84 protein-coding genes, 1 tRNA gene and 2 pseudogenes (1 of these 87 running past the window's edge) are annotated in these 115,343 nt (G+C 57.5%); 37 read left to right on the forward strand and 50 right to left on the reverse strand.

The features are described from left to right. Both HZB23_06200 and HZB23_06205 read right to left on the reverse strand, forming a co-directional pair. Positions 1-8,443: right-handed parallel beta-helix repeat-containing protein (locus HZB23_06200; GenBank protein MBI5844242.1), on the reverse strand; the 8,443-nt coding region annotated here is incomplete at its 3' end. A 228-nt stretch (positions 8,444-8,671) separates the two neighbouring features. Next, complete coding sequence (locus HZB23_06205; protein ID MBI5844243.1) at positions 8,672-9,751, reverse strand: CapA family protein; 1,080 nt, start codon at positions 9,749-9,751, stop codon at positions 8,672-8,674. Between the two features lie 136 nt (positions 9,752-9,887). Here HZB23_06205 and fusA point away from each other — a divergent pair, with 136 nt between their 5' ends. From fusA to HZB23_06225, 4 genes are all read left to right on the forward strand, one after another. Further along, positions 9,888-11,966, forward strand: coding sequence for an elongation factor G (gene fusA / locus HZB23_06210; GenBank protein ID MBI5844244.1), 2,079 nt, complete (start codon positions 9,888-9,890; stop codon positions 11,964-11,966). Between the two features lie 164 nt (positions 11,967-12,130). Beyond that, entirely contained in the window at positions 12,131-12,781 is a 651-nt protein-coding gene (locus HZB23_06215; protein MBI5844245.1) for a hypothetical protein, read from the forward strand. After that, positions 12,778-13,407 carry a hypothetical protein gene (locus HZB23_06220; protein ID MBI5844246.1) on the forward strand — a complete coding sequence of 210 codons (630 nt, stop codon included), beginning with the start codon at positions 12,778-12,780 and terminating at the stop codon, positions 13,405-13,407. Before HZB23_06215 ends, HZB23_06220 begins: the two co-directional genes overlap by 4 nt. Before the next feature lie 12 nt (positions 13,408-13,419). Beyond that, entirely contained in the window at positions 13,420-14,547 is a 1,128-nt protein-coding gene (locus HZB23_06225; protein ID MBI5844247.1) for a hypothetical protein, read from the forward strand. A gap of 8 nt (positions 14,548-14,555) precedes the next feature. Here HZB23_06225 and HZB23_06230 read toward each other — a convergent pair whose 3' ends face one another. Then, a complete protein-coding gene (locus tag HZB23_06230; GenBank protein MBI5844248.1) occupies positions 14,556-14,885 on the reverse strand; it encodes a hypothetical protein in 330 nt (109 codons plus the stop codon). Here HZB23_06230 and HZB23_06235 point away from each other — a divergent pair. Further along, entirely contained in the window at positions 14,884-16,140 is a 1,257-nt protein-coding gene (locus HZB23_06235; GenBank protein MBI5844249.1) for a hypothetical protein, read from the forward strand. The two genes, HZB23_06230 and HZB23_06235, sit on opposite strands and share 2 nt — an antisense overlap. On the opposite strand, the gene ftsY is transcribed toward HZB23_06235, so the two are convergent. The 11 genes from ftsY to HZB23_06290 all read right to left on the reverse strand — a co-directional run bounded on the left by ftsY (position 16,137) and on the right by HZB23_06290 (position 34,610). Next, positions 16,137-17,072: a signal recognition particle-docking protein FtsY gene (gene ftsY / locus HZB23_06240; protein MBI5844250.1), complete on the reverse strand. Its 936-nt coding sequence runs from the start codon at positions 17,070-17,072 to the stop codon at positions 16,137-16,139. The two genes, HZB23_06235 and ftsY, sit on opposite strands and share 4 nt — an antisense overlap. A gap of 3 nt (positions 17,073-17,075) precedes the next feature. Further along, complete coding sequence (smc, locus tag HZB23_06245) at positions 17,076-20,672, reverse strand: chromosome segregation protein SMC (GenBank protein ID MBI5844251.1); 3,597 nt, start codon at positions 20,670-20,672, stop codon at positions 17,076-17,078. A 374-nt stretch (positions 20,673-21,046) separates the two neighbouring features. Continuing rightward, positions 21,047-23,041, reverse strand: a complete 1,995-nt coding sequence (acs, locus tag HZB23_06250) for an acetate--CoA ligase (GenBank protein MBI5844252.1) — start codon at positions 23,039-23,041, stop codon at positions 21,047-21,049. A gap of 240 nt (positions 23,042-23,281) precedes the next feature. After that, positions 23,282-24,133, reverse strand: coding sequence for a hypothetical protein (locus HZB23_06255; GenBank protein ID MBI5844253.1), 852 nt, complete (start codon positions 24,131-24,133; stop codon positions 23,282-23,284). 43 nt (positions 24,134-24,176) lie between these two features. Beyond that, positions 24,177-26,291 (reverse strand): peptidoglycan DD-metalloendopeptidase family protein, encoded by a 2,115-nt coding sequence (locus tag HZB23_06260; GenBank protein MBI5844254.1) that lies wholly within the window; start codon positions 26,289-26,291, stop codon positions 24,177-24,179. A 275-nt stretch (positions 26,292-26,566) separates the two neighbouring features. Beyond that, complete coding sequence (locus HZB23_06265) at positions 26,567-27,391, reverse strand: nitroreductase family protein (protein ID MBI5844255.1); 825 nt, start codon at positions 27,389-27,391, stop codon at positions 26,567-26,569. Positions 27,392-27,404: 13 nt separating this feature from the next. Then, complete coding sequence (locus HZB23_06270) at positions 27,405-28,958, reverse strand: hypothetical protein (protein ID MBI5844256.1); 1,554 nt, start codon at positions 28,956-28,958, stop codon at positions 27,405-27,407. Positions 28,959-29,109: 151 nt separating this feature from the next. Next, a complete protein-coding gene (locus tag HZB23_06275; GenBank protein MBI5844257.1) occupies positions 29,110-29,700 on the reverse strand; it encodes a LysM peptidoglycan-binding domain-containing protein in 591 nt (196 codons plus the stop codon). Further along, on the reverse strand, positions 29,670-31,439 hold the full coding sequence (locus HZB23_06280; protein MBI5844258.1) for a protein kinase: 1,770 nt from the start codon (positions 31,437-31,439) through the stop codon (positions 29,670-29,672). Before HZB23_06280 ends, HZB23_06275 begins: the two co-directional genes overlap by 31 nt. Positions 31,440-31,740: 301 nt before the next feature. After that, the gene (locus tag HZB23_06285) at positions 31,741-33,267 is read right to left on the reverse strand and encodes an outer membrane protein transport protein (protein ID MBI5844259.1); all 1,527 of its coding nucleotides are present in this window, start codon (positions 33,265-33,267) and stop codon (positions 31,741-31,743) included. 272 nt (positions 33,268-33,539) lie between these two features. Then, positions 33,540-34,610, reverse strand: coding sequence for a transporter (locus HZB23_06290; protein ID MBI5844260.1), 1,071 nt, complete (start codon positions 34,608-34,610; stop codon positions 33,540-33,542). Between HZB23_06290 and HZB23_06295 the strand changes: the two genes are divergently transcribed. Next, positions 34,604-34,957 carry a hypothetical protein gene (locus HZB23_06295; protein ID MBI5844261.1) on the forward strand — a complete coding sequence of 118 codons (354 nt, stop codon included), beginning with the start codon at positions 34,604-34,606 and terminating at the stop codon, positions 34,955-34,957. The genes HZB23_06290 and HZB23_06295 overlap by 7 nt on opposite strands. 17 nt (positions 34,958-34,974) lie before the next feature. On the opposite strand, the gene HZB23_06300 is transcribed toward HZB23_06295, so the two are convergent. The 8 genes from HZB23_06300 to HZB23_06335 form a co-directional block, all read right to left on the reverse strand. Further along, on the reverse strand, positions 34,975-36,720 hold the full coding sequence (locus tag HZB23_06300) for a C39 family peptidase (protein ID MBI5844262.1): 1,746 nt from the start codon (positions 36,718-36,720) through the stop codon (positions 34,975-34,977). A 328-nt stretch (positions 36,721-37,048) separates the two neighbouring features. Further along, positions 37,049-37,531 (reverse strand): hypothetical protein, encoded by a 483-nt coding sequence (locus HZB23_06305; protein ID MBI5844263.1) that lies wholly within the window; start codon positions 37,529-37,531, stop codon positions 37,049-37,051. Positions 37,532-37,719: 188 nt separating this feature from the next. Then, positions 37,720-38,184 carry a hypothetical protein gene (locus HZB23_06310; GenBank protein ID MBI5844264.1) on the reverse strand — a complete coding sequence of 155 codons (465 nt, stop codon included), beginning with the start codon at positions 38,182-38,184 and terminating at the stop codon, positions 37,720-37,722. Between the two features lie 38 nt (positions 38,185-38,222). Next, positions 38,223-38,681 carry a hypothetical protein gene (locus HZB23_06315; protein ID MBI5844265.1) on the reverse strand — a complete coding sequence of 153 codons (459 nt, stop codon included), beginning with the start codon at positions 38,679-38,681 and terminating at the stop codon, positions 38,223-38,225. 106 nt (positions 38,682-38,787) lie between these two features. Continuing rightward, complete coding sequence (locus HZB23_06320) at positions 38,788-39,321, reverse strand: hypothetical protein (GenBank protein ID MBI5844266.1); 534 nt, start codon at positions 39,319-39,321, stop codon at positions 38,788-38,790. A gap of 375 nt (positions 39,322-39,696) precedes the next feature. Next, positions 39,697-40,488, reverse strand: coding sequence for a hypothetical protein (locus tag HZB23_06325; GenBank protein ID MBI5844267.1), 792 nt, complete (start codon positions 40,486-40,488; stop codon positions 39,697-39,699). 253 nt (positions 40,489-40,741) lie between these two features. Next, positions 40,742-42,454 carry a single-stranded-DNA-specific exonuclease RecJ gene (gene recJ, locus HZB23_06330; GenBank protein MBI5844268.1) on the reverse strand — a complete coding sequence of 571 codons (1,713 nt, stop codon included), beginning with the start codon at positions 42,452-42,454 and terminating at the stop codon, positions 40,742-40,744. A gap of 336 nt (positions 42,455-42,790) precedes the next feature. Next, complete coding sequence (locus HZB23_06335; protein ID MBI5844269.1) at positions 42,791-43,336, reverse strand: arginine decarboxylase, pyruvoyl-dependent; 546 nt, start codon at positions 43,334-43,336, stop codon at positions 42,791-42,793. A gap of 581 nt (positions 43,337-43,917) precedes the next feature. Here HZB23_06335 and rpmH point away from each other — a divergent pair. The 7 genes from rpmH (at position 43,918) to HZB23_06370 (ending at position 49,957) form a co-directional block, all read left to right on the forward strand. Continuing rightward, positions 43,918-44,052, forward strand: coding sequence for a 50S ribosomal protein L34 (gene rpmH, locus HZB23_06340; protein MBI5844270.1), 135 nt, complete (start codon positions 43,918-43,920; stop codon positions 44,050-44,052). Positions 44,053-44,060: 8 nt separating this feature from the next. Then, complete coding sequence (gene rnpA, locus HZB23_06345; GenBank protein ID MBI5844271.1) at positions 44,061-44,414, forward strand: ribonuclease P protein component; 354 nt, start codon at positions 44,061-44,063, stop codon at positions 44,412-44,414. Beyond that, on the forward strand, positions 44,329-44,619 hold the full coding sequence (gene yidD, locus HZB23_06350) for a membrane protein insertion efficiency factor YidD (protein ID MBI5844272.1): 291 nt from the start codon (positions 44,329-44,331) through the stop codon (positions 44,617-44,619). The genes rnpA and yidD overlap by 86 nt, the downstream gene beginning before the upstream one ends. A gap of 177 nt (positions 44,620-44,796) precedes the next feature. Next, entirely contained in the window at positions 44,797-46,455 is a 1,659-nt protein-coding gene (gene yidC / locus HZB23_06355) for a membrane protein insertase YidC (protein ID MBI5844273.1), read from the forward strand. Between the two features lie 13 nt (positions 46,456-46,468). Further along, a complete protein-coding gene (locus HZB23_06360) occupies positions 46,469-47,611 on the forward strand; it encodes a Jag N-terminal domain-containing protein (protein ID MBI5844274.1) in 1,143 nt (380 codons plus the stop codon). Positions 47,612-47,627: 16 nt separating this feature from the next. Next, positions 47,628-49,004: a tRNA uridine-5-carboxymethylaminomethyl(34) synthesis GTPase MnmE gene (mnmE, locus tag HZB23_06365; GenBank protein ID MBI5844275.1), complete on the forward strand. Its 1,377-nt coding sequence runs from the start codon at positions 47,628-47,630 to the stop codon at positions 49,002-49,004. 275 nt (positions 49,005-49,279) lie between these two features. Further along, positions 49,280-49,957: a zinc ribbon domain-containing protein gene (locus HZB23_06370; protein ID MBI5844276.1), complete on the forward strand. Its 678-nt coding sequence runs from the start codon at positions 49,280-49,282 to the stop codon at positions 49,955-49,957. Positions 49,958-50,070: 113 nt separating this feature from the next. Here the strand turns inward: HZB23_06370 and HZB23_06375 are convergent, their stop codons facing one another. The 4 genes from HZB23_06375 to HZB23_06390 are packed head-to-tail and all read right to left on the reverse strand — an operon-like array spanning position 50,071 to position 55,581. Then, on the reverse strand, positions 50,071-51,099 hold the full coding sequence (locus HZB23_06375) for a GDP-L-fucose synthase (protein ID MBI5844277.1): 1,029 nt from the start codon (positions 51,097-51,099) through the stop codon (positions 50,071-50,073). A 5-nt stretch (positions 51,100-51,104) separates the two neighbouring features. Beyond that, positions 51,105-52,550: a glycosyltransferase gene (locus HZB23_06380; protein MBI5844278.1), complete on the reverse strand. Its 1,446-nt coding sequence runs from the start codon at positions 52,548-52,550 to the stop codon at positions 51,105-51,107. 44 nt (positions 52,551-52,594) lie between these two features. Beyond that, on the reverse strand, positions 52,595-53,392 hold the full coding sequence (locus HZB23_06385) for a methyltransferase domain-containing protein (GenBank protein ID MBI5844279.1): 798 nt from the start codon (positions 53,390-53,392) through the stop codon (positions 52,595-52,597). Beyond that, on the reverse strand, positions 53,389-55,581 hold the full coding sequence (locus HZB23_06390; protein MBI5844280.1) for a tetratricopeptide repeat protein: 2,193 nt from the start codon (positions 55,579-55,581) through the stop codon (positions 53,389-53,391). The genes HZB23_06385 and HZB23_06390 overlap by 4 nt, the downstream gene beginning before the upstream one ends. A 323-nt stretch (positions 55,582-55,904) precedes the next feature. Here HZB23_06390 and purD point away from each other — a divergent pair, with 323 nt between their 5' ends. Continuing rightward, positions 55,905-57,677: a phosphoribosylamine--glycine ligase gene (purD, locus tag HZB23_06395; protein ID MBI5844281.1), complete on the forward strand. Its 1,773-nt coding sequence runs from the start codon at positions 55,905-55,907 to the stop codon at positions 57,675-57,677. After that, a complete protein-coding gene (locus tag HZB23_06400; protein ID MBI5844282.1) occupies positions 57,670-58,311 on the forward strand; it encodes a threonylcarbamoyl-AMP synthase in 642 nt (213 codons plus the stop codon). Before purD ends, HZB23_06400 begins: the two co-directional genes overlap by 8 nt. A gap of 26 nt (positions 58,312-58,337) precedes the next feature. On the opposite strand, the gene HZB23_06405 is transcribed toward HZB23_06400, so the two are convergent. Together HZB23_06405 and HZB23_06410 are read right to left on the reverse strand one after the other, a co-directional pair. Next, complete coding sequence (locus HZB23_06405; GenBank protein MBI5844283.1) at positions 58,338-59,351, reverse strand: sigma-54-dependent Fis family transcriptional regulator; 1,014 nt, start codon at positions 59,349-59,351, stop codon at positions 58,338-58,340. A gap of 192 nt (positions 59,352-59,543) precedes the next feature. Beyond that, positions 59,544-60,713, reverse strand: a complete 1,170-nt coding sequence (locus HZB23_06410) for a 4Fe-4S binding protein (protein MBI5844284.1) — start codon at positions 60,711-60,713, stop codon at positions 59,544-59,546. Between the two features lie 227 nt (positions 60,714-60,940). On the opposite strand from HZB23_06410, the gene rimO reads away from it, so the two are divergent. After that, the gene (gene rimO, locus HZB23_06415; protein MBI5844285.1) at positions 60,941-62,284 is read left to right on the forward strand and encodes a 30S ribosomal protein S12 methylthiotransferase RimO; all 1,344 of its coding nucleotides are present in this window, start codon (positions 60,941-60,943) and stop codon (positions 62,282-62,284) included. Next, entirely contained in the window at positions 62,285-63,265 is a 981-nt protein-coding gene (locus tag HZB23_06420; GenBank protein ID MBI5844286.1) for a polyprenyl synthetase family protein, read from the forward strand. 685 nt (positions 63,266-63,950) lie between these two features. On the opposite strand, the gene HZB23_06425 is transcribed toward HZB23_06420, so the two are convergent. Both HZB23_06425 and HZB23_06430 read right to left on the reverse strand, forming a co-directional pair. Further along, positions 63,951-64,457, reverse strand: coding sequence for a hypothetical protein (locus tag HZB23_06425; GenBank protein MBI5844287.1), 507 nt, complete (start codon positions 64,455-64,457; stop codon positions 63,951-63,953). Between the two features lie 16 nt (positions 64,458-64,473). Beyond that, a complete protein-coding gene (locus HZB23_06430) occupies positions 64,474-65,673 on the reverse strand; it encodes a glycosyltransferase family 9 protein (GenBank protein MBI5844288.1) in 1,200 nt (399 codons plus the stop codon). A 152-nt stretch (positions 65,674-65,825) separates the two neighbouring features. Here HZB23_06430 and HZB23_06435 point away from each other — a divergent pair. Continuing rightward, positions 65,826-65,901 (forward strand) — tRNA-Glu (locus tag HZB23_06435). A gap of 114 nt (positions 65,902-66,015) precedes the next feature. Here the strand turns inward: HZB23_06435 and HZB23_06440 are convergent. From HZB23_06440 to HZB23_06450, 3 genes are all read right to left on the reverse strand, one after another. Further along, positions 66,016-66,609 carry a hypothetical protein gene (locus tag HZB23_06440; GenBank protein MBI5844289.1) on the reverse strand — a complete coding sequence of 198 codons (594 nt, stop codon included), beginning with the start codon at positions 66,607-66,609 and terminating at the stop codon, positions 66,016-66,018. Between the two features lie 46 nt (positions 66,610-66,655). Next, positions 66,656-67,528, reverse strand: coding sequence for a hypothetical protein (locus HZB23_06445; GenBank protein MBI5844290.1), 873 nt, complete (start codon positions 67,526-67,528; stop codon positions 66,656-66,658). Positions 67,529-67,642: 114 nt separating this feature from the next. Then, the gene (locus tag HZB23_06450; GenBank protein ID MBI5844291.1) at positions 67,643-68,824 is read right to left on the reverse strand and encodes a hypothetical protein; all 1,182 of its coding nucleotides are present in this window, start codon (positions 68,822-68,824) and stop codon (positions 67,643-67,645) included. 83 nt (positions 68,825-68,907) lie between these two features. Between HZB23_06450 and HZB23_06455 the strand changes: the two genes are divergently transcribed. From HZB23_06455 to HZB23_06470, 4 genes and pseudogenes are all read left to right on the forward strand, one after another. Next, complete coding sequence (locus HZB23_06455) at positions 68,908-69,612, forward strand: GntR family transcriptional regulator (GenBank protein MBI5844292.1); 705 nt, start codon at positions 68,908-68,910, stop codon at positions 69,610-69,612. A 109-nt stretch (positions 69,613-69,721) separates the two neighbouring features. Then, a complete protein-coding gene (locus tag HZB23_06460) occupies positions 69,722-71,320 on the forward strand; it encodes an FAD-binding oxidoreductase (GenBank protein ID MBI5844293.1) in 1,599 nt (532 codons plus the stop codon). 7 nt (positions 71,321-71,327) lie between these two features. Then, positions 71,328-72,870, forward strand: a pseudogene (locus HZB23_06465) (glycerol-3-phosphate dehydrogenase/oxidase). 25 nt (positions 72,871-72,895) lie between these two features. Beyond that, positions 72,896-74,455, forward strand: a complete 1,560-nt coding sequence (locus HZB23_06470) for an FGGY-family carbohydrate kinase (protein MBI5844294.1) — start codon at positions 72,896-72,898, stop codon at positions 74,453-74,455. A gap of 296 nt (positions 74,456-74,751) precedes the next feature. Here the strand turns inward: HZB23_06470 and HZB23_06475 are convergent, their stop codons facing one another. Beyond that, positions 74,752-75,252 carry a hypothetical protein gene (locus tag HZB23_06475; protein MBI5844295.1) on the reverse strand — a complete coding sequence of 167 codons (501 nt, stop codon included), beginning with the start codon at positions 75,250-75,252 and terminating at the stop codon, positions 74,752-74,754. A gap of 140 nt (positions 75,253-75,392) precedes the next feature. Next, entirely contained in the window at positions 75,393-75,773 is a 381-nt protein-coding gene (locus HZB23_06480) for a type II secretion system protein (GenBank protein ID MBI5844296.1), read from the reverse strand. A 413-nt stretch (positions 75,774-76,186) separates the two neighbouring features. Here HZB23_06480 and HZB23_06485 point away from each other — a divergent pair, with 413 nt between their 5' ends. Then, on the forward strand, positions 76,187-76,474 hold the full coding sequence (locus HZB23_06485; protein ID MBI5844297.1) for a transcriptional regulator: 288 nt from the start codon (positions 76,187-76,189) through the stop codon (positions 76,472-76,474). Positions 76,475-76,558: 84 nt separating this feature from the next. On the opposite strand, the gene HZB23_06490 is transcribed toward HZB23_06485, so the two are convergent. Further along, positions 76,559-78,304 carry an alpha/beta fold hydrolase gene (locus HZB23_06490; protein ID MBI5844298.1) on the reverse strand — a complete coding sequence of 582 codons (1,746 nt, stop codon included), beginning with the start codon at positions 78,302-78,304 and terminating at the stop codon, positions 76,559-76,561. A gap of 245 nt (positions 78,305-78,549) precedes the next feature. Between HZB23_06490 and HZB23_06495 the strand changes: the two genes are divergently transcribed. From HZB23_06495 to HZB23_06510, 4 genes are all read left to right on the forward strand, one after another. Next, positions 78,550-79,236, forward strand: a complete 687-nt coding sequence (locus tag HZB23_06495) for a YkgJ family cysteine cluster protein (GenBank protein ID MBI5844299.1) — start codon at positions 78,550-78,552, stop codon at positions 79,234-79,236. A gap of 231 nt (positions 79,237-79,467) precedes the next feature. Next, positions 79,468-79,914 carry a fluoride efflux transporter CrcB gene (gene crcB, locus HZB23_06500; protein MBI5844300.1) on the forward strand — a complete coding sequence of 149 codons (447 nt, stop codon included), beginning with the start codon at positions 79,468-79,470 and terminating at the stop codon, positions 79,912-79,914. A gap of 232 nt (positions 79,915-80,146) precedes the next feature. Then, entirely contained in the window at positions 80,147-81,085 is a 939-nt protein-coding gene (locus HZB23_06505) for a hypothetical protein (GenBank protein ID MBI5844301.1), read from the forward strand. After that, complete coding sequence (locus tag HZB23_06510) at positions 81,082-81,909, forward strand: hypothetical protein (protein ID MBI5844302.1); 828 nt, start codon at positions 81,082-81,084, stop codon at positions 81,907-81,909. Before HZB23_06505 ends, HZB23_06510 begins: the two co-directional genes overlap by 4 nt. Before the next feature lie 313 nt (positions 81,910-82,222). Here the strand turns inward: HZB23_06510 and HZB23_06515 are convergent, their stop codons facing one another. The 4 genes from HZB23_06515 to HZB23_06530 form a co-directional block, all read right to left on the reverse strand. Then, on the reverse strand, positions 82,223-83,164 hold the full coding sequence (locus tag HZB23_06515; protein ID MBI5844303.1) for a methylenetetrahydrofolate reductase: 942 nt from the start codon (positions 83,162-83,164) through the stop codon (positions 82,223-82,225). After that, positions 83,161-83,829 (reverse strand): methylenetetrahydrofolate reductase C-terminal domain-containing protein, encoded by a 669-nt coding sequence (locus HZB23_06520; GenBank protein ID MBI5844304.1) that lies wholly within the window; start codon positions 83,827-83,829, stop codon positions 83,161-83,163. Before HZB23_06520 ends, HZB23_06515 begins: the two co-directional genes overlap by 4 nt. Positions 83,830-84,011: 182 nt before the next feature. Next, positions 84,012-84,362 (reverse strand): hydrogenase iron-sulfur subunit, encoded by a 351-nt coding sequence (locus HZB23_06525; protein MBI5844305.1) that lies wholly within the window; start codon positions 84,360-84,362, stop codon positions 84,012-84,014. A gap of 77 nt (positions 84,363-84,439) precedes the next feature. Beyond that, a complete protein-coding gene (locus HZB23_06530) occupies positions 84,440-88,882 on the reverse strand; it encodes an FAD-dependent oxidoreductase (GenBank protein ID MBI5844306.1) in 4,443 nt (1,480 codons plus the stop codon). A 482-nt stretch (positions 88,883-89,364) separates the two neighbouring features. On the opposite strand from HZB23_06530, the gene HZB23_06535 reads away from it, so the two are divergent. The 3 genes and pseudogenes from HZB23_06535 to HZB23_06545 all read left to right on the forward strand — a co-directional run bounded on the left by HZB23_06535 (position 89,365) and on the right by HZB23_06545 (position 94,113). Further along, complete coding sequence (locus tag HZB23_06535) at positions 89,365-91,053, forward strand: PAS domain S-box protein (GenBank protein ID MBI5844307.1); 1,689 nt, start codon at positions 89,365-89,367, stop codon at positions 91,051-91,053. Between the two features lie 247 nt (positions 91,054-91,300). Next, positions 91,301-92,732: pseudogene (locus tag HZB23_06540) on the forward strand (two-component sensor histidine kinase). Beyond that, positions 92,710-94,113, forward strand: a complete 1,404-nt coding sequence (locus tag HZB23_06545; protein ID MBI5844308.1) for a sigma-54-dependent Fis family transcriptional regulator — start codon at positions 92,710-92,712, stop codon at positions 94,111-94,113. Before HZB23_06540 ends, HZB23_06545 begins: the two are co-directional and overlap by 23 nt. 810 nt (positions 94,114-94,923) lie before the next feature. Here the strand turns inward: HZB23_06545 and HZB23_06550 are convergent. From HZB23_06550 to dnaA, 4 genes are all read right to left on the reverse strand, one after another. Then, positions 94,924-95,427 (reverse strand): hypothetical protein, encoded by a 504-nt coding sequence (locus HZB23_06550; protein ID MBI5844309.1) that lies wholly within the window; start codon positions 95,425-95,427, stop codon positions 94,924-94,926. 141 nt (positions 95,428-95,568) lie between these two features. Continuing rightward, positions 95,569-96,147, reverse strand: coding sequence for a hypothetical protein (locus HZB23_06555; GenBank protein MBI5844310.1), 579 nt, complete (start codon positions 96,145-96,147; stop codon positions 95,569-95,571). Positions 96,148-96,182: 35 nt separating this feature from the next. Continuing rightward, positions 96,183-97,040, reverse strand: coding sequence for a tetratricopeptide repeat protein (locus HZB23_06560; protein MBI5844311.1), 858 nt, complete (start codon positions 97,038-97,040; stop codon positions 96,183-96,185). A gap of 396 nt (positions 97,041-97,436) precedes the next feature. After that, positions 97,437-98,822, reverse strand: coding sequence for a chromosomal replication initiator protein DnaA (dnaA, locus tag HZB23_06565; GenBank protein MBI5844312.1), 1,386 nt, complete (start codon positions 98,820-98,822; stop codon positions 97,437-97,439). A gap of 254 nt (positions 98,823-99,076) precedes the next feature. Between dnaA and HZB23_06570 the strand changes: the two genes are divergently transcribed. After that, a complete protein-coding gene (locus tag HZB23_06570; GenBank protein ID MBI5844313.1) occupies positions 99,077-99,364 on the forward strand; it encodes a hypothetical protein in 288 nt (95 codons plus the stop codon). A 417-nt stretch (positions 99,365-99,781) separates the two neighbouring features. Here HZB23_06570 and HZB23_06575 read toward each other — a convergent pair whose 3' ends face one another. From HZB23_06575 to HZB23_06600, 6 genes are all read right to left on the reverse strand, one after another. After that, positions 99,782-100,699 carry a ThiF family adenylyltransferase gene (locus tag HZB23_06575; protein ID MBI5844314.1) on the reverse strand — a complete coding sequence of 306 codons (918 nt, stop codon included), beginning with the start codon at positions 100,697-100,699 and terminating at the stop codon, positions 99,782-99,784. 77 nt (positions 100,700-100,776) lie between these two features. After that, entirely contained in the window at positions 100,777-101,706 is a 930-nt protein-coding gene (arsS, locus tag HZB23_06580; GenBank protein ID MBI5844315.1) for an arsenosugar biosynthesis radical SAM protein ArsS, read from the reverse strand. Positions 101,707-102,175: 469 nt separating this feature from the next. Then, on the reverse strand, positions 102,176-102,859 hold the full coding sequence (locus tag HZB23_06585; GenBank protein ID MBI5844316.1) for a CBS domain-containing protein: 684 nt from the start codon (positions 102,857-102,859) through the stop codon (positions 102,176-102,178). Between the two features lie 61 nt (positions 102,860-102,920). Then, positions 102,921-103,331: a hypothetical protein gene (locus tag HZB23_06590; protein MBI5844317.1), complete on the reverse strand. Its 411-nt coding sequence runs from the start codon at positions 103,329-103,331 to the stop codon at positions 102,921-102,923. Positions 103,332-103,682: 351 nt separating this feature from the next. Then, positions 103,683-105,113 (reverse strand): sigma-54-dependent Fis family transcriptional regulator, encoded by a 1,431-nt coding sequence (locus HZB23_06595; GenBank protein MBI5844318.1) that lies wholly within the window; start codon positions 105,111-105,113, stop codon positions 103,683-103,685. Then, entirely contained in the window at positions 105,098-106,579 is a 1,482-nt protein-coding gene (locus HZB23_06600; protein MBI5844319.1) for a histidine kinase, read from the reverse strand. Before HZB23_06600 ends, HZB23_06595 begins: the two co-directional genes overlap by 16 nt. Before the next feature lie 586 nt (positions 106,580-107,165). Here HZB23_06600 and HZB23_06605 point away from each other — a divergent pair. The 6 genes from HZB23_06605 to bamA all read left to right on the forward strand — a co-directional run. Then, a complete protein-coding gene (locus HZB23_06605; protein MBI5844320.1) occupies positions 107,166-108,857 on the forward strand; it encodes a sensor histidine kinase in 1,692 nt (563 codons plus the stop codon). A gap of 180 nt (positions 108,858-109,037) precedes the next feature. After that, positions 109,038-109,490: a response regulator gene (locus tag HZB23_06610; GenBank protein MBI5844321.1), complete on the forward strand. Its 453-nt coding sequence runs from the start codon at positions 109,038-109,040 to the stop codon at positions 109,488-109,490. Positions 109,491-109,722: 232 nt separating this feature from the next. After that, positions 109,723-111,210: a lysine--tRNA ligase gene (gene lysS, locus HZB23_06615; GenBank protein ID MBI5844322.1), complete on the forward strand. Its 1,488-nt coding sequence runs from the start codon at positions 109,723-109,725 to the stop codon at positions 111,208-111,210. Between the two features lie 249 nt (positions 111,211-111,459). Next, complete coding sequence (locus HZB23_06620) at positions 111,460-112,695, forward strand: lipoprotein-releasing ABC transporter permease subunit (protein ID MBI5844323.1); 1,236 nt, start codon at positions 111,460-111,462, stop codon at positions 112,693-112,695. A gap of 68 nt (positions 112,696-112,763) precedes the next feature. Continuing rightward, positions 112,764-113,429 (forward strand): ABC transporter ATP-binding protein, encoded by a 666-nt coding sequence (locus tag HZB23_06625; protein ID MBI5844324.1) that lies wholly within the window; start codon positions 112,764-112,766, stop codon positions 113,427-113,429. 452 nt (positions 113,430-113,881) lie between these two features. Next, on the forward strand, positions 113,882-115,343 hold the 5' portion of the coding sequence (gene bamA / locus HZB23_06630) for an outer membrane protein assembly factor BamA (protein MBI5844325.1). The gene runs 1,163 nt beyond the window's last position; 1,462 of the gene's 2,625 nt are visible here — the first part of the coding sequence; its start codon is at positions 113,882-113,884; the stop codon falls past the right edge of the window.

Raw genomic sequence — 115,343 nt, forward strand, 5'->3', positions numbered from 1 at the left:
AAACCGGCACACCATTGATATAGAGGGCCGTGAAGGCCTCCTTGCCGCCCGTGAGGTTCTGGGCCGCAAGGTTCGTGGGCGTGGTGGCCGGGTTGACGGAGGGAATCGCCGGGGCCGTGGTGTCCAGCAACCACGGGCCGTAGTGGTAGGTGGCGGTCCAGTTGCCGGCAAGGTCGAGGGTGCGGACGTGAATCCAGTTCTCGCCCTCGACAAGGTTGATGGTTGCGGGAAGCGCTTCCGGGGTCTGGTCGGGAACCGTGTCGTTGCTCTGGTCCACGATCCAGGAGTAGCCCGCGACTCCGCTTCCGTCCGGGTCACTTCCAGCGTTCCAGGTAAGGGCAACCGTGCTGACGTTGGTGGGCGTCACCGTTCCGGGGTTGGCGGTCGCCACCGTCGGATCCAGCGGTGCCACGGTGTCCAGGAGGATGGAAGTGTGGGCAAAGGGCGAGAAATAGCCCGCCACGTTTCTGCATGTGATGGTTATGTCGTTGGGGCCTTCGGCAAGGGCCACCACGGTTGACCATGTTGCCGAGGCGTCCATCGGAACTATCTCGATGCCGTCCCTCCAGACCGACGTGCCGGGTTCCTTTGTGCCGGTTACGTTCTGGGTGGCCTGATTGGTGGGAGTCGTGACCGCATCAATGGTGGGCGTCGCCGGGGGGCCGGAAGTCACCCCAAAAACGGGGGATTCCGCAACCGTGCTCAAAGCCCCCACCGGGTCGCGCACAACAAGGCGCACCTTGTACTGCCCCGACGGCCATCCGGCAATGTTCACCACCGCCGTATAAGCCTGACCGGCTGATGGGAAGGTCATGGGAGTAAAAGCAGTAAAGGCCGCGTCCGCTGTCTCGAAGGCCGGAATCACCGGAATCCAGGTGGAGTATGTCGGGGCCAGCGCGTACTGGCAGCCGGTGGCCTCCCAATCAACAATGTTGTCTTCAGGGTCGGAGCCTGTAAAGACCAAATCCACCAGACCGCTTCCGTCGCCGCGCTGGGCCGCCACGGTTATGTTGATGGCCGGGGCCTGGTTTTGCACCTCAAAAGCACCCATGTCGGCATAAGCGCCAACCGGCCTTGGAAGGCCGTCATAATCGCCTGGGGTCTCGCTGGATACAGCAGCATTTATACAGGGCGAGCCCGGCTGAATGTGCAGGTCGGTGCCGCTTACGAACATCGGATTTTGCGAAATGTTGCCGTTGATTCCGGTAAGGTTGCCGAGGTTTCCTCCCCACGCGCCCGCAACGCAATCCACCACGTCGTTTTCGGCGATGACCGGGCTTCCCGGAGAAGCTCCAAGGTTGGATATGCCGTAGCCGTTGCAGGCGGCCACGATATTGTACTTGATCCCGGTGGTGATGCCGGCCACGTCATCCATGCATTGCATGCCGTCCGTCTCTGCCCCGGTCACCGTGTTGTGGAAAACCTGACCGGCGATTCCCGCACCCTGGGAGTAAAGGTAGATGCCGTATTGCATCACCGTTCCGAAATCGTAAACCAGATTGTTCGTGATGATGGGTGTGAGGGGCTCAACGGCGGCGTTCGAAAACACCCCGATGCCCACCGAGTTTGCCTTAATGTCGTTTGCGAAAATCTCCGGGCTGGAGTCGGAAACGAGTACACCGTAACACCCAAGGGAGTTGTTATGTGCTTCGATATTGTTATGGTGGAAGATGTTTCCCGTTGCGCCGGACTGGTCCCAGATGCCCTGCTCCTGCACGTGCCCGGCATCGCCCGACCAGTATATATGGTTGCGGGCAATCTCGTTCATCGCCCCCCCGCCGCCAATCACAACACCGGCGCTGTTGTCGTAAATGGAGCCGTGGTTGTCCACAACCCTGTTCATGGAACTCCAGTCAATGAACACTCCCGCCTGGGCGTTCCTGCGTATGGTGTTTCCGGGGCCCACCTGGTTGTTGTAGCTTGGGGTCAGTATCTTGACGCCGGTGAAGTTGTCTTCTATCAGGCAGATTTCCACCACGTTCATGGAACCGCCGCTCATAAAGACACCCTTGCTGTCAGTGGCGGAGAAACCGCTGATTGTAAGATTCATGAGCCTGGACTCGTAGCAGTCCATGGTTATGCCTGCGTTCCATGTTGTTGCTCCGGTTCCGTTGATGACCGGGGAGCCGCCCGTTCCCAATACGGTTACGCTGCTTTGGGTAAGGACAAGGGGAATGTCCGGCTCGCCGTTGGGCACCGAGTAAGCGCCGAATACCACTTCAAGGGTATAAGCCTCTCCCTCTGAAGGGGCCGCCGCCGCGTTGATCTCCTCAAAGGCCGCGTGGAGGGTCTTCCAGGGTGTGCCGGGGGAGCCGTTGCCTTCGCCTGCCGCTGATATGTCCACCCTGAAGGTTCCAGGCGCGATCGCAGCGTAGGTAACCTGGCCCTGTGCGGGGGCCGCAAGGTTGGGACGGCCCGCAAGGTCGGTGCAGACATCAGCCGGAATGTCGAGGGTCACGAGCCCCGGTCCGTCCGGGGTGATGTCGACCTGATAGGTTCGCGCATCAATGGTGTAAAGGGCATGAAGGGTTCCGTTGCCTATGGTGAGGTCGTCCGCGTCGAAGCCAGTGACCGCCTCGCTGAAAACCACGTCAAAGGACACCGGGTTGATGCCGGTAAAAGGTCGCGCGGTGCTGATGACCACCGTGGGCGCTGCCGAATCCACCTGATAGATTTCGCCGATGAAATCCCCGTTGCCAGGCCCCGGCCCGCCCAGAATGTTTCCTGCCAGATCGCGTATGCTGTCGTTGTCGATCAGATTGAGCCCAAGCGCTCCGTTGCCGGAAAAGCCTGAAACAGTCACGGTGTAAAAATAGTTGAAGCCGGAAACAGCCATGACCGATCCGCCCACCGCGCCGGTGACTGCGAAATCGGAGGAGTCCACTCCTGCTACATCCTCGGAGAAACTAAGCTCGAAAACGGCAGTGCTGCCCGTTATGTATTCGGGGCCGGAGCGGGAAAGAAGCGCCACCACCGGCGCCACTGTGTCGATCTCAAGTTCAAAGAAGCCGGAATCCCCCCAGTTGCCAGCGGCGTCCTGCTCCTGAACGTAGAGGGTGTGCATCCCTTCCGAAATGGCGGCTGTGGGCGAGAACCAGGACGCTCTTGTATACGTTGCATCCAAGGTCAGATCCGGGTCATCCAGCTTGGCCCTGAAAAGTTTTCCGCCAATGGCAAGAGTGTTAACATAGCCATCCACGCCGGTGCCCATCTGCTTCCAGGCTCCGTTGGCGGCATCGTAAAACGCCACATAACTGCCAGGAGCCGTGAACCAGCCGCCCACGAAGATTTCCTCGCCGTCCACAGCAATTGCTAATCCGGGGTTGTTGAGTCCCCCATCCATTCCAAGCCACGTATCGGTCCACGCATCCCAGCGGGCTGTTCTCTGCGTTGCGGCTGCCCCGGCAGCCATGAAATTGCCCGCCATGGGCCACATGTTTCCAAAGTCGTAGCCTATGGCTAAAACTGCCGCGTCCGGCTCAATGGGCAGAGCGCGCCACTGTCGGGAAATGAGGTCCATGGCCGCAACATAATTGGCCCCCACGCCGCAGGCGTTGGTGAATAAGCCGCCCATGTAAAGGTCGGGCCCCCAGTTGAACAGGGCCCGCACTCCCGGGCCGGGACCTTCGGCTGGAGCCTGCCAGGAAGCGGAATCCGGCAGCCACATTGCGAAGGATTGCGCGGTGACACCGCCAGCCTGGGTGAAGGAACCGCCCACGAAGACGCGGTCGAGGGTGTCAATGGTTATGGCGTTAACCGGGCCTTCCGTGCCGGTTCCGAGCGGATACCAGGTGTCGGACTGGTTGCTGTACATGGCTACGTGATTGCCCTGGTCGGTGAAATCGCCGCCCACGTATACGTTGTCGTGGGAGTCAATGGCAATGGCGCGGACATTACCGTTTACGCCCGCTCCGAGGGCAGACCATGTGGATGTATAAGGATTCCAAATAGCTATATGGTTGGCCGGGGTTCCGCCTGCGGTGGTGAAAGCGCCGCCCGCGTAAAGGTATCCCTGTGAATCCACTGCAAGCGCGTAAACATAGGCGTTCACACCGTCGCCCAAAGGCGACCACTCGTTTCTCAGGGGGTCCCAGGCCGCCACGTAGTTGGCGGTTTTTCCGCCTGCCCCGATGAACTCGCCGCCTGCGTAAACCACGTAACGTCCGCTTCCGGCGGACATCCACCGCCATGAAGGCGAGGGGTCGTTGACCCTGGTCTGGGTGGCGTTCACGTTGGGAGCCGCAGGCCCGACCGTATCAACGATCCACGGGCCGTAGTGATAGGGCGCGCTCCAGTTGCCCGCGTTATCCATGCAGGATATATGTATCCAGTAATAACCGTCTCCCCAGAAATTGAGCACGGAAGGCGGAGACGCAGCCTCCAGGACGGCGTCGGGCACGGTGTCCGGGGCGTTGTCAAAGTCCCATGAATATCCCGCAACACCCGATCCGCCGACGTCGTCACCCGGAATCCAGGTTACATTGGCCGACGACGCCGTTGTGGGCGAATAGGCTTGGGGCGTGGAGGACTGCACCACCGCGTTTGAGGGCGGGGTGATGTCTGAAGGCGTTTCCCCTAAGGGCCAGAATTCGGCGGAAAGCGGGAAGTTTGAGTGATTTCCGCTTTGGTCGCTGACCTTGAGCCTTAACTTGTAAGCGTCTTCCGGCCACGAGGCTGCGTTGACAACAACGGTGTATTCGATGCCGCCCGCATCGGCGGCCATGGGCGTGAAAGCCGTGAACGCCGCGTCGCCCGTCATGAAGAAGGGCGAAAGCGGGGTGAACGCGGTGTAACCCGAAGACGCCGAAGAGAAGCTGACGTAGGATTCGTACCAGTTGACCGTCTCGCCTTCCTGGTCGATAACCCTGAAAACGGCATCCACTATTCCGCTGTTTCCACCCCGGACCACGGTTCTCACCCACTGAATTACCGGTGCGTAGTTCTGGTATTCGTAAGCTCCGATATCATAAGCCGCGCCCTTGGGCCTTGTGGTGCCGTAATGGTCTTCAGTGGCGGGAGACGCGGGAACGGCGTCAATCACCGGGGACGGGAACATTACGTTGAAATCGCCGATGGCCGTGAAGTTGGGATCAGCCGATATGTTGCCGTTGGTTCCGATGATGCTGTCGGAAACAGCCCCGTAGAACTGTGCCAGGCTGTTGTTCCAGGAGTCGTTGTAGGCTACGGTGTAGCCTCCGGGCATTGACTCGCTGATATAGATGCCCGCATTTGTGAACCCGGTTACGATGTTTGCGAAAATGTCACAGGAGCCGCCGCTGAAGCCCAAGGTTTCGGTATGAATGCCGTCCTGGCTTCCCCCGGATATGGTGTTGTGGCGGATATTCGCATTGACGAGGCCCGTAGAGCCTTCAACCCATATTCCGTATGCCATGTCTCCTGAAACTATCGGGCTTTCCGAAATAAGGTTGTTTTCGACCAAGGCCGTTCCACCGACTGAAGCCAGCGAAACGCCGGTGGCATTGTCGTGAATGTTGTTCCGTAAAATCGCAAGGTCAACGAAGTTTCCGGTGTTTATTCCTGCCTGGACATTGCCGAAAATTTCGTTTTCAAACACCATGGTGCCGGTGCCGGTAGTGGAGATGGAAACACCATATCCCTGCAAATAATCGGGGTTACCGGAATAATGGATTTCGTTGCCGTATATCCAGGTGTCGCTGGCGTTTCCCTCGATCAGGACGCCGGTTCCCGGCACTTCCTGCTGGCCGTTGTCCCTTATGGAGCCAAGGTTGCCGTGAACCCTGTTTCCGGTTCCTCCTGATATGCGGATGCCCACGTATCTGTTTTCTAAAATGTCGCAGCCGTCCCGCACCTCGCAGAAACTGGAGTTGTTTATGACAACGCCCGTGGTTCCGCCGAAAACGGTGCAGCCTTCCAGTACGCCGCCTGTCACGCTTTCAAAAACTATTACGCCGGGCGACGACGGGTCGCCGAAGCCGGTAAAGGCGATATCCCGGATTGTGACCCCGTCGGCCTGAACACTGAAGGCCGTGTTCCAGATCATGTAGTCGCCAGGACCCTGGACAAGGGTGTCTGCAGGGCCTTGGCCCATTATCACTAGCCCGGGCCGGGTTATGTTGACATTGCCCATCTGCCCTGGAGCCGCCGTGTGCGTGCCCGCCTTGAGCACCAGGGTGTAATCGCCCGCGTTGGCCGCGTTTATCTCGGCCACGGCGTAGTTGATGTACTTCCAGGGGTCCAGATCGGTGCCGTTTCCGGGGCCGGGAACCGTGGGATCAACATAGAAGGTCCCCGAATCCAGCGGGCGATAGGTCACCTCCGCCGAATCGCCGGTGGTGTTGAAATGGCCCACCAAATCCTCTGCCGCAGACGCCCCCACCGAGACCTGGACAAGGGTCGGCGACGAATCTGGCGTTATCATCATGTAAAAATTCTGGCCATCCCAGCCGTTGAGCGTTCCCTTGGTTCCGTTTACGACCGTGATGTCGGTTTCATCGAAGCCGATGACCTCCTCGCTCCATACGAAATCGAACCGTATCGGGGAAACGCCGGTTGCGATGTCTTTGGGCAGGACCGTGACCGTGGGGTCCGTGAGGTCGTAATTGAGAACTATCTCGTTCTGAGAGGTCTGGCCGCCCGCCTGGTGGGCGGTCACCGTGAAGGTGCTTTCTCCGGGGTTCAGAACAAGGCCGCCCGAATACAACCAATCGCCTTCAATGATCAGGGCGGTTCCCGAACCCGTGGTTGCCCCGGTCAACTCCCAGGTCACTGACAGGATGAGAAGCTCCGATGCGCCAGGTGTCACGGTGCCGGACACGACGGCCACGTTGGGATCAAGGGTGTTGAAGCGGCCTGAACTTGCTGGCACGGTCACGTCTATGACGGGCGGGGGCTGGTACTCGAAGGCCCCTATATCGACCGTTACGTTTACCAACCGAAGATAACCACGCTGATCGGTGGCCGTTATACCGGAATTGTCGCCCGAATCCAGAACCGGCGAGTATTTTCCCGGGGCGCAGGTCATGGTGGGGCCGCCATTGTCGGCAAGGGCATCCAGAACTGGAGCCTGGCTCCGGTCGGTGCCTGTCCAGCCCGTAGACCCCGTGGGATCCTCAATAATATTGTAACCCTGGCTCACGAAGGGGCCGTAAACGTCCGGGCTGCCTGTTGAGGACGAATTGGCCCCGATCACGGTGTTTTTTATGTTGGTGGTAAAGCCTGCGAACTCAAAGGCTCCGCCGCCCTTTGCCTTACCGGCGGCCCCATCAAGAAGTCCGTCGGCGTTCTGCCCGGCAAGGACGCTGTTGGCCGTTATGGTGCAGTTCAAGAGGCTGGTGGTTGCACCGAAGTAGGTCAGGATGGCGCCGCCAAGGCCCGCGCCGCCGCCGGAACCCACGCCTGCCCCGGCGTTTCCGCCGTGGCCGTCAGGGCCGCCGTTGCCGGGAACCGTCCCTTCTCCGCCGCCGCCGCCAAGGCCGCCGTTTCCACCCGCTCCGCCCGAACCGCCGCCGCCGCCTGCGCCTATGCCGCCAGTGCCGCCACCGCCGTAACCCGCGCCGCCCTGTCCGACCGCGCCGTTAGCGCCGGGGGTGGTGGAGACGCCGCCGCCAGGACCGTCGGCCACACCCATTGCACCGTAGGCAAGGTTGCCCACAAAGGTGCAATTTTTGAACGATATCGTGCTGTTTTCGTTGAAAACCGCGCCGCCGAGGCCTCCGCCGGAGCCGCCGGGGTTGATGCCCGTGCCGCCCATCCCGCCTTCCGCCACGTTATTGTAAAAAAGGCATTCGTTTACGTTTACCGTTGAATTGAGCCCCGCGAAAAGCGCGCCGCCAAGGCCCGCACCGCCGCCGCCGCCGCCGCCGTCGCCCGAATTGTTGCCGCCGTTGCCGCCCCTGGCCACGTTGTTGGTAAAGGCTATGCGGAAGAAATTGACCGTACCCGAAAGGTCGGAATTAACGTAAACCGCGCCGCCGAAGCCCGGATTACCGCCCTGCGCCGGTGTTCCGTCCGCCCCGTTCGCGCCAAGGCTTTTGCCGTTATCGAGGGTTACGTCGGAAATCGTTAACGAGTACGTGGCGACACCGCTGATCATGAAAATGCGGCTGTTATTGTTGCCCGAAATGGTGAGCTGCTTGGCCCCTGGGCCCTGTATGATGAGGCTCTTGTCGGCGATGGATATTACGCCGGAGGTGAGGGTTATGACCCCGGTCCTGCCAGTGAGATCGATGGTGTCGCCCGTGTTGGCGCTTGCGATGACGTTTCGCAGAGACCCCACGCCCGAATCGTCGTTGTTCAGAACCGGGCGGTTAATGGCGTGAGCCGTTGAGCATAGGGCCAGCATCAGAAACGCCGCCAGAACAAGCCAGCCCGTGAGCAGGGCAAGGGAAACGGCCCTTCGGGAAGAAGGCAGGCAAAGGGAAGCGGCGTTGACCGGGAGTCGATGGGTGGCCCGGATGGTCATGGCGTCCTCCAAACACAATAAGGGGCTTATCACGGTCCAGACTCGCAAGGCTCAATACACAAGCCTGCCGCAAGACCGCGAAAGGGATGATTCTTTTCCAATTATTGAATTATAGCTAAAAAGGAAGGAAAAGTACAACAGGAATGGTTATGAAAAGAATCACAGGATTTATGATAATTCTATCAGGAACGCGGCGGGATCGAAGGCCCCTGCCAGCCGCAGCCGGGCTCACTTTTTCGTTGTAATGGTCCCGTCGGGCTGGATCACAAGGCCGGAGCCCGGAAAGTCAGAAGCGGAAAGTTCCCTTATGATGGCGGCTCCGGCGTTTTCCGGATCCATGCGGGCAAGCCCCCGGTCCACCTGTTTCACCGAAACCAGCTGCCCCGAAACAAAGGCCCCGGTTTTCGGATCAAGCCCGGCCTTGAGGACAACAGTAATGCCGTTGACACCCTTTATGTTGAACCATCCGTAGGTGAGAAAGTTGCCCAGGCTGTAAGCGATGAGCCGGTCCTTGTACAGTTCCACGGCCCTTAAAACGTGGGGGCCGTGGCCCACCACCAGGTCCGCCCCGGCGTCTATCACGGCGTGGGCGAAGGCGTGGACGTCCCCCCTCTCCTCCTCCAGGAAGATTTCCGGCTTTTTCGGCACGCGCCGGGCGCTTCTACCCTCTGCCCCGCCATGAAAGGACACGATCACGATATCGTTTTCCCTGGCAAGGCCCGAAACCACCTTTTTCGCCTTCGGGATGTCCGTCACGGAATGGAAATAGCGCGATTCCATTGTGGATGGGGTTGGATAGGCGAAGCCAACCAGGGCGATGCGTTTTCCCTTGACGATTCTTGTGGCGGTATCGCGCCCGCCTACCGGGGATATGCCTGCGGCCCTGAGGCTTGCCAGGGTGGAGGCCATGCCTTCGGGTCCGAAGTCGTAGGAGTGGTTGTTTATGATCCCCAGGGCTGTGAACCCCGCCCCGGCAAGATGGGCGGCGTAGCGTGTAGGCATCCTGAAGGCGTAGCAGTTCGTCCTGCCCTCGCACTTGGCCGAAATCCCTCCGTCGATCATGGGGCCTTCCAGGTTGCCGAAGACGATGTCGCTGTCGGACCATGCGCCCTTCACCGCGTCGAAAAGCCCCCTGCCGTCGTCAGGCGGCAGAAAGGGTTCGGGAAAGGTGTTTCCGGTCATGATGTCGCCCACCGCCGCGACCTGGAGAATCTCGCCGCACCGGCAATCCCCGGCTTCCAGGATAAAGACCGCCAGGACGATCAGTGGCAGCCGTGCGAGTTTATTCCACGCGATGCCCATTTTCATTTATCGGCCTTCCCTCAGCCCGGGTGAAATAATTTGATTTTGACTTGATTTTTTTCGATTAGCCCGTTAGTTCTGAATGATTTTGACACGAAGCGACGTACCCGGAACTTTTGGTCACTTAAAAAAGGAAACCCTCATGACGGAAAAACTTCGCAATATCGGACTCATCGCCCACGGCGGCGCGGGCAAGACCACCCTCGCCGACGCCATCCTTTACGCCGCAGGCGCCGTCACCCGGCAGGGCCGCGTGGAGGAAGGCAACACCACCATGGACTTCGAGCCTGAGGAGGTGAAACGCCAGACCAGCATAAACACGGGCTTTTTCCAGTTCTCCTGGAAGAAGAACACGATCTATATCATGGATACGCCGGGCGATCAAAACTTCTTCAACGAAACCCGCTATGCCCTAAGGGGCGCGGACTCCGCAATAGTGGTGGTGGACGCTGTGGACGGCGTGAAGGTCCAGACCGAGCAGGCGTGGGAAGTGGCTGAAGAGCTTTCCATGCCGCTGGCCATCATCATCAACAAGCTGGACCGCGAAAATGCCGATTTTGGCCGCGCCATGGCCGACGTGAACGAGAGCCTCACCTCGCCCAAGCCCATCATCCTCCAGCTTCCCATCGGCAAGGAGGCCGGCTTCAATGGCGTGGTGGACTTAATGGCCATGAAGGCCTACGTTTACGACGAGAGCGGCAAGGTGAAGGAGCAGGCCATTCCCGATGACATGACGGATGCCGCCGAAACCGAGCGCGAAGCCCTGATCGAAAACGTGGCCGAGGCCGACGACGCCCTTCTGGAGCGTTACCTGGAAGGCGATGCGCCCACCGACGAGGAATTGAGAATGGCTCTTCGCAAGGGAGTCCTGGAGCGCAAGTTCGTGCCGGTCCTCTGCGGCTGCGCGGTGAAAAACATAGGCATGGACCGCCTGATGGATTTCGTGGTGGACTGCATGCCCGGCCCCGAAGACAGGCCCGCCAAGGTGGGAACCGACCCGGCCACCGGCGATGAAATAGTAAGGGAGCCCTCCGAAAGCGCGCCTTTTTCCGCAATGGTCATAAAGACCATGGCCGACCCCTACGCCGGGCGGCTTACCATCCTCCGGGTGTTTTCCGGCAAAATAGCGGCTGACGGCAATTTCTACAACTCCTCCAAGCAGGTGAAGGAGCGCTTCGGCAGCCTTCTCCACATCATGGGCAAGGCCCAGAAGCCTGTGAGCGAAGTGGGACCCGGCGCGGTGGTTGCGGTTGCGAAACTGAAGGAAACCACCACCGGCGACACCCTTTGCGACGAGAACGCCAAGATAGTCTTCCCGCCCCCTGCTGTCCCCAACACCCTGATCTCATACGCCGTGGTTCCCAAGGCCAAGGGCGACGAGGAAAAGATAATCGGGTCACTTGCAAAGCTCATAGAGGAAGACCCGGCCTTAAAACTTGACCGCAACGCCGAAACCAAGGAAATCCTTCTTTCCGGCATGGGCCAGGTGCACATAGAAACCGCCGTGGAAAAGATGAAGCGCAAGTTCAACGTCAACGTGCTTCTCAATCTCCCCAAGGTGCCCTACAGGGAAACCATCAAGAAAAAGGTGCGGGTCCAGGGCAGGCACAAGAAGCAGACCGGCGGCCACGGCCAGTACGGAGACTGCTGGGTGGTTTTCGAGCCCCTGGGGCGCGGCGAGGGCTTCGAGTTCGTGGACGCCATCGTGGGCGGCGTCATTCCCAAGAACTTCATCCCGGCTGTCGAAAAGGGCATCATCGAGAGCAAGGACCGTGGCGTCCTGGCCGGTTGCCCGGCGGTGGATTTCAGGGCCACTGTGGATTTCGGCTCCTACCATGACGTTGACTCCTCGGAAATGGCCTTCAAAATCGCGGGCTCCCTGGCCTTCAAAAAGGCAATGGAAGACGCGGCCCCCACGCTTTTGGAGCCCGTCATGAAAATGACGGTGATCGTGCCCGAAGCCTTCACCGGCGACATCATGGGCGACATGAACAGCCGCCGGGGCAGGGTTCTGGGCATGGGCAACAAGGGCAGGAACCAGGTCATAGAGGCCAACGTGCCAATGGCCGAGGTGCTTTCATATGCGCCCACCTTAAATTCCATGACCGGCGGGCGCGGAGCCTACACCATGGAATTTTCGCATTACGACGAGGTTCCCGCCGCCCTCATCCCGAAGATTGTGGAGGCGTACAAGAGGGAAAAGGAAGAAGAACAAAAGTAGCGGCCTTTTTCAAGAGGCTGACATGTCATTTTATAAGAGGCCGGGAGGGGAATTTTAGTTTCCTTTCCGGCCTTGTTGTTGCCGGACCGCCCTGCCCCAAGAAAGCGCTTTATCATATCTCCGGTTTGTGATATTTTTCACCGCAAAAAGGGGAAAAGCGCCCGATGAGACGCATGGTCAAAAGATTGACGCCCGCTGCGGCCCTGTGCGCAGCCTTCGCACTCTGCCTCTGCGCAGGCTGGCCGGTCATGGCCGATGAGCCTCCATCCGCCCCGGCCTTAAGCCTCACCGTCATCGGGGTGAAAAACGAGATAAAGGACCCCCAGTGGGAAAACCAGCTCATAGGCACGGGCATTTCCAACCTGGTTCTCCAGGCCCTTTACGAAACAGGCCGCTACAGGCCCATAGAGGACAACCCGGAAATTCTTGCGGAAGTTGACCGCATGGTGGCGCTTCAATGGGCTGGGGAAAGCCCTCCCGTGGAAGAGGCCGACGCGGAAAGACTCGCCGGGGAACTCAAAACCGACGCCGTTGCCTGGGCCCGAACCATCCGCTTTTCGACCTCCCGCCGAAGGGGAGGCATAGGCGGGGTCTTTTCCGGGGCAAAGACCACCGTAACGGTGGATGTGGAGGTTTTCGTAAAGGAAAAGGGCAGGCCGCAGATTTCCGCCAGGGGCCGTGGCAGGTCAACAACCAATTCCACGGGGGTCTTTTTCCAGATCCGCAAGGACCAAGTTTATTTCGATCAGACCACCGTTGGCAAGGCCACCCAGGAGGCCGTTTACACGGCTGTGAAGGAAATGAAAATCAAATGAAAAGATGGATGATTTTTACGATCCTCCTGTTTTCTGCGCTGGCCGGCGGATGCGCCACAACGAGCGCAACCGATGAACCATCCCCCAAGGCGGCCGCCGCCCCGGCAGTGGCCTTTCCCGAATATAAAGGCGAAAAGACCACCCTGGCCGTGCTTCCCCTCGGCCTTTCACAAGCGGCGGCCAAGCGTTATCCGCATCTTCAGGACAGCGCCGTGGGCATGGGAATGCATAACCTCATCACCGACGCGCTTTACAGGACCAAGCGCTTCATCTTCGTTGAGCAGGACGAAAAGGTGGTGAAGGACGTCTTCAAGAAGCAGTGGCTTGCCGCCACGGGAGCCGTTGACCAGTCCTCGGCGGTGGAGCTCGGCAAGGTTCTCGGAGCGAAAAAAGTGGTTTACGGCGAGGTTTTCGATTACTCGGAAGGAAAAGACGAATCCGTCACGGGAATGTGGAAATCCGTCAAGCCCCGCATCCGCGTCGGCGTCCAGGTTCGCCTGGTTGACGTTGAAACCCTAGAATACGTACCGGCATCAGGAACCGCCACCGGCCCGGACTGGGGCGAAGCAGCCCGCATGGCCGTGGAATCGGCGGTATCACGACTCATTGGCCAGTTACCCCATTGACCCGGAGGAAAAATGCGAAACAAAAAAACAGGCAAAATCGTCCTAACGCTTTTTCTGGCGGCAATCCTTGCAAGCATGACGGCAGGTTCCGCCTTTGCGACCGAGCCAACCCCGCCCACCGACACCACCTACAGCGAAGTGGCCAACTACATCAATAACTACGACCTGCCCGGCACCCTTACCTGGCAGGACTTCATGGCCCAGCCTTGGGAAGCGGACCAGTTCAAGCAGGAGTTCGGTTCTCTCTACGGCAAGTATTTCACCCATGAGCAACTGGACGAGTTTTACAGGATACTGGGAACCGACGGCTCGGAAGCGGCGCTGGCCTACGCCGAAACCTTTCTGAGGCCGACCTCCAGCGGCATGTCCGAGCCCAGTTCCGCCCCCCAGCGCGTGGCGGAGGTGATGCTGAGGAACGTGGTGCTTCCTCCGGCGGTCACCCGTCTGCAGAAAAAAGCCATGCTGAAGGATCGCACCAACACCCGCTTTGTGGGCGGCGATCTTCGGTATGAATGGGTGAACACCGGAAGCGGACGCGACGGCGAAATCCCCGGTTTCACAGCCGGAATGGCATGGGACCAGGATCAGTTCTCCTACGGCTTCATGATTCCCTATGATCACCTGGACATGGACGGCTGGAGCGCCCACCGCTTCGGCGTGATCGGTTTTGGCCGGCATAACCGCCAGGTGGCCCAGGACACCACCGCAAGCCTCACAGGAAACGTCCATTACATGTATCTCGACGTTGACGATTTCGACTCGGTCAATTATTACGGTTTCGGCCTTTCAGCCGCAGCGGTCAAGGACCTCGACTGGGTCGTTCCCGGAGCCGCCCTCACCTACCAGCTCACCAAGGACGATACGGACAACGATGACGACGTCCAGCAGCTCGTCAAGCTGGCCTTGAACTGCGGCTTCCGGGTCGCTGAAAACGCCGTTTTCAACGTTTTCCTGGTCTATAACAAGGACATGTCCTCCGACTTGCCAGCCGGCACCGACACCACCTTTGTGGACCTGGGTTTCGAGGCCGGTTACGCGGTCACCGACACCTTCGGTGTCAACATAGGCTACAAGACGGTCCAGGAAGCGGACAATTACGAGTCGGATACTATATACATCGGCTCCCTCTACCAATGGTGACAGAGCGGCTAAAAACGCGATCCGCTGTGTTGCGCGTCGCCTCCCGGCTCGGTCACGTACAAAAGCGTACGCTCACTCGCCGCTCGCTTGCGCGCCTTGCGGCTCATCGTTTTTAGCCGTTCTGGCCGCCCGGATTTGACATGAGCCGCAGGATGAGAAGACCTCAGCCTACGGCGGCCGGGCTTGAATTGCAGCTCATCGTTTTTATCCAGGCTGTCCGAGCCGTTTTGAAATAAGAGGCTGCTGGCCTTTTGTTCTTTTACCTGCCTTTTGCTGATTTTTCTGGAGCAGGCCCGGTTCCGACAGGTTCCGGGCCTGCTCCTGGGAGAAAAATCCATGCGCTTTCGCCTGCCTGCGGTTTTTTCGGCGCTTCTGGCGTGCTTCTTCCTTGCATCCGCTCATCCGGCCCTTTCCGAAGACGCCACAGTTGATGCCGTTGACACCAAGACCGGCGACACCACGGTCACGGCCCAGGGGCTTGGCCCGGACAGCCGGGCCGCGCTTCTTGCCGCCAAGCGGGACGCGGTTGAAAAGGTGGCGGGAGCCATCATCCAGTCGGAAACCGAGGTTCGCAACTTCGCCGTTCACCGGGACAGGGTGCTTTCCCGCACCTCCGGGGCCGTCAAAAGCTACACCGTTACATCCGAAACAAAAACTACGGACGGCCTGACCGAGGTCGCCATAACAGCCCTTGTGAGCACAAGCGACGTCAACCGCGAGCTTGCGGCCCTGCGCATCCTCTTCGAGACAATGGACAAGCCCCGCGTGATGGTGATGCTGGATGAACGCATAGGCGGGTCCCCAAGCTCGGTTTTCCAAACCGAGCTTACGAAAAAACTCCTGGAATACGGCTTCAACATGGTGGACACCGCAACCGTGGCCGCCATCATCGACAAGGACGACGCGCTTCTGAAACAGGCCCTTGCGGGCGAAACTTCGGCGGCGGTGAAGGTGGGCCTTTTGAACGGGGCCGAGGTCCTGATCTTAGGCTCGGTGAAGCCATCAGCCGGCCCAAAGGTCTATGACCTGGTGTCGGGACAGGCCGATGTCAGCATTTCGGCTGTTTCCTGCGCAAGCGGCCAGGTGCTGGCCTCCGGCACGGCCCACGGGGCGGCGGTGCATTGCAACCTGGAGGCGGCCCAGGCCGAGGCGGTGAAAAAGGCCGCAGCCCGCATAATGGAGAGAAAAAAGGAGGGGGCGACTGTCACCTCGTTTTTCGACAAGCTGGTGGCTTCCTGGCAGGACATGTCCCTAAACGGAATAGCCATTGCCGTAAAGGTCGTAAACGTAAAGGATTTCAAGGGCTACGACGTGGTGAAGCAGGCCCTGGAGGAGGCCGACTCCTTTGTGGTGAGCGTGGTCCAGCGTGGTTATGCCCGGCCAGAGGCATCCTACGAAGTTACCTACAAGGGCCTTTCCGACACCCTGGCCCGGAGCCTGGACGGCGTCGAGGTTGAGGGCCTTGGCGTGATGCGCGTCAGTTCCATGGCAAGCGGCGCTCTTACCCTGGAACTGGAAGGCCCCGATTCCGGCCCGAAGCAGGACGAAAAGCCCGCCGCGCCCGAAGAGGCAGTCCCCTCGCCCCCAGGTTAAAACAGAGCTTTAACGAATTCATCCGGGTCGAAATCCCGCAGATCATCCACCTTTTCACCAAGGCCGATGTAGCGGATGGGGACCTCCAGCTCCTGGGCCACCGCCGCCACCATTCCGCCCTTGGCCGTGCCGTCCAGCTTTGTGAGAATGAGCCCTGTGACCCCTACGGTCTCGTTGAAGAGCTTGGCCTGGGAAAGGGCGTTCTGGCCGGTTGATGCGTCCAGTATCAGCCATGCGTCGTGGGGCGAGCCCGGATAGTTCTTGCCGGCTATCCTCTTGATTTTCTTCAATTCCTCCATCAGGTTCACCTTGGTGTGGAGGCGTCCAGCAGTATCCACCAACACAACATCCATGCCCCGCGCCACAGCAGCCTCCACGCCGTCGAAAACAACAGCCGCCGGGTCCGCGCCATCCTTGTGCCGGACTATGGCCACCCCCGCCCTATCGGCCCAGATGGCAAGCTGCTCCACCGCTGCGGCCCGGAAGGTGTCGGCGGCCACAACCAGGACCTTCATGCCCTCCTTTGCATACCTCGCAGCCAGCTTTCCTATGGTGGTGGTCTTGCCCACGCCGTTCACGCCCATTATCAACACCACGTGAGGCTTTACCCTGGGCTTGAAAGGTTCGACCCGGCAGGGCTCAAGAATGGCGAGGATTTCAGACGCCAGGGCTGGCCGGAGCTGATCCGCTGTTGTGATCTCCCGCGCCTCCAGTTTTTTGCGAAGCCCCTTCATGAGCCTCGTTGTGGCCGCGACCCCAAGGTCGGCCACGATGAGGGCCTCCTCCAGTTCGTCAAGGAGATCATCGCCGATGGGCTTTTTGCCGGTGAAAAGGTCCTCTATGGGCGTGTTGAGAATTACGCGGGTTTTTTCGAGTTTTTCGGAAAGCCAGCTCAAAGGTTCCTCCTGGTATAAATAATGTGGTTGTGGCAAATATCAGTTGTTGCGGGCGTCCGCGCCCTGGCCGGCAAGGTTCACCGAAACGAGCTTGGACACTCCCTTCGATTCCATCGTAACCCCGAAAAGCACGTCGGCGAATTCCATGGCGTTCTTGTTGTGGGTGATCATGATGACCTGGCTCTGCTCGCCGATGAGCTTCAAAAGCTGGTTGAAGCGGTACACGTTGGCGTCGTCCAGGGGCGCGTCCACCTCGTCCATGAGGCAGAAGCTGGAGGGCTTGATGAGAAAGATGGCGAACACGAAGGCTATGGCAGCCAGAGCCTTTTCCCCGCCCGAAAGCAGGCTCATGCGGGTGACCTTTTTGCCCGGCGGCTGAATCAGGTATTCCACGCCGGTTTCCAGGGGCTTGTCCGGCTCGCTTAAAACCAGTTGCCCGCTTCCCCCGGTGAAAAGCCTTGGGATCACCTCGCCTAGTTTTTCGTTCACCCTGGCGAAGGTTTCCATGAAGCGCTCCTGGGTGAAGCGGTTTATCTTTTTGATCACCTTTTCCAAAGAGTCAATGGCCGATATCAGATCGTCGCGCTGCTGCATCAGAAAATCGCAGCGTTCATTCTGCTGCCTGTATTCCTCTATGGCCTCGCTGTTAACCTCGCCCATGCGGGCAAGTTTTTCGCGCAGTTCCGTAACCTCAGCTTCGGCGGCGGCCCTGGCCCCTGTTTCGGCCAGGTCCAATATTTCGGAATTCTGTCGAAGAATTTCAAGTGGTTGCGAGAAGCGCTCCAACACCCTCCGGGTCACCGCCTCCCGGCGAAGCTCGCGCTCGGCCCTGGCGAGCTTTACCGCTGAAAGTTTCTCCGAAAGCGCCTTGCGGTCGCTCTCCACGCTGGCCAGGGCCGCCTCGGCCTGGGCCAGCCCCTCTTCGGACTCGCTCATACGGTTGCGCTCTTTTTCAAGCGCCCCGGTCAGGGCCGAAAATTCGGCATAGGCTGCGGCCAGTTCATCCTCGGCCTTTTGAATGCGGATTTCAGCCTCGTCGGCCAGCCTTTCCTTGCGCTTCGCGTCGTATTCAAGCTGCACCAGCCGCCTCGCCCCCTCGGCAGCGTAGCCCGAAAGGCGGTTTAGGGTGTCTTTCTGGTTGTCCAGGCGGGCGGAGGCCGCTGTTGCGGCAAGCCTTGCGTCCATCAGCTCCTGCTGGAGCATATTGACCAAAGCTGCCAGGGACGACGAATTCTGCGAATTCTCCTCAAGCTCGGTTTTCAGTGCGGCGGTTTCGGCGGCGAGCCGGTCGAAAAGTTCCTGGAATTTTTCAAGCTCCCGGCTGGCGTCGTCCTCGTCGCCCGTGAGCTGGTCAAGCTCAAGCGTCACGATTTCACGCCTTCGTTCGGCAAGCCTTGTCTCCTCTTCCAGGCGTACAAGCTCCCGGCCCGCCTCGCTCTCGCTTCTTCCAAGGTTCTTCCTTGCCTGCAACAGCTTCTGAAGCTCGGTTTCAAGTGTTCGCACCACGCCTTCAAGCCCGGCCTGCCTGGCCCTGGTTTCATTAAGCTCCGCGACTGCGGCCTCCATCTCGACGGCAACGGTCCTGATCTCGTTTCGCTGGTGAAGGATTCCCGGCCCCTGGCTGTCGCGCTTCCCGGCAAGGATGGCGCAGGCGTTGGCCGTGACCGAGCCGTCTTGGGCCACCACCGTGGCACCGGGCGAGGCTTCGCGCAAATTGACGGCGCTTTGCCCGTCCGGGGCCGCCTTCACGTGCCCCAGGAAGCGGGCCGCGACATCATGGTAACCTTCGGCCACCTTCACCCGGTTCAGGAGGGAATCATCAGGAATTTCGGCCTGTTCGGAAAAAGGCCCGGCCCAGGAAAGGGGAACGAATCCCACCCTGCCGCTTATCTTTTCGGGAAGATTCGCGCCAAGGGCGAGGGCAAAGGAGGGATCGGGCGTCACCACGTACTGAAGGGCCGGGCCAAGGGCCGCTTCGACGGCCTCCTCGAAGCCGGGTTCAGGAGAGAGTATCTCGGCCAGAAGCGCCAGAACGCCGTGGCCGGAGTCGGGCTCGCCCTTTTTGCGGGCTTCGTCCCGGAGCTTCAGCAGGTGCCGCACGCCTTCCTGGTACCACTCGTGGTTGGCCTCCATGCGTTTCAGCGTGGACAGCCTGGATTTCATCTTTTGAAGGGCAAGGTCTAAGGTGTTGGCGAATTTTACGGTTTCCCGAAGCTCGTTCCGGTTGGCCTCCGCACCGGCTTCGGTTTCGGTTATGGCCGCCTCGTTTTCAGCGATTTCGGCCTTGAGGCGCGCCACGGCCTCACGGGCAGACTCGCTTTTTTTCCGGGATTCGGCGGCCTTTTTTTCCGCATGGGCGGATTCCTCGGATTTCTGCCTTATCTGGCGGGCGATTTCCTGTTTGGTACGGCTGGCGTTCGAGAGGTTGTTCCTGCACCGGGTCTCCTCGGCCACAAGATCGGTGTACCGGGTGCGGATTCCATCCACGGCCTGGTTTACGTATGAAAGCTCGCCCCTTGCCGCATTGAGCGCTACGTCCTTTTCGGCGGCGAGGCTTTTGGCCGAATCGTGGGCCTTTTGGGTTTCTTCCTGTTTCGCCCTTACCTCGGCCTCTTCAAGGGAGATTTTTTCCTGCTTTTTTTTAAGCTCCTCCATTTCCTGGAAGAGCTTTTCGGATTCATTGGAAAGCCGCGCCCTTTCGACTTTATCGGCGGAAAGTGCGTTTTCCAGGCGATCCAGGTTTCTCTGATGCCCGTGATGGGTTGCCTCAAGCTCGGACAGAAGGCCCTGGGTTTCCATGCGCCGGGCGCGGGCCTCCTCCAGGCCCGCCCCAAGGGCCGCGATCCTGGCGGAGCTTTGAATGTCCTCGTCCGAGAGTTCGACGATCAGTGAATCGGTTTCGGAGAGCTTTTTGCTGTGGGCGTCGAATTCGTGGGCCGCAAGGGCGATTTCCAGCGAAAAGAGCCGCCCGGAAAGCGCCTTGTGCCGCTCGGCCTTGGCGGCCTGACGTTTCAGGCCCGAAAGGTTGCGCTCCACCTCGCTTATTATGTCCATCACCCGCAAGAGGTTCTGCCGGGTGGATTCTATGCGGGCCTCGGCCTCTTTTTTGCGGGCCTTGTAGCGGGTGACGCCTGCGGCCTCCTCGATGTGGACCCGGCGTTCCTCCGGCCCGGCCTCGGTGATGGCCCCGATGTTGCCCTGCTGGATAACCGAGTAGGTGCGCGCCCCCACGCCGCTCCCAAGCATCAGGTGCTGCACGTCCTTTAAGCGGCAGGGGCGCTTATTGATGAAATAGCCGCTTTCGCCGCTACGGAAGAGCCTCCGGGTCACCATTATCTCGGAAAAGTCGCGGTATTCCTCCGGGGCCGAGCCGTTGTCGTTCTTGAAGAGGATGGAGACCTCGGCCATGTTGATGGGAGAGCGCCCGTTCGCGCCCGCGAAGATCACGTCCTCCATGGCCTTGCCGCGCAGCTGCTTCACGCTCTGCTCGCCCGTGACCCAGCTTATGGCGTCCACGATGTTGCTTTTGCCGCACCCGTTGGGCCCCACTATGGCGCACACGCCCTGGGGAAAACTGATGGAGGTCTTGTCCGGGAAGGACTTGAACCCGCAGATGTCGAGTTGTTTCAAGCGCATGGTTTTACGGAAGCCGTGATGAAAGAAGAGTCATAGGGGCTGTTGCCCCTCCCTTCGGATTTTCCGGGTGGCGATATTTACCAGATATGCGGAATCTTGTAAAGAAAAAAATACAATGGAAGGGGTTTTTGATGGTAAATTTCTACCATATATGGTGGAAATAACGCAGAAAACGGCAAAGCGGAAAAGCCTGAAAAATCGTCCCGGCAGCTTCCGAATTCGTGCAGTTCTGATTCTTTTGCCCGCTTGCTATCGCCAGCCAGGGAGTCTGAGAGCGATGAAATGCTAAGGTTGGCGAGCCGGGCGGGGAGGCCGCGTATCCCAAGGTACGCAACGACCCGACCCGGCGAAGCCTGACACAGCAGTTCGCGCTCTCAGGCACCCTGGTAGTCTTTGCCATACACCAGGCTCTTAATCACCTCCGCGTCTTCCAGGGTGCTCACGTCGCCCAGCTCGTCGGTCTTGTTTTCCGCGATCTTGCGCAAAATGCGGCGCATGATCTTGCCCGAACGGGTCTTGGGAAGGCCCGTGGCGAACTGGAGCTTGTCCGGGGTGGCTATGGCCCCTATCTGGGTGCGCACGTGGTCCAGAAGCTCCTTTTTAAGGGCCTCGGAGGGCTCGATTCCAAGTTTTAGGGTGACGAAGACGTAGATTCCCTGGCCTTTGATCTCGTGGGGCATCCCGGCGGCAGCGGCCTCGGCCACTGCCTCGTGCAGCACCAGGGCCGATTCCACCTCGGCGGTGCTCACCCTGTGGCCGGAGACGTTTATCACGTCGTCCACCCGGCCCTGAAGGAAGTGGTAGCCCTCGGCGTCCGCGTAGCAGCCGTCGCCCGTAAAGTACATGCCTGGATACTGGGTGAAGTAGGTCTGGACCCAGCGGTCGTGGTCGCCGTAAATGGTTCGGGAAAGCCCCGGCCAGGGCTTCTCCAGGCACAGGTGCCCGGTCTCGCCCGCCTGCATGGCAAGGCCGCGCCTTTCCGGGTTATCTATGCCGGGGTCGGCCACCCTGGGAACTATGCCGAAAAACGGAAAGGTTGCCGAGCCGGGCTTGGTGGGCCAGGCCCCCGGAAGCGGCGTGATGCAGATTCCGCCGGTTTCCGTCTGCCACCAGGTGTCCACGATGGGGCAGTTTTCATGGCCGATGTGCCTGTGATACCACATCCAGGCTTCGGGGTTGATGGGCTCGCCCACCGTACCCAGAAGCCTGAGGCTTTTGAGGCTTCTTTTTTCGGGCCAGGATTCGCCCTGCCGCATCAGCGCCCTTATGGCCGTGGGCGCGGTATAGACCACGTTTATGCCGTAGCGGTCCGCCAGTTCCCAGGCCCTGTCCGGGGCGGGCCACAAGGGGGTGCCCTCGTAGAGGAAGGAGGTAGCGCCGTTGGTCAAAGGCCCGTAAACGATATAGGAGTGCCCGGTTATCCAGCCGATGTCCGCCATGCACCAGTAAAGGGTTTCGGGCTGAAGGTCGAAGATGAGGCGCGTGGTGAGGTTGGTGTAAACCATGTAGCCGCCCGTGGTGTGGACCTGGCCCTTGGGCTTACCGGTGGAGCCCGACGTATAGAGGATGAAGAGCGGGTCCTCGGCCTCCATTTCCTCGCATGGGCAGAAATCTGAAATGTCCGTGGCGTTCATCTCGTCGTCCCAGCAGGTGTCCCGCCCGTCCGACCAGGGGCAGGCGTCGCCGGTGCGCCTCACCACTATTACGTTCTTCACAGTCGGGCACTGGAGAAGGGCCTCGTCCGCAGCGGCCTTCAAGGGGAATTTGCGCCCGTTTCTCACGGAAAAATCAATGGTCACCAATACCTTGCTCTCGGTTTCGATGACGCGGCTCGCCAGGGCCTCCGAAGAAAACCCGCCGAAAACCACCGAGTGTATGGCCCCTATCCTGGCGCAGGCCAGCATGGCCACGGGAAGATGCCAGACCATGGGAAGAAAGAGGGTCACCCGGTCCCCGCGCCTTACGCCCTTTTTTTTCAGCACGTTGGCGAAGCGGCTGACCTCCCGCAAAAGCATCTGGTAGGTGAGGACCTTGACGTCGCCGTCCGGCTCGCCCTGCCAGATTATGGCGGCCCGGTTTCTGGTTTCGGTTTCGCAGTGCCTGTCAACCGCGTTGTAGCACATATTGGTGTAGCCGCCCGAAAACCACTGGTGGAACACCTCGCCCTTTTCGATGTCGAAATTGAAATCGAGAACGCTGTCAGGCTGCTTGTACCAGAAAAGCCCGGCTGCGGCTTCTCGCCAGAACTCGTCCGGGGTCTCCACCGAGCGCCGGTAGAGTTCCCTGTATTCTTCCATGCTCTTTACGTGAGCGCGTTTTGAAAATGCGGCATCGGGGAAAAATTTTCCGTCCTTTTCGGTGATGGGCATGGGACGCTCCTTTTGAGGGGGAAAAGTGAGCCGGTGAAGCGGTGTTTAAGGGGTTGGATATGGCGTTGACGGATTTTGCGCGCCGTATTCATGGCCTTATCCGGGTTTGCCTTAAAACCCGAAAGCCGGAGAAGGGGGCTTTCTACGAAGGCGCTGCGCCTTGCCGGAAAGCCCCCGTAAAATAATTATACCTGAAGCGGAGTGCTTGGGAAAAGAGGAAGATTGCGGCTTGGGGGAGATTCAGATCACACGCGAGAGCCGGGCCCCACACTCTTCGCAGAACCGGCCTGAAAGATTGCCCGGATACTGCCTGCCGCACCGGTCGCAACTGGTGACCGGCGGCCTTGGAGACGGGGCCGGGTCGAGGTTGGGGGCAGGTTTCGGGGCAAGGGGCGGGGCCGCCTGTACAGGCTCCGAAGGACGCCCCGCCTGCTGGGCCAGAAGAATCCTGTTGTTTATTATGCTTATGGCTTCCAGGGTCTTTTGAATGTCAATGGGAACGTTTTCTATCATGCTTCTTTTAAAGGTGAGGCCGAACCAGGTTCCGCCGAAGGTTTCCAGGTTTATGGTGATTTTTTTGGAAAGGGAATAGGCGATAAGGAAAATCGCCCCGATAAAAAGGCCCACCAGAAAAGCCGCTCCGTTTGAGCGTCGCATGAAAATTTCGGTCAAAAGGCTTCCGCCTGCCAGAAAAACTCCCACCACAAGGTAGCCTATGGGCTTGGAATAGCCGCAGGACGTGCCGGATATGCAGGTTATGGGCACTATCTCGTTGCGCTCGCCATAGAGGCCCGCGCTGTGGAAAAAGACCCTGTCCCTGTAAAGGGTGAGGCTGGTGTCGGCCTCAAAGCCCATTGCCGTAAGAAGCCATGAAAAAAATCCGGGTGCGCGCCCGGCAATATCCACCAGTACCCCGTCCTGATCGAATTCGTTCACCCGGAATTTTTTCAGCACAAGGGCCGGGCCGGAAATGCGAAGGCCAGGGCTCCTGTTTGCAAAAAGTTTCGATATCACAAGAAAAACGATGATCAGGCCGATGATGTATGTGGTGTCGCTTCCGCCGCCGAAAATTCCCCTGTAGTCGCCGAACATGGTTCCTCCCTGTCATGAAAAGGAAGTGAAATGAAACCCTCGATCATCGAGACCGGGCTGTTTTGGCCGTACCACGCCCCGCCGCCTTTGTGCCCGGTTGCCCCGAAAGCGCTTTCGCGCCGGATGGCTTGGCCTGAGCAGGAGAGCGCCCCACGATCCGGCCCTTTTCGTCGCAATCCAGGTACGCCGGCCTTACGCCGTAATCCGGGAATATGTGCTCGAAGGCCCGGCGGGTTCTCTCAAAGCCCAGCCACTGGCCAAGGTTGTACCGGCCCAGCTTGTTTTCGTCTTTTGGCCCGAACCTTATCTCGAAATGAAGATGGGCGAACCAGGTGCTGCCCCTGGCCCCGCTTGGGGTTCCGCTCATGCCCACGTCGCCCACGTGGTCGCCTTTTTTCAGTTTCGCGCCGGTTTTGACCAAAGGCCCCAGCCTGCTTAAGTGGGAATAGACCGTCTGGATTCCCCGTCCGTGATCCAGAATCACCATCCTGCCCGAAAGCGTGATGTATGATCGGTACGGCGTGTTGTGCATGGCCTTGGCCTCGTTCATTATGGCGGCGGCTTCCTTAATGGTGATATCCCGGTATTGGGGGTCGGCGAAAATCACCACTCCGTCGGCTGCCGCATAGGCTGGCGTCCCAACCCTGACCTCGGCCCCGATGTCCTTGTTGGCGAGGTCCAGACCCTCGTGGACCCCGTACCGGTAGGCCCTTCTCGCTCCCGGATACACTGCGCTGCGGTCGGGAAGATACGCCTTGCCGCTTCCCGGGCCCTTTATGGGAAGCATGAAGGCCATGCCTCGCATGATCTCAAGGACACAGGGGTCATTGGGCGCAAGGACCGTGGCATCAGTCTGTGCGCACGGGGCTTCGGCCCAGGCCGGGATGGGCCTTGCGCTGGCCGGTTTTCCGGCAAAGGCCCCGGAAAGGTCATACCTTACCAGCCTGGCTCCTGCCTGGACGTACAGAGCGCCCTCGAAAACCGCCGCCGCGCATATGTCGCCGGTCTCCAAGGGAAGGATGAACTGCCGGAAAAAGGACAGCTTGTCCTTTCTTATTTCAACCACCCGCCTGTTGCCAGCGTCCGCCACGTACAGGAAAGCATCGCCGGGTTTCGTGAAAATGGCGGCAGGCTCGATTTTGGCCTTGCGCAGACCTTCCGGAAAAGACGGAACCGGTGCCGCCGCAAGCCCGGAGCCTGCGGATGCGCTTTTACCGCCCGAAACGTAGGCCTTGATGTCGCCGTTCCTGTAGAGCACGAAGGCCCTGCCAGTGGCCCCATCCATGCAAAGGTCGATGGCCCCGGTGAGGTCGGTTTCGCCCGGCGAAAGTTTCCAGGGCAGCACACCCGGCAGAAAGCCCGCCTGTTTTCCGGCGGGATGTCGCCAAATCTGGTTTCTTGCCGTGTCCAGAAGAAAAAGGAGGTTCCCCGCCTCGAAAAGCCCCGCGGAAAGGGGAGGCGGGACCCTGTCCGCGTCGTATTTTATGGGAAGCAGGCTCCACCGGAACAAAAGGGCCGCTGCTGTCAACCCCTCGCCCTCTGGAACCGCCCCCCTGTAAACGTCGCCCGACTTGTCCAGCACGTACAGGGCCTTGCCGTCATCGGACACCGCGAGGGAAACGATCTCCTTTATGGGATAGCCTTCAATTTTGTCCGTTGGAGCCAGAATTACCGAACAGGCAAGCCTCTCCGACCCTGGCCGGATTTCGGCGGTGTCACCCAGATAAAGCGTGCCGGAATCGATGACGTACAGGCGGTTTCCGCTTATCGCCATGTCGGTGGGAGCTGCCAGGAGCCTGTCCTCTGAGTCTGAAAGGAGCACGGAACCGGAATTTTCCCGGTCCAGGAAAAAAGTCCCTTCCAGCGCGGCCCAAGCCCGCAGAATAATAGAGCGCACATCATTGCCGCCCTGCCCTGTCCTGCCTTCCGTCTGTTTCAGCATGGTGCGGAGGGCCGTTTTGTCGCCCCTGGCAAGGGCCTTTTCCACTGCCGATTTAAACGCCTCCACATCATAAATCGCGGACGGTTTTTCGATTCCGCCCTTTTTGACGCCGACCGGGGAGGCGATGAAAACGGAAAAGAGCCGGATCACGATAAGGGCCGTGGCTGCAATAATGACCAGAATTGCGATTATGCCTGTGATTTTTTTTACGGACATGCGTTTCCGCCAACAATTTCAAATGCCGTTAAAATTTTTTCCGCCCACGCGCCTGGCCGTGGGATCATCAAAACCGAAGCCTGTTTGATTCATCCTATAGACGGGAGTTTAATGTGTCAACAAGGGCAAACAAGGGCTTCTTCCGGGGGGCTTGGAAAAAAAAGGCGGATTTGAAAAAGTGTTTTGACGGCTGGGGGGAAAAGCTGGCGGGGAGCGAAAGCCGGTATTTACCGGCCCTGGCCCCCCGCCGTAAAACTTTATCCGATGCACCGCCCTTAGCGCCAGTGGATGACCGGGGCCTTTCTTGCGGGCATCCGGCTATACTTGAACTTGGGATGCCCAAGCATCACCGCGCCGAAAATTTCGTGTTTTTCGGGCAGTTGCATGGCCTCTTTCAGGGGCTTCCACAATCTTGAAGCGGCTATGAAGTACCCGGCCCAGCAGGTGCCGAGGCCCAGGCTGGGGGCCGCAAGTTCCATTGTGGTGGTGGCGATGACGCAGGCGTCCGGGGCCATGGTGGAGCCCTTTTCCCCGCAGGCCGCCACCAGGGCTGGCGCACCGCGCAGGATGGCGTCGAAGCCGAAATCCCAGGCCATTGTCATGATGTCCATGTGCATGGTCTTGGCGAAATCAGGGTGGCTCTTCATGACGCTTTTGCACCAGTCTATCACGTGCGCGGCCAGGGCCTTCACCTTTTCCTGGTCCAGGACCACCAGCCAGCTCACGGGCTGGGAGTTGTGGCCCGACTGGGCGTAGCGGGCGATGTCTATGAGCCTTGCCGCCTCGTCCCTGGTGACCGGCTTGTCGGTGAACTCCCTCACCGACCTGCGGGAGCGGATGAACTGTTCGGCCTGCTCGGCTGAAATCTTCAATTCCTTTTTTATGGGCGGGCAGCCTTCAACGGGCATGTCCCTGTGGCTGAAGGCCGCCGTGGGGCAGACGGCAACGCAATGGCCGCACCTTATGCAGGCCTCGTCGGCATTGGGGGCGGGGCCCGGAAAGGCTTCCTTGGAAGGCGGGCGGATTATGGCCATGGGGCAAACCATGGCGCAAAGCCCGTCCTTGTTGCACAGGGACTCGTCAACCGAAAAAAGCTCCACGAAAGAATGTCTCCTATCCGAAAATGGCGTTTATGAAACAGCCCCCGCTGTCGGGAAGAATCACCGTGAGTTCGTCTTCCACTATAGGGGTGGGAATGGACGGGCCTATGGGGTCGGTGATTACGCCGTCGGCCACCCCGTCCGCATCGCCCCAGCCTCCGTCTATCAGGAGAACCCTGAAGGTGCGGCTGTTCACCTTGGTCACGTAAGCTGAGTAATCGTACCAGCCCGTGAAATAGCTCCACTTGTACCAGATATTGTTCGCCGGTGTGTCGTAGTTGAGCCGTAGGGTGGCAACCACCTGGGCTCCGATGGTTGGCGTCTTGATTTTAAAGGTGACAAGCCCCACGGGAAAGGTGCGCGGCGCGCTGCTTATGGCCGAGGACGGAAGAGCCTGGATGCTCTCGATCTTGAACCCCTGATCCTTGTATTCGTTCAGGTCCACTCCGAAAAGCGCGTTTCCGGTAAAGGTTTTGACCACCTTTATGCGATCGGGCTCAAGGTTGTCGTCGGTATCGTTGCCGTTTAAGTCCGTGCCGTCCGGGGCCTGCTGCCAGGGAAGGATTCCCCTGCCGTTGTCAACCTTAAGGGACCAGACCTTGTTCGTGCGAAGCTGCTCAAGGTTGATGCCGCCCGCAACGTAAATGACATAGCCTTCGGAATCCGAACCCGCCAAAAAAGTTGTGTTGCCCGACACGCCTTCGGGCAGGGATTCTGAAATTTCCCAGGAAAGCCTAACAGCCGGATCGTAAATCGCCACGGCCTGGCTTGGGAAGGCCGCCATGCCCTGGTTGCCGCCGATCAGGAAAAACCTGTCCCTTACATTCGGAACAATGTGCCCTGTGGGAAAGCGCCTTGGTATTTTAATGGTTCCCATGTTTAAGGTGTACCAGGTATCGGTGCGAATGTTATAGGCAACCACGTTTCCGACCGGGCCGCTTGAGTTCTGCCCCCCCATCAGGTAGACGGTGCTTCCCGCAAGACCCATTGCCGGCCCCCCGGTCAGATATTCGGCAGGAATGACGGTGGCTTCCCGCCAGGTCTTCAGGGCCGGGTTATAGGCAAGCACGCTCTGAACCAGGTTGCCGTTGTTGTCCGCGCCGCCGAATACGAAAATTTCCTGGCCCCAGATGGTGGTGGTGTAGGTTACGCAGTTTGCCTGGGCCGTCAACGGCAGTCTTGGGATTTCGTCGCTCAGTATCCCGGTGGCCGGGTCATAGCTCTTTTCGAAATGATCGATCAAAAGGCCGTTGAAATGCCCGCCGAACATGTAGAGTTTGCCGTTCGTCTCAGTTCCCGTTATGTCCCTCACCCCCGTTGCCTGGTTGACGGTGCTCCAGGTATTGGCTGCCGGATCGTATATTTCCAGCGAATTTACGAGGTTCGTTCCGTCATAGCCCCCGTAAACGTAAAACTTGCCGGAAAATGTCCCGGAAGCGCTGCCGTCTCTGGCCACGTTCATGGGCGCACGGGCGGTCCAGGCGGCCCAAGCCCCGCTGGCCGCCATGAGGCAAACAACCAGGGCGATGACCGGATAAATCATTTTTTTGGCGGAGAAAAAGCGCATGTCTGGCCCTTTCCGAGAGGCTGTGGTTTTCGGCCTGCGGCCCAAAGGATGGTTGTTTAGAGTCGAAATCAGGCTGTTCAGGGTTTCCGGGCGGGCGACAGGCCATCTTCCGGGTTTGCTTTTAAGCCTCCAGACGCCCCAAGGTCCTCCGTCAAAAATCCTTTGGCCCGAAAATGACCGGCGGCTGGGCGGCTGGAGAACTTTTGGCCGGCGCGGGTTTGGCCGCAGGGGCCTTTGATTCGGGCGCAGTCCTGGAATCCGCCTTGGGCGGCGCTGACTCCTTTTTGGTTGGGGGCGCAGCCGGGGGGTCCGCCTTCTTTTTTTGCGGCGGCTTGGGTTTGGGTAAAAATTCCTGCACGAAACTCAATGGCATGGGCTTTTCGGTTTTGAGCAATTCCCTTGGGATGACCAGCTTCTCGTCTATTTCAATCTGGTTGGGGTTCATGCCTGGGTTCGCCTTGGCGATTTCCTCCCAGTTGCTCATTTGTCCCGTGTACCATTGAGCGATGATGGACAGGGTTTCACCCGGATATTTCACCGTATGGATATAGGGTGCGGGCTTTTGGGGGCCGGCTGAGGGAGGGGCGGCCACTTTGGTTGCCTTGCCCCGGCCCGGGGCCCCGCCGGGCTGCCTGGCGCCGCAGCCCAAAACGCCGGAGATGAAAACCACAGCACAGACTGCCGCAGCCAGAATGACCAGGGCGCGGCGCATCAGGCTTGGGGATTTTGCGATTTCAACCATTTTAGGTACTCTTTGGCCTCAGAGTTTTGAGGATTTAGGGAAACGGCCTTTTCCAGATTTTTCAAACTTTCCTGCCGTTTGCCCATTTTGTCCTGTACCGCAGCCAGGTTGGTCAGAACCTCGTCCAGAAAGGGCGGTGTAAGCCTGGCCGCCTTTTCATAAAAGGATTCCGCCTTTGGATAGTCGCCCGTCACCGCATAGATGTAACCCAGGTTGAAAAAAGCCTGGACAAACCCGGGGTTTATCCTTGTCACCGTGCCGAATTCATCGATGGCCTTTTTGTAATCCTTTTTGGCAAGATGAATCCTGCCAAGAAGGAACCGGGCGTCTATATCGGCGGGATTTAGCGTTACGGCCCTTTTCAGCATGGCCTCCGCCGAACCTGTTTCTTTCATATTATAATGCCTGCGAGCCTCTTCCACAAGGGCCCTGGCGTGCGCCGGAACATGGGCGGGATGCTTCGCAGGGTCAAGCCTGGCCGCCTCATCGAAAAGAGAGACCGCCTCTGTATAATTTTGTTGTTCCAGGGCCAGCAGTGCAGGTTGCCAGTGGTCTTCGCCAGTATCCAGAAGAAAGTAAACCGCAGCCCCTACAATGGACATGAGAATTACAGCAATTATCGACCATTTGGCCCTCGCCCTTCCCTGCTTTTTACGCAGGTCCCGGACCACCTCCTCGTCGGAAAAAAGCGTGCCGTCTTTGTCCTGTTTTTCAGCCACCTTTACCGTTGTGGCCTCCCGAGGCTCTTCCGCATTGCAGCCAGGCGATTCGCAGGACTCATTTTTAAGCACGAAACGCTTGGTTTTTTCCTCCTCCTCTATCTGCTCGGAGTAAAGCTCCTGCATGTAGTGGGCCAGAGTGCGTGTGGAGCCCCGGAAATTGAGGGCAAAAGCGGCTTCCTCGACGTCCGCCAGCATCTGGCCGCAACTCTGGTAGCGATGGTCCGGGTCAGGCTCCAGCGCCTTTTGAAGAATATCGAGGATCATGGGATCGATGTCCGGCTTGACGATTTGGGCAGGCACGTAGTCAGCCTCCCTGACCTTTGCCAGCACCTGCATCGTCTCTCCCGTGAACATGCGGCTTCCGGTTATCATTTCATAAAACAGGATGCCCACCGAAAAAATGTCCGAGCGGTGATCGATTTCCTTGCCCTGGGCCTGCTCCGGCGACATGTATGCCAGCTTGCCCTTGATTATCCCGGTCTGTGTCGTGGTGTTCTTGCTGGACGCCTTGGCCACGCCGAAATCAACGATTTTGACTGTTCCGTCGTAGGATATGAAGATGTTCGGCGGGCTTATGTCCCTGTGGATTATCTTGAGCGGTATGCCGGACAGGTCGGTCAGCGAGTGGGAATAGTCCAGGCCGTCGCACACCCGCCCTATGATGAAAAGCGCGTGGTCCGGGGAAATCTCAATTTTCCTGATGGCGGCCCTGTCCATCACCATGCGCAGGTTTTTGCCGAAAAGGTACTCCATGGCGATGAAATAATCGTTCTCCATGGTGCCGAAATCATAGATGCGGATGATGTTTTCATGCTGAAGAAAGGCGGCGAGCTTGGCCTCGTCGATGAAGGAGTCAACGAGTTCCTTTTCAACGGCAAGGTGGGGCAGTATCTTCTTGATGGCGATGAGCTTTTGAAAGCCCTCGTCGCCTGTCATCTTGGCTCGGTAGAGCTGGGCCATTCCGCCCGTGGCGATCTGGTCCAGCAGCAGGTATTTTCCAAACCTTACAGGTTCCATGTTTGGCAGACTGCCTGATGTGACGGTCAAAACGGTCGGTTGGCTTTCCGGGCGCCATCGGCCTCGTGAAATACATTGTTCCAAACTTTAGCATTATCACCGATGGACCCAAGGTTCCAGGGAAAAATGACAAATTGGGCAACAGCGATATACAATTGCGGCTAATACAACGGAATCATTATGAGGAAGCGCGAAAAACCTCCAGCCCAAACCAAACGGCGCGTTCGGAAAAATATCCGAACGCGCCGTTTGGTTAAATAGGGCTTTCGGCCAGAAAAGCGGGCCGACCTATAATTTCGCGCTAAAACTGATATGAAATACCGGCGGTTATGATCAATGCCTCGGTTTCCTGGTAAACGTCCAGGCCCGCGTATGGATTGTAAATCAGGCTGGTCAGTTCGCGGGTGTTCAGAAGCTGGCTGGTCGTACCGTCGTTCTGCTTGTAAGATATGTCCTCGCCTTTTACGACTGATATGCCCACATCCAGATTTGTGTCTCTTGTAAGCCTCACTCCGAAGCCCCCTGAGTAGAGAGTCAGGTCGGGCAGCGCGAACATAAGGTCTGCATAGGCCGGATTTACCGAAGAAGGCCGCTTTTCATAACCCAATCGCAGGGTCAGCCAGTCAGTGGGCATCACTTCCAGGCCAAAATGATAGTGAACCGTATCCTTCATGTAACGGGGCAGCACCAACCGCTGGTTTCCGCCCGTATAACCTATGAGATAGGCAAGCTGCATGAGCTGGATATTCTGGTCAAATTGGAAGATGTTCGCTTCCATGGATGACCACTGAATCCAGTTGACGTCGGCCAGAAGCTTCAGCTGCTTGATGGGCTTAAGCATTATGCCGCCCTGCACCCGCCTTGGAAACTCGAATTCTATATTCGCCCTGCCCCTCTGATAATCGAGGGCGCCGGTTGTGGGAAGGCCGAGGGCTTCGGAGATGATGGCCATCAGGTCGTTGGCCACAAGCCAGTCCATCAGGTTCTGGAAACGCTGGCCATAGCTCAGTGTGTAGGTTCCAGAAAACTTGGCCCGGCTTTCACTCTGGTAGCAAATACCTGCGGCGAACCAATCCTTGGGCTCCCAAAGAAGGCCGACATTGTAGGATGTGGTGAGATTGTCCTGAAGATTGTCTGCGGTCATGCGCCCCTGGCTTTCGAACGGATCGAGACCTCCGCCGAACAGGGGAAACGGAATAAGGCCAAGGGTGAGAATGTCCGGCAGGCCCTTGGTCAACTCGCCGAGAACGCCGGTCAGGGCCACCAGATCATTGGGAGCCCTCATTTCCATGCGCACGCCCATTGCGCCGGACCCGATGCCTATGGACAAACCCGCCGAAAGCGTATCGGTGATTTTGTAGGCAATGCCGGGCGAAATAACCAGCCGTTGCTGGTACAGGTACTGCGCGTCGTAGATGACGCCGGAAGGAGGCCATTCAAGACCCACGGCAAAGGGAGCGTAAAGAGCCGCGCCCACCGCCCAGCGTTCACCGGACGGATGCCAGCCATAGCCGACGTTGGGCGCAACGAGAAATCCCAAAGAGGCGGGACCTGAAAAAGGTATGTTGATGCCTGCGCCAATGGTTTCAGCGCTGGTTCCGGCAACGGGATCATAATCGTAACCGAAAAAGTCATCCCATCCCGGAGGGGCTTCAAAACGGGCCTTTATCCCGAAATTGGCGTATGTCGTACCCAGGTCGAGCTGTTTTCCCCTTATGCGCGTGAGCCCGGCCGGATTGTAATGAACCGACATCGATCCCGGAGGGTCTGCAGACAAGGCGTTGCCCAGGGAAATTCCCTTGGGGCAGATGGCCATTTGCTCGTGCATGGCCGCCTGGATGGATGCAACCGGCAAGCATAAGGCGGCCAACACCACGACCACCGACTTCAACGGTTTTTTGAAGGCAGATAACACGCGTTCAATCCCAGGCCCGCAAAGGTCATTAAAATGAAGCTGCAAAAAACCGGACGGTTATCCATGTCGCCCGAAAAAAGCAGGCGCCATTTCAAGATATGTTGCGCCTATGCCTCCGAACCGGAACTTTTGCATGATTAGCCATGAAAGCCTGCTTCAATTCGGTCCTCTCCTCCGAACGCCAGCTACAGCGTGAAATCAAAGGGGATGGAAACCATCAGGGAATAGTCTTCCAGGCCCACGAGGCCATAGCCCAGGCTTATGTTCAGACTGGATTTGGGGGTGATGCGCCATCCGCTGCCGATTATGAACGAAGCTGATGATGATTCGTCCGACTCGTAAAGAAACCCGTTTACAACGAATTCGGTTGCAGCCGCATGGGAGGCGCTGAAACGGAAGGTGACGGAAGTGTTATACGACAGGGCGAATCCGATGCCCATTGCGTAACTGAATCCATAACCGGGCTTGACCTCCTGGAGCACGGTCCCGTAACGCAGCTGGTTCAATCCGTCAACATCCAGGGAATATGTCAATCCGAAACCGCCGAAGGCTATGACGGGATCGATGACTTTGCTGATGTTCAAGCCCACGTTGAAGGTGTGAAGGCCGGAGCCGGTGGAAAGCTCCTTGGCGATGTCAACCTTATAGGGGCTTCTGCCGGAAGGAGCGGTATATCCTAAAGACACCAGCACTGCCGGCTGATATTCCGCCTCCCTGGCCAGCTGCCAGGAAGCGCCGAATGAAGCATCGCCGAGATCGGATTCCTGCATCGAGGTGCCGGATTTCTGATACTTGAACACGAAAGGAATGGACGCATTTATTGACAGCCTGGGCAACAATCCGTAGCTCAGGCCAAGACTGTTGACGAAGTTGAAATAAGTCTCCCTTTCAATGTCCAGCTCGGATGAAACCCTGTCGTATGAAGAATGCGTATAGCTCAGGCTGTAGCGCATTTCTATTGTGCGCTGCTTCAAAAGCACGTACTTGGCCGCTTCATCCTCTGAAGCCTTCAGGACATCCTCGGTTCTGTCCTTTTGCTCCTGGTCCTTGTCCGTAGGCATGAGCGCAGTTCTAGCCTCGGCTTCTTTTTTATAGAATTCGAGCTCTTCCTCCATTGCCTGGACGCGCTTTTGAAGAGCTCTTACGGGGTCTTCCCTCTGTACAGCCGGGCTTTCCCCTTCCTCGCATTGGGCCGTGTTTCCCCAAAAAAGGAAGAAACACAGGCAAAGAGCCGGAAATATGAGTTTGCGTGACAACCAGAGGCTCCTTTCGCTATGACGGACCAGGACGGGATCTCCTGTCAGAAACACTGCGCTTGTTCAAATACCTTCATGAAATTGACAGGACAGTAAAATACCGTTTTGCTTCAAATGACAAGACAAAATATCGTGATTGCCCGACGATGAGCCTGCTCGCCTTCAGCCTTTATTACCAGGAACGCAATTTATTTCCATTCTCCGCTTTACAGAAGATAATGGAGGTGGAAGGCCGGGATACTTCTTCCCGCATCGGGCTTTCCTTGAAAAAGGAAAAGAACCATGCTCCGCTTAATAACACCCCAGCAGGCAATACCGTTATCTTTGAACGGTCAGCGTTGAAATAGGGTGGCTGCGCTTTCGATCACTTGCTGCTGGTGATCTTTACGGTCCCTTTTCCGGTCACAATTGCAGTGTCGGACTGCACCGTAAAAAAATGGCTTTTCTGGACTGCGCTGCTGGAACCTGTCAGGCTTGCACCGATGGACACGCCGCCCTTTTGTCCGCGAAAGGCGATTCCGGTAATGAAATCCGCCTCGAAGGAGGCTGCCAGAAGGGAAGGATTGGGCGTTGTGGTTATCCTGATGTCACGGGCCATTTCATTATCTATAAAACGGATATCCGACTTGGACAATTCAAGACCGTGAAAACGCCTGCGGTTTTGCTGTGTGCCGGTGTTACCTGCGCCGTTGCCGAATCCGTTTCCGTTCCCGAATCCGTTTCCGTTGCCGAAACCGTTGCCGTTACCGAATCCGTTTCCGTTGCCGAACCCGTTGCCGTTACCGAATCCGTTGCCGTTGCCGTATCCGCCGCTTGCACCGTAACCGTAACCGTTACCGGTTCCATAAGCGCCTGCGATCAGGTTTCCGTCACCGTTCCCGTGTCCGTTGCCCTGGCCGTAACCATTGCCCCATGCAACGGCCACGTTGCCGTCTCCGTTGCCCTGGCCATATCCGTTGCCCTGGCCGTAGCCGTTGCCCTGGGCATAGCCGTAGCCGTTACCCTGGCCGTAGCCGTTGCCCTGGCCGTAGCCGTTGCCCTGGCCGTAGCCGTTGCCCTGGCCGTAGCCATTGCCCTGGCCGTAGCCGTTACCCTGGCCATAACCATTACCCTGACCGTAGCCGTTGCCCTGGCCGTAGCCGTTACCCTGGCCATAACCGTTACCCTGGCCGTAGCCGTTGCCCTGACCGTAGCCGTTGCCAACGCCATAACCGTTTCCGACTTCGCCGGTGGCCACCACAGCGTTGCCATAACCGTTGCCGGTGCCGTTTACGTTGGCGTTCCCATAGCCGTTGCCGTTGCCGGTGCGATTATCAGGATAACCGTATCCCTTGGCTATCAGGGAATCCGGCAAAGGAAGGCCAAGACCTAAGGCGTTCAATTCTTCGGGTGAGGAAGGTATCGGGTATTCATAGCCTGACGGCTCTTCGTAGCCGCTTCCCGTGTTTCCGTGCCCGTTGCCGCCCTGTCCGTGTCCGTTGCCGCCGCCCCTTCTCCTGTATTTGGCCACTCGCCGGGGTTGCGGCCTTGGGGTTCCATCCGGCTGACGGAAGGCGTTGCGGGCAGACTTGGGCAACACCACGAAAATGACGTTCTTATACCACATTTTTTCAAATTTGGAGATGGGGTAGGAAATGTTGCCGACAGACGGGTCTGCGACAAAAATATGATCCTTGTAAACGCCCTTCACAACCACAAAATGCAGGTAGCCATAAAGGTCGATCGAGACGATGTATGGTATGTTCAATTTTTTTATGTCGTCCATGTCCGTCTTGTATCCGTGGGCCTCGTAACCAAGGGCTTCAACCAGACTTTTCATGTCCAACAGGGAAAATGCGCGGGTTTCCGAAATCCTCTGAACATCTCCGTAACGCAATAATCCATTGATTATCTGTGATTCGCCCAGATTTTCTCCGAGATAATAATTGAGCAGGGTGGTCAAGGCTGCAGACCCGCAGCTGTAGTCGTACATCTGCTTGGCGATATTGTGATAGCGTCTGTCGGACAGCGAGCCCACCCTTTGCCTCGGATAGGTGGATGCATACACTCCGCCATCAACGGAATAAACGCCGTCTTCGATGGAATTCGGCTCATAAAAGCCGGTCAGCATTGCCACTCCGATTAAAAAACCTGCGATGACATGCATGGCGTCACAACCCGTTGCCGATTTTGATGCGTAATGAAAGCTGAAAAACTGGGCCCTTGCGTCGTGTACCGAGTGATTACAAACCAGACTCTGGCCGACTCTTGACGACTAAAATATAAGCGCCCCGACACGCTAACGGATAACCTGAAAAAAGGCAAGCCCGGCGACCGCGATGCCCGCCTCCGCTACTGCTTTGTTGTTGACATGAAACAAAGGCGATGCCCTCCGCCTGGCACCGGCGGAGGGCAGTCCTTTTTTCTTTACACCACAAATCCGTGCAGAATCCGGCGGATTAGTCGTGGCCGGTGATCTGGGTGGTCATGCTTCCGAGGGTCAGGTTGAAAACCAAGTGACCAAGGGAGTTGCCTTCGTCATACGCAAGGCCGGAACGGGTCACAACGGTGCTGTCGATGAAGATATTCGCAACGCCGCCCACAACGGTCAGAGAGGGAATGCCGATGGTGAGCCAGCTGGTGCCGCCGACGCGGCAGATGTCGATGGTCTGGCCGGTGATGTTAAGGCTGGAGACCGTGATGCCGGACAGGGTCAGCCATCCGTCGGTGGTGGCGGTGGTGCCGTTGCAGCCGTCAGAGTCACCCCAGGCCACATGGCCGTTGAGGATCGAGAGCTGTGCGTTCATGGTGATACCGGTCTGGCCGGTAAGGGCCGCCATCTCGGTGTTGGACATTTCGTCCATGTCCATGAAGGCGTTCATGCCTGCCATTGCGGCGACGGGAACCATAAGAAGAATCAAAGCCAATGCCAACTTCTTCATTTCCATACCTCCTCTTTAGTTTGATTCGTTACATGTTGTGAAAGGCAAATCCCGCCAAGAAAATGCCCTTCGTGTTCAACGCGTGAAACTGTGACACGCGAAGAATTTTACTGCAATTTTTCCACCCACATTGTTGCGGCACAGCACCATGCGAGTGAAGCTGCGTAAATTTTCAGCATTGCCGCCGATCAGGGATTCGCATGTCCTGAGATGCGAATCGTACCGAAAGACACCGCCATCCCGGCGATGCGCAACTCGCCAAGGGACTGCGTTGTTGAAGTGGCTGAAGACCCCACAATGATGGATTGAATTGTAAGGTTGCCGGTAATGATGTTGCCCGTAGTTTCAAGGGCTACATAACTGACGCCGCCACCGGTGCCCACGTCGACTACAACGTTGCTCAATGCGATGGTGGGAAGGGTGACGCCGTTGTAAATGAGCCAGGCTGCGGTGGTGTAGGTGCCGAACCCGTCTGAATCGCCCCATGCTATGGTGGATGCGGTCAGGTTCATCGACATATTCACGGTCATGCCCACCTGGCCGGTTACACCCTCGAACTCCATTTCCTCATCCATCAGCACCATGCCACCAAGCGCCAGGGCCGGAAAAACTACCAGCATGATAATGACGCCAATTCCGGTTGTACGCTTCATGTTGTTTCCTTTACGCCAAAAAAAGCCAAAGAGCCAGCTTAGGGATTCGCATGGCCTGAGATGCGGATGGTGCCGAAGGACACGCCGATGCCGCCGACGCGAAGCTCGCCAAGGGACTCGGTGGTGGCCGTTGCGGTGGAGCCCACTACGACGGACTCAATGGTGAGTGAACCGGTGATGAGGTTGCCGGTGGTGGCCAGGGCGATGTAGGACACGCCCGCGCCGGTACCCTGATCGACTACCAGGCCGTTGATGCTGATGGTGGGAAGGGTCACGTTCCTGAGGCGCAGCCAGCCGGCGGTGGTGTAGGTGCCGAAGCCGTCAGAGTCGCCCCATGCAACATCGGTGGCCACGACGTTCATCGACATGTCGATGGTCATACCGACCTGGCCGGTTACGTCTTCCAGTTCGAGCTCGGAGGCGGTGGTCATGCCTGCCATTGCCGAAACCGGCGCCAAAAGAAGAAGCATTGCCGCAATAACCAGAAGCTTTTTCATCATTTTCTCCTTTTCCTGCTTGTGTTGTGGTTACCCGCGCGCTTACGGCGTTGCCCGCAGATGTCAATCCAGGCCGCCCCAAAAACCGGCCCGGCTAAAAAACGGTTTAATGTCCCCAAACCCAGATGGCGCTATCGGGGGCTGTTGTTATGTTCTGAACGTAGATGCCGTAGGCCGGCCCGCCGCCGTTGGGCTCGTCCCAGCCCAGGGCCGCCCCGCCCGCGTTGCCTATGCGGACCCAGTCTATGGATATCCGGCCCGTAATGGTTGGAAGCCCAATGGCAACCATACTGACGGTGCCGGCCCTGCCCGCGTCCAGCTTGTAGCCGTAAAGGCCTATGCTGCCGGTTCCGGCGGTATCCGAAAGGCGGACGTTGTCCAGTATAAGGTAGCCTTTATAGTCCGTGCCGGAGTAGGCCGGTAAAATCCCCCCGACCACGCCGTCGTTGTCACGCAAAAAAATTGCGGTGGCCGTGGCCCTGGCCGCAGGAAGGTCTATAGTCACTCCCGTTTGGGCGCGGGTGTCCGAAAGCACCTCGTCGTCCAAGGTAACCATTCCGGCAAGGGCCGAAACCGACACGAACACCGCCGCCATTATGAACGGCGCAAGAATACCTGCCCTGATGCGAAACCTTTTCATGGCCGATCCAGACCGCCGCTTTTAAAAGTACGGCTGATATATCCCCAAGGACAACCATGATTCCCTGTGGGCGTTAAATTCTTATGGAACATGGGATTGGTGCAGACGGTTGACAATTGATATATCCGAACGGCAAGTTCTTTGTCAACAGAAAAAGGGCAATTTTGCCTCGACCGGGGGGCCTGTTGGACCGGATTTCCAATCCAGGCGCTTTAAAGGGGCAAGTTCCTCATTTTGCACGGACAAAAATGAGGCAATTTACCCCATTTGAAAAGAGCGCGGGTTGCATGACCCGAAAAGGCCTAAGGAAGGAAGGCGATGGCAATGCCCGGGCGGCCAAACTTGCCGGGGAAGGTGCATCGGGCTTCATTGCCGTCAATCAAGCTGTGTCCAGGAAACGCTGTCCAGAAGCATGAAAGATTTTTTCGTTACCGGGATGAAGTCGATTTTATGGCTGTTTTCGTAAACATCCACCGCCTTGTTGTCCACCCAGGCAACGATGCCCTTGCAGGAGCGGGCGGCATTGACGCCTTCGGCGTGGGCAACGTCCCTGCCGTCCACCGAAAAGGTTACGCCGTCGGGGGTGATTTTGATCGAGTAGTCGTGCCAGTTGCTTATATCCACCGAAATCGCCTTGCGAAAGACTATTTTGGAGTCTTCCAGAATCATGACGGAAAGGCCGTACACCTTTGGGGAGGACGCCTTGGAACAGGCCACGAACCACGCCGCGTCCCAGTGGTAGCCGTCCCTGTTGTTCCAGAGGCCGAAGCCCAAGGTGCCGCCCGAAAAATCCTTTAGCTTTTCCGAATGCTTCGCGCGCAGGGAAAGGAGGCCCGCACGCCTGAGAAGCCGGGTCTCCTCGAAAGAGCAGTCGGAATCCCCGTACCGGTCCACTGGCTGAATGCCGATTTCAGCACAGCCATTGCCTGAGGCCTTCACAAGGCGATGATAGCCGCTTCTTTCAACGTCTCCGAAGTTCCAGCGGGGATGTACGGAATCGAAATCATCGGTAAACCCGGCAAGGTCCTTTTTCGCCCATTTGGGCAGGGGAGCATCGGATTGAAGGCAGGGATCGGGGGGAGTCTTAAGGCCGAGAATGAGCCAGACAGACGCGCCGCACAGGATCAGAATCAATACCGCCCATAATACCGTTTTACGGCGACGCATAAAATTGTCCCCCCGCCCAGGCATCACGACTCAAAGACCCCGCATAAAGAGGGCCTCGCAAGCCGACCCGCAATTTTGCGCAAAACCCGATATCAATCTTTATACCATATCATAATTGGTGCGCCGAAAAAAGGAATCTTTCAGGGGATGGGCGGTGAAGGCCGGACGCCGAAAATTTAAAGAAGGAAAACTTCGTGATTTCAGGGATGTTTCAGGAAAACGCGGACAATCCGGGGTGCGCGGGCCGCAGGCTTCAGGAATCGGCCAGGTCCTCCACCACAAGCTGGATATCCCTGAAATCCCGGAACCTGTTCCATTGAACCCTGAAACAGGCCCGGCCTATGGTGCTGCCCTGGGCCACCGTGCGCGTGGCGTTGAACCAGATGGCCTTGCGGCTTTCAGAGGCGGCTCCGTTTTCGTTGAGGGTCATGCGCACGTGCTTTTCGGAAACCGTCTGGCTGGTGACGGCGGCCAGGTTTTCCGCCATGAACAGAGGCTCCGGGTTGCCGCTTCCGAAAGGGGCCATGGACGCAAGCTGATCGGCCACCGTTGGGCCGATGTCGGCCAGGGGCAGGGCCGCGTCTATGGACACGGTTTCCGTGAAGGCGTCGGGAGCCGCGTTTTCCGCCACCGCGCGCCCGAAGTCGCGGGCGAAGCCGTCGAGCCTTTCCTGGGCAAGGCTCAGCCCGGCGGCCATCACGTGCCCGCCGAAGGAGGAAAGGTGATCCTGGCAGCTTGAAAGGCAGTGGCAGAGGTCAATACCCTCGATTCCGCGCGCGGAGCCGGTTCCCACGCCGTTTTCCAGGTTGAGGAGCACCACGGGCCGGTAAAAGCGCCGCACGAGCCTGGCCGCCACTATTCCAACGACTCCCGGATGCCACCGGGGCGCGCCCAGGACCAGGGCGGGAGGGTCGCATCCGTCCATGGCCTTCTCGGCCATGACCAGGGCCTGGTCGTGGATGTGCCTCTCCATCTCCTGGCGCTCCCGGTTGAGCCTTTCCAGTGCCTGGGCCAGATTTGCCGCAGTTACCGTGTCGTCTGCGCGAATGAGCCTTAAAGACAGCTCCGCGTGGGCCATGCGGCCTGCTGCGTTGATCCTGGGAGCGAGGGCGAAGGCGATGCTTCTTTCGGAGACCTCCTGGGGCGAAACCGAGGCAGTCTGCATGAGAGCTATGAGGCCAGGCCTGCGGCCCTCCCTCAGAATTTTAAGCCCGGCGGCGGTCAGTATCCTGTTCTCCCTCACGAGTGGAACCATGTCGGATACCGTGCCTATGGCCACCAGGTCGCAGTAGCTTTTCAGGTTGGGTTCGCTGTGGTTGTTGAAATAGCCGCAACGCCTGGCCTCCATGCGTATGGCGATGCACAGGAAAAAGGCCACTCCCACCCCGGCCAGGTGATTAAGGCCGGAGGCGCAGTCGCGCCTCTTGGGATTCACCACCGCGCAGGCCGCCGGGAGCGGGCCTTCGGGCAGGTGATGGTCGGTCACCACAACGTCGATGCCCGCCTCTTTGGCCTCCTTAACGGCCTGGGCGCTGCCTATGCCGGTATCCACCGTAATGATGAGCGAAACGCCCTTGAAGCCAGCGGTGTGATGGCCGTGAAAGCCGTAGCCTTCCAGGGTCCGGTGGGGAATGTACCATGACGGCCTTGCCCCCATCTCCTCCAGGAACTCCAGGATAAGGGCCGTCGCGGTGACGCCGTCTGCGTCGTAATCACCGAAGACCAGTATCTTTTCCCGGTTCAGAATGGCCGCAAAAACCCGTTTTGCCGCTAGGTCCATGTCCTTCAGGCAATAAGGGTCGGGAAGCTGTGCGAGGCTTGGATTTAGAAAACGGCTGGCGGATTCTGGATCAACGAGATTTCTGTTGACCATGGCCGCAGCCACTGCCGGGTGGCAGTTGAGGCTGGCGGCCACTGTCCGCACTGCCAGGGGATCAGGGGTAAGGATGTTCCAGCGCTTTTCCATGCTAGGGGTATAGCACGTTTTCCACCCATTGCAAGGCGGATGAAAAACCGGGCGGATTCATTGGGGAATCATAGGAAAAAAGGAAGGTTCCGTATTTTCGGCAGAATCCGCCTGTCGGTCACGGGCGAAAATTGGCATGTTCTTGGGGGGACGCCCGACACTGCAGTTGGCAGGGCCAAGGGAACATCCGGGTCACGGCTCAGCCCACCTGGGCGGCCACAGGGGGTGAGATGCAAGGAAGGCGCGGGCGGGCGGGGAGAAATAGTACTTTTCGTACATGCCGACCCGCCCGCCCGCGCCTGACACAGCAGATCGCCCCCTGTGGCCGCCCAGGGGTTAGAGGATGAAGACGGCGGCGGCCAGGACCGTAGTCCAGATGCGTCCCTCGGCTCCGAGGGCGGCCTGGCTGATGTGCTGGGACTTGACGATCTTGCCGCTCATCTTGAAGACCTCGCTGCGTTCGTCGTAGTCCTTGTCCGGGTCGAAGTCTATGCCCAGGGTTGTGGCGAGCATGGAGGCGGCGAGGTCTTCGGCGTATTCACCGGCCTCCACCTCGGTCTGGCCGAACCCGTGGTGTTCGGAGAGATAGCCGTAGCGTTCCAGTTCGGCGGGAATGGCCAGGCCGATGCTGGACACAACGCGGCGTCCGGGTTCCTGGCTCTGCTCCTTGGCCATGACGCAGAAGGTGACTTCGCCGGGCTGAAGCCTGGCCAGTCCCTTTTCTATGTCCAGTATATTGCAATCCGGTGGAAAGATGGAAGAAACCGTTACTATGTTGAGATGGGCGATGCGGGCGTCCCGTAAGGCCAGCTCGAATGATGCGAGTTTCTCTTTGTGGAATCCGAGCCCCTTGGTGAAAAACATGTATCTTGGAACCAGCATAATCGCCTCCTTGCATCCCGAAACTTAATGGCGGACATCCCATGAGGGGAACGAGTCCCGCTGCCAAAGCCGGATGGGCGGGCGAAAAGCCCGGCACCCACACCTTATTAAGCGGAGCATGGTTCTTTTCCGTTTTTTAATGGAATCTGGCCGATGGGAGAAATAATGCAATCCTACTCCCCCAACATTTTTGGAAGTTTAAAAAAATAGAACTAAACCCTGCTCCCTGTAATAATTAAACGGCCCCTGAATCACCCGCCAGCCGCAACAGATCGCGTCCGGCATTTTCGGATTCATCCGAAGCAGAGCGCTTATTAGAAGGAGACGGCATGGATGTCAATGAAAAATTGGGCGAAGCAAACTTGACATTTTTTCATCCCTGTGCATTATAGGTTGGTTTCCGCGCCGGAGCTTACAGTCCCGGCAGCGCGGAGCGGAAAGCGCGCTTAAAACAGGCGCGGCCAGATGTTCGAACAATCGCTTTGCTTTTTCCCGAAAGGCCAGCCTTTTAAGGGTAAAAGCGTTGCGGTCAATCGCCAGACACTTTTTCCGGCCTTGTCGCCGGAATGGAAGGAGACATCATGAAACGCACATTCCAGCCCCACAATCAGCGCCACGCCCGCACCCACGGTTTCCGGGCGCGCATGTCAACGCCCCAGGGCCGCAAGGTTCTTTCCCGCCGCAGGGCCAAGGGCAGGAAGCGCCTCACAGTCTGATCCCGCGCATGGGCGCCACCTTCAAAAAACGGCACCGGCTAACCAAGCGGGCTGAGTTTGTCCGGCTCACCCGCCTTGGAACTCGCTGCGACAGCACCCATTTTTTCTCGGTGATGTTGCCAGGCACCGGCCCGGATTCTCGACTGGGTGTGACCGTAACCCGAAGGGTGGGATGCGCCGTCGTTCGCACCAGAATAAAGCGCCTGGTCAGGGAACATTTCCGCCTTAACAGGCAGGTGTTCAAGTCTCCTTATGATATCAACGTGATAGCCAAAAATGGCGCAAAACTCGCTGACAACGGGGCACTTTTTTCATCTTTGGAAGCGCTTTTCAGCCGCGTGGAGAAACTTGCGTCCTCTTGAAAGGCTCATGGTCTCTTCCATCCGTCTCTACCAGGCCGTCATCTCCCCCCTCATCGGGCCTGTGTGCCGTTTCCATCCATCGTGTTCCGAATACGCTATTTTGGCCATCCAGCGCCACGGAGCCTTCAAGGGGCTGTATCTGGCGGTCCGCCGGGTTCTCAAGTGCCATCCTTTCAACCCAGGAGGCTTTGACCCCGTGCCCTGACATCCGGAATGGCCGACGTATTTTCCAGGCCACACCGGAACGGCGAATGGGGCGCAGATATAATGATGCGCTCCGATTCGTTCACTCAACATTCACACGCGCCTTGGGGCTTGAAAAACATGAATCCGTTTTTTTCAAGTCCGTCGGGGTGATGGAGTCGACAAGGAGTAGAAGGGGATGGAACAGGTCCGTTTCATAGCAGCCATAGTGCTGTGTTTTGTGCTTTACCTGGCATGGGCTTACTTTTTCGTTCCAAAGCCCACGGTTCCCCCGCCCGGAAAGACCGCCACCCTGGAGGCCAAAGCAACGTCCGCAGCAATAAAGGCGTCGTCCACGGCCAGTGCGATCACGCCAACAACGGCGGTAGCCACTTCCGCCGCCCCTGTTCAGCCCGGCCGCACCTTCGTCGTTGAAGCTCCCCTGTACACCGCCCGTTTTTCCCAGGCAGGCGGAAAGCTTAAAGAATTGACCCTCAAGAAATTCAGGGAATCCATAAAGACCGATTCCGCCTACAAGGCGATGACGCACCTTCCCGAAGGAGAATCGATCCTAAACACGAAATTCGAGGACGGAAGCGTTCCCGAACTCAGCTCGGCGATTTTCACATCCCAGGCCCCGGACCGGCTTACGGTAACCGACAAGCCCGCAGCTTTAGTCCTTTCGTGGGTTTCGCCCGCAGGCGTGGCCTTTGAAAAGCGCTATACCTTCCATCCCGAAAACTACGTCATCGATCTCGACGTATCCGTAACCAACCGCTCCAATGTTCCGGTTTCGGACAGCCTTTCCGTGGAAATCAAGTCCTACATGGGCCAGCCTTCCAATTACGGATTTGAGGGTCCACTGGCCCTGGTGAAGGGGGCGCTTGAGGAGGTCAAGGCCGCCAAGCTCATGAAAAACGGCCCGGCCACCAAGACCGGCAGCGTCTTCTGGAGCGGCCTCACCGACCGCTACTTCCTTTCCGCAGTGGCTCCCACCCTTGCCCAGGAAGGCTCTACAGTATTCTCCGCCGAACCCGGACCGGGCAAACTGAGTCTGGTAAGCGTAAGATACGTCAATCCCAAGGCCAACATACCGGTTGAGGCCACCCGGAAATATTCCCACAGGATTTACATGGGGCCCAAGAGCACCGATACCCTGAAGGCGGCGGGCGGCAAATTCCACCGGGCCCTGTCCTTCGGAATATGGTCTTTCATAGCCCGGCCCCTTCTTTATCTCCTGGACTTCACGTACAGGTTCATCCCCAATTACGGCATCGCCATAATGCTCATCACCCTGATCATCAAACTCCTGTTCTGGCCGCTCTCCAACAAGAGCTACAAGTCCATGGCGGAAATGAAGAAGCTCACGCCGCTCATGCAGGAGATAAGGGAAAAATACAAGGATGACAAGAAGCGCATGAACGAGGAGGTGTTCGCTCTTTACCGGACCTACAAGGTCAACCCGATGAGCGGCTGCCTCCCCATCCTGCTCCAGATACCGGTTTTCTTCGCGCTCTGGCGGATGCTTTCGGGAGCGATAGAGCTTAGGCACGCGCCCTTTTGGGGGTGGGTCAACGACCTTTCCGCGCCTGACCGCCTCATGCAGTCCTTGAACGTCCCCTTTGTGGAGCCTTCGGGAATACCGGTGCTCACCCTGGTCATGGGCGTCACCATGTTCCTTCAGCAAAAGATGTCTCCGCCGCCCGGCGACCCCATGCAGGCCAAGATGATGATGGCCCTGCCCATAGTGTTCACGTTCATTTTCATAAACCTGCCCTCCGGCCTGGTTCTTTACTGGCTTGTGAACAACGTCCTTTCCATTGGGCAGCAGTATTACATCCAGAAAAAGTATTCCTAGGGAGGCGCCCGAAATGGCATACCGGGAATTCGACGGAAAGACCGAGGCGGAGGCTGTTGAAAAGGCCTGCATCGAACTGGGCATTCCCAGAAAGAGTCTTCGCTACGACGTGTTGTCACACGGCTCCACGGGTATTTTCGGGCTCGCCAAGGTCCGCAAGGCAAAAATCAGGGTGAAGACCGACGACGAGCCAGCCCCAAGGCCCGCCGCCAAAGCCGAACCCTCTTCCGCGGCGTCTTCTTCCGCAGAGGCATCCGAAGAAGCCAAGCCCGTCGCTCCCGAACAAAAGGGAAGGCGGGGCCAGAAACCGAAGCCCCCAAAGGCGGCTTCGGGAAAGGGAAGGGCTGACAAGGCTTCCATGGAGCCCTGGCCCGAAAAGACATCTTCCCCTTCCAAAAAGGAAGAGCCCCCACAGGAACCCGAAAAAGCCGAAAAGGCCCGCCCATCCAGATCGAGCCGGAAAAGAAAGCGCGACTCGGCGGCAAAAAAGGCCGCTGAAGCAGGAGTTTCCACATCCGAGGCCATTAGCGCCAGCCCGGCGTCACGCCAGCAGAAAAAGCAGCGCGCCCCCGCACCAGATTCTCCAGATGCGGCAAAATCCGGGGCTGCGCCCAAGGCTTCCTCCGATGACCAGGACTTTCCCGGCGAATCCCAGACACCCCTTGATCCCTTAGTCCTGGAGCAGGTTCTTGGCCATGCCGGGGAGATCATGACCCGGCTTTCCCAGGCGCTCATGGACGAGCCGTCGGTCAGCACATCCCACGTTTCGGGCCACGAAATCCTTGTCAGGGTGGATGGGCCCGACGCGGCCAACCTCATCGGGCGCAAAGGCCAGACCCTGGATGCCGTACAGCACGTGCTTGAAGCCATGCTCAACAAGGACAGAAGGCCCAAGATACGGATCAGGGTCGATGCCGGGGACTACCTTGCAAGGCGTGAGGAAAACCTTGTGAAGTTGGCCCTTCGCCTCGGCGAAAAGGTGAAGAAGTCCGGGCGCGCTGCAAGTTTTTCGCCCATGCCCGCCAACGAACGGCGCATTATTCATCTCGCTCTCAAGGATGACCCTCTTTTGCGCACCCAGAGCAAGGGTTCCGGCGAACTGAGAAAACTCATCATCGGTCCGCGCAAGACGGAGGATCCCAAGGCCGACGCCTGACCGGTCTTAAGCCGCCATGATTTTAAGCGACACCATCGCAGCCCCGGCCACCCCCCCAGGAATGGGGGGGATCGGCATAATACGAATTTCCGGCCCGGATTCCCTCTTTTTCGTCTCCTGCATCTTTCGCCCCAAAAACCCCAGGGCAAGTCTCAAACCCAGGCGCATGATTCTTGGGCGCGTAGCCGATCCCGCAACACTTGAGGTCTATGACGAGGTTCTGGCGGTTTACATGCCCGGCCCCTTCTCATACACCGGCGAGGATGTTGTGGAAATCCAGGCCCACGGCGGATCAGGCGTGATCTCCGCCCTTGTCGGCCTTATTCTCGGCCAGGGAGCCCGGCTGGCCGAGCCCGGCGAATTCACCAGGCGGGCCTTCCGCAACGGACGCATGGACCTCTCCCAGGCCGAGGCAGTATGGGAACTGACCCAGGCTCGCACCACTTTCCAGGTAAAGGCCGCAGCGGCGCAGCTTTCAGGGGCCTTTTCATGCGCACTTTCCGCCATAAGGACTTCACTGGAAGACATCCTTTGCCTGCTTATCGGCTCCTTCGATTTCCCGGACGAGATCGCCGAACCATCATCTTCCGATATACTTTCACGCCTGGAATCCGAAGTCAGAAAGCCGATTGAAAATCTTGTCGAACTTTCCCGGAAAAACGAGATAGCCCGGCGCGGCATGAACGTCGTCATCGTGGGAAGACCAAACGTTGGAAAATCCAGCCTGCTCAACCGCCTTCTTGGCAGGGACCGGGCCATAGTCTCCAATCTTCCGGGCACCACCCGCGACAGCATATCAGAGGAAACCTTCATTGCCGGGAGGCATGCAATCCTGTGGGACACGGCAGGCATCCGCGCCGACGCCGAACCCGTCGAAAGCCTTGGCATCGAACGCACCCGCCTGGCTCTTGACCGGGCAGACGTGATAATTCTCGTGATCGAGGCCAACCAGCCTTTTGTCGAAGAGGACCTCGCCATTCTTGGCCAGCTTGAAGGCCGCAGGCTGGTTATAGCAGCCAACAAGTCGGACCTTCTTGGTTCCCCCCTTGCAAAGCCCTTCCCATCGACTCACGATTCGCATCCGGTTGTCCGGGTAAGCGCCCTTGCCGGGAGCGGCCTTGACGAGCTCGCCGGGGCCTTGTGGAATTCCGTTGACGCCGAATCCTCCATCGATCTTTCCCAGGGGCTGCCCAACCTGCGCCAAAGGGTTTTGTTGGAGCGGGCCGTTGACGCTCTTTCCTTTGCTATTTCAGAGGCGCGAGTCCAATTTCTGCCTGATCTCCTTTCGACGGATATTGAAGCCGCCCTTCTGACCCTTGGAATGATCACGGGCGAAACCGCGACCCCGGATATCCTGGATGCCATTTTTTCCCGCTTCTGCATAGGAAAGTAACTCACCCTTCCCCTCCCGGCTTCGTCTATAAATGTTCCACGTGGAACATCATTTCCAGAATCAACACCCTACCTTTTTAAAAATGCGCAGCGTGCATCTCCGAATGTTCCACGTGGAACATTTGGAAAGCCGGGATCGACATAACCTGATAAAACCTTACTTTAATAAGTCTGCAATTGCGCCAATAGGGATCAAATTTGCGGATATAGCCAGGGCGGGGGTCTGAATCAGGCCTTTTTGTCCCGATCATATAAAGATTTCCTGCAGGAGGAATAATGTCTATCCAGACCCGTGACGAAGTGTTGGAAGAGCTTTTAACAGCCGAAAAGCCGGTTTGTCCCCATTGCGGGCAGGTAATGAGCCTCTACGAGGTGCCGCCAATCAATTATTCGGACGGACTTGGCTGGGGCGTACCCTATCTTTATGTCTGCTTCAACGATGAGTGCCCGCCCTTCTGCCAGGGATGGGACGAGATAAAGGAAAAGTACGCGCACACGGCTTCCACCCGCTGCCTCATGTATCCCGGTACCACGCAGGTTGAGTACATGCCTGTTTTCGGTAAAGACGGCGGCAAGGGCCAGATAATGGAAAAGGAGTTGATGGACCAACAAAAGGCTCTGGAAGATGAAATCAAGAAGGGCTTTCTTGAGCTTGCTGAATACTTCGGTGGAAAGGACCACGAAAAGATACTGCAGATTCTGCTGGACTCGGTAAGGCCCGCGCGGGTGCGGTTGAAGGCCGCCCAGATGATGGGGGATTTCGGGGTGGTGGAAAGCATTGAACCCATGAAAAACCTGAAGGTGGGAAACGCCATTCTTGGTCAGGCAATAAAGGATGCAGTTTTCCTCATCCACGAGCGGACCTTCACCAGGGAGTGCCCGTTCTGCGCCGAAGTCATTAAGACAAGGGCGAATGTCTGCAAGCACTGCAATAGGGAAGTCGCCGGGGCCTGACACAGATATCGGGCGGTTTCTGCAGGCGGATTGAACAAAAAGGGCTGTGGGGGTTAGGAAAACCCTCACAGCCCTTTTTGCTTATTCGAGGAAAAAAAGCCCGTGTGTGTTTCTCAGGAAAAGACAAATTGCGAAAGCCTCTTGCGGTACCATTCGTAGGTGTCAGCTATTCCCCTGTTCAGGGCGATTTGGGGAAACCAGCCAAGAGCCGAAATGCGCGAAACGTCTAACTGCTTTTTAGGCGTTCCTCCCGGAAGTTCCGGTAAAAGCGCAATCTCTCCCGAAAACCCGACAATGCCAGCAATCCTCCGGGCGAGTTCCAGCACGGTCTCGTCCTTGCCGGTCCCCACGTTTAAGGGCTCCTCGGAATCGTAATTGTCCATTAAGAAAACGCACGCATCCGCGAGGTCATCCACGTGAAGAAATTCCCGGCGAGGGGAGCCGTCACCCCAGACGGGCAGCACCGGGCGGCCCTTTAAAAGAATCTCCCGGAAGTTATCCGGGATGGGGCCGAAACATGCCTCGTCCCTGAAAATGGCCTCAAAATCACATTCCTGGGAAAGCCGGGCGAGGTGGGCCTTACGGATGAGGGCGGGAAGAAGGTGGCTTGAAAGAAGGTCGAAGTTGTCCTCCAGGCCGTAAAGATTGGTGGGCAGAAGGCTTATGGCCCGGAAACCGTGCTGGCGTCGAAGGGCCTGGCAGAGCTTGATCCCGGCGATCTTAGCCACCGCGTACCACTGATTTGTGGGCTCAAGCCCGCCGGATAATAAATACTCCTCTTTTATGGGCTGTGGGCAGAGCCTTGGGTAGATGCAGCTCGATCCCAGAAAAAGCAGTTTCTCCGCGCCAAACCTGTGGGCCGCGTCGATTACGTTGGTCTGAATCAGAAGATTGTCCCTTATGAAATCGGCGGGAAAGTCATTGTTCGCCTTTATGCCGCCCACCCTGGCTGCTGCCAAAAAAACGTGGGTGGGCCTTTCGGACCTGAAAAAGTCCTCCACGTCGGCCTGCCTGGTAAGGTTCAGTTGACGCCTGTTCCGGGTTATGACGTTGGCATGGCCAAGGGCGGTAAGGCGGCGCAGGATCGCCGAGCCCACCATGCCGAGGTGTCCTGCAAGAAAAATGCGGGCGGATTTTTCCATTTAAGTCACACCTTCAGAAACTTCAAACGGCTTGCGGCGAAGGCCGCCATTTTGAGAAGCGCGAAGCCCTGCCGCCACCTGTCTATGTTGGTTTCCCCGTAGGTTCGGAACCTGTAGCGGATGGGAATCTCCACGATCTTAAGGTTGAGGCGGGCCGCACCGAAAAGGAGGTCGAAATCCCCGAAGGGGTCGAAATCCCCGAAATAGTGCCGGTTGCGGCAGATGGCCTCGTAATTGTTCCGGTTCAAAACCTTGGTGCCGCAAAGGGTGTCTTTTATGGGCTGGCCAAGAAGCCAGGTGAAGGCCATGCTGAAAAACTTGTTGCCAAGCATGTTCATGAAACGCATGGAGCCGTCTTCCATGGGATAGACCAGACGAACCCCGTTGATGAACTCCCCCTTGCCGGAAACCAGCGCGTCGTAAAACCTTGGAAGGTATTCGGGCGGCATGGTGAGGTCCGCGTCCAGTATCATGAAGACATCGCCCCTGGCCTTTGAAAATCCCAGGCGCACTGCGTCGCCCTTTCCCTTGCCCGGCTGCTGGTAGGCGGAAACCATCTTTTCCGGGTTATCGGCAACCACCTTTTGAATGGCCTCCCAGGTCTTGTCGGTGGAGTTTCCCTCCACGAAAATAACCTCGGTTCCTCCGCCCATCTGGGGAATTCGCGGAAGAATGTTGGTAATGTTGCCCTCCTCGTTGCGGGCGGGGACCACCACCGTCACGATGGGGGCCGGATTTGCCTGATTGGCGGGGGCGAGCCCGCTCTTTGGCCGGGCGGCGATGAAATTGGTGAGGGCGAGCCAGGAAAAGGGCCAGAAATGAACCAGCCAGCGATTTAAAAGGCGGGAGAGCAGAGGAATTTCAAAGGGGATGATTATTCCCCATGTGCGCTTTAAGACCTCGAAGCCGGAAATCGAAAGAAGGTTCATGACATCATGGGGCGAAAACCAGTTCTGCTCCATCACATCGGCCCCAAGGCCGAGACGCCGGGCTATCCCCAGGGGTATGCGCCATAAGTTATTGTAAAAATTGATAAAAATTCGAGTGTCCGGGCCACAGCAGGAAGACAGGCTGGAAAACACCTCCTGTGCGTCCCAAAGATCGTTCACAAGGTCTGAAAGGATTATGACGTCGAATTTTTCAGAAGCGGAAAACCCGGCGGCATCGGCCTGAACGAAACTGAGATGGGGGTGTCGCCTTCCTGCCTCCTCCAGCATCTTGCCGGAAAAATCCAAGCCCACGCCAACCGAGGGTGAAAGGGAGGCCAGAAGGTCGCCGTGGCCGCAGCCAAGCTCCAACACCCTGAGCCCCTTCGGGATCATGAAGGAAAGATGCCTGGCCAGCATCCGGTGATAGGCTGCCCCAATCCTGCCGGGTTTTCCGTAAGCGGCGGACGCCCGGTCCCAGTGTGCGATTCTTGCCCGTACGTATTCTTTTCGCGCGTTATCCATAAAATTCACGACCCGTGAAGTGAGGTTGGTTTTGATTGGCTGACTTAGGCCGCATCCGTGCGCCGAAGCCTTATTACGGCAAAAAGCGCAAGTTTATCCATGAAAGGCTTCAAGAGCCCCTCGATGGACCTTACCGGCGCAAAGGCCGCTCCCGGAAGCAGGGAACGCATGGAAACCCCGCCCGATAAAAGGTAGGAAAAGGGCATGTCTGGCTTTATAAAATCCACCCGCCAGCAGGGAAAACGCTTCATGAATTCCTCGCGGTCACGGTGGAACACCATCCAGGGCAGTGCGCCGTTGGCCCCGGACAAGGGTCCGGAGGACGGAAAGGCCCATGACTGCGCATCAGGATCAAAGGGCTCGTGATGGAAGTTTCCGTAAATCAGGCGGGAAAAGGGCGTCACCCAGGGCTCGATCATGATGACCGCCCCGCCTTCGCGTACGCATCCCGCCGCAGAATCGAGGAACCGGGCGCAGTCCGGGATGTGGTGGAAAACGTCCGCCATGACTACGGCCTTCAGGGACCGCGCCCGAAAGGGCAGGGCCTGGGCATCGGCCAGAAGGCTTATTCCTGGAACCGGAAAGACCTCGCTGGTTATGGCGTCGGGAATGACCTCGCCCAAAAAGCCCGCGCCTGAACCGATCTCCAGCACCCGGCCCGGCCCTTCCGGTAGAAGCCTTGCGATTTCTTCGTACCAAAAACGGTAAAGCCTTTCAAGAAAGCCCTTGCCCCTTATTATTTCGCGCCGGGCGAGGGTTGTTTCGGGAGCGTCGGGGTCGAGCCCCGAAGCCCCCGGAAGGGCCAGGGCCTTTCTCAATATTGAGGAAAGTCCGCCCTTCATGGGGTGGAACCGGCCACGGGCGACGGTTCAAGCTCCGCCTTTTGCCCGGAATGGTCAAGGATAAGCCTTTGAACCGCCTTGTTCCTTCGTGCGTTTGCAAGATCGGGGTCAACGGCCATGAGCTTCCAGTCGGAAAATCCAAGTTCCACTGCCTTTCCGATCCACTCGGCAGCCTTGTCCGCGTTGCCCATCACAGAGTGAAGGCAGGCCATGTTGTAATGAACTGCGACGTTTTTGGGATCGAGGCTCAATGCCGTGTCCAGGGCTTCCTTTGCCTTGGGAAAAGCGCTGGTTCTGAGAAGGGCCAGCCCGAAATTGGACCAGATTTCCGCGTTGCCGGGATCAAGCACCGATGCCTTTGAAAGCGGCTCCAGGGCCAATTGGGCCTTGCCCATGTTGACGTAAAGGGCTCCAAGGTAGTTTAAGAGCTTGGGGTCGTCGCCCTTTTTGGCCAGGGCTTTTTTTACTTCTGCAACAGCCTTGCCGATTTTTTCAACTGTCCTGGCGTTGTCCAGGTTGGCCTTTGCTTTGGAATAGCCTGGATTGAGGCCAAGGCTCCTTTCGAAATGCGCAATGGCCGTAACCGTATCCTCCTTGGCAAGGTAAACAAGCCCCAGATTGCTTTCGGCCTCGTAATCGCCGGGATTGATTGTCAAAGCCTTCTTCAGCATTTCGACGGCTTCGTCCGGCCTTTTGGTTTCCGTTAAAAGCCTTGCGTACTTCTTGTAGGTGCGATGATCTGAGGGATTGATGGCAAGGCTTTTCCTGTAAAGCTCCTCCGCTTTTTTAAATTCGCCCCGCTTGAAAAAAATGTCGGCCATGTTGCGATAAGCATAGGAATCATAGGGATTCGCCTTCACCGCAGACTCAAAATAATAAAGAGCCTTGTCGAAATCTCCCCTTACGGCGTAAGCGCCTCCAAGGCTGGTGAACGCCACGCTGTTTTGCGCAGTGACGGCGGCTGCGCGTGAAAACAGGGTGAAGTCGTTTTTCCAGAAACCCACCTGGACCCAGGTCACCGCAGCAAGGCAAAGGGCCACGAGAACGCCTGAGGGCATGAGGACCGAACGGTCCATTCCCCGCCTGTCGGCAAGTTCGTCCACGAAAAAGGAGACAGCCACAAAAAGCCCTATGGCCGGAAAATAGACGAAGCGGTCTGCCCAGGCAGGCCACAGCCCGCCCTGCACAAGGCCGATGACCGGGATCATGCCGCCAAGAAACCAGAGCCAGCCGACGATAAGGTAGGGCATCCTTTTGGCGTAGCGGATAACAAAGGCGGTAACCGCGATCAGAAAAACAAGGGCCGCAGCGGCCTGCCACAGGGGGACGGACTTGGGCCAGGGATAGTAGGCGGCCAGGTTGTCCGGCCAGAGGAGCTTCAACAAATACCGGGGATATGAAACCAGGGCGTTCGATACTCGAAGTCCGGCGTCTTCAGCGCCCGGAATGATGTTTTGAAACTGATCCATGGAGTTTCTGACCACCAGGATTACGATTGCCGCGATCACCAGAAGCGGCACTTTCTCCACCAAAAGGCGGCTGAACACGGGCCAGGAAAAGCCGGGAGAGCCGTCGGCCCCGCGCTCGCCAGCGCGGTAGAAGGGCCAGTAATCCATGAGAAGCAGCACCAGGGCCAGAGGGGCTATGGCCGGCTTAGCCAGAAGGGCCACAGCGAAGGACGCGGCTATAAGGGCATAGAGCCAGGCCTTTGACCGCTTTACATAAAAGGTATACAAAAGCATGGCCGCAAGGCCGAAAAAGGCCGAAAGCGCGGTCTTTCTCTCGGCAAGCCAGACCACGGACTCCACGTTCATGGGATGAAGGGCCAGAAGGGCCGCCGCGAAGGCGGACGCCCCAAACTTTCCAGTGGCCAGAAAAAAAATCCAGAAACACAAGAGAACCACATAGATATGAAACAGGACGTTTACCAGATGGTGATATCCGGGCCTCATCCCGAAGATTTCAACGTCAAGGGCGTGGGACAGGGTGGAGACCGGATGCCAGTAATGGGCCTGGGAGACCCTGAAAGCATCGGCTGCGCCTTTGGCCGTAAGCCCCTGGTTGACCGCCGGGTTTTCCACCACGTATGACATGTCATCAAAATCGAGAAACCCGTGGTCGGAAACCTGGTAATACACCCCGAACAGAATAAGGGTGATGGCAACCGAAAAGATCAGGCCTCGACGCATGTGGCGATACCTCCCGAAATAATTGTGATGGATAGAGATTGCACAGGGTTTCCGAAAACAGTGGCGCAGGATGGATTTTCACGGCGAAGCGATCGGCTTTAAACGGATTTCCGCCGTGGGAATTTTTGTCTGATTTTCAATAATGGCTATACGAATCCGCGCCTTAAGGCAAGAGTTTTGAAAGAGTCCGCATGGCCCTAAGTTTGTCTGAACGGCATTATACGGAAGAACATGGAAAAACGTCGACAATTTTTACCGTTCCTGTTGCCGCAAGGCTTATTTTCGATTATGCACAAGGCGACATCTTTTACGGAGGAGCACCCATGAAAATTCTCGTGGTGGGCGGCGGTGGCCGCGAACACGCCCTGGTGTGGAAAATTTCCCAAAGCCCCAGGGTGAAAAAGGTCTTCTGCGCACCGGGAAACGCCGGAATAGCAAGACTGGCCGAATGCGCGCCCATAAGTTCCGAAGACGTGGAAGGGCTTTTGGCCTTTGCCAAAAAAAATTCCGTGGACTTAACCGTGGTGGGCCCGGAAGCGGCCCTCACAGCCGGAATCGCCGACCGTTTCATTAAAGAGGGTCTGGCTGTTTTCGGCCCCACGGCCTCTGCGGCCCGCCTGGAGGGCTCCAAGAGCTTCGCCAAGGCCCTGATGGAAAAATACTCCATCCCCACCGCCCGCGCCGCTGTTTTCACCGACCCGGACGCAGCCTTCGCCCACCTGGAAAAAATCGAGGCCCCGGTTGTCATAAAGGCCGACGGCCTTGCGGCGGGCAAGGGGGTAATGGTCTGCTCCGCCATGGATGAAGCAAGGCAGGCGATTTCACAAGTAATGGTGGAGCGCAGGTTCGGTCAGGCAGGGGCCTCCTGCGTCATCGAGGAATTCCTGGAAGGCGAGGAGGCCTCGTTTCTGGCCTTCACCGACGGCGAGACCGTGCTTCCCCTTCCGCCGTCCCAGGACCACAAGGCCGCCTACGACAACGACATGGGCCCCAACACCGGCGGCATGGGGGCCTACTCGCCAGCGCCCGTTGTGGACCCGGCCCTTTTCCAGGACGTGATGGACGGGATAATGATCCCCACCGTCAAAGCCCTGGCCGCCGAGGGCATAGCCTACCAGGGCGTGCTTTACGCGGGCCTCATGATCAAGGACGGCGCGGCCAGGGTGCTGGAATTCAACGTCCGTTTCGGCGATCCCGAATGCCAGCCGCTTCTGATGCGCCTCAAATCCGACCTTGTGGAGATCATGCAGGCGGTGGCGGAGCGGCGTCTGAAGGAAATCCTCCTGGACGTGGACCCAAGGCCCTCGGCCTGCGTGGTAATGGCCGCCGGAGGCTACCCGGAAAAATACGAGAAGGGCAGGGTGATAACGGGCCTGGACAAGGCCGGGCGCATGAAGGACGTGATGGTTTTCCATTCGGGCACAGCCCTTAAGGACGGAAAAACCGTCACCGCTGGGGGCAGGGTGCTGGGAGTGACCGCCCTTGGCGACACCATAGAACAGGCGGTCAGCCGGGCTTACGAGGCAGTGGACGAGATCGGCTGGGACGGGGCTTTTTACCGGAGGGACATAGGGAAAAAGGCCATACTGCGGCTTGCGGCCCTCCCAAGGGTCCTAATAGTTATGGGAAGCGATTCCGATCTTCCCGTCATGGAGGAAACCGCCAGGACCCTCGAAAAACTGGGCGTTCATTACGAAATGACCGTGGCCTCGGCCCACCGCACGCCGGAGAAGGCAGCCAATCTGGCCAAAAACGCGCGGGCACGGGGCATAAGGGTCATCGTGGCGGGCGCGGGCGCGGCGGCCCATCTGGCCGGGGCCCTTGCGGCCCAGACCACGCTTCCGGTGATAGGCGTTCCCATCGACGCCACCCCCCTAAACGGCCTGGACGCCCTTCTGGCCACGGTGCAGATGCCTCCGGGCATACCGGTCGCCACTGTCGCCGTGGGAAAGATGGGGGCCAAGAACGCAGGTGTTCTGGCGGCCCAGATTCTTGCGGTTTCGGACCCGGCCCTTCACGGGCGGCTCAGGGAGGAAAAAAGGGAAATGGCCGAAGCGGTGGAAAAAAAGGCCTCGAAAATTTTCCGCCATGGCTGAAAGGATCAAAATCGATCCCCTCGATCCCGATCCCGAAGTAATCAGGAGGGCGGCGGGGATTCTCGCTTCAGGCGGGCTCGTGGTCTTCCCGACCCTTGGCCTTTACGGGCTTGGGGCGGACGCCATGAACCCAAAGGCGGTGGAGCGGGTTTTTGCGGCCAAGGGAAGGCCGCCGGAAAAGCCTGTGCTGGTGCTGGTGAGGGGGATTCCCGACGCACAGGGGCTTGTGAGCGAGGTCCCCGACGCCGCCCTAAGGCTGATGAGAGCCTTCTGGCCGGGCAGGCTCACCATAGCGCTTCCCGCCTCGGAAAAAGTGCCGGAAATTCTTTGCGCGAAAACCGGAACCATAGGGATAAGGGCCGCCGGGCACCCGGTGGCCCGCGCCCTTGTGGCCGCCTTTGGCGGGGCGGTCACCGGAACCTCGGCCAATATCGCAGATGCTCCGGCCCCGGCTTCGGTTGATGATCTGTCACCTAAAATAGCCGAAGCCGCCGACCTCATAATGGACGCTGGGCTGCTTTCCGGCCAGGCCTCGACGGTGGTTTCGGTTAACGGCAGCCGGGTGGACGTGTTAAGGCCCGGCGCGGTGTCCGGCCAAAGAATCGGCGAAGCCCTCGCTTCTGCCGATGTTTGACCCCCGAAAAATCCCCTTGCCGCCCTTCAGGCCGTGTCCCTGGCCGAAAGACCGTATTTTTTGAGCTTCAGCGACAGGGTCTTGCGGTTGATCCCAAGCACCTTCGCGGCCTTCTGGATGCCCCCGCCGGTTAAGTCCAGAACGTGCTTGATGTAATTTTTCTCAAGCTCCTCAAGGTCCACGGGTTTTCCCGGCAGAAGGAAGCCCTCGTCCCCGGCCCCCGCTCCAAGCCATCCCGGAAGGCGTTCAGCGCTTATGTCCCCCTGGGGGTGAATGGCCATTATCCAGTCTGCGGCGTGGATCAGCTCCCGGACGTTTCCCGGCCAGGAATGCCTTTCCAGTATGCTGTTGGCCTGACGGGTCACCCCCGGCGGCGAAAGGCCCCTTCTGGAAGCCGCCTGGGCAAGAAAATGGCGGAAAAGCACAGGCGTGTCCGACAGCCGCTCACGCAAGGGCGGAATGTGGATGGGCACTATGCCCAAAACCTCGTTCATCCCGTCCAGGCGAAAGGCGGAAACCACCCCCGGAACCCTGCACGAGGACGCGATTATCCGGGTGCGGACCGGCACCGGCTCGCTTGCCCCCACCGGGGTGAACACCCGATCCCTTATCATCTGCAAAAGCCTTGCCTGGAAATCATCCGAAAGCCGGGCCACCTCATCCAGAAAGAGCGTGCCCCCGGCAGCCCTCTCCAAAAGCCCCTTTTCAACCTCGCCGTCGGGGCGCGCCTGCCCGAAGATGATTTTCACCTGCCTGCTCTGGGGAACGGCGAGGCAGTCCAGCGCAACGAAGGGCTGGTCCGAAAGATGGCTCATGTGATGAATGGCCCGGGCGGCCAGGGACTTGCCGGTTCCCGGCTCGCCGGTTATGAGCACCGGCTGGTTTAAGGGGGCCGCCTTCAGTATGCGCGACACCATTGTCCGCGTGGCATCGCTCGCGCCTAGGATTTGGCGGTCAAGTCCGGCGGCGCAGAGCACGCCTTCGCCGCTGTCGTCCGGCTGGGTTTTTCCCGCCTGCGTGAGTGGGTTATGCGTATCCATGTCGATTATGATCCGTGAAATGTTTCGTGGCCGCGTCGTTATAAGCCAGTTGAAAAACTCCAATTGGACAGGCTGTCGAAAAACGATGAGCCGCAAGGCGCGCGAGCGAGCGGCGACGGAGCGTACGCTTTTGTACGTGACCGAGCCGGGAGGTGATGCGCAACACTGCGGATCGCGTTTTAGGGCAGCCTGTTACGGGATTCTGACCTGGCTGACACTCCTAAGGGGCAGCATCACCTGCCTTTCGCAGGCCTCCATGCTTGCGGCCCCGGCTGGGCACTTGGCCGCGCACTGGCCGCAGCCTATGCAAAGGGCTTCGGTCAGATTCGCCTTTTCGCCCGTGACTTTCATGGCCTCGGAAGGGCAGAATTTTTCGCACACCCCGCAGCCGGTGCAAAGGCTTTCATCCACTACGGCCTTTGCGTAGCACTGGAAATGAAGCGGAATCACGCCCCTGTTGTGGGAGCCTATCACGCCGCAGCAGTCCCAGCAACAGTTGCAGATGGCCACCCTCTCGAAACGGGTGTCGTCCTTTTCATGGAAGACCTGGTGAACCCCGCCCGCCTTCTGCACCTTTGCCACGATGTCGCAGGCCTCGTCCACTGTTATGGCCCTGGCGATGCCCATTTCCGAGGTGAAGCGTGCGAAATCCCCCAGAACTATGCATGCCTCCACGGGCATCTTGAACCGGCAGGGCTCGCCCACCATCTTGCGCCACTGGCGGCAGAAGCAGTGCATAACGCCCAGGGCGTTTTCTGCGCCGCTTTTCTGGATTATGTCAAAAACCATGCTGGAAGGATAGATTTTTTCGGGAGGCACAGAAAGGCTCTGGTTGACCGCCACCACTTCCTTTTTTGCGCCCTTTGCCTTTTTGGGCAAAACCGGGGCTATGCTCTGAAAGGGCCTTGTGCCCATTCGCACGAAAAGATTTGTCGCCCCGCGAATTGGGAAGATGTTGAGTTTTTTGAAGGCGGAAAAAAGTGCGTCGAGCCTTTTTGCGAACTCGATTTCCTCCGGTGTCTCCCTGGCCCTGGCCAGGGTAAGCTCGAACCATCCCACCAGGATGGGTGCCAGCGTATAGGTGCGGCGTCCCGCCCCGTCATCCTTGAACCAAACCAGGCCTTTTTTGCACAGGGTGTCCAGAAAGGAGACGAACGAATCCCCGTCCGCGCCCCAAAGTTCGGCAAGCTCCTTATAAGTATGCGTTTTGGTTCCCATTTTTATCATGAAATCGGCTTCCGGGTCTGTTATCACCAGATCGAAACAGTCCAGAAGCTGGGGAAGGACCGGCAGGGGTATCTCGTTTTGCTTGTTCATTAGCCGGGCGAGCCTGCGAAGCCTGCCCTTGCGGGAAGCGTTCATTTAAGTTTTTTTCCTTTCGTAAAAAAACCGCCCAAACGGATGTGAAGCGCCGCAGCGCCAGGGGGAACACCCCGAAAAGGCTGCTAAAATCTTCATTTGCCGGGACAGATGGAAAAAACATATTTCAAACTTTCAAAAATGGCAACACCCAAGCTGACACTTGTACCAAGGCCCCGATGCTGTTAAGAGGTGGACGGGAAAACTTTTACGGAAAGAGGAAGGGCCGGGTGAGCCGGAAAATCGACGAAAAAAGCGTTTACCTCCTGTCCCTTGGTTGCGCCAGAAACCTTGCGGACAGCGAGTCCGTACTGGGGGCGCTGAAAAAGGCCGGGTACATTATCGCCGAAGAGCCGCAAAAAGCCCGGTTCATCGTGGTGAACACCTGCGGCTTCATCAGGGACGCGGTGGAGGAATCCATAGAGGCCGTGCTGACCCTGGCCATCCACAGGACAGCCGGGGCGTGCAGGCGCATGGTGGTGGCGGGCTGCCTGGTGGAGCGCTACGGCAAAGAGTTGGCCCGGTCCATCCCGGAGGTGGACGTTTTCCTGGGAACAGGCGCGCTCGATAAAATCACGGCGGCCCTAAGCGACCCGGCCCCGGATAAATTTTCCACGCCGGACCCATTTTTGCGCGCGGCCCCAAGGCCCGGCGACCCAAGGCTTCTCACCACCCTTCCCACGGCCTACGTCAAAATCTCCGAAGGCTGCCCGGAGCACTGCACCTTCTGCATAATCCCCAAGCTCAAGGGGCCGCTCAAAAGCCGACCCGAACGGGACGTGGTGGACGAGTGCCGGAGGCTGGCGGAAGAGGGCGCGGCGGAGATCGTTTTAGCGGCCCAGGAGACCACCGCCTACGGCCTGGACCTCGGCCCCGGCCACAACCTCGCCCGGCTCCTGGAAAAGGTCGCCAGCGCCTGCCCGAAATCCTGGATACGCTTTCTCTACGCCCATCCCCTGCGCGTCACCGACGAATTGACAGACGTGGTGGCGTCCCTCGACAACATAATGAAGTACTTCGACATTCCGGTTCAGCACGCAAGCGACGCGGTCCTGAAACGCATGGGCCGTCGGCACGCGGGCAAAGACGCGGAGGAGCTTTTTCACCGGATCAGGAAGAAAATCCCCCAGGCTGCCCTTAGAACCACCATTCTCGTGGGCTTTCCGGGCGAGACCAGGAAGGATTTCCTGGAGCTCGTGCGGCTCGTTCAGGAGGTGAAATTCAATCATCTCGGTGTCTTCACCTACTCGGACGACACGGACCTTGCCTCCCACGGCCTTCCGGCCCACGTCACCCCCAAAACCGCCCGGAAGCGCCGGGAGGACCTGATGGAAATCCAGGCTGACATCTCGGCTGAGCACAACCTGGCGCACCTGGATAAATCCATCGAGGTGCTGGTCACCGGGGCGTCCGATGACCCGGATTTTCCCGTGCTTGGCCGCACAAGATTCCAGGCCCCGGACGTGGACGGGCTGGTCTTTCTTTCGGGAAACCAGAAGCCCGTGGGTTCGGTGGTCAGGGCAAGGGTTGCGCGGGCCGAAACATACGATCTTTACGCTCATTGCGAGGAATAGATGAAACCGCTTAAGGAACGGATTCTTACGGGCGCGGCGGCGGATCTTGCCGCCATAGAAAAGGCCCTGGCCGACAATTTGAACCCATATCTCGATCTTTGCCGCACGGTGGCCCATCACATCCTCTTTGCGGGCGGAAAGCGCATGAGGCCGCTTCTTATGGTGCTTGCGGCCAAAGCCTGCGGATCGGGCGGCCCGGAAGCGGTGCGGCTTTCAACGGTTTTCGAGTACCTTCACGCGGCGAGCCTCCTTCACGACGACGTTGTGGACGACTCGGCCCTTCGCCGGGGCAAGCCTGCCGCACACACCCTGCACGGGGCGGCAGTCACTGTTCTGGTGGGCGATTTCCTGCTGGCCCGCACCTGCTCCATTGCAACCGAAACCGGGGTTCTGCCCATAATCCAGACCATCACCGACATAACGGGCATAATGAGCGAAGGCGAGATTATGCAGCTTGTGGGCAAAGGCGACGTCAAACGCACCGAGGCCGACTACCTGGATACCATCGAGCGCAAGACCGCCGTGCTTCTGGCGGCAGCCTGCAAGGTGGGCGGGCTTTTCGCCGGGGCGGACGGGGCGCGGGTGAAAAACCTCTGGAATTTCGGAATAAACCTTGGAATCGCATTCCAGATGGCCGACGACCTTCTCGATTACACTGGAGACACGAAGTCTACCGGAAAGCCAGTGGGAACGGACCTTAGGGAGGGCAAGCTGACCCTGCCTCTCATATACGCCCTGGAAAAGGCCGAGACGTCCGAACGCGATGAAATCATACGCATAATAGGGCAGGGCGGCTTTTCGGATGACGAGTTCGGGCTCGTGCTTTCTGCGGTGAAGCGCCACGGGGGCCTTGATTACACCCTTCTGTCGGCCCGGAAACACGCGGAAAAGGCCAAGGAGCTTCTTGCCGGTTTTCCCGACAACGACGGAACAAGGCTTTTATCGCTTCTGGCTGATTACTCGGTGGAGAGAAAAAGCTGATGAAAAAAACAGGCCATAGGCACTCATATCATGTGATCTGATGCGATTCTTTTACATGTAACAAAGGTAAGGTGCAATTATCGGATATCCTCCAAACAAAAAAAGACCAATAAATGGCAAAAAAACAATGGTAACGCTACGTTTTTTTGGTACATCATATTTCCATATTAAAATAAGGCAATATGATATGAGCCAGTAAAAACATATTGATATTGCTATAAAACGTGGTAGATTAATTGAAAATATTAATAATACGAAAGTTAATCCCCATAAGACAGCAGAAAAATAACACAAAGATAAGAAAGGGAAAATGAAATTTATGAAGTTTATATTGTTTTTTATACCTGAGAACGAATATATTAGAAATAAATAAACTATATTTATCGCAATTAACCAAATGCAATGTCCGAAAGATGAGTAATAAAAAACTATAAAAGTAGCAAATATCATTTTTGTTATTCCATGCCAACTATCAAAAAAATTAATGATGCCATATGGATTACTAATCTCTATAAAAGCATGTCCCCTATATATTGAAAAAGCTAATGAAATAATAAGAATTATGTACGTCAACAATTTATTTTTTTCGGCATAAGTATACAAAAATTTAATTGGAAAAATATGCTCAATTATTGTATTTTTCATTTATAGTCACCTATTATGATTGTTAACTCATTAAACAAACCTAACTATAAGACCAATAAATATAAATTTTGCCTTGCTGTGGAGAAAAATATATTTTGTATCGGCATTCATCTGATAATTCCTTTTCATATAAATCGCCAGCTGTTATTTTATCAATATCCCACCATTCAAGATATTTTCCATTTACTTCTTGTTTGAATCTAATTTTACGATAGTCATATGAATTGACTTTGATCATATCATCCTTGGATAATATTTTTATTTCGTTATTTCCAATTTTATTATGTACAGCCCCATCGTTAAAAATTTTATTTTTGTAGTTGTTCATCTGATTATTATTTACCTTAATAGCTGCAAACATCCATTTGGAAAAAAATCCACCACTGCTATATGCTATAAATTTTTCATAAGAATCGACTGTTGGGATTCCATATTTTTCAAGTTTATAGTTAAGCAAAACAGGCCACTTGTAAAAGAGATAGAATAATAAAATCAATACAGTAATTGCAGTTAAAATGCAGGCCAATATATTCCGCAGAATTGTCATTTACATCCGATCACATTCAGCCTTCCAGAAGGCGCGTCAAGGCGGCGAAAACGGATTCGGGCGTGATGGCCTTCATGCAGTCGGCCCTGGTGCAGGGGGTTTTTCTGTGGTTGAAGGCCGAAAGGCAGGGGCTGCACGAAAGCCCGGCTGAGAGGCAGACCGTCTTTTTTCCGAGCGGCGCGTATAGCACCGGGGTTTCCGGGCCGAACAGGGCCACCGTGGGGGTGTCGGTTGCGCCCGCGAAATGCGCGGCACCGGAATCCGCCGTAATAATGGCCTGGGACATCGACAAAAGCGCCAGAAGCTCGGAAAAGCTGGTGCGGCCCGTGAGGTCCGCCCTTCGGTCCCTTGGAAGCCCCTCGGAAAGCTCAAAGCCCAGATTTCTCGATTCGGGCGGCCCGGTAATCACGATCATGGCGTCCAGATTTTCCAGGATCATGTTCCCCAGCCGCACGAAGTGCTCCAAAGGCCAGGCCCTTATGGGCAGGAGGTTTCCGGCTCCGGGATTGAGCACGATCACGTGCCGGGCGGCCCTTTGGGGGCACAGGTCGTAGAGCCTCTCCCTGACTTTTGCCAGCACGGCAGGATCGGGCGAAAGCGGCGGAATCGGCAGGGGGTCGGCGATGGCCTCCTTCAAAAGGGGAGTCTGGCCGGTTTTTGAAAGCGACAGCACCTGGGCCAGGAAATTTTTCGACATGTGCTGGTGGCAGTTGTAAAAAACCGGGTGGGTCAGAAGCCGCCCCCGGTAAAGCCCCTCCTGGTGAAAGACCGAAAAGCCCACCCGATGCGCGGCCCCGGTACAGAAGGACAAAAGGGCCGAAAACCGCGCGAAAAGCTCGAAATCGAACACCGTGTCTATTTCGAGCGCCCGGAGCCGGGCCACCGCCTTTGCCCCGGAGGACAGGAAGGCGGAGAAGCCCCCTGCGTCTATGGTGACCACGTTTTGGGGCGGAACAAGGCCCAGGGCGTCCGCTATTTGCCGGTTATGGGCAAGGGTGAGCCAGAAAAGTTCGCAGGATGGATGGTCCTTTTTGAAGCACGACACGGCGGGCTGCGCCAGGACGACGCTTCCCATCTCGGAAAGCTGGATAAAAAGCGCCCGTCGCGGCTCCTTGGGCGGGGCCTTGGCCGGAGACAGGAGGCCAAACCCGCTCGCCACGGCGCATCCGGGCGCGCCCACGAATCTGTCTATGGCGCGGAAAAGGTCGGGATTCATGCGGCCCTTTTAGCACAGGCGTAAAATTTTGCAAGAAGGCCGTGATTTTTTGAGTACGGATCAAAGCCGGGCCTTTGCGGGCGGCTCAAAAAGGATTTGACAGCGCACGCGGCGTTTGTTAAAGGCAGGAGACTTTTTACGGGTGCGCTTAAGGTCCCATCGTCTAGCGGCCCAGGACATCGCCCTCTCACGGCGGAGACAGGGGTTCGATTCCCCTTGGGACTACCAAATAAGATCAAGGGGTTACCGGTTATCCGGTAGCCCCTTTTTCGTTGCGCGTGTTGCTCTCGCGTGCTTATCCCGGCGCAGTGTCGCCCGGCCTCATGCCCGCCGGGGGGGCCCTCAACTGGATTCAATCATCCTGTTTGCTGCGCGGTTCCTTTCGGCCAGCGATTTCAGCAGGCCCTCCACTTCCCTGGGATCGCGCACGTCCATGAAAAGAACGTCCGTCACCACGTTTCCGTCGCCGTCCGTTCCGCCGTCCTCGTATAATATGTGGCCGGTGCCGTCTCGCTTTTCCTTGCGTATCAGCCTGGTGAAGGATTCCGGCAAAAGGCTTTGAACGGTCCTTGTCCTGCCGTCCGTTATGATCATTGCCCGCTTGTCGGTTATGGCGTAGATGGTTTTGAAGGCCCTGCGGTGGCTTCGCAGGGGCGCGGAGAGCATTCCTAAGCCGATCAGTATGAAGGGCAGGCCGAAAAGCGGAAAAAGCGACGGAATCCCCTGGCTGAAATCCGGCATTTTGAACCCTGCGGCCCCGGCGGTCCAGAAAAACGTGAAGGCCGTCCAAGGAATTGCGAACAGGAACTTTCCCAGGGTTCCGGGCGAGAAATACCTTGGCACAGGCTGTTCGTACCATTCGATCTTCTCGCCCGGCTCAAGCTCCCGCCTCACCAGATCGTACATTTCCCTCGAAACCATAGGCCCTGTGTTCATGCGCCCCCCAATTGCGCTGTCATCATGGCTGAAAACGGATACCGGCCTAAACCTCTGTCGGGGTCGGGCCGTATTGCTTGACCGGCAATTCTTCGGAGGAAATTTCCTCTGTCGGCTGCGGATATCTCTTGTAGTCGAGGCTCAAGAAATATAGTGTAAATACAACTATGTAACCGTAATAAACAAAATTGAAAAATACACCAAGTGCGATGGATATCTCCATGTTATATTGGAGCAAAAATGAGGGCGTGTGACCGCCGTCAGGCCCCATATCAGGCGCGGCTATAAGCAATAATACAATAAAAGGCACATAACAAAGTAAAAATAAAAAATGGATTGCAAAAAGATTGCCAGCCACGCTCCACCAATTTCCCTTTACAATGGATTTGCTGTATTTAAATGCTGCAAACCCTGATTTTCCACGGAGACAGACGGCAAATATACAGGCGAAAAAAAATACAAAAAATATGAATGCCGGAATCATGAATAGAATCAGAAGCGGATAGAATGCGATAAAAAATAAAAATCCAGTCCAAACTCCTGGTAACAAACGATAGAAACCATACTTTAATGAAGCTCCAATAGTTATTATTTTTCCTTGAATTGTCTGTTCTGTCAAGTATATTATAGAAAGAATTATGGCCAACGGCAATATTATACAAATAACAATAAATATTGCAAATATCGGCCATAATTTTGAAAAATCAAAATCATCAAAATTAATATTCATACCAATATTTTTAAATAAAACTAAAACAATAAACGGACACACTACGTTTAAAAAAATCGGCAGAAGAAATATCTGCCAGAATCTGTCGCGGCACAACCGTATTCCTAACTTCAAAATATCACCTAATCCTACCCCTGCCAGCATTTGAGGGTTGATGTAAGGAGCCTGATTTTGTTCTGCCTGTTCCATTGAATTCCTCCGGTCAGTATTGATGTTGTTTGATTTCGTAGGCTGCAAAAGCCTTCCAGCATTGCAGGCCGAGGGAAATCACGCCGACCCGCGATGCTGTATGTTTCAACTCATTCAATTCCCTGCTCCGCATGCCTGTTGAATATAGCCAAGAAACTCCGCAGGCATGTCGAAATAAGTGAAACCTTCTGGCGCGGCGAATTCCGCTTCCGGGATCACTTTCCTCTCTATTTTAACAACCTTCTTGAAATACTTCCACTTCTTGCTGTCCTGCCAGGCAAGCGGCCAGCCTTGGCCGTAGAGTTCCATAACCTCGACCGGGAGTTTTCCGATACTGAAATACAGAAAGCTTATCCCTTCCTGGTAGTTCTTCATCACGTCAGCATATTGGCGCAGGTTTAGGGCCGACCCCGGAAAGGCGTCTTTGGCGATCCAAATCCTCCATTCATCAACCCCGTCAAATGATACGTCAATTCCTTCTGCGGCAAGTCCGGCGAAAACCTTTTCCTGGCCGGATTTTTTGATAGCCACCAGGGGCGCGGGCCGCCCGGCGTCCCTGGCGTATCCGCCCATATAGTGATATGCGCTTTGCCTTACGGCCTCGCGTTGATCTTCCGGAAGAGATGCCAGTTCATCTGCCAAGCGCTGTTGGGAGTCGTGAAAAATTTTCACGACAACATCGGAGAGATTCCGGATTGGACCTTTCCAATACTGCTTCTTTTCCATTGAAACGTATGTCAACTCGCCTGTGGCAACGTGAAGAATGATTCGATCACCATTGGGGTCGCCCTCAGGTTCCAGACGGACCTGGTTATTCTGTACATAGGTTACAAAAGGCTTGCCTCCCCGCGCCGACGCTTCCGTTATAACCCAGCCCGTCCCAACGTTATCGCCGTTATCTGCAATTGCAATGGGCGTTCCTTCATCCTTTTCCACCCTGTCCAACCGGTTTGGGGGAAAACCGACTACCCCGCCTGACTGCTCGCACTTGATCATGCCGTCTTCTTCCCAAACCTTGGGAGAGATCATGATCTCGCCGCTTTTCAGGAATATGGTGTCGCCGAATGCCGAGGCGGCAAACACAAGGGCCAGGGCCATAACCAGCGCAAAAGCGTAAGTCCTCTTCATGATGGGCCTTTCATGTGTGGCATCATAAGGGCATGAATATTCCCGGATGAAAGGGAACCGCAGTGCGTAAAAAGATCCCTGCCTTGTAGTTGTTATGGTAAAGTCATCTACTACATTCGAAATTGAAATAGCAACTTCTTTGCTACTCCATCTCCCCGACAGGTCCATATTTTTGCACCGCCCGTCGCCGGATTTCCCCTTGACAAAAGGCCCCTCCAACTGGTATGACCTCTTACCAGTTGGGAGGAAAAATGAACGTCGAAAACGGCAAAAAGCTGATGCGCCCGGCGGAGGCGGCAAGGGAGCACATTCTGTCGGGTATCCTCTCAGGGGCCTATGCGCCGGGGTCGAACCTGCCGCCCGAACGCGACCTTTCCGTGATAGTAGGCGTCACACGCCCGACCCTCAGGGAAACCCTCCGGGGGCTGGCCTCCGAGGGCTGGCTTTCCATCCGCCAGGGAAAGCCAACGGTTGTGAACGATTACTGGAAGGACGGCGGCCTTCGGCTTCTGTCGGCAATGGCCCGGTATTTCCGGTATCTGCCGCCCGATTTTGTGGGGCACCTTCTCAATCTGCGGCTCGATCTCATTCCGGCGATGGCGGTGCGGGCCGCGAAAAACTGCCCCCAGGCCCTTTTGCTGCATCTTGGAAAGGCGAGGAATCTTCCGGGCGACTCGGAGGCATATACGGCCTTTGACTGGGAGCTTCAGCGGCTCATGGCAGAACATTCGGGCAATCCCCTGTTCAGCATGATCGTGAACGATTTTTCCGAGGTGTTCATGGCCCTGGCCCGCTCCTATTTCGAGACCGAGGGGGGCAGGGCGTCTTCCGCAGTCTATTACCGGGAGCTTCTGGCGGCCATCGAAAATGGAAATCCCGAACTGATCGCGGCCACCGTAAGAAAGGTCATGCTGGAAAGCCTTTTTCTATGGCAGGCGCTCCAGCCCAATCAGTAACAATGTTGTTGATGAAGCGCCTCTTGGGCGACCGTCGGCCGCCCCTACGATTGTCGGGAAAACAAATTTCCACATTTTATTTCAACTATTTTACAGGGAGGGTTTCCACATGGTGCGCTGGAACGGATGGGGGGACGAGAACACTGGCATGGCGTTTCCGCGCCAGGGGCGCGAGCTTTTGATGAAGTGGGTGGGCGAGCCCATTCCCATGGAGGATTATCCCCTTGAAAAGCTGATGGAAAAGGTGCCGGAATCGCGCCTGCCGGATCACGGGCTTGTGAAGAAGGACGCCAAAACAAGGGTGTTCCATTCCCACGGCCAGAGCCTGCCCGACTGGGTTGGCATGAGGCTTGGTACCATAGAGCGTTTCCCGGACGGCGTGGCCTTTCCCACAACGGTGAGCGAAGTGGGCGAGGTGATGGAGTACGCCCTCAAAGCAGACGCAATGGTGATCCCCTGGGGCGGCGGAACCTCGGTGGCCGGGCATCTTACGGTTCCTGAGTCGGCGAGGCCGGTGCTGACCTTATCCTTGGCGCGCCTCAACCGGCTGGTGTCCCTGGACCCCGGAGCAAATCTGGCGGTTTTCGAGGCGGGCGTGGCCGGGCCTGACCTGGAGGCCCAGCTTTCGGCACAGGGCTTCACGCTGGGGCATTATCCCCAGAGTTTCGAGCTGTCCACCCTCGGCGGCTGGATCGCCACCCGTTCGAGCGGCCAGCAGTCCATGCACTATGGCAGGATCGAGGCCCTTACCGCCGGAGTGGAGATGCTCACCCCGCGCGGCACCTGGACCCTGCCGCCCTTTCCGGCCTCAGCCGCAGGGCCTGATTTGAGGCAGGTGGTGCTTGGGAGCGAGGGGCGCATCGGCATCATAACAAGGGCCACGGTGCGGGTTTCGGCAAAGCCCGAAAAAGAGGCTTTCTACGGGGCCTGTTTCCCGTCCTGGCATTCCGCCGCCGACGCCTTGCGGGAAATCGCCCAGAAAAAAATCCCCCTTTGCATGACCCGGCTTTCCAACCACGTGGAAACCGTCACCAACATGGCCCTTTCCGGCCACGAGACCCAGACCGCCATTTTGAAAAAGTACCTTAAAATTAGGGGCATCGGCGAGGAAGACTCCTGCATGGTGCTTTTCGGCGTAACCGGCACCGAGGAAATGGCGGGAGCCGCACACGCCCAGGCGGCTTCCATCCTCCGAAGGCACAAGGGCGTAATCATAGGACAGGCAATGGGAAAAGCCTGGGAGAAGAAGCGCTTCCTCATTCCGTACCTTCGTAACACCCTGTGGGACGCGGGCTACGTGGTGGACACCCTGGAAACCGCCGTTACCTGGGACAGGGCCACCACAACCATGCGCAATATGGAAGGGGCCATCCGCGAAGCCCTGGCGTCCGAAAACGAAAGAGTGCACGTTTTCACGCACTTATCCCACGTCTACCCCACCGGCACAAGCGTTTACACCAGCTTCGTGTTCAGGCCGGGCGCGACGCCCTCCGCCACCCTCGCCCGCTGGGCCAAGATCAAGAAGGCGGCAAGCGAGGCCATAGTGGCAAGCGGCGGAACCATAAGCCACCAGCACGGGGTCGGCATGGACCACGCCCCCTACCTGCCTGCGGAAAAGGGCAGGGTGGGCATGGAAGTGTTGGGTGAGATCGTGAAATTCATGGACCCGGACAAGCGCATGAACCCCGGAAAACTCATTTTGGATTGAGGCCGCCATGAAACTGACTGATACCAGGGATTGTTATGATCTAATCGTCATCGGCGGAGGAATCACCGGCGCTGGAATCCTTCGGGAAGCCGTGCGCCGGGGCCTTCGCACCCTTCTGGTGGAACGGGCCGACTTTGCCTGGGGCACCTCCTCGCGTTCGTCCAAGCTGGTGCATGGGGGCCTGCGTTATTTGAAGGAAGGCAAAATCTTCCTGACGCTGGATTCCGTAACCGAGCGCTGCCGCCTGATCGAAGACGCCCCCGGCCTTGTGGAGCCCATGGGTTTCCTGTGGCCCAGTTACAAGGGCCAGTCTCCCGGACGCTTCTCCCTTGGGGCCGGGCTTTTCATTTATGATCTCATGGCCAAAAAACGCCAGCACAAGCACCTGGACAACTCCGGGCTCCTTAAAACCGCGCCCCACGTGAACCGCGAGGGGCTTTCCGGCGGGTTCGCCTTTACGGACGCCCAGGTGGACGACGCGCGCTTGGTTCTGCGCCTTGTTTTCGAGGCAATGGAGCGCGGCGGCCACGCCCTTTCCTACACCGAGGCAAAGGCGGTTTTGCGCAACGCCAATCACGAAGTGGTGGGTGTGGCGTTACGCGATGTCGAAACCGGCCTTGAAAAGGAAATCGCCACCCGCGCCGTGGTGAACGCCACCGGGTTCACCGCAGAGAGCCTTCACCCCTCGCCGGTAAAGGGCCTGCATTTGCGGCCCCTTCGGGGAAGCCATCTGGTCTTCCCCTTCCACAGGCTGCCCCTGGGGCAGGCCGTGAGCTTCATGCATCCTGTTGACCATCGCCCCATCTTCGCCATTCCCTGGGAAGGCGCTGTGATGCTGGGAACCACAGACCTCGATTACGACGGCGACCCGAAGGCCGAGCCCTTCATAAGCCCCACCGAGGGAACCTACCTTCTGGAAGGCGCGGCGAGGATGTTTCCGGGGCTGGAACTTACCGAAAAGGACGTCATCGCCACATGGGCGGGAGTCAGGCCCGTGCTCTCGGAGGGCGGCAAGGACCCATCCAAGGAGAGCCGGGAGCACGTTGTGTGGACGGACAAGGGCCTAGTGACGGTGACGGGCGGCAAGCTCACCACCTTCCGCCTCCTGGCCCTGGACGCCCTGAAGCTTCATGGAGCGCCGCGTCAACCTGAAATCAGGCGAGCCGGTCTTTTTCCAGGTCCCGGAGCTTCCCGAAAACTCTCGCGGGCTCTCGCCCCTTGTTTGGCGCAGGCTTTTGGGCCGCTACGGCAAGGGTGCGCTTTCGCTGGTTTCGGCAGCGCCTTCCGCTGATCTCGAAACAGTGCCGGGAACCAACACCCTTTTCGCGGAAATTCCATACGCGGCCAAAAACGAGCAGGTGCAGCACCTTACCGACCTTCTGCTCCGGCGCGTGCGAATGGGATTCACCATGCAAAAGGGCGGCGAGGAGCATCTTCCTCGAATCAAGGAACTGTGCGCCCCGCATCTTGACTGGGACGAGGCCCGCTGGGAATCGGAAATGAACCTTTACAAGGAAACCTGGCAAAAAGCGCATTCTGCGCCTTGGTGACCAAAGGCCAACGGGGGAAAATACAATGAGCGAAAAAAATCTGTTACTGGCCCTGGACAACGGCACCCAAAGCGCCAAGGCCCTGGTCTTCGACCTTTCGGGGAATTTGATCGCCAAGGAAAAAATCGAGTTCACGCCCTATTTTTCCGATGAGCCGGGCTGGGCCGAGCAGGACGCGAACGTCTTCTGGGAGAGCATCATAAAGGCCTGTAACGCCCTTTGGGAAAAGCACGGGGTGGACAAGGCGAGAATCGCCGGGGTGTCCCTCACCACTCAGCGGGGAACCGTGGTGAACGTGGACCGCGAGGGAAAGCCCTTGCGGCCATCCATTTTGTGGCTGGACCAGCGCAAGACCTACGACCAGCCGCCCATGAAGGAGCCTTTGCGGACGCTGTTCACCCTGGCGGGCCTCTCGGACACCATCGAATACGCCCGGTGCGAGGCGGAGAGCAACTGGATCGCGCAAAACCAGCCGGAAATATGGAGCGCCACCCACAAGTACCTCTTGCTTTCAGGCTATCTCACCTTCAAGCTCACCGGGGATTTCGCGGATTCCGTGGGCTGCCAGGTTGGCTACGTGCCCTTCGACTACAAGAATCTCAAATGGTACGGCGGCATGGACTTCCGCTGGGGGATGATGAGGCAGAGGCCGGAGATGATGCCCCGCCTTGTGGAACCCGCCAAGCGCATAGGGGAAATCACCAAGGCCGCCAGCGACGCCACGGGGATTCCCGCCGGAACTCCGGTCATAGCGGCGGCGGCGGACAAGGCCTGCGAGGTGCTGGGCTCCGGGGCCTTCGAGATCAACACCGGCTGCATTAGCTACGGCACCACCGCCACCATCAACGTCAATACGCGCAAATACATCACTCCGTTCGCCCTCATGCCCGCCTACCCGTCAGGGGTTCCGGGCCAGCACAACCTTGAGGTGCAGATTTTCCGGGGCTACTGGATGGTGTCCTGGTTCAAGGAGCAGTTCGGCTACGAGGAGCGCATGGAAGCTGAAGGCAAGGGAGTGGAGACCGAAACCCTTTTCGAGAAGCTGGTGGCCGAAGTCCCGGCTGGCTCGATGGGGCTCATGCTCCAGCCCTACTGGACTCCTGGAATCAAGCACCCAGGACCCGAAGGCAAGGGCGCAGTTATCGGCTTTGGCGACGTGCACACGCGCGGGCACCTCTACCGATCAATCCTGGAGGGCCTTGCTTACGCCCTTCGGGAAGGCCGCGAGCGCATCGAAAAACGCACCAAAAAGCCCATCAACCGTCTCATCGTTTCGGGCGGCGGCTCCCAGAGCAAAAGCGCCATGCAGATTACCGCAGACGTTTTCGGGCTTCCGGCGGCCCGTCCGCACCTTTACGAGACAAGCGGCCTTGGGGCTGCCATAGACCTTGCCGTGGGCCTTGGTTTTTACGGGAATTTTGCCCAGGCGGTCAACGCAATGACCCGCACCGGCGAGGTTTTCCAGCCCATCCCCGCAAACGCCCGGCTTTACGACGAGCTTTACAAGGAAGCCTACTTCCCGCTCTACGAGCGCCTCAAGCCCATCTACAAGAGCATAAGGCGGATAACGGGCTATCCCAGGTAACAGGCTGTCGAAAAACGCGATCCGCGGTGTTGTGCGTCAAAGCCAATTCCGTCACGTACGAACATCCAGATTCAGCCCAAGATCTCTGCGATTTCTTGGGCGGGTACGCTTGACTCATTGGCTTTTCGCACCACCTTCACGGCTCATCGTTTTTCATCAGCCTGTGTAATTTGAGTTTTTCAACAGGCTGGCAGCAGGATAATCAGAAAAAAACCATGATACGCAAAAGAGCGCCGGGAAACCATTCCCGGCGCTCTTGGTTTTTTATCGGCACAACAAAAGGTCAGATCAAAAAATCAGGGGATAGGCATCCACTGCTGATTGGCGTCATTGTAGAGAGCCCATATGTCGGCCCTCTTTGCAAGGGTCACGCTTCCCGCCACCTGCTGTTTGGCCTGACCCTTTTTGGACAGTGCGATTTCGTAGGCCACAACGTTCGCATTAACGCCTTCCACCTGCTTTTTTACAACCCCGTTCACCTTCATTTCACCTATGGCGAACTCGCCGGGCGCATCCATCTTGAAAAAGGCGTTCATGAAGATCGCCTGTTTTATCGTGGCAGAGGGTATTTCCTCGGTTACGGTCTTGTCGGCGATCGCCACCTCAACCGGCGAGTAGGAAAAAAGAAAGGGAATGGATACCGATATTGCCAACAACACCGTCAGCACTATGGCATACTTATTTCTTGCCACCTGGGCAATGCCGCCGTTTTCGAAATCATCATTTATGGACGTGTAAACCTGATCCCATAAATGATGCATGAAATCTATAATGTTATGAAAAATCTCCTTGAACATGAAAAAGCCTCCCTGGCTGTATAAGGCCCCATAACACACCTTCCCGCCCCAAGGCGGTTATCGGGCAAAAGTCACACCGAAATCGAAAACGGCGAGGCGCTCAAGAATATAGCGCCACAGCGCCTTTTTTTGAACGGAAACTACATGTTCCACGACCATTCCTGGTTATCGTACCTTACGAAGTACTGCTTGCTGCCCAGGGTGTGCCAGGTCCAGAAGGCCGGCCTGTCAGCGTCAAAATAGCCGATGGCCACGCTTACTCCGGGCGTCTGGGTGTATCCGTAGGCCTTGAAAACGTTCAGATCCCAGACCCAGTCCCCCTTGTGCTCGGTCCTGTACGCATTGAAGGCTTTGATCAGGTTGTGGGCGTCGCTCTGGGCGGCGGTGTTGTAGCCCTTGCGCCTGTAAGCGATGAAGTTGGGAATCGCTATGGAAGCCAGAATCCCGATGATGGCTATGACTATCATCAGTTCCACCAGGGTGAAGCCCCTGTCCCTGCCTCGCCGCCTCAACTTTTTCATGGCTTTTATCTCCTGTTATAAAAAGGGATGACCGACATATTGCAAAAAAGATTATGCCGCACTGTTCCATAATGGTCCGCTGAAAACCGACGCCGGACCGAAGCCAGGCAGGCCGTTTGAGCAGGATGCTATGGGTACAGGATACGTGCCCGAAACCTTTCAAGTCAAGTATGATTTCGCGGCGGCTCTGTATGCAAATCATCAAAAGCCCGGCATGAAAAAGGGGGGGCGTAACAATCTGCGCCATGACGCATTCGGGTATTGATTAATAAACCATCACGCCGCCAAACCGAAAAAAATTTCCGGGCCGCCAGTAAATATTTCCATTGGAAGCCGGAAAAATGTTATCATGAAGCCGGGGTTAATGAAGAACCTTTAATTCGCGGCTCGAAAAGGCCGGGACAGGGAGGATCATGGAACCCACCACCTTAAGAAGGCAGATGGAGGAATTTTTGAGGCAGGGCGCTGCAACGGCCAGGGATATTTCGAAGGCCCTGTCGGTACCCGAAAAGGAGGTTTACAGGCATCTGGATCACATCGCCAAATCCACGGCGGGAAGGGGCAGGCGGCTTGTGGTTTCGCCCTGGAAGTGCAAGGGCTGCGGGTTTGCCTTCAACAGCCGCGAAAAGCTGGCCAAGCCCAGCCGGTGCCCCAAGTGCAGGCAGGAGCGTTTCGAGAACGCGGAGTTTTCCATAGGCTGACAACGGACTTAAAAAATCGAAGCCGCTTTCAAGGCACTCATTGCCCTGAAAGCGGCTTTTTCATTTCGAGGCCGGGCCGTTGGATCACGAAACAGCCCGCACCGGAGGCTCCTTGGCCCCAGCGTTCAGCCCGGCGTAGGACCAGCCCCCCCACGACCGGTGAACGCTCTTGCGCACGATGGGATACACTATCTCCCGCGCCACCTTGCCGTAGAGAAGGTCCAGGTGGTTGGCTCCCTCCACGATGATGTCCACCGCCTGGCAGGGTTCCGGGGTTATCTCCACCTTTTTCACGTCCCTGTGGGAGGCCACGTAGTAGGTTTTCTTTATCCTGTGCGGAAAGTATTCGCTGTAGCGCGTGTTGGACGGCGGAGCCAGGGGGTCAACCGAGCCGTAAAAATTGAAAACCGGGATGTGTTCGGGAAAATGCATCAGGTTCTCGGAATAATTGAACCTTGTCATGTCCATTCTCTTGAAGCCTTCGCCGTTGAATATGGCCTTTAAGAACTGGAACCCAAGGCCCACCGGCACGTTCTCCACGGCCTGGTCAACGTAGTCGAAGGTGAAGCTGGGGTCTCCCCGGTGGTTTTCCATGTTGACGAGAAAATTGACCCCGCCTGCGTCCGCCCGCAAAATGGCCCGGCCAAGATGCCTTATTCCCAGGGGCTGGGTGATGAACCACAGGAAATCCCTGATTGGAACCTCCTTGAAGCCGCCAATCTTGGCCAGATGGTTGAGCCACAGCGCGAAGGGGTAGACCACGTGGCTGGTCCGGTCGAAAAACTTGGGGGAGCCCAGGCAGATCACGGCCCGGACCATGTTGAGATTTTCCACCGCCTCCTCGTAGGGGGGCAGCATCTTTTCCATGGCGTTGTACTCGTCGCTTCCGGGTTTCACAAGCCTGTCCAGCTTTTTGCGGACGTTCCACAAAAGCGTCATGAAGGTGCTAACCATGCCGCCCATGCTGTGCCCTAGAAGCACCTGGGGCTTTAGCTTGCTCCTGTGGTGGATGAAGCGCACCACCGTGGCGAGATCATGGTCGATCAGGGTGTCCACCGTGTAAAACGGGTCGAACTTGCCCTCGTTCACGCCCATTCCACGAGGATCGAACAGATAGGTCCAGTACCCCATGTCAGCCATGTCCTTGGCTATGGAGAACTGGTTGTTGATGTTGAAGCAGTTGGAATTGTTGGCGAAACCCGGAACCAGGATCACCGATGGACGGTCGTCGCCCGCCGTGACCTCCTCCATGGAAACCAGCCTGCGAAAACGTATTTCCTTGCCCTCGCTGGTGTAATCCCTGTAAAAGACAATCTCGTAGTCGCCCCGGCCGTTCTGCTCGCGCTCCTCGATCTCGCTTTCAAAATAGGCGGGCATCCGCATTTTTTGGAGTGATTCCCGCAAGATGCGCCTTCTGCGGGCGTCGTCGTAAATGCTTCCGAAAAACTCGTCCGATATGCGGAAACAGTTTTTTGCAAGGTGCTGGAGCTGGTCCCTGGTGAGGATGATCACGTTTTCCGTGAGTTTTATGGTGCCCTTGTTGAGTTCCTCGAGCAGGGTGAGCTTTATTTCCAGGCGCGGAATGCGGCTTCCGGTTGCGCGGAAAAAAATGTGGTACAGCGTGAGCGCCAGCTTGCCTGCGGCTATAACCTGCGCGTCCTCGCGGGTCTTTATCAGGTCCTTGGAAACCGGAAGCCCCAGCCGAAGCTGGCCCTGGTTCACCATGGAATAATAGTCGTAGCTGAAATTCACCATGCGGGTGGGAATGTCGTTCACCAGAAGGCGGGTCATGCGCCTTTTGGCGTGCCTGAGTCGACCGGCCGAGTTCATGGATTCTCCGATCTTGTGTTGGAAACGTTCGCCCCGGTTTTTTTGACAGCCGGGAAAAAATCTTATCGCTTCTCATACCAAAAAGTATTAGAAATTAGCAAGAGCAATATTTGAAAACGTGCATTGAAGACGCAACAACCCGACACTCATCAGCCCGGTTTTACAGGATATTTTGATTATGGGCTTGCCAAGGCCGGGTTTTATTGGCTATGGTGAAAACGGGAAAAAAAAGCGAGGGCCCGTTCGTGACGAAAATCAGGATGAAGGATGGCTCCAAAGGGTGCCGACGCTGCGGAACCTGCTGCGAAAAAGGCGGGCCAGCTCTGCATGAAAGCGATCTCGGCCTTCTGGAGCGCGGGGCCATACCGCTATCCTGCCTTGTCACATACAGATTGGGCGAAACCGTGCGGGACGACATAAAAGGGATCCTCGCCCCCCTTGACGGGGAAATCGTGAAAATAAAAAGCGTGGCAGGAGGCTCCGCCTGCGTCTTCTACAAGGGCAAGCGCAAGGGCTGCGGCATTTACGGGGAAAGGCCCCTGGAATGCCGCCTCTTAAACTGCCGGGACACAAGCGCCATCGAGGCCGCCTATTCCAAGGACCGCCTCGCCCGCGCCGACATCCTAACAAAAAACGAAAAACTCCTGAAACTGGCCGTCGCCCACGAGGAGCGCTGCTCCATGCTGAAAATCGCCCGGCTGGCCGCCGACCTTTCCGGGCCGGGCGGGACTGCCGCCGCAGACGAGCTTTTAGACCTTCTCCAGTACGACCACTTCATGCGCCCCTTTCTGGTTCAGAAGGCCAATATCCCGGAAAACATGCTGGAATTCCTCTTCGGACGCCCGCTTTCCGGGGCCATAGCAGGGCTTGGGCTTGCGGTGAAGCGCGAGGGCAACAGGTTTACGCTATGCCCCTGGTATGATATATCTTAGCCTGGACGTGTACAAGCGCGATACTTTCGTGTCACGCATCAAAGCCAATTTCGGTCACGTACGAACATTCTGATTTAGCCCAAGAACTCTAAGATTTCTTGGGCGGGTACGCTCCCTCGTCGGCTTTTCGCGAACCTTAGCATTTCATCGCTTGTACCCGCCCAGGACCGTTGTTGAAGGCAGCGGCAAAATGATAAGAAAAAATCGGCGCGTTGGGGAAGGCTGAACAACATGGGTGAGGCGGGACAAACGATATTCAGCATCCGGGCCTTCATTGCCGGATACCTGGGGCCGGGGGCGTGGAAGTTCTTCCTGGTCATGCTGGGGGGAAGCCTTGGGGCTGCCAGCCGCTACGGGGTATGCCTCATGGCTGTCCGCATGTGGGGGACCAGCTTTCCCTGGGGGACCCTTATAGTCAACCTCGCAGGCTGCTTCATCATAGGGCTTCTGTTCGCCCTTGCGGAGCACGCTAAAATCCTCACCCCCAATACGAGGCTCTTTCTTATCACCGGCTATCTTGGGGCGCTCACCACCTTTTCGTCCTTTTCGGCGGAAACCCTTACCCTGGGCCTTGACGGAGCGCCGCTTTCCCTTGCCGCCAACATGATTTTGAACAACGTGGGAGGCATGGGCCTGGCCCTTCTCGGCATGTGGGCGGGACGCGTTAACTTGGGCTGAATCGCGGCGGAAGTTCATTTATATGGGCTGTTTCTAAAAATTTTTGCATCCTGCTGAGTCTTCACTCCTTTGGTGCCGCAAACTTTTTTTTGAAACAGTCATGACAAACCAACATTGGGAGGCGAGGCAGTCAAGGCCTGGAGAATCGCGGGAGCCCCCGGCGAGCAAGCGATGAAATCGTTCGCTCAATATTTCTTTTGCAGAACCGTCGAATCCGGCATGGGAAGCATTCATGAAAAGGCTCATCCGTGTATTTATTGCAAGTATTTGCCTTATAATTTCAATGTGTTTCCTTGTGTCGGGCACCTATAACCCCAAAAATGCGTCAAACAAGCCGGGCTCGGAAAATCATCCCGAGTATTATTTTGACGACCTGGGGCATAAGGATTTTAAAGCCTTTGATGGTGAATTCGATAATGTAAAGGCGCTCACTTTTCTTTTTGGCAAATTAAGGTTGTTTGTTGATGCGGATGGCCGGGAATCGGCCTTATGCAATAATATGAAGTATTTTGAAGGCGATGAAGACAATAATTGGCCCTTTGATGAAAATGGAATAATTCACGTTCTCCACGATTCCCAGTTCAAACAAAACGATATCGAAAAACACCTTATATTTTTTACAATCAATCCGGTAAGAGACTTTTGTGATAGTCACAATTGCTCACCATGGATAGGCTTGGCTATATTCGTTCATAAAAATGATATCTGGATTATAGAATCATGGAACAGATATCTGGGGGGTATGGGAATAATAGGAGTACCTTCTGAGTATAAAATATCGCTGATTCCAATAAGCAAGAATAAATTTGGAATATTATATTCAACTGTTACATTCAGTCAGGGTAATAAGTATGTTGAGACTAATTTATATGTCCCATATAAAAATTACATAATTTCTTCGTTATATTTTTATGTTGTTGCAAGCGGTTGTGACTACAATAAACAGGCATCAAAGCTGACAGTTGACGTTAAATCTATTATTAATAATAGTATTAGCGATTATTATGTATTGGAAGCGACGATTACCCATTATTATGAATATATTTATTCAGAAAATACTTCCGATGATGGAAAGCCATCAAAATTGACAAAAAGATATTATAAATTTTCCAATTGGAAATATAAGGAAACTGAAAGCGTGCAAAGTGCCGCTCGGAGGCCAAAATCATGAAGACATTAACCGTAATGTTTTTAATGTTGTTGATTGGGTTTAATGTCTCAGCCGGTGAGCTCAGGGAGGATGCGTATAATGATTTTGAAGGAATAATAGGCTCTAATGCAAAGATATGTCTTACACTTTTTCCATTAACAGACGGAACTATCAAAGGGCACTACTTTTATAGAAAATATGAAAGGAAAATCACCATAGAAGGTACGTATTCAAAAAATAGTATAATACTGAATGAACTGGATGAAAAAGGTGACGTCAGGGCTACGTTCAAAGGAGTTTACAACGATTCCTTTGCCGGCACTTGGCGCGACAATGCATCAAAAAAGGAGCTTGCCTTTAGCTTATCGTTCAAACAAATATGTGTGGATGGTGCCTTTGAATCGGGAAGCGGCGAATTTTATAACCGATATTCAGTAATGAATGTGAATGACGATAAAGTGGTCGAGGATTTCGCCCGTAAAGCCAAGACCTCAATTTTAAAAGGAGATTATGCACAACTTGCCAATTACATCAGCTTTCCCATAACGGTATCAATTAATGCGAAGAGAAGGAAAATTAAGAACGCGGATGAATTTGTAAAAGTGGCCGACCAGATATTCACCCAGGGATTTCTGCATAAATTACGCGAATCTCCCACTACGGACATGCTTGTAAATTGGCAAGGTGCCATGATCGGCGACGGGGAAATCTGGATCGGCACGGATGTGAAACAGGTCCGAGACAAGCATCACAAGGATGGATATCGGCTTGTCGAAATAATAATGGTAATCGCCATAAACCCCGTTTATTCAAGATTAGAAGGGGCGGGCGGGGCCAAGTGGTAGCAGCCGGTTAAAAACAACCGCCCGACAGGTCGGCATCTGCTTGATTTTACTGTAAACGCACAAGGGCCGATGTCTGCGCAACGCGCCGACATCGGCCCTTGTAAATTAAAAGGGGGGTCTGGAGGGGCCTTCAGCCGCCCCCCCGGAAGCCCGGTATATTCTAAAAGCCCTTTCAAAAATACAGAAGCCTGAGCCTGGATAAAAACGATGAAGCGCTAAGGTTGACGATCAGCGCGGGAGCAAGCGTACTAAATGTACGTGGCGGACCGCGCCGTGAAGTCTGACACAGCGATTCGCGTTTTTAGACGGGCGCTTAAACCACGGGGCGCGGATACAACCCCGCGTCTTTTACTATTCCCGGTACAACCGACTCCCACTCGATGGCCATGATGTGAAAGCCAGCAAGGCCGGGGACTTCCTTCAGGCGCTGGATGGTCTCCACGCAGATTTTGAGGCCCTCTTCGGCCTGCTTGTCTTTCGGCTGGTCGGCCATGCGCTTTACAACGTCGTCCGGGACGTCCATGCCCGGAACCTTGTTTTTCATGTAACGGGCCATGCCGGCGCTCTTCATGGGGGTGATGCCCGCCATGATGTAGACCTGTTCGGTCAGTCCCCGGTCGTGGGCCTGTTTCATCCACAGCTCGAACTTCTCGATATTGTAGATGCACTGTGTCTGGATGAACTCGGCTCCTGCGGCGATTTTTTTCGCAAGGCGCGGAACACGGATTTCGTAGGGGTCGGCGAAGGGGTTTTCGGCGGCTCCCACGAACATCTTGGGCGGACGGTGGATTTCGGCCCCGCCCAGGAACTTGCCTTCGTCGCGCATGTGCCGCACGGTCTGGAGAAGCTGCATGGAATCGAGATCGTAAACGTTCTGGCCGCGGGGGTTGTCACCGAAAACCTGGTGGTCGCCCGAGAGGCACAGCATGTTGTTGATGTCGAAACTGGCTGCACCCAGGATGTCGCTCTGCATGGCTATGCGGTTGCGGTCGCGGGTGACCATCTGAAGCACCGGCTCCAAGCCTATGAGCTTTAAGCGGATGCAGGCGGCCAGCGAGCACATGCGGGTCATGGCGGTCTGGTTGTCGGTGACGTTTATGGCGTCAACGTAGCCGCGAAGAAGCTCGCCTTTGTGGATGACCTCTTCGGGGTCCGAGCCGCGCGGGGGGCCGCACTCGGAGGTCAGACCGAAGTGTCCGGCTGCCATGATCTTTTCCAGTGTGCTTTCGGTCTTTACGGGTCTTGGGGCTCTCATTGGCGCACCTCCTCCTTGACCACTTTGCGTGGACCGCCGGCCCGGTCTGTAGACCAGTCCTTCATGGGGGTGAGTTTTTCGTAGTCGTCCATTTTGCCGAGTGCTTTCAAACGATCGACTATGAGCTGCCAGGCGCAGTCAACTTCCTTGTTGATTTCGCAGCTTCCCTTGCTTGATCCACCGCAGGGGCCGTTCATCAGGCGCTTGGCGCAGCGGGAGACCGGGCAGATTCCTCCGGTCATGGCCAACATGCATTTGCCGCAGGCCTGGCAGCGCTCGGTCCAGACTCCGCGCTCCTCGGTGGCGCCCAGAAAGCAGGTGTCGACGCCGGGCATGACGGGCTTGTCGTGGTATTTTTCCGCCATGAACTGGACGCCCACTCCGCAGGCAAGGGAAAGGATGCCGTTGTACTTGTCCTGGATGCTTCTGATCTCCTCCAGGTATTCGTGGTCGCACTGGCGCTCCAGGGTCACTTCGTCAATGGAAATGTCCAGCCCCTCTTTGGCGAAAAACATGCGAAGGGCACTGGCCAGAATTCCCACTTCCTTTTTGCCGCCCGCCTCGCAGACGGTGACACACTCGTTACAGCCCACTATGAGAAGGTTCTTGAAACCCTTTACGGTTTCAATGACTTCCTCTATGGGCTTGGGTTTTGCGACGATCATTTCTGCTTAACCCTCTCTGTTCAGGTTGAATTCCAAAGCAACAGTGTAGCTATTTGTTTGCAGGCTTGTCAAAAACGTTTGAATGCACCATGCGCACAGCCGGCGGATCGTTAGCGCACTTTTTCGTACGTGACCGGGTGCAAGGCTGTGTGCGGCGCGTCATCCCGCGTTTTTGGAGCCCGCTAAGCGGCTCGCTTATTTGTCAGCTTGATTGGGTTGGGCCCCAACTCCTTGATTTTTTGTGTCATTTCAATGGCGTACTGTGCGAACAGGGTTCCCTCTCCCGAGGAGAGGTTGTACATCTGAACCCTTTGCCCGCCCATGCCGATGGAATCGAGAACCTTCTGGGCCTGCACAACGCGTTTTCTGGCCCGGAAGTTGCCGCCCTTGTAATGGCACTGGCCTTCCATGCAGCCAACCACGTAGGCCCCGTCGGCTCCCTTTTCGATGGCCCTCAGAAGATGGATCACGTCCACCTTTCCGGTGCAGGGAACGCGGACGATCTTGATATTGGCCGGGTATTCCAGTCTCATCGAACCTGCCAGGTCCGCAGCGGAGTACCCTCAGTAGTTGCAGCAAAAAGCCACGATGACCGGCTCGAAATCCGCGCTCATAGCACTCCCTCCAATAAAGCTGTTACCTTGCTTTCAAGCTGGATGTCCTCGTACCAGGAAAGCGTAATTGCCTTGGCCGGGCATTCGGATGCGCACACTCCGCAGCCGTGGCAAAGGGCCTCGTCGATTTCGGACACACCGTCCGCGTTGATGCGGGGCACCGAGAAGGGGCAGGAGCGCACGCACACCAGGCAGGACGCGCACCTTTCCTGGTCCACCCTGGCCGTGACCGCCGAAAGGGTGAGAAAGGGCTGGGCAAGGAAGGTGGTGGCCCTGCCCGCAGCGGCCAGAGCCTGGGAAACGGTCTCGGTTACGAGCTTGGGGCCGTGGGCCGTGCCGCACAAAAACACGCCTTCGGTGGGCATGTCAACGGGCCTAAGCTTCACGTGGGCCTCGATGAAATAGCCCTCCGGGTTCCGGCCCAGCTTCATTATGTTAGAAAGTTCCGCCGTGTCCTCTGCCCTCATGCCGGCTGAAAGCACCAGCCGGTCGGCTGAAATCTGGAGCATGCGGCCAAGAACGTGATCCCTGAAAGTGACCAGAACGCCGTCGTCGGAGGATTCGGCGACAGGCGGATTTTCGGGATCGAAGCGGGAGAAGATGACGCCCAGCTTTCTGGCCTGGGTGTAATATTCCTCCATGAGGCCGTCGGTGCGGATGTCCCGGTAAAGGACGAACACGTTGGCCTCAGGGTTCATTTTTTTGACGTGAATGGCGTTTTTCACCGCAGCCTGGCAGCAGATGCGGGAGCAGTTGGGGTTTTCATCGTTTCTGGAGCCCACGCACTGGATCATGACAACGCTGTCCAGGGCGCCGGGGTTCTTTTCCTCCAAAAGTTTCGAGAACTCCACCTGGGTAATGACCCGGTCGTCTTTACCATACAAATACTCGGTGGGCCGGTACTCCACCGCGCCGGTGGCCACTATGAGGGAGCCGTGGGCGATCTTTTTCTGGTGCATGGCCGGACCAACGAGGATTTCGGTCTCGAAGTTCCCCTTGAACCCGGAAAAGCCCACCACCAGCGCCTCGCGGTAAACCTTGATTTTGGGATGGGAAAGCGTCTTTTGGGCAAGGTCTTCCACGAGCTTTCTGACATCAGCCCCCTCGATGGTGGCGACGAGGTTCCGGCTCATGCCGCCAAGCTCCTTTTCCTTTTCCACCAGGGCGGTTTCAAAACCCTGGTCGGCAAGGGCCAGGGCCGCTGTCATGCCAGCCACGCCGCCGCCGATCACCAGGGCCTCACGGATAACGGGAATAACCGTTTCGTGAAGCGGCCCAAGCGTCGCGGCCCGCGCCACGGCCATTTTCACCAGTTCCTTGGCCTTTTTGGTGGCGGCGTCCGGCTCGCTGGAATGGACCCAGGAGTTCTGGTTTCTAATGTTGGCCATCTCGAAAAGGTACTTGTTGAGGCCCACCGAGACCATGGTGTCCTGGAAAATGCCCTCGTGGGTCTTGGGCGAGCAGGAAGCCACCACCACGCGGTTGATCCCGTGCTCCTTGAAAACCTCCTTCATCGCATCCTGTGAATCCTGGCTGCAGGTGAAGAGGTTGGTGCCGGAAAAGACCACGTTGGGAAGAGAAGCCGCGTACTCCTGCACTGCGGGCACGTCAACCACGCCCGCGATGTTGATGCCGCACTTGCACACGAAAACGCCGATGCGGGGCGCATCGGCCGATACATCCTGTTCCTCCGGCACCACCACCTTCTTGGCCAGGGTTCCGCGCGCTTCGGAGAGGGTGACTCCTGCGGCGCAGGCTGCTGCCGAGGCCTGGGTGACGGAGGTGGGGATGTCCTTCGGCCCCTGGAAAACGCCGCAGGCGTAAACGCCGGGGCGGCTGGTGGCCACGGGCGCGAAGGGCTCGGTCTCGGCGAAGCGGTACTTGTCCACTTTGACGCCCAGCCGCTCGGCCAGGGCCCCCACCTGGGCCGGGACCTCCAGGCCCACCGAGAGCACCACCATGTCGAAGATTTCCTTCTGGACCACCCCGTCGTCGTCCGCGTAGCGGATTTCGAGGTCGCGTGTTTCTGGGATGTCTTCAATGGTGTGGATGCGGGCCTTGACGAAGCGCACCCCTTCCTTGTCCTTGGCGCGGTTGTAGTATTTCTCGTAGTCCTTGCCGAAGGTGCGGATGTCCATGTTGAAAATGGTGGCATCAAGCGCGCCCTTCTGGTGCTCCATGGCTATCATGGCGTCTTTTATGGCGTACATGCAGCAGACCGAGGAGCAGTAGCCGTTTCCGCACTTGTTGTCGTCCCTTGAGCCAACGCACTGGAGCCAGGCCACCTTTGTGGGCTCCTTGTGGTCGGAGGGGCGCACGAGATGTCCCATTGTGGGGCCCGAAGCCGAGAGAATGCGCTCGAACTCCAGGGAGGTCACCACGTTGGGGCTGGTCTTATAATGGTAGAACTGGTCCAGGGCCGCAGGATCGTATGGCTCGGAGCCCGGGGCGAGAACCACGCTTCCCACGTCCAGCACAAGCTCGCGGCCCGTCTGAGAGTGGTCCACGGCCTTTGCAAGGCAGGCTTCCACGCACTGGTAGCACTCGGAGCAGATGCCGCACTTAAGGCACCTGTCGGCCTCGGCCTTGGTTTCCGCCTCGTTGTAGCCAAAGGAGACCTCGTTGAAATTGCCCTCGCGCTCGGAAGGATCGTTCTTCCGCACCGGAATTCTGGCCCGGAGTTTTTCCCCGGCGATTTCGGGCTTTACGAACTCCCACTCCCTGACGCGCCCTTCGGCGATGTCGAGGCCGTTGATAAAGCGGTGGATGCTCTCCGCCGCCTCTTTTCCCTGGGCCACCGCGTCCACCACGCTCTTTGGGCCGGTCACGGCGTCGCCGCCCGCAAAGACCCAGGAGACCGGCGTCTGAAGGGTGACCGGGTCGGCGAGAAGACCGCCGCGCTGGGTGACTTCGACGCCCTGGTCCTTGGCCGAGGGGAAATCCATGCTCTGGCCTATGGCCACGATAACGGTGTCGGTGTCCATGAACCGGCACTCGGTTTCGTTGTACTGCGGATTGAAGCGCCTGCTCTCGTCGAAAACCGCCGTACATTCCTTAAACGTTAGGCCCGTGACCGCGCCGCCCGCCGAAACGGTGAACTCCTTGGGGCCGAAGCCGTTCACGATCTCGATTCCGCTTTCAAGGGCTTCCTCGATCTCGTGCTCCCAGGCCGGCATTTCGTGGCGGCCTTCCAGGCACACCATGCTGACCTTTTTGGCTCCAAGGCGCTTGGCGGTGAGGGCCACGTCAACGGCAACGTTTCCGCCGCCGACAACCACCACGGTCTCACCCGTGGCGGGCTTCTGGCCCAAGGCCGCCTCGCGCAGGAAATCCACGCCTTGAAGCACGCCTTTGGCGTCCTCGCCGGGGACGTTCATTTTCCGCCCGCCGTGAAGGCCCACAGCCAGGAAAACCGCCGAGAAGCCGTCCTTCTTGAGGCTTTCCAGCGTTATGTCGGTTCCAAAGGATACGCCGGTTTTTATCTCAACGCCCATGTTCTCCACGAGGGCTATTTCGGCGTTTAAGGTGTCCTTGGGGAGCCGGTAGGCGGGGATGCCCACCGCCATCATGCCGCCCTTTACGGGCAGCTTCTCGAAGACCGTGACCCCGTAACCCTGGCGCGCAAGAAAATAGGCTGCGGAAAGCCCGGCAGGGCCGGAGCCCACGATGGCGACCTTTTCGGGCCGGGCCTCGCCCTTCTCGTGAACCGAGGGAGCGTCCTGGGCCATGTCCCAGTCGTAAAGAAAACGGTGGATGTCCCGGATGGCCAGGGGCTTGTCCACGTCGTTTCGTGTGCAGGCATTTTCGCACGGATGATGGCAGACCCTGCCGCAGGCTCCGGGGAAGGGGTGCGAGTCCCGGAAGAGCTTAACCGCCTCCTTGTAGCGCCCGTCGTTCACCAGGGCTATGTAGCCCTGAATGGAGACATGGGCCGGGCAGGTGGCCTTGCAGGGTGCCGTGCCGCGCTTTTCTATGCCGAAAGCGCCCGGTATGGCCTGGGCGTACTGCTTGAAGGCGGCCTTACGGGTGTTCAGGCTCTCGTTGTAAGCGTCGGGAACGACTATGGGGCAGACCTTGGCGCACTCGCCGCAGCTGGTGCATTTCTTGATGTCAACGTACCGGGGGGCCTGGCGCACCCTGGCGGAAAAGTTACCGTTATCGCCTTTAAGTTCCACTATCTCGGCGTTGGTGAGAAGCTCGATGTTCAGATGCCGGCCGACCTCGACCAGTTTTGGTGAGATCACTCACATGGCGCAGTCGTTTGTGGGAAAGGTCTTGTCCAGGCGGCTCATGAGCCCGCCTATGGCTGAGGTTTTTTCCACAAGATAGACGTAATAGCCCGAATTTGCGAGGTCTAGCGCGGACTGCATCCCCGCGATGCCGCCTCCCACAACCATCACCGAGCCCACGGGGCCCGGCGTTTTCTGCTGGTCTTCCATCAGCCACCTCTTGTTCTTTTGAGTGATCCGGCGCGCATCCGGCCCGCCGGCCCTGCATTTTGGGCGCCATGCTCCGGAGGACCGAACCAGGCCCTGCCGGATGAACCCGACTCACACCTTTTGCTTTTCACTTTCACGGCAGGCCGGGGCGCGCCGCATAATTGCACCGGACTCTTTCCGAAAGCCGCTCTTAAGCGCCGTGGGCGCTCGAGTCTTTTCCGACTAAAACAGTCAGCATGGTGTCTTACACCTAAGCGTCGGCACCGTCAACAGGACGATGAGAAGAATCGGGAAAAAAATCGAGGGATACAGGAAGCCGGAAAAGGAATCCGAACGGCCCCGAGGGGGCGCGTTTTTTTGCCGGTTTCCCGGCCCTGTTGATTGTTATGGAAATTAATCCTCAATATCATTATAATATTTGATTGAAGCGAAAGCCGCCCGGGGTCCCCGGCGGCCGGAAATTTTCAACCGGAACCCGAGCCATGGAAAACGCCTCCCAAAATACGGAAACCGGGATGCAAGGCGGGCAGGACGCGGGCGAACCCGCACCGGGCGAAGTCGAAGGCCTTTACAGCCGCCTGGCCGACCTTGAAATGGATCGGGAAAAGTATCGGACCCTTTTTTCCCAGGCCAATGAAGCGGTCTTTCTGGCGGAGCTTGACGACGACGGCAAGGGGCGCGCCAGGAAATTCGTAGAGGTGAACGACACGGCGTGCGCCTGGCTGGGATACGCCCCCGATGAGTTTTACGGCATGGTCCCCCAGGATTTGATAGCCCCTGACGACCGCCCCCTCCTGGCCGCCTACAGGAAGACCCTGGCCGACGAACAGTGGATCACCGCCGAGGTGGGGCTTCTTTCCAGGTCGGGCCGGGTGGTGCCCGTGGAGATGAGCGCAAGGGCCTTCCTTATGGGCGGAAAGCTCATGGGCCTTTTCATCGCGCGCGACTTGAGCCGGGCCACGGCCTTTCGGAGCGCGCTCGCCGAGGCGGTGGAAAGATGGCGCTCCATGACCGACAACTGCCCGGACCACATACTCATCGTGGGGGAAGACGGGGTGATAGAGTTCTGCAACCGGGGCGTTCTGGGCTTGAGCCGTGAAAACCTGGTGGGAATGCGCTTTTTCGACCATGTCCCGGTCTCTTACAGGGCCTTTGCGGAAGACAGCGTGAAAAAGCTCTTCCAGGACGGAAAAAACCAGTTTCACGAAATCGAGTTCGTTCAATCCCCCGAAAGGAGCTTCATATTTCTTGCCCACCTAAGCCCGGTAACCGTGGGGGGCAGGGTTAAAAGCGCGGCCATCCGCCTCGTCGACGTGTCCGAACGAAAGGCCATGGAACGCTCCCTCATGGAAAACGAGGCCCGTTACAGGAATTTCGTGGAAAGCTTCATCGGAATAGCTTATGAATTCGACCCGGCCCTTGACCGGCCATCGTTTTTTCGGGGAGCCGTGGAGGCCGTGACGGGCTATACGGAAGACGACTTCCTTTCCGGCAGAATACGGTGGGCGGACCTTGTTCACCCCCTGGACCGCCCGAAGCGGGGCGAAATCGAACCGGGCAAGCTCCTGAGGGAGACGGAATACCGCATCATCAGCAGGGCCGGGAAAACGGTTCACGTGACCGAGTCGGCCAGAAGGATGCCGGGGATACCAGGGGGCTTAAACTATGGCGTGATATACGACATAACGGGACGAAAGCAGAAAGAGGATCTGATCGAACGCCGGGAGAGGGAGCTTTCCGAATCCAACGCAAGCCTCACGGAAATGAACACCACCCTGGGCATACTGCTCAAGAGGCGTGAAACGGACCGGGCGGATATGGAGCGGAACGTATCCGAAAACCTTGGCAGGGTGGTGATGCCCCTTCTGGCCAAGCTGAAGACGAGCGGGCTTTCCACCGTCCAGCTGAACTACCTGGACGCCATGGAAAAGGGGATCGACCAGGTGGTGTCGGGTTTCGGGCGCACGCTTTCCTCCCACAAGTTCCGCCTGACACCCACCGAGGTCCAGGTGGCGGCACTTGTCAAGGAGGGCCATACCACCAAGGACATCGCCCAAATGCTCAACATGAGCCGAAGCACGGTGGATACGCACAGGAACAACATCCGGAACAAGCTGGAAATAAAAAAACAGGGGGTCAACCTGAGAGCCTATCTCACCTCCCTTGAATGACATGGTGTCTGGCTGCGACCGGAACCGACCCGATGGTTATTAAGCGGAGCATGTTTTTTAAGAAATCCGGCAAGGGGAAGAAAGGCGCAGGTCTTCTTTCCCCGTCTTTTTCTGGAAAACGAAAAATGGAAATAAATTGCACTCCCGGTAATAATAAGAGAAGCGTCCCGAAAACAGGGGGCCCGTGAAAATAAAACCCGAAAAAAATTCCGCCCTTCCCAAGGCAAAACCGGCTTCCCGCGAAGCCATGCGCCCCTTCACCCTGGTCAAGAATTTCACCTTCGTAAGCCTTATGGTGATCTTCGCCGGAACGGTATTCCTGTCGGTGGTGATAACCCACCGGGCCAAGACCATGCTTCTGCAGAAGAGCGAGGCATACGCGCTTTTATTGGCCAACAACCTGAACCACCAGATTTTTCTTCAATTTCTGATTCCGGCGGCCATCCGCTACGGAAAGATTCAGCTTCGGGACCCGATCCAGGCCGAGCTGATGGACAAGGTGGTTAGGGGCACCATTCACGGTTTCAACGTGGACAACGTCACCGTTTATGGCACCGACAACATAATTTCCTACAGCTTTGACAAAAAACTCGTGGGCAACGCCGTTCCGCCCGGCATAGAGTACCGGCTGGCCCTTACGGGAAATTCATCGTCAAAATTGGTTCAGCGGGGGCCCTTCTGGGCCATTTTGCTGGGAGTGCCCGAAGAGAGCAAGTTGAAGACCTTCGCGCCGCTCTTCGCGGAGGAGCCAATGGCCACCGTGACCCGGAGGGTTCTTGGGGTTTTCGAGATAGTGCAGGACCTTTCGGCGGACATCCGCACCATATTCCGCTTCCAGCTTCTCATCATCGCAGCCTCCACAGGGGTCATGCTCGGCCTCTTCCTTATACTCCGAATGTACGTCAAGCGCGGGGAGCAGATACTGTGGAGAAGGGCGGAAGAGCGCCTGAAGCTGGAAGACGAGCTGGCGGCGGCGGAACGAATGGCGGCCCTGGGGCAGATGGCCGCCTCGGTTTCCCACGAAATAAGGAACCCCCTGGGAATTATCAGGAGTTCGGCCCAGCTCCTTAAAAAAAGGATGCCCGAAGGAAACCAGGGGGCGAGATTCGCGGATGTCATAGTGGAGGAATCGAGCCGCTTAAACGACATCATAACGGATTTTCTGAACTTCGCCCGGCCCATAGAACCCAGGCTTTCGCCCTGCCGGGTGGACGAGGTGCTGGAAAAGAACATCGCCTTCCTGTCCGCCCGCATGGACGAGGAAAAGGTGAGGGTGATAAGGAACTACTCGCCCAACCTGCCCCATGTCATGGCGGACGCCAATCTTTTTTACCAGGCCTTTCTGAACATCCTCATGAACGCCATGCAGGCCATGCCCGAAGGCGGCTCCATAACCGTTGAGATAATGGCGGATTCCGAAAACCTCACCCTGTCCTTCACCGACGAGGGAACGGGCATCGATGACGCCGCCATCAAGCGCATATGGAACCCCTTTTTCACCACCAAGGAGAGGGGCAACCACCAAGGAGAGGGGCACCGGCCTTGGGCTTTCGGTGGTTAAAAACATAGTGGAGGCCCACAGGGGCCTTGCCTGGATAGAGAACGCCCCGGTGCGGGGCGCGTCGGTATGGATACAGATACCCATCGGGAGCGCTGATGGAGACAATCCTGATAGTTGATGACGAGAAAAATTACCCGCCTGTGATAGCTGCGGTACTGGAAGACGCCGGGTACGAGACCCTAACGGCCAATTCCGGCCAGGCGGCGCTCTCCATTGTGGAAAATTCCGACGTTGACCTTATGGTCACCGACATGAAGATGCCGCAGATGGACGGGCTGGAGTTGATGACCAGGGTCAAGCAGCGGGACCCGGACATCCCGGTCATAATGATGACGGCCTTCGGCACTGTGGACATGGGCCTGGAGGCCATGGACAAAGGGGCCGACAACTACATCTGGAAGCCTTTCCAGAACGAGCAGCTCATCCTTTTCGTCAAGCGCGCCCTTGACGTCCGCCGGGTGGTGAGGGAAAACCGCCTCCTGCGCGACCAGTTGGAAGGACAGTACCGCTTCGACAACATCATAGGCAAGAGCCGGGCCATGCTGGACGTGTTTTCCATCATCCGCAAGGTGGCCCCGGTCTCGGCCACGGTTCTGATCGAAGGCGAGAGCGGCACCGGCAAGGAGCTTGTGGCGAAATCCATCCACTTCAACAGCCCCAGAAGGGAGCGCCCCGTTGTGGCGGTGAACGGCGCGGCTCTCTCGGAGTCCCTTCTGGAAAGCGAGCTCTTCGGGCACGAAAAGGGAGCCTTCACCGGGGCCGCCGCCATGAAAAAGGGGCGTTTCGAGCTGGCCCACGAGGGCACCCTTTTTCTGGACGAGATCGGCGAGCTTTCCCCTGCCATCCAGGTGAAGCTTTTGCGGGTGCTCCAGGAGAGGGTCTTCGAGCGGGTGGGCGGCACCAGGGCCGTTGAGGTGGACATAAGGCTCATCGCAGCCACCAACCGGAACCTCAAGGCGGAAATGGCCAGGGGGGCCTTTCGGGAAGACCTTTTCTACAGGCTGAACGTGCTGCCCATCACCCTGCCGCCCCTGCGGGAGCGCCGGGAGGACATAAGGCTCCTGGTTTCCCATTTCATCAAGAAATACTCCCGCGACCGGTCGGGCGGGGTGGCCGTGACCGACCTCGACCAGGAGGTCGAGCGCATCTTCCACGAGTACCTCTGGCCCGGAAACGTGAGGGAGCTGGAAAACACCGTGGAGCGGGCCATCATACTCTGCTCCACCGACACCATAAGGGTGGGGGATCTGCCGGGCGAGCTGAAACACAATGTTCGCAACACCCTCCGCCTGGAGGACATCCCGGCTGACGCCAAGCTCTACGACACCCTGGAGCACGTGGAAAAGGCCATGATCTTAAGGGCTCTGCGAATGTCCGACAACGTGCAGAGCCACGCGGCGGCCATTCTGGGCATAGGCAAGAGCGGGCTCAACCAGAAAATCAAAAAGTACGACGACCTTGTCAGGAGCCTCGGCTCTCAGGACGCCAACCCGGCATGAAGGACTTACGGGGCTGTTCCAGTCGAACTTTAATATTTAATGATAACTGCAACTTGCACAAGGGTTCACGAACGTGAACCGGGGAAGCGGAAGGGCCTTCCAATGTTTTTATCCATAATTACAAGATATTATCTTGGAGGATGGGAAGCCGGGAACCGGGCGGTTCAAAATTTTGAACCGGGGCGATTTTTCGTATCTCTATAAATTTAAAGCAGTTATCCTGTAATCCGGTGGAGGGGTTCAAATTCATGAACAAGGGGCCACTCCGGGATGTGCCGCAAGGGGTTCTGACGCCTTCCGATCAAAAAAATCCCCCCAGGTTCTTGCCGCCTGCAACACATTGATTTTAAATCATTATTTTAGAAGACTCCGGCCCCTGAATTTTTTTTGGGGCGGTTTCCGAAGACTTGGCAACATTCTTGCATCTGATAATAAGCAACAGACGAAGAAAACTCCTCCTCTTCTTCCTCTGTCTCCCGACTCCTCCTCACGCGATGCCGCCATTTGGCGGCTTTCGTGTTTCCGGGGCCTGCGGCTCCCATAAAAAGAATTCACCGAAAAAAAATTTGGTAAAAAGGATCAATCTGGCAGGCTGCTTGCAAGTGATAAAAACAACAGACGAAGAACCCCCTCCTTTCTTCCTCTGTCTCCCGACTCCTCCTTTTTTTCCTCACGCGAAAGCCGCCGTTTTGGCGGCTTTCGTGTTTTTGCGGCATATCGAACAATAAAGCGCCCGAATAAAAAGGGAGGGAAGCTTAAAGCCCCCCTCCCTTCCTGAAAAACCCGGCTCGAAACGCCCTGCCCCTTGGGCTAATCGTCGGCATCCGAGGGATCGTCGCGCATGAACTGGCTTAGGGGCCTCACCACGTAGTGGCCCTTGATTCCGGAGGCTTCCTCGAAACGGTCGGCGGAAAGGCGCAGCATGACCCTCTTGGGCAGCTTGCCCGTGGCGTGCTCTATTGCCAGGTGATGACGGGGACGGAGCACCACCCTGACCAGGCCGCGACTCTTGGCCCTTGCGCGGGCCTTGACCGAGCGGTACATGCCGGGCGGAATGCGGATAAAGACCACGTCAACGCCGTCCCTTTTCTTCACGAAGCAGATCCGGGCAAGGTCCGTGCCTTCCAGGTCCTTGTCGTCGGATGCGATGTCGCCAGACGAGTAATCGCCCTCGTCGGACGCCCCTCCGCCCGAAGACCCCGAAGACCCCGTCGCCTCCTTCATCCTGTCGCCTATCCTGGCCATTGCAGGACCGGTCACCAGAAGAACCGCCGCCAGGATCACCACCGCGATGACAGCAAAACGTCCTTTCATGCCCTTCTCCTTGTTGGTATGGATGCGTGTTGCGGTACAACGGCCCTTGCCGTTTGAAGACCGGTTTGAACTGCGTGGAAGGATTTGAATTTATCATTCGCTCAAAATAGCTGTCAAGCAGGATGATTGCCACCCGGCTTTTCAGTGTTGGACGGGCTTTGCTGCGGCCTCCGTTTTTGCGGGGGCGGCCGCCTGGCCCTTGGCCTCCGCCGCGAGGCCCACTCCCTGTTTCAAAAGGGCCGACGAATCGGCGGCAAGCCCAAGAGCCTCTTGTGCCAGCGTTATGGCGTCCTTGTTGTACACGTCCTCAAGGGCTTTTTGGGCAGCCCCGGAAAAGCGGGCCAGGGCCTCGGAGGAGGTCTGCGCCACAACCGATTTCCGGGTGAATTTTTCATCCGCCGCCTTGGGGTCGGGGGTTTTGACAATGGAGGCCACCGCGCCGTCCATGACCCTTGCTTCGTACATGCACACCAGGGCCGCCTTTTCCATGTTCTCCTTTATTATGATCATGGCGGTCCGTTGCCTGTCGGGGGTGACTGCGGCCACCAGGGCGTCCATTTTGACAGCGAGGTCCGCGAGAATTTTGCCGTTTTCGGCCAGTTGGGCGGTGAGGCCCAGTTCCTTGGCAGCCACCCTGGGTTCCTCCTTTTTATCGCCGCATGACGAGAAAGAGAGAGCCAGGGCGAAAAGCAGGCAGAGGGCGATGAGGATGCGTTTCATGGGCTTTTTCTCCTTGATGAAAGAAGGCGTACGGGTCAGTTTTGGCCGGGGGCGGCCAGGGAGTTCCTGACGATTTCCAGGTCCCTTTGGGCCGGGGCGGAATCCGGCGACAATTCCAGCGCTTTTTCCAGGGCGCGGGCGGCTTCTTGAAGGCGGCCCAGCCGGGCCAGGGCAACTCCCATCCTGTGAAATGGCCGGTTATAACCGGGCGCGGCAAGGGAGGCATCCCGGAAAGAGGCCAGGGCCTCAACCTGCCTGCCAAGTTTTTCCAAGCTTATTCCTTTTTGAAGAAGAACCTCAGCCCTGTCAAGTGCCGGTGTTTCGGCATCCATCAGTTTTATGGCCATGTGGAATTCATCCGCCGCCTTTTCATGGCGGCCAAGGGCCGCCTGGGCTAGCCCCGCGCCGTAATGCCCCTCCGGGCGCTCTGGATGGAGGGCCGTTACCGTGAGGAAGCTAAGAAGGGCTTCCTTGTGGCGCTCCATCTGGACAAGGGCGAATCCCAGGGCCTGATGGGCCTCGGAAAGCCGCCCGTTGCGTTCAATGGCCTTGCGGAACGAGGCTGCGGCTTCTTCGGGACGGCCCTGGGCCAGGTACTCCACCCCAAGGTTGAAGAATCCGTCGGCAAGCGAGGGACTCAGCTCAGTTACGGCCCGGTAGTGGGCCAGGGCCTCGGCGGACCGGCCCCGGGCCGCAAGAAGGCGGGCCAGGTTGCCGTGGGCCATCCAGGCGGAGGGATTGCGTCTTATTGTGTCCCGCCACAGGACTTCGGCGTCCGAAAACCTTGCCGCGCCGGAAAAGGAGAGCCCGCCCAAGGCAAGGAGCAGAATGAGGCCGACAGCGATTCCGGCAGGGCGGATGGTCTTTACGGGCTGGATTTCGTCAGACGGCATGAACCGGCCTTGGGTGTGGGGAAGGGCTTGACAGGATCGGCTGGAGAGACTGCAAGATGCGTGCACATGGAAGGGCGATGAAACGCCTATTAGGCCGGAAACCGCAAATCAGGCCGTTTCGCCTTCAACATTCTTCTTTTTTTGCCTTTCCTGCCCGGAAGGCGCGACCTGGGGGGCTGAGGGCGATGAAACGCCGAGTAGGCCGGAAACCGCAAATCAGGCCGTTTCCGCCTTCAACATTCTTCTTTTTTGCCTTTCCTGCCCGGAAGGCGCGACCTGGGGGGCTGAGAGAGATGAGATGCAAGGCGCGCGAGCGAGCGGGGAGGGAGCGTACGCTTTTGTACGTGACCGACCCGCGAGGCGATGCGCAACACAGCAGCTCGCTCTCTCAGCCCCCTAGAAGTCGCCGGATTCTATACGCTCACAAAGAACACTGACTTCCCGCGAGACGTAGTCCCGGCTTTCCATGTGGCGTTCTATGGCCGACACCGCGTGGATCACGGTGGTGTGGCGGCGGTTCAAGGACTTGCCTATGGCCTGGCAGGACTGGTCGGTGTAGCGCCTGGCCAGGTACATGGCCACCTGCCTTGGGACGGCGTGCTGGGTCTTTCTGCTGTTGCCCGAAAGTTCCGAGCCTGCCATGCGGAAGTGGGTGCAGACCAGGTTGATTATGGAGCTCATGGTGAGGGCGCGCTGGCGGCTGGCCAGTTGGGAGGCCACCTGGCGGGCCAGGTTTTCGTCTGCGCTTACGTTCATGAGGGAGCAGCGGGTGAGGAGGCTCACCAGACCGAACTGGAGCTGGCGCACGTTGTCGGTGAGTTCCTGGGCCAGGGCGTAGAGCACCGCTTCGGGGAGCCTTCTGCCTTCGGCCTTTTTCTTTAAAATTCGCACGCGGGTGGCGAAGTCCGGGGGCCTGATGTCGGTGACCAGGGAGGCGCAGAGTCTGGAGCGCACGGTTTCGTGGATGCCCGGAAGGGAGCCCGGCTTTTCGGTGGAGGTGAATATGAGGCGTTTTCCGCTTTCCATGAGGCAGTCCAGGGCTTCGGAGAGCTCCACCTGGGTCTTGTCCTTGCCGCTTAGGTTCTGGACCTGTTCGAGGATAAGGGTGTCGCAGCCGTTTCTGTACCTGTCGCGGAATTCGCGGCGAGAGCCGTTTTGCAGGGCCTGGAGCATTTCCGTGTAAAAATCGTCCGCCGTGATGTAGAAGACCCGCTCCTTGGGGTTGGCGGCCAGGACCTGCCGTCCCACTGCCTGGGAAAGGTGGCTTTTTCCGAGTCCGGGCCTCGACCACAGGAAAAGTGGCAGGTTCGGGGATGAATCGCTGGCCAGGGCGCGGGCCGCGTTGAAGGCCAGGCTGTTGGACTCGCCCACCACGAACTGCTCGAAGGTGTGGTCAAAGCGAAGTATGTGTCCGGCCCAGGGGCGCACGTCCATTCCGGGAAGGCATATCTGCGCCGGTTGGAGCTGCTGCCCCGGTTGGGGCGCGGGCCTTCGCTCAACGGGGGTTTTGGCCCGTTGAGGCTCCACCACCTCAAGGCGTATGCCAAGGGGTTTCCGGGCGGCCTCTTTCAGGCAGTCTTCAATGTCGGCCTTGAAATTTTCCAGCACGTAGCGCTCCGCGAAAGGGTTTGGGCAGGACAGCACTACGCTTTTTGATTCCTCCCGAATGACGTTCATGGGTTCTATCCACATGCAGAAGCTGTGGACGGAAATGCGTCCGGCAAGGATTTCCTTGGCCCGGTTCCATGTGTCGATTGCATTTGCTGTCAGATTTTCAAGCATGGCGCCCTTGCGTGGTGGTGAGTTGTGGGTCTTTCAACAGCATGAATGAAAACGCGGACAAAAAGAAAGGCTTGCGGGGGAGGGGCCGCTCCCCTTTCCCAAAGAAAAGCCAATTACATGCAAGAGGTAATTACAAAACCTCCCGAAATGGCCAATTTTGCGTAGATTGAATGGTTCTGCGCGAAGCGACGGGCATGTCTGATTATCCCTTTTTTTGAAAAACAGAGCCCGGACGAACATCCAGGCGCGGGGAGATGCCAAGGCTGAAAGCCGTGACGCATCGCCCGGACCATTGGGAACAGATGTCCGAAGCCGAAAAAGCCCTGATTTTCCGGCAAATTGGTTGTGTCAATGAATTTAGAAGTGGTTGTTCAAGGCGTGACCTGCATTACGGGGCGCAATATAAACCCCGTTTCGGGCTTGGTCAAGGCAAATGGCCGGGGGTTTCATTTTTTTTCCAAGCCCTGATCAAGAGGTGCAAGAAAAAAATAATTAACCGAAATTTAACTAAATTTTTTTTACCGCCCGATCAATTGCCATGATTTTCGCCCCTTTGGGGCTATGGTTTCAATTCCATGGCGAACAAAGGGTTTTCCGGGTCCTCCGGGTTGTTGACGGAAAATGAAGTTTTACCAATCGCCGATTTTCTAGCTCATGCTCCTATTTTCAAACTTTCGACATGGAACTTGGCGGCCTGTTGATAAGCTGTCGCATTTTAATACCGGGACTAGTTTTTCCGGGGACCGGGGCGACCGGAAACAGGGCCAGGACATAGGCCCCGGAGTTAAAAATTATTGGTTATCAAATTAAAACAAATAGTTAAATTATAAAAACAATGTGATGAATACGACCGTTAGTGTTTATCGTGAAGTAATATAAAACATCTGTAAATGACAGGTCGGGATCGTGCCGGGCGCGGGCCTTGGGTGAGACAGGCTGCTGCGGCGGTCCCTGGCGGGTCAGGAAAAGAACCTTTTCCACCAGAATTCCTGGGCTTTTTCAAGCAGGGGGGCGAGCCCGGTCTGGAACAGGCGGTAGAATATCCTCCTCTCCCAGGCTGTGAGGGTCTGGAACGAGGGCCTGCCAGCTTTCTGGACGCCCACCCGGTCCCGCCCCACGTACCAGTATCTTGGGGAGTAGACTGGCCGCCCCATGCCCGAAAGGTGTTTCACCGACTCGGCCGCTCCCAGGCTGGCGGCGGTCCACACCCAGGGGCAGAGTTGGGCCACCGGGGCGTCCTCGTCCATGAAGGCCCTGAAATAGTCCTTTCGCCAGCCTGCGGCCTGGACGTAGAAGAGGTTGCCGAACCTGTAGCGCCTTGTCTCGAACAGCTCGCGGTACTTTTCGTAGGAATCGAGTTTCGGCAGGCCCTGGATGTCCTCCACCGAGGGCCCCTTTGGCCTTATGAGGCTCACGTTGGCCCAGGTTCCCGAAGGGACCACGAAAAGGGCGGTTTTGCCCAGCCTGGCCGCGTCCCGGAACACCATGAGGGAAAAGGCGAAATCGTCCGCAGCCGGAAAAACCAGGTCGCAGTTTTTGGCCAGGGCCGCCACCTTTTGATTTGAAAGGAGCCTGGGGTGGGAGCGCACGTCGGCTTCGGGGTTGATCTTGAGTATTTCCCCGCGCAGCACGTCCGCCTTTTTCCTGCCCAGGGTTTCCACGTTGCAGGTGATCTGGCGGTTCATGTTGGACGCCTCGTAGGAGTCGTAATCCACCAGATCGAAGCCCCCCACCCCGCTCCGGGCAAGGATCACCGCCACGGTGGCCCCTATGCCGCCGCACCCCACAACAAGGACCCGCGACCTTTTCAGGCGCTCCTGCTGCGCATCGGTCAGTATTCCGCGATTCCTGAGAAAAAGCTCGCTGTATGAGGGCATTCCTTGTCCTCGTTTCGGTTTTGAATGAAGATGCCTTTAAGACCGTTTCCGCCCTACAGGGCGGATATTGCCCCGCCTCATGTGAACCCGGCCCCGGCGGTGCATGCGTAGCAGTGATCCTCCACGGCCACGGGGAGGCCCTCGCCGAAGGGTTTGAAAAAATCGGCGGCTCGGATTTCCCGACCCGTTAGGGGCAGGTTGGCCGCAAGGTTGAAATCGCAGTCGTACAGGATTCCCCTGTGGTCGACGCAGAGGCTTTTGAGGCACATGAGGCCCTTTACCGTATCGGGGCAAAAGGCCTTTTCCAGCATGTTGAGGTAGCTTTCGCGCAGCCCCTCGCGTCCCAGGCGCTCCCGGAACCGTCCCAGGGGCATGTTGGCGAAGGCGAAAAGACCGTTGAAATGAAGGCCGTGGTCCTCCGAAAGGCGCTTTTTGAATATTGCGGAAATCTCGTTCTGGGCTTGCGGAAGTTCGGGGCCAAGGGGGTTCACTGCAAGATCGATAATGAGCCCCGAACCCGGAACCCCGTATCCGAGCGCGTTCAGTTTCCGCATGGCCGAAATGGCGAGATCAAAGGTGTGCCTGCCGCGCTGGGCCTCGAACTCCTCCCTGTCCGGGGAGGGGAAGGAGGCGATGATGCGGATTTTCCGTTCGGCGAGAAGCCCCGGCGTAACCCTGGCCGCCCTTGACACCAGGGCGGTGAGGTTGGTGCGGAAGATTATCCCGCACCGGCCTTTCAGGGTTTCCATCAAAAAGACCGCCGCTTCGGAAAATTCCGGTGCGCCGCCCGTTATGTCCACCAACGGAAAACCGGCCCTGTCCACCAAGTCAGCCACCTGCGCTGCGGTTTCAAGGGTCATGATGTCGGTTTCGCCGGGGCCCGCGTGGTGGTGGCAGTGGGAGCAGGCCTGGTTGCAGAAACTGCCCACGTTCACCAGGAGGGTTTCGGGCGCTTCCCGGAAAAGTGTCAGGCCGCGCAGGCCAAGGGTTTCGGCAAAGGGGGTCATTCGGTTGTCCGTAAACGCAGGGTCCTTTTTCGCGCCCCGGCAATGAATTTAAGGAGTTATAGAGGCCGGGAGCGGAATTCGCCAAAGGAGCATGATGATCCAAGTATCAAAGGAGGGGCTTTGAAGGCAACATTAATCGGGAGGCAGGGCGAAGGCATCGAAAAAAAGGGGGATTATTCTCTTGTCGGCGGGTATTCGTGCTGTGCGGATATTTACCCTCCCGGCGGCCTTCCAAAGGGCTTGAGCACGATGAGCCGGGACAGCCAGGATGCAAGAGGAACTCGGACGGCCTTATCAACCGAATGGCCTCCTTTTTACGTCTTTTCAATCCGGCTTTTCTCTCCCTATAGGCGTGGCCAGGGGGGCTGAGAGCGATGAAATGCTAAGGTTGGCGAGCGGAAAGGGAAGGACGCGTACTAAAGGTACGCGACGCGCCTTTCCGCGACGCCTGACGCCGCAGTTCGCGCTCTCAGTCCCCCTGGAAGATGTCGCGCCGGCCGGTGGCCTGATCTATCATGTAAAGAAGGGTCGCCTTTTTCCCCAGTTCATTTTTCAGCGTTTCCAGCCGGGTTTCGTCCACCGCGTGCATTCTTATGTAGGCGAAGCGCTTTCCTTGGGGGGCCCTGTCGTAGGTGGTGAGGATACTCACCATGCGGCCTCCGAATTTCCTTATCACGTCGGTGACTTCCCGGATGGAGCCGGGCCGGTCGTCGATGAGGAAGGCGAACTGGATGCCCTTTCCGCCCACGCCGGTGAGGGATATGATGACCTTGAAGATTTCCTTCTGGGTGATGACGCCCACCACCCTGCCCCTGTCCACCACCGGCGCCCCGCTTATGTTGTTTTCCAGGAAGAGCCGGGCGGCCTCCTCCACGGTCTGGGTGGGGCTTAGGGTCACGGGGTTTTTGCTCATTATTTCGCTGATTTTTATGCGGTTCAGGAGGTACAGGAGTTCGTGGACATCCAGGGTGGAGGCGTCGGAGGCCGAGGCGCGCTTCATGTCGCGGTCTGTGACCACTCCCGTGAGCCTGCCGCCGTCGGTCACCGGAACCATTAGGACGCTCTTTTCCTTCATGATCCTTGCGACCTCGGACATGGACGTTCCCACGTCAACGGTTGTCGCGTCCTTGTGCATCCAGTCCCTTACCAGCATGATTCCTCCTCCTTCGCAAATGCTCCCCGATTGCGAGGCTTATGTGGAAAAGACGCCCCGGTCATTGTTTTTCGGCATGGGCGGCCTGATACGGGAAATGTTCGGGATGGTACCTTCGGAATATCCGGTCGACGGTGCCTTTCAGCCGGTCCGTGTCAGCGCCCTTTTTCACCACCGCCTCGAACAGGCCGGTTTCCCCAAGGGTGTCCGGCTCGAAGGAGTAGAGGACCACCGGAATGCGGATCGCCTCGCGGCTGAGAAGGGCCATCACCGTCAGATTTTCCGAACAGGAGATTTCCGGGTCCACGATGACCAGATCCGGCCTGTCGTCACCTTTTAGCATTCCTATGACCTGGTTGCAATCCCTGGCCACGCCCGCCCTGTATCCCCGGTCCGCGAATTCGCGCCGCAGAAGCTCGCTCACGTTGGAGTTCCTGTCGGCGATCAGTATGTATAATTTTTTTTCAGCCATATTTTATAGCCCCGTGGGCTTTAAAGCCTGTTTAAACGGCCTTCCACGCTCCTCGCCGGGAAAGGCCTTCACCCGGCCCCTGTCGGCGGGAAAGGCGGCCCTTTCCGGAAAAGCCATTGGATGGCGCGATGAAGGCGCTGCAATTACTTCAAAATTAAGGCAACTTGCGTACCACAGGAAAGGGGCGGGGGAAAATTGGCGCGACAGGCGGATTCCATATAAAGGTGAAGGCGGCAAAAGGGGTTTTGGGGGATGAGGGGCGTCAAATATTTTTACATCCTGTAAAGATTGCCCTCGGAGGATGTGTAAAAACCGGCAATGGCTTTTACAAAACTGGTTCAAGAAACTGATTCAGGACACTGATGTTTTGATCTTCAAGTCGTATTTTTCTATTTTGGAAAGAAGGGTGGGGCGGGAAAGGCCAAGGAGCTTGGAGGCGCGGGTCCGGTTTCCGCCTGAAAGGTCCAGGGCCTGGCGAAGTATAATGGCTGCGAAATGATCCATAAAGGCCTCGAAGTCCTGGGGATCGGCCTGGGTAAGCCGGAGGCGGATCCAGCGGCTGACGGCGGAATCCATGTCTTCGAGGGTTTCCGGGATAGCGCGCCCTTCGGCGGCCTGGTCTCCGGTGGCCCTGCCCACCTCGCTGACATCCAGGGGAAGCCCCCGTGAGAAAATGAGGGCCTTTTGCACGGCGTTGGAAAGCTCCCGGACGTTGCCCGGCCAGTCGTGATCAAAAAGCACCTTTCTTGCGGCATCCGTGATGCCGGGGGTGGGCAGGCCCATTTCCCTTCCGTGGAGGGCGAGAAAATAGTCGGCCAGAAGGCCGATGTCCTCCTTCCTCTCCCTTAATGGGGGAAGGGACAGGGAAACCACGTTAAGGCGGTAGTAGAGGTCCTCCCGAAACCTTCCGTCCGCCACCGCGTCTTCCAGGTTCCGGTTGGTGGCGGCGATTATCCGCACGTCCACCGGAATGGGCTCGCGCCCGCCCAGGCGCTCTATCTTTCTTTCCTCAAGAAGACGCAGGAGTTTCGCCTGGATGTTGAAGGGCATGTCGCCGATCTCATCCAGCAGAATGGAGCCCTTGTTGGCCCTTTCGATCTTGCCCACGCGGCGTGTGGCGGCCCCGGTGAAAGCGCCCTTTTCATAGCCGAAAAGCTCGCTTTCCAGGAGCGTTTCGGGAATGGCCACGCAGTTGATGATGAGAAAGGGCTTGTCGGCCCTGGTGGAGTGCTGGTAGAGGGCCCTGGCCACGAGTTCCTTGCCGGTGCCGGATTCGCCCCTTATGAGCACCGTGGCGTCTGTGGCCGCCACCCTGCCTATGGCCTTGTAGATGTTCTGCATGGCCGGGCTCGCGCCTATGATGGCGTCGCCGGTGGGGCTTTCGGGGCCCTCGCCCACAGCCACCGGCTCCTGCATGAACCTTCCGGCCTGAAAGGCCTGGGAGATGAGGGAAAGCACCGAGGCCACATCGAAGGGCTTCAGCACGTAATCGAAGGCCCCCAGCTTGGTGGCCTCTATGGCTATGTCGGTGGTGCCGAAGGCGGTCATTATGATGACCGGAAGCCTTGGGGCGATCTTTTTTATCTCGGTGAAGGCGGCGAGACCGTCCATCCCCGGCAGGCGCACGTCCATTATCACGCAGTCCGGCCTGTGAATGGAAACCGCCTGTATCCCGGCCTCGCCCGTGGAGGCGGTTATGGTGTCGTATCCCTCCAGCTTCAGTATCTTCTCGAAACTGGTGCGCAACTGGGCGTCGTCGTCAACGATCAGGAGTTTTCCCAAGTGCCGGTCTCCTTCAATGGAACTTTAAGGACAAAGGTTGCGCCGCTTCCGGCGGTGGACAGAATGCGGATGCTCCCGCCGTGTTCATCCATCACCCTTTTGGCGATGGAAAGCCCCAGGCCCGAACCTTCCTCCTTGGTGCTGAAAAACGGCTCGAAAATTTTTTCCGCAAGCTCCGGGCTTATTCCGGGTCCGTTGTCGGAATATTCCACGCTCACGAACCCGCCGCCTTCGGGGGTGTTTTCCACACTTTCCCGTATGCTTATTTTTCCGCCCTGGGCCATGGCCTCGCAGGAGTTGACCAAAAGGTTGGCCAGTACCTCCTTCAGCTGCTCCGGGTCGGCCTGGGTGGGGGGGAGCCTTTCCCCGCGCTCGACGGAGACCTTCATGCCGTAGGATTCGAGCCTGTGCCGGAAAAGGGCCAGGGTGGCGTCCACAACGTCCGAAAGGCTCAAGCTCTGCATCTTGAGCCGGGGCGGGCGGGCGAACTCCAGGAAATTGGCGATGATGGTGTCCAGGTGCCCGATTTCCTCGGAAATGACCTCGAAGTCCTCCTTCTGAACCGGGTTGAGCGAAAGGCTTCTTTCCAGGGAAAAAAGGCGCATCTTGACCGACGTGAGGGGATTTCTGATGCTGTGGGCCACACCGGCGGACAGCTTTCCCACCATGGCGAGTTTTTCGGCCTGGATCAGGTGCTCCCGGCTTTGCTCCAGCTTGGCCAGAGACTGCCTCCGGTCCTCCATGAGGCGCTTGACCTTTTTATCCAGGGCGTCCACCTCATCCCGGCAGAAAGGATCATCGGGCGAGGGCTTTTCCGGCAGGGCCAGCCGCCTTATGGGGGCCAGAACCTGCCTTGAAAGCACAAGGGCCAGCAGAAGGCCCAGTAGGACTCCAGCCGGGAGAGCCACAAGCCCGACCGCCGACACCCTGCGGGCAAGGCCCTCGTAGCGGTGCCTCGCCTCGCTCAGGCTCGCCTCGTGGACCTTCCTGTATTGCTCGCACAGGCTGACAATGGACCGGAACTGGTCCCTGACCTTCCAGTGGGCGATGGCCGCCTCCTGCTTTTCATTGTTCACATAAAGGGATATGACCCGGTCCCTGTCTTGGGAATAGCGGACATAGCCGCCTTCGATCCGGTTGAGGATGGCCCTGGCGTGGCCCGTACCGTCATAAAGACTTGCCTCCCGGAGTGCGCTTTCAAACATCGCGCGCCTTTCCGCCAGCCTTGCAAGCCATTCCCTGTCACCGCTCAAGGCGAAATATGTGATATAACCCTTTTGCATCACAAAGGTCGATTCCAGCCTCTGGGCCGACACAAGGGAGGCGAGGTCCCTGGCCATGGCCTTTGTATAGTTTTCCTGGGCCGTGCGTAAAAACCACGCCGTGGCGATGGCCGTGGTGGCGTTCACCGCCACCACGGCAAAAAGGAGAACGTAAATCCTTCGTCTCAACGATAAAAAAGGCATGGCTCGTTCGGGCCTTGGGCTGGATTCTCTGAAAGGCCGGTTAAAGGGGACTGCGGCGTCTTTCTGGCCTGTCCCCAAAAAAAATATCGGATAATGCGGGAATAAAGCCCATTTCACGCACTAAAGTCAAGAATTATGCGGGCGGACGCATTTGGAAAAAGTCGGCAGTCGGCAGTTAAAAACCTGGGAGCGCGGGCGGCCTGCCCGGTCCGCCCGAACACAGCCAGATGCATAAAACAGGATTTTTGGCATAAAGTGTGCTTAAATATGATATGGCCGCTATGGCGGCGGCCACGTCGGGCTCAAAAGATAATGCGGCTATGAACTATTTTCAGCTTTTTAATGGGGGAAGAAACGAGAAAAGCCACGTCTTTCGTCATACCGGCGAAAGCCGGTATCCAGTCTTTTGCCGTTTGCAACTTTTTTCTGGACCCCGGCCTCCGCCGGGGTGACGACCCTTGGCAATTCTTTGACTTTTCTTTTCACAACTATCGCCTTAAACTGAGAATAGTTCTGTGCCACGAAAGACAATAACGGAGCCGGGGAGGTATCCGGCTTTCCATGCCCATCCATAAAAGGGGCGAATATGAAGTCTTCCGATCATTACCAGCCCATGAAGTTCAAAATACTGGCCAGCATGCTCCTGGTTCCGTTCTTTCCCTTTCTGCTGGCCACTGTTGTGGGCTTTTATTACTTTTCCGAGTACGCCCGCAACATCACCGAAACCAAGCTCCAGCGGATAGTGAACGACCACGGCCACATCATAGAGACCTTCCTGGCAAGCCGCAGGGCGGACCTCGCTTTTGTGGCCGACTCCTACCAATTTGAAGACCTTTTCGACGAAAACAAACTGGAAAGGATTTTCGTCAATCTCAACAAGAAATCAGACGCCTTCGTCGACCTGGGTGTGTTCGACCACACCGGCCTCCACGTGGCCTACCACGGCCCCTACAGGCTGGCGGGCAAAATGTACGACAAGACCCAGTGGTTCCGGGAGGTGATCCAAAAGGGCTACTACATCTCGGATATCTACTTAGGATTCCGCAACGTTCCCCATTTCGTGGTGGCCATAGCCAAGACCGAGATGGGAAAAACCTGGGTTCTCCGGGCCACCATAGACACCCAGGCGTTCACCGACGTGGTGGAGGAGATAAGGGTGGGCAAGACCGGGGAGGCCTACATCATCAACGAACAGGGGGTGTTCCAGACAAGCAGGCGCTCCGGCGGCGACCTCTTGGAAAAGGACCCGGACGCCCCCAGGTACCCCGTGGCCTCGGTGGGTTCCCGCCCGGTAAGGCTGGAGGATTCCCTCGGCAACGACTACATAGTGGTGACCTCCTGGCTGAAAGACCACCAGTGGCGGCTGGTGGTGCGCCAGGCACGGTCCGACGCCTACCAGGAACTGCGCCGGGCCCGCCTCCTGGTGATCATAATCTCCTTCTTGGGCGGCATCCTTCTCCTGGCCACCGCCCTTTACATGTCGGGCCGCATAGTGAACCGCATAAAAAAGGTGGACCAGGAAAAGGTCTCCCTCGACCAGCAGCTCGTGATGGCGGGCCGCCTTGCCGAAATAGGCGAAATGTCCTCCGGCTTCGCCCACGAGATCAACAACCCCCTGCAAATCATAAGGGCCGAAACCTCCCTGATCGAGATGATCCTTCCCGACCTGGAAAAACGCTGCAACCTGGGCGAAAACGAGGATTTCAAGGACATAGGAGACTCGGTGCGACAGATACAGCTCCAGGTGGAGCGCTGCGCCGACATCACCGCAGCCATTCTCAAGTTCGCCCGTAAAAAGGCCGCAAGCGCGGAAAAAACAGATCTCGCCGCTTTCGTGCCCCAGGTCTGTCGCATGGTGTCCAAAAAGGCCGAGGTGGAAGGCGTGGTCCTGGCTCTGGACATCCCCGAAGACGTCGCCTTCCCGGTCAACGCGGACCAGTCCCAGTTCCAGCAGGTCCTCCTGAATCTCATAAACAACGCCATGTACGCCGTGACCTCCCTCCACGGATGCTCCGGCAAGGGCACCGTGACCGTTTCGGTGAGCCACCGCGACAACAGGGTGGCCGTGGCGGTCTCCGACAACGGCATAGGCATAGCCGAAGAAAACATGGACAAGATATTCACCCCGTTTTTCAGCACCAAGCCGGTGGGGCACGGCACGGGCCTGGGCCTTTCCATCTGCTACGGCATCATCAACAAGATGGGCGGCACCATAGAGGTCAAAAGCGGGGCGGATAGGGGCACGACCTTCACCGTCCTCCTTCCCCTGGCGGCGTGAGAGCGCGAGCTGCGGCGTCAGGACGCGGAGGTGAAAAGAAAAGAGAAAGGACAAAAGCAAAAAGGGAGGGGCCTGGGAGCGCGGGCGTCCCGCCCGCTCTTTGCCTTGCAGGAGTCCGGCATGACGTGGTAAGATTATTTTTGCGGTCGCTTTTTGGGCCGCATAATCCCTCCGCTACCCATGAACATAGAACGCATTGATTTTATACAAGAAAATCCGGACAAAAACATGAAACTTCTTCTGGTGGACGACGAACAAAGGTTTTTGCAGACAACCCAAAAACTTCTGACCAGAAAGGGAATTGCGGCGGAAACCGCTGATTCCGGCGAAAAGGCCCTGGCCGTACTGGAAGAAAAAGACATCGACGTGGTCATCCTGGACGTGAAAATGCCCGGAATGGACGGCATAGAGGTTCTGCGCGAAATAAAGCAGAAGCATCCCCTGGTGGAAGTGATAATGCTCACCGGCCACGCCACCCTGGAATCCGCCGTGGAGGGCTTGAAGGCCGGGGCCGAAGACTACCTCATGAAACCCTGCAGCATAGACGCCCTTGTGGGCAAGGCCATCGAAGCCTTTGAAAAACGCATGATGAGAACCGAAAAGGCCCTGGCCGGAATAATCAAGGAAGGCTGACAGCCCCTGAAACAAGAGGATAGGCGGCCCGTGCGCCTGGTAAACGGGCCGGAAAAAATCCCCTCAAAACCCCCACCTGACCCCAAAGTCCGCGCCGCCCGGTTTTTGCCCCCGGTTTTCGGTTTTTTGCATAGATTTTCGGCTGGTTTGGCTTGACCTTCAATTCCGCTTGGAGTAAATCCTTCAGTTTGCTACCGGCGAAGCCGGTGGGACTGAAAGGCGGGAGACCCAATTGAAAACCGAAGCGGAAAACAGGCGGGAAAAACTGGCGGCCATCAAGGCAGCAGGCGCTGACGCATACCCCAACGATTTTAAAGTCACCCACACCGTGGCGGACTTAAAGGAAATAATCGACCGCGACCCCGGCTCCCTCACCGAGGACGGCCCGGAATTCGCCGCAGCCGGGCGTCTCATCGCCGTGAACCGCTTCGGCAAGGCAGCCTTCATGCGCTTCCGGGACCGCACGGGCCAGCTCCAGGTATATCTCCGCAAGGACCGCATGGCCGAAGACGCCTTCGCCCTGGGAAAGACCTTCGATATCGGCGACATGGCGGGTTTCACCGGCAGCCTTTTTCAGACATCAACCGGCGAGTGGACCCTGCTGGTTTCCGGCGCAAGGCTTCTGGTCAAGGCCTTAAAGCCCCTTCCGGAAAAATTCCACGGCCTCAAAGACCCGGAAAAACGCTACCGCCAGCGTTATCTCGATCTCATGGTCAACATGGATGTGAGGGAAATCTTCCTTCGCAGAAGCCGCATGGTTCAGGAAATCCGCAATTTCCTCTGCGAGCGCGACTTCCTGGAGGTGGAAACCCCCATGATGCAGGCCATTGCGGGCGGGGCCGAGGCCAAGCCCTTCAAGACCTATCACAACGCCTTAGGCATGGACCTTTTTCTCCGCATCGCACCGGAGCTTTACTTAAAACGCCTTGTGGTGGGGGGCCTGGAGCGGGTTTTCGAGATCAACCGCAATTTCCGCAACGAGGGCATCTCCACCCAGCACAACCCGGAATTCACCATGCTGGAGTTCTACCAGTCCTACGCCACCTACGAGGACCTCATGAGCCTCACGGAAGACCTCTTCGTAAGGGTGGCCAAGGCGGTGACCGGCTCTGCCAACCTGGTCTACCAGGGCCGGGAAATAATCCTCACCCCGCCCTGGAAACGCATCACCCTCCATAACGCCCTGTGGGAAATGGGCGACGTGCCGAAGGAAATCCAGGGCGACCGGGAAAAGCTCCTGGCCTTCGCGGCCTCGCGGCAGGTGCCCGTGGACCCCAAGGCCAAGCTGGGAAAAATCCTCACCAAGCTCTTCGACGTCCTGGTGGAGCCCCAGCTAATCCAGCCAACCTTCATCACCGCCTACCCGGTGGAGGTGTCGCCGCTTTCGAGGCGCAACGCCAAAAACCCGGACGTCACCGACCGTTTCGAGCTCTTCATAGCAGGCCGCGAAATCGCCAACGGCTTTTCCGAGCTGAACGACCCCGACGACCAGAGGGGCCGTTTTTGCGACCAGGTGCGCGAGCGCGAGGCCGGCGACGAGGAGGCCCACAGCATGGACGAGGACTACGTGGAGGCCCTGGAATACGGCCTTCCGCCCACAGCCGGAGAGGGCATAGGCATTGACAGGCTTGCCATGCTGCTGACGGATGTCGCCTCCATAAGGGAGGTGATCCTGTTCCCGCTTTTGAAGGACTCCGCCAAAGCCGGGCAGGACGAATGACCGGAGAACGGTTTTCGGGCGCGCCCTTGCGGCGCGGCCCGGCTTGCCGGAAAAATATGCCAGCCCGTTTAAAAAGGCTGAACATGAAGCCTGTCTAAAAACGATGAAGAGCAAGGAAGGCTGGCTTGGCCGGGGAGGCCGTGTACTAAATGTACATAACGATCCGGACAAGCCAGCCTGACACAGCTATTCGCGTTTTTAGACAGGCTGTTAAAAAAACCTCTTCCAGGGAAAAGCCCCCCTCCATCCATGTCCTTTGAATCCTTCATCGCCGGGCGTTACCTTCGCGCAAAGCGCCGGGAAGCCTTCATCTCTCTCAACACCCTGATCTCCACCGGGGGCGTGGCCCTGGGCGTCATGGCCCTGGTTACGGTTATCGCGGTGATGACGGGCGCCGACAGGCAGATGCGCAAGAACATCCTGGGGATATCCTCCCACGTGAGCGTCATGCGCTACGGCGGGGACATGGCCGATTACCGCCGGGTGCTGGACAGGGTGGCAAAGGTTCCGGGCGTCACCGCAGCCGCGCCCCAGATCATGACCCAGGTGCTGGTGAAAGGCCCCCAGGAAAGCGCGGGGGTGGTTCTTTACGGCATCGATCCCGTGGCCGGGGGCAGGGTCACGGATCTGGCGCCCTTCGTCAAGCGGGGCTCCATGGAGGGCCTCATGCCGGAAAAAGCGGTGGACGGTCGCCCCGGAATCATCCTGGGCCGCGACCTCGCCCTCCAGCTTGGGGCCATAACCGGAGACCTCGTGGCCCTGGTGGCCCCGTCCACCACCCTCTCGCCCATGGGCGCGGTGCCCACGGTAAGGCGCTTCCGGGTGGCGGGCATCCTGGATTCGGGCTGGTTCCAGTACGACGCCACCTTTGCCTGGATTCACATCGCAGAGGCCCGGAGCCTCTTGCGAATGGGCGACGCGGCCACATCCATCGAGGTGGCCATAAAAGACCCTGGCCGGGCCAAGGAGGCGGCTGGCGAAATCTCTGGCGCCCTGCCCGGCTTTCCCTACCACGCCGAAGACTGGATGAGCCGCTACGGCCCCCTGTGGGAGGCCCTGGCTTTGGAAAAGCTGGCCATGTTCGTGATCCTCCTGTTCATCGTGCTGGTGGCGGCCTTCAACATAGCAGGCACCCTCATCATGATGGTGATGGAAAAGCGCCGGGACATAGCGATACTCAAAGCCATGGGGGCCACCGGAAGAAGCATCCTTTCCATCTTCGTGATGAACGGCATGACCATAGGTGCGGTGGGAACCGCCATCGGCGTGAGTTCCGGCCTTATCCTGTGTTTCCTGCAGGAAAGATACCAGATAGTGAGCCTGGACGCCAAGGTCTACCCCTTCGGGGCGCTTCCCGTGGCGGTGGAATTCTGGGACGTGGCGGCAATCGCGGGCGCGGCCATGGTAATCGTGTTCGCGGCCACCCTTTACCCCGCCTGGCAGGCGGCAAGGCTGGAGCCGGTGGAGACCATCCGGTACAGCTGATTTCATCGGGGAAAAACGTGACCGAAGAAGAGACAGGCAGCCAGGGCGGCGGCGGAGCGGTTCCGCGCATGAAGGCCCTTGGGCTCTCCAAGGTGTTCAATTCCAAGGAAGAGCCCATCCGCATCCTGTCGGACCTCGACCTCACGGTGGAGGCCGGGGACTCCGTGGCCGTGGTGGGGGCTTCGGGCATAGGCAAGAGCACACTGCTTCACGTCCTGGGTGCGCTCGACAGGCCGGATTCCGGCAAGCTCTTCGTGGACGGCGAAGACGTTTTCAGCCTCCCCGATAAGGCCCTGGCCCGGTTCAGAAACAGGGCGGTGGGCTTCGTTTTCCAGTTCCATCATCTTCTGCCCGAATTCACGGCACTGGAAAACACCGCCATTCCCCTCATGATATCGGGTGTCGGCAAAAAGGCCGCCAAGGACAGGGCAAAGGAAGTGCTGGACCGGGTGGGCCTGGGCCACCGCCTGGGCCACAGGGTTTCCGAGCTTTCGGGCGGAGAGCAGCAGAGGGTGGCCCTGGCCAGGGCGCTGGTGGGCGATCCGGGCCTTCTTCTGGCCGACGAGCCCACGGGAAACCTGGACGAAAAAACCGCAGGGAAGATTCACGAGCTTCTGGTTTCGCTCAATGAAAACCTTGGCATGACCCTTATCGCGGTTACGCACAACCCGGCCTTTGCCGCCCTCATGCGCCGCCGGGTCACCCTTTCGGAGGGCCGCATCGCGGAATTGTGAGAATCTTCATGGTTCTTTGGGGCCTTGGGGAATTTTGATACAATATTAGAGGCTGTTTCCAAAAAAACTTTTGCATTCGGTTGCGCCTTCATCCCCTCCGACTGTGTTGCGCTCCTTGCGGAATACGTTAAGTATTCCTCAGTCGCGCGCCTTGTCGGCGGGGCGAATTCGCAACCTCGGTGCCACAAATTTTTTTCGGAAACAGCCCCTAAGCGGAGCATGGTTCTTTTCCAAATTTTCAAGGGAATCTGGCCGGGGTGAGAAATACGACACTCCTCCTTCTCCAACGTTTTCAGGAGTCCAAAAAATGGAACTAAACCCTGCTCCCCGTAATAGGTTGATGTAAGGCCCAAGTTCGTATACACCATGCCCGATGCCCGTGACTTTACGGGGAAACCCGGCAGGCGGCGGTGGAAAACCAAGGATCGAGACGCTTAACAAGGGGTTTTGCGATGAAAAGACATTTGACGGGTCTGGTCCTTTTTCTGACAACGGTCCTGTGCGCCGCGCCCGCGCTGGCGGAAGAGCCGGTGAAGGTGGTGGTGTTTCCGTTTTCGGTGTACTCGGCGGAGCCCCTGCCCCAGCTTCCGGCCGTCATCGCTGAAAACCTGAAAAGCGGCATGGCCAGGGAGGGGGCGGCGGCAACGGTGGCCGACAAGGCGCTTCCCGAAGGCCCGCTATCCGCCAGGACCGTGGCCGAACAGGCCCCAGGAGCCGATTACGGCGTATGGGGCAGCTTTTCCAGGGTGGGCGACCGCTACAGCCTGGACGTCACCGTCATGCCCCTTTCCGGCGCAGAGCCCCCTTGGTCGGTCTATACCGAAGGCGTGGGCATGGACAGCCTCTCCGGCAAGGTCGGCGAACTTGCCGCAAGCATATCAAACCGGGTCCTTGGCATCAGAAAGGTGGCCCGCGTGGTCATCGCGGGCAGCAAGCGCGTGGAGCCCGAAGCCATCCAGAGGGCCATAAAGACCAAGGCCGGGGAAACTTACCGGGAATCCGTGCTCTCCGAGGACATAAGCTCCATCTTCGGCATGGGGTATTTCGAGGACGTTATGGTGGAGGCCGACGAGGCCCCGGAAGGAATAGTGGTCACCTTCACCGTGGTGACCAGGGCCACAGTGCGCCGGGTGAGTGTATCCGGCTACAGGGTTCTGGACCGCGAGGAGGTCGAACAGGCCCTGGACATCAGCCGGGGCTCCATTTTGAACCAGGCCCGCATCGAACAGAACATGGGCAAAATTCGGGCGCTCTACCGGGCCAAGAACTATCTCAATGCGGACATCACCTACAAGATCATCCCTTTTGAAAACGACGAGGCCGACCTTGAATTCATAATATCAGAGGGCGACAAGGCCTATATCCGGGAAATCCGGTTCACGGGAGCCAAGGCCTTTTCGGAGAAAAAGCTTAAGGGCCTTTTGAAGACCAAGGAAAAAGGCTTCTTTTCATGGATGACATCGTCCGGCTCCCTCGATCCCGACGATCTTAAAATGGACGCAGCCCGGCTCACCGCCTTCTACCACAACAACGGCTACGTGACCGCCAAGGTGGCCGACCCGGTTCAGACGGTCAAGGGCTCGTCCATCGAAATCAGCTTCAAGATAGTGGAAGGCGAGCAGTACCGGGTGGGCACGGTGGACATTTCGGGCGACCTTATAGCGCCTGCGCCCGAACTCATGAAAAAGATAAAAATAGGCAGGGAGAAGGTTTACAACGCGGAAATCCTGCGGGCCGACATACTTGTCCTTTCCGACATGTATTCCGACGCGGGCTATGCCTATGCCGACGTTTCGCCCGTCACCTCCCTGGATCACGAAAAGCGCATAGTAAACATCAGCTACGCCATAACCAAGGGGCATCAGGTCACCTTCGAGGAAATCCGCATCACGGGCAACACCAAGACCCGCGACA

The sequence above is a fragment of the Deltaproteobacteria bacterium genome, from assembly GCA_016235345.1.
Taxonomy (GTDB): Bacteria; Desulfobacterota; Desulfobacteria; order Desulfobacterales; family Desulfatibacillaceae; genus JACRLG01.

Excerpts from the sequence above, each read along its gene's own strand:
- HZB23_06205 (MBI5844243.1), bottom strand. The coding sequence starts at position 9,751 with ATGAAAATGGGCATCGCGTGGAATAAACTCGCACGGCTGCCACTGATC.
- fusA (MBI5844244.1), top strand. The coding sequence starts at position 9,888 with ATGACGGAAAAACTTCGCAATATCGGACTCATCGCCCACGGCGGCGCG.
- HZB23_06215 (MBI5844245.1), top strand. The coding sequence starts at position 12,131 with ATGAGACGCATGGTCAAAAGATTGACGCCCGCTGCGGCCCTGTGCGCA.
- HZB23_06220 (MBI5844246.1), top strand. The coding sequence starts at position 12,778 with ATGAAAAGATGGATGATTTTTACGATCCTCCTGTTTTCTGCGCTGGCC.
- HZB23_06225 (MBI5844247.1), top strand. The coding sequence starts at position 13,420 with ATGCGAAACAAAAAAACAGGCAAAATCGTCCTAACGCTTTTTCTGGCG.
- HZB23_06235 (MBI5844249.1), top strand. The coding sequence starts at position 14,884 with ATGCGCTTTCGCCTGCCTGCGGTTTTTTCGGCGCTTCTGGCGTGCTTC.
- HZB23_06230 (MBI5844248.1), bottom strand. The coding sequence starts at position 14,885 with ATGGATTTTTCTCCCAGGAGCAGGCCCGGAACCTGTCGGAACCGGGCC.
- smc (MBI5844251.1), bottom strand. The coding sequence starts at position 20,672 with ATGCGCTTGAAACAACTCGACATCTGCGGGTTCAAGTCCTTCCCGGAC.
- acs (MBI5844252.1), bottom strand. The coding sequence starts at position 23,041 with ATGCCCATCACCGAAAAGGACGGAAAATTTTTCCCCGATGCCGCATTT.
- HZB23_06255 (MBI5844253.1), bottom strand. The coding sequence starts at position 24,133 with ATGTTCGGCGACTACAGGGGAATTTTCGGCGGCGGAAGCGACACCACA.
- HZB23_06260 (MBI5844254.1), bottom strand. The coding sequence starts at position 26,291 with ATGTCCGTAAAAAAAATCACAGGCATAATCGCAATTCTGGTCATTATT.
- HZB23_06270 (MBI5844256.1), bottom strand. The coding sequence starts at position 28,958 with ATGCGCTTTTTCTCCGCCAAAAAAATGATTTATCCGGTCATCGCCCTG.
- HZB23_06275 (MBI5844257.1), bottom strand. The coding sequence starts at position 29,700 with ATGGTTGAAATCGCAAAATCCCCAAGCCTGATGCGCCGCGCCCTGGTC.
- HZB23_06280 (MBI5844258.1), bottom strand. The coding sequence starts at position 31,439 with ATGGAACCTGTAAGGTTTGGAAAATACCTGCTGCTGGACCAGATCGCC.
- HZB23_06285 (MBI5844259.1), bottom strand. The coding sequence starts at position 33,267 with ATGCACGAGCAAATGGCCATCTGCCCCAAGGGAATTTCCCTGGGCAAC.
- HZB23_06300 (MBI5844262.1), bottom strand. The coding sequence starts at position 36,720 with ATGCTGACCGGCTTTTATGAGCCGAATTCCATCGAAGACGGCGTTTAT.
- HZB23_06305 (MBI5844263.1), bottom strand. The coding sequence starts at position 37,531 with ATGAAGAAGTTGGCATTGGCTTTGATTCTTCTTATGGTTCCCGTCGCC.
- HZB23_06310 (MBI5844264.1), bottom strand. The coding sequence starts at position 38,184 with ATGAAGCGTACAACCGGAATTGGCGTCATTATCATGCTGGTAGTTTTT.
- HZB23_06315 (MBI5844265.1), bottom strand. The coding sequence starts at position 38,681 with ATGAAAAAGCTTCTGGTTATTGCGGCAATGCTTCTTCTTTTGGCGCCG.
- HZB23_06320 (MBI5844266.1), bottom strand. The coding sequence starts at position 39,321 with ATGAAAAGGTTTCGCATCAGGGCAGGTATTCTTGCGCCGTTCATAATG.
- HZB23_06325 (MBI5844267.1), bottom strand. The coding sequence starts at position 40,488 with ATGCGTCGCCGTAAAACGGTATTATGGGCGGTATTGATTCTGATCCTG.
- recJ (MBI5844268.1), bottom strand. The coding sequence starts at position 42,454 with ATGGAAAAGCGCTGGAACATCCTTACCCCTGATCCCCTGGCAGTGCGG.
- HZB23_06335 (MBI5844269.1), bottom strand. The coding sequence starts at position 43,336 with ATGCTGGTTCCAAGATACATGTTTTTCACCAAGGGGCTCGGATTCCAC.
- rpmH (MBI5844270.1), top strand. The coding sequence starts at position 43,918 with ATGAAACGCACATTCCAGCCCCACAATCAGCGCCACGCCCGCACCCAC.
- rnpA (MBI5844271.1), top strand. The coding sequence starts at position 44,061 with ATGGGCGCCACCTTCAAAAAACGGCACCGGCTAACCAAGCGGGCTGAG.
- yidD (MBI5844272.1), top strand. The coding sequence starts at position 44,329 with ATGGCGCAAAACTCGCTGACAACGGGGCACTTTTTTCATCTTTGGAAG.
- yidC (MBI5844273.1), top strand. The coding sequence starts at position 44,797 with ATGGAACAGGTCCGTTTCATAGCAGCCATAGTGCTGTGTTTTGTGCTT.
- HZB23_06360 (MBI5844274.1), top strand. The coding sequence starts at position 46,469 with ATGGCATACCGGGAATTCGACGGAAAGACCGAGGCGGAGGCTGTTGAA.
- mnmE (MBI5844275.1), top strand. The coding sequence starts at position 47,628 with ATGATTTTAAGCGACACCATCGCAGCCCCGGCCACCCCCCCAGGAATG.
- HZB23_06370 (MBI5844276.1), top strand. The coding sequence starts at position 49,280 with ATGTCTATCCAGACCCGTGACGAAGTGTTGGAAGAGCTTTTAACAGCC.
- HZB23_06375 (MBI5844277.1), bottom strand. The coding sequence starts at position 51,099 with ATGGAAAAATCCGCCCGCATTTTTCTTGCAGGACACCTCGGCATGGTG.
- HZB23_06380 (MBI5844278.1), bottom strand. The coding sequence starts at position 52,550 with ATGGATAACGCGCGAAAAGAATACGTACGGGCAAGAATCGCACACTGG.
- HZB23_06385 (MBI5844279.1), bottom strand. The coding sequence starts at position 53,392 with ATGAAGGGCGGACTTTCCTCAATATTGAGAAAGGCCCTGGCCCTTCCG.
- HZB23_06390 (MBI5844280.1), bottom strand. The coding sequence starts at position 55,581 with ATGCGTCGAGGCCTGATCTTTTCGGTTGCCATCACCCTTATTCTGTTC.
- purD (MBI5844281.1), top strand. The coding sequence starts at position 55,905 with ATGAAAATTCTCGTGGTGGGCGGCGGTGGCCGCGAACACGCCCTGGTG.
- HZB23_06400 (MBI5844282.1), top strand. The coding sequence starts at position 57,670 with ATGGCTGAAAGGATCAAAATCGATCCCCTCGATCCCGATCCCGAAGTA.
- HZB23_06405 (MBI5844283.1), bottom strand. The coding sequence starts at position 59,351 with ATGGATACGCATAACCCACTCACGCAGGCGGGAAAAACCCAGCCGGAC.
- HZB23_06410 (MBI5844284.1), bottom strand. The coding sequence starts at position 60,713 with ATGAACGCTTCCCGCAAGGGCAGGCTTCGCAGGCTCGCCCGGCTAATG.
- HZB23_06420 (MBI5844286.1), top strand. The coding sequence starts at position 62,285 with ATGAAACCGCTTAAGGAACGGATTCTTACGGGCGCGGCGGCGGATCTT.
- HZB23_06425 (MBI5844287.1), bottom strand. The coding sequence starts at position 64,457 with ATGACAATTCTGCGGAATATATTGGCCTGCATTTTAACTGCAATTACT.
- HZB23_06430 (MBI5844288.1), bottom strand. The coding sequence starts at position 65,673 with ATGAATCCCGACCTTTTCCGCGCCATAGACAGATTCGTGGGCGCGCCC.
- HZB23_06440 (MBI5844289.1), bottom strand. The coding sequence starts at position 66,609 with ATGAACACAGGGCCTATGGTTTCGAGGGAAATGTACGATCTGGTGAGG.
- HZB23_06445 (MBI5844290.1), bottom strand. The coding sequence starts at position 67,528 with ATGGAACAGGCAGAACAAAATCAGGCTCCTTACATCAACCCTCAAATG.
- HZB23_06450 (MBI5844291.1), bottom strand. The coding sequence starts at position 68,824 with ATGGACCTGTCGGGGAGATGGAGTAGCAAAGAAGTTGCTATTTCAATT.
- HZB23_06455 (MBI5844292.1), top strand. The coding sequence starts at position 68,908 with ATGAACGTCGAAAACGGCAAAAAGCTGATGCGCCCGGCGGAGGCGGCA.
- HZB23_06460 (MBI5844293.1), top strand. The coding sequence starts at position 69,722 with ATGGTGCGCTGGAACGGATGGGGGGACGAGAACACTGGCATGGCGTTT.
- HZB23_06470 (MBI5844294.1), top strand. The coding sequence starts at position 72,896 with ATGAGCGAAAAAAATCTGTTACTGGCCCTGGACAACGGCACCCAAAGC.
- HZB23_06475 (MBI5844295.1), bottom strand. The coding sequence starts at position 75,252 with ATGTTCAAGGAGATTTTTCATAACATTATAGATTTCATGCATCATTTA.
- HZB23_06480 (MBI5844296.1), bottom strand. The coding sequence starts at position 75,773 with ATGAAAAAGTTGAGGCGGCGAGGCAGGGACAGGGGCTTCACCCTGGTG.
- HZB23_06485 (MBI5844297.1), top strand. The coding sequence starts at position 76,187 with ATGGAACCCACCACCTTAAGAAGGCAGATGGAGGAATTTTTGAGGCAG.
- HZB23_06490 (MBI5844298.1), bottom strand. The coding sequence starts at position 78,304 with ATGAACTCGGCCGGTCGACTCAGGCACGCCAAAAGGCGCATGACCCGC.
- crcB (MBI5844300.1), top strand. The coding sequence starts at position 79,468 with ATGGGTGAGGCGGGACAAACGATATTCAGCATCCGGGCCTTCATTGCC.
- HZB23_06505 (MBI5844301.1), top strand. The coding sequence starts at position 80,147 with ATGAAAAGGCTCATCCGTGTATTTATTGCAAGTATTTGCCTTATAATT.
- HZB23_06510 (MBI5844302.1), top strand. The coding sequence starts at position 81,082 with ATGAAGACATTAACCGTAATGTTTTTAATGTTGTTGATTGGGTTTAAT.
- HZB23_06515 (MBI5844303.1), bottom strand. The coding sequence starts at position 83,164 with ATGAGAGCCCCAAGACCCGTAAAGACCGAAAGCACACTGGAAAAGATC.
- HZB23_06520 (MBI5844304.1), bottom strand. The coding sequence starts at position 83,829 with ATGATCGTCGCAAAACCCAAGCCCATAGAGGAAGTCATTGAAACCGTA.
- HZB23_06525 (MBI5844305.1), bottom strand. The coding sequence starts at position 84,362 with ATGAGACTGGAATACCCGGCCAATATCAAGATCGTCCGCGTTCCCTGC.
- HZB23_06535 (MBI5844307.1), top strand. The coding sequence starts at position 89,365 with ATGGAAAACGCCTCCCAAAATACGGAAACCGGGATGCAAGGCGGGCAG.
- HZB23_06545 (MBI5844308.1), top strand. The coding sequence starts at position 92,710 with ATGGAGACAATCCTGATAGTTGATGACGAGAAAAATTACCCGCCTGTG.
- HZB23_06550 (MBI5844309.1), bottom strand. The coding sequence starts at position 95,427 with ATGAAAGGACGTTTTGCTGTCATCGCGGTGGTGATCCTGGCGGCGGTT.
- HZB23_06555 (MBI5844310.1), bottom strand. The coding sequence starts at position 96,147 with ATGAAACGCATCCTCATCGCCCTCTGCCTGCTTTTCGCCCTGGCTCTC.
- HZB23_06560 (MBI5844311.1), bottom strand. The coding sequence starts at position 97,040 with ATGCCGTCTGACGAAATCCAGCCCGTAAAGACCATCCGCCCTGCCGGA.
- dnaA (MBI5844312.1), bottom strand. The coding sequence starts at position 98,822 with ATGCTTGAAAATCTGACAGCAAATGCAATCGACACATGGAACCGGGCC.
- HZB23_06570 (MBI5844313.1), top strand. The coding sequence starts at position 99,077 with ATGCCAAGGCTGAAAGCCGTGACGCATCGCCCGGACCATTGGGAACAG.
- HZB23_06575 (MBI5844314.1), bottom strand. The coding sequence starts at position 100,699 with ATGCCCTCATACAGCGAGCTTTTTCTCAGGAATCGCGGAATACTGACC.
- arsS (MBI5844315.1), bottom strand. The coding sequence starts at position 101,706 with ATGACCCCCTTTGCCGAAACCCTTGGCCTGCGCGGCCTGACACTTTTC.
- HZB23_06585 (MBI5844316.1), bottom strand. The coding sequence starts at position 102,859 with ATGCTGGTAAGGGACTGGATGCACAAGGACGCGACAACCGTTGACGTG.
- HZB23_06590 (MBI5844317.1), bottom strand. The coding sequence starts at position 103,331 with ATGGCTGAAAAAAAATTATACATACTGATCGCCGACAGGAACTCCAAC.
- HZB23_06600 (MBI5844319.1), bottom strand. The coding sequence starts at position 106,579 with ATGCCTTTTTTATCGTTGAGACGAAGGATTTACGTTCTCCTTTTTGCC.
- HZB23_06605 (MBI5844320.1), top strand. The coding sequence starts at position 107,166 with ATGAAGTCTTCCGATCATTACCAGCCCATGAAGTTCAAAATACTGGCC.
- HZB23_06610 (MBI5844321.1), top strand. The coding sequence starts at position 109,038 with ATGAACATAGAACGCATTGATTTTATACAAGAAAATCCGGACAAAAAC.
- HZB23_06620 (MBI5844323.1), top strand. The coding sequence starts at position 111,460 with ATGTCCTTTGAATCCTTCATCGCCGGGCGTTACCTTCGCGCAAAGCGC.
- HZB23_06625 (MBI5844324.1), top strand. The coding sequence starts at position 112,764 with ATGAAGGCCCTTGGGCTCTCCAAGGTGTTCAATTCCAAGGAAGAGCCC.